This window comes from Stenotrophomonas sp. 14P6.2.3, assembly GCF_057799055.1.
In genome coordinates this window covers 1-81,756 of sequence record NZ_JBYOLA010000019.1, presented here as the reverse complement: position 1 = coordinate 81,756, position 81,756 = coordinate 1, and the positions used below count along the sequence as shown (strand labels likewise).

Sequence of the window (81,756 nt, the reverse complement as noted above, 5' to 3'; positions counted from 1 at the left end):
ACTTGCGGCGTCCCCGCAATCCGACACCGCCCCGCCACCCCACGAAATGCCGCCGTTGCTTTTGCTTCCGCCTCTGCAGGTGCAGGGCGCAGTCCTGCCGAAAGAACCCCTTTATCCCCGCGGTCGCCCGCGCGAGGGCACGAGGGCAAACGTATCCACTGCCAGCTTCTCGGCGTGGTTCAACCACGCGCGGATTTCCAGATCGTCCACTTCGTGGTCGAGGCCGAACGACACATTGATCTTGCCGTCGGCATCGGGCTGCACCCACTGCTGGGCCAGCACCACCTTGCGCTGCGAGGACACCGCTTCGATCCAGAAACCGCGATCCGGGCGCGTGCTCGCCACCAGCTGCAGCATGTACTGGCCGGCACGGGTACGGCGGCCCTTCTGGGTGATCATGTGTGCCTGGCGCACACTGGGGCGGGGGCCCTGGAGCGCATCCAGCGGTGCATCCACATCGATGCCGTTGCGCAGCTGGCCATCGCGGTACAGCTTGATGCCGTTGTCGCGGTTCACCAGCAGCGCGCACCAGTCGCCGTCGGCTGAGCCATCCTCGAACGCGGTGCAGCGATCGACGTAGGCCAGGGTGTTGTCCGGGTCCGCGTCGTCGAACTGGCGTGAGGTGTTTTCCAGGTACACCGATTTCAGGTCCCAGTCCTTGTCGTACTCCAGCAGCACCGGCGGTTGCACGTGCTGCAGGCCGACCACGACCTGGTCATCGCCGTCGATCTTCAACTGCCGCGTCGGTTCGCCCAGCCACAGCGAGCGTGCGAAGGCGAGGTACTGCGGATAGTCGCGGCCGCCATCGCGGCGTGCGGCGGCGCTGGCACTCGGTGCGCGCTTGTCATCCAGCAGCGAACGGCCAAAGCCCATCGTCTGCAGGTTCGGATCTAGCAGGCTGAGCAGGGTGGCACCCGAGTCCAGCGTCGAGCCGTCTTCGGCTGCCAGCTGGCGCGGGGCCACGCCGTCACCCAGGAACAGCAGCAGGTTCTCGCGCTTCTGCCTGGTCAGGATATGGCTGAGGTCATTGGGCATGGCCAGGTGATCTGAAGCGATCACGATCAGCGTGTCCTTGCCATACGGACTGGCCTGGATGCGCTCGACCAGCTGCGAGATCAGGCGGTCGGTGCACTTCAGGGCATTGAGCATGCCGATGTTGCCGTACTGGCTCTGGTAGCGCTCGCCCTTGCAGGCCACCGGCAGATGCCCGGCCGGGTGGTGCGTGTCCATGGTCAACGTGGTCAGCATGAACGGTGCATCCTGCCGCGACAGCTGCTCGAAGCGCTGGTAGGCAGTGTCCAGCAGCACGTCGTCATGCACGCCCCATGCCGAGTAGTGGATGCGGCCGATCTTCTTCTGCTGCTTGAACCACGCCAGGTCATGCACTTCGTCGAAGCCATGGCTGGCCAGGAACTGTCCCTTGCCGGCGAACTGGCCGTTGGCACCGCCCAGGTAATGGTTGGTATAGCCCTGCTGCTTCAGGTAGTCGCCCAGGCACACGGCCTTGGGCAGGAAGCTGCCCATCCGGTCCATGCTGTTCTCATCGCCCTGCGAGGTGGTCAGCGGCACACCGCACATCGACGACACCAGTCCGGCGATGGTCCAGCCGCCGCCTTCGGCCGAGGCCAGCCCGCGCACATCCAGCGACTTGGCCGCCAAGCGGTTGAGATTGGGCATCAGGCCGGGAAACACGGCCTCATCCAGATAGGTGCGCTCCAGGCTCTCGCCGTAGATCCAGACGATGTTGCGTGGGCGCTGCAGGGCCTGCGTGGGCACCTGGTATTCGGGGGCGATACGGGCGAAATCCACCGGGCGCAGCTGCTGGTACAGGCGTTGGCCATCGCGCGCCAGCGGGCTGATCATGATCGTGGTCACCCACAGCGCGGCGAAACCGGCAAACCACGCACCACCGGCCGTGGGGCGGCGCCAACGCTTCACCCGCGTAGCGAACAGCGGCAGCAGCGATACCGCCGCCAGCACGATGAAGCCGGCGATATACCCCTTGAAGTCGGCGACACCGGCGCCTTCCATGTCCGCGCCCAGGTGGTACAGGGTGGCGGCGTTGAGTCCGTCACCGGACAGCTTGTCGATCAGCCACCAGGCACTGAGCGCCAGCAGCAACAGCGAGAACAAGCCAGCTTTCCACCACACCCACTTTGCGGACGCGAGGAACAACCAGGACAACAACAACAGCGACAGCAGCAGAATCCAGAGCATGGGCAGCTTCGGCAGTGACGGGGTGGCGATGGACGTCGTACCGACGCGTGTCCATCCGACCGGCGCTGCTGCAAGCACATCTGCATGACAGGCCGATGACCCGATAGTGCATGCACGAACCTGACTGAAATGTTTGTTGAAATCGCGCGTGCGATATCACGCCGCGAACGTAAATCGAGCGTGAAAACTCACGCTCGATTGCATTAAAACCCGCATGAATGCGCTGTTTTCGTAGATCCACGACACGCGTGGATACGACAACGCATCAACGCTATCGGTGCCCGCGTTCCTCGCGCGAACGCGCACGCCGATCAAACAACAAGGCGCTGGTGACGATGCCCAGCCCAAGCACCACGCCGATCAACAGCAGCACCAAGGCGATGGCGGGATAGCCGAGCACATGCCAGCCGGTATCGATCTTCATCATCATCGCCGCCGCCATGATCAACGCCGCGCTGATGATGCCGGCGGCCACACGGTTGGCGATCTTCTGCAGGTTCTCCATCAGCCGCGACTCTTCCAGCCCGGTCACCTTCATCTGCAGGCGGTTCTCGGCCAGCAGCGCCATGATGTCCGAGAGCTTGCGCGGTCCGTCGCGCAGTAGTTGCTGCACCTCCATGGCTTCGCTGGCCAGGTTGGCGGCCGACAGCGATTTCTTCAGGCGCGCGCGCATCACGTGCTGCAGCTGGCGCTCGACGATGCGCCGCGTATCCAGGTCCGGTGCCAGCAGGCGGCATACGGTTTCAAGATTGAGCAGCGCCTTGCCGAGCAGGCTCAGCTCCGGCGGCGTACGCAATCCGGACGAAGTGGCGATGCGCACCATGTCCAGCACCACGCGCCCTTCGGAGAAATTCGCGCTGGCCGCATAGCGTGCGATCAGCTGGCCGGTCTCGCGCAGGTAACGCTCTTCATCGAACGCCTCCAGCCGGGTGCTGATGCTGATCAGGTCGTCGGCCACTTCCTCGCCACGGCCATCGACGGCGGCGAACAGGATCTTCAGCAGTCGCTCGCGCAGGCGCGGCGGCATGTGCGCGACCATGCCCAGATCGAAGATCGCCAGGCGCCCATCGGGAAGTACCCGCAGATTGCCCGGGTGCGGATCGGCATGGATCTCGCCGTGCACGAAGATCTGGTCCAGATAGCCGCGGATCAGCGCCGCCGCCAGCGGGTCCATCGCCTGTTCGGTACGGCGCACATCGGGAATGGCATCCACGCGTACGCCGCTGGCAAGTTCCATGGTCAGCACGCGATGACTGCAGTAATCCCACAGCGGCTGCGGAATCCACAGGCGCCGGAACGGCTTCAGATGGCGACCGAAGCGCGACAGGTTCTCAGCCTCGGCGTGGTAGTCCAGCTCCTGCATCAGGGTCTTGGAGAACTCGTTGAGCCAGTCGCGCAGGCGCACGCGGCGACCGATCTGGGTCAGATGGTCGGCGGCCAGGGCGAAGCTGCGCAGCACTTCCAGATCCGAACGCAGCTGCGCGGCCACTTCCGGCTTCTGCACTTTCACCGCGACCTCGCGGCCGTCATGCAGCACCGCGCGATGCACCTGGGCGATCGACGCGCAACCCAGCGGCTGCGGATCGAATGCGGCGAACAGCTTGTTCACAGGCGCGCCCAGTTCCTGTTCGACGATGGCATGAATGCGTTCCACCGGGATCTCGGCGACCTTCTCCTGCATCCGCTCCAGCGCGGTGGCGAACTCCACCGGCACCATGTCCGGGCGGGTGGACAGCATCTGCCCGAGCTTGACGAAGGTTGGCCCCAGCGCTTCCAGGTCACTGACGAACTGCTCGGGATTGCCGTCGGGGGGCACATCGGCATGGCTGCCGGCAGCGTCCAGGTTCATGCCGGAGAACACGCCGGAATGGCGGTAGCGCATCAACAGGCGCAGGATCTGGCTGCGCCGGTTCATGCCCCGGATCAGCGGGGGATTGCCTGTGGCGGCGGGCGGCTTGCTCAAACAGAACTCCTCGAAAGCGACGCCCCGGCGGCCGTGATCTGGCGACCGGGTAGCGCCGGGCCATGCCCGGCGGGATCGGAATACGCTGCCAGTGTCCCTGCGCGGCGGTAGGCGCGCGGTGAACCCGCTACCGCAGGCGGCGCAGGATCGGTCAGAATCCGCTCATTCCCTTTACTGGATCCCCCATGGCCGGTGCCAGCCTGTTTGCCCTGCTCGACGATATCGCCTCCCTGCTCGACGACGTCTCGGTGCTGACCAAGGTCGCCGCCAAGAAGACCGCCGGCGTGCTGGGCGACGACCTGGCGCTGAACGCGCAGCAGGTGACCGGCGTCAACGCCAACCGCGAACTGCCGGTGGTGTGGGCGGTGGCCAAGGGCTCGCTGGTGAACAAGGTGATCCTGGTGCCGGCTGCGCTGGCGATCAGCGCATTGGAAGCCTGGCTGCACAGCCGTGGCTGGAACGTACCGCTGATCGTGCCGCTGATGATGATCGGCGGTGCCTTCCTGTGCTTCGAGGGCGTGGAGAAGCTGGCGCACCGTTTCCTGCATTCCGCCGACGAGGACGCCGAACACCAGGCTGAGCGGCGCAAGGCGCTGGCCGATGCGCAGGTGGACATGGTCGCGTGGGAGAAGGACAAGGTGAAGGGCGCGATCCGCACCGACTTCATCCTCTCGGCCGAAATCATCGTGCTGTCGCTGGGTGTGGTCGCCACGGCGTCGTTCATCAACCAGGTCAGTACCCTGGTGGTGATCGCGCTGGCGATGACCGTGTTCGTCTATGGGCTGGTGGCCGGCATCGTCAAGCTGGACGACCTGGGCCTGTACCTGTCGCGCAAGGGCGCGGCGCTGGCGGCGGTCGGCCGTGGTCTGTTGGTGTCGGCACCATGGCTGATGAAGTTCCTGTCGGTGGCCGGAACCGCGGCGATGTTTCTGGTCGGCGGCGGCATCCTGGTGCACAACGTGCCGGCGCTGCACCACGCGGTGCAGGCGCTGGGCGGTGAAGGCCAGTGGGGCTGGCTGGTCAACGCGATGGGCAACATGGTGGTCGGCATCATTGCCGGTGCGATCGTGCTGGCGGTGGTGACCGGCGTGCAGAAGCTGCGCGGCAAATAGCGCCAGCTCCTTGCCCGGTAGAGGCCGACCTTGGTCGGCGGGTTGTTTGCCGCGCGTGCCAACCAAGGTTGGCACCTACCAAGCGGTTTCCGGTGCCTTGTCCGGTAGAGGCCGACCTTGGTCGGCGGTTTGTTTGCCGCGCGTGCCAACCAAGGTTGGCACCTACCAAGCGGTTTCCGGCGCTTTGCCCGGTAGAGGCCGACCTTGGTCGGCGGTTTGTTTGCCGCGCGTGCCAACCAAGGTTGGCATCTGCTCGCGAACTATCCGGCGTGCACCCGGTTCTTGCCTTCGCGCTTGGCCACATACAGGGCGTCATCGGCGCGTCGCAACATCGAATCCGCATCGTCGCCTGGCTGCCATTGCGAAAGCCCAGCACTGAAATGCACCGGTACCCGCCGGTCCTGCACGGTCAGCACGCGATGCGCCAGTGAACGCTGCAGCCGCTGCACCGTGGCCATGCTGTCCGCGCCAGGGGTTTCCGGCAGTACCAGCACGAACTCGTCGCCACCCAGCCGGGCGATGCCATCGGTAGCACGCAGCAGCAGCCGGCACACCGTCACCAGATGCTGCAGCAGCGCGTCGCCGCCGGCGTGGCCGTGTTCGTCGTTGGTCTGGTGGAAATCATCCAGATCGATCACCGCCAGCCCCAACGGCGAGTTGTTGCGGGCGGCGCGGGCCAGTTCGCGTTGCAGCAGTTCGTCCAGACCACGCCGGTTCAGGGCCTGGGTCAGCGGATCGATACGCGCCAGATCGCCGGCCGCGCGCAGATCCTGTTCCAGCTGGTTGATGCGCTGCTCGGCGCGTTCCACTTCCTGCCGTGCGCTGGCCAGGTGATCACGTGCCTGCGCCGCCTGCTGCTGCACCTTGCCGGTGTCCTGCATCACTTCCTGCAGCAGGTGGTTGAGGTCGGCGATGCTGCGCGCCTCGCGCAGCTGCAGCGCGTAGCTGCCGATGCGGTCGTGGTATTCACCGGTACTGGCAGCCATGCCGTCCATGCGCTCGATGAACTCGCCCATCAGGCTACGCATGGCTGCTTTCGAATCGTCGATTCCCTGCCGCAGCAGGCCCTGCTTGTAGATCACTTCGCGCAGCTCGGCGCGGGTGCGCTCGACCGATTCGGCTTCCAGCGGCCCGGCCAGCAGCTGGCGCACGGCTGCGATCTGACCCTGCAGCCAGCTGCGGTCATCCAGCAGCTCGCTGACGTTCTCCAGCAGCAGTGCGAACAACTCAAGCAACAACGCCTGCTGTTCCTGCCAGCTCTCGGCGCGCACGCCGATCTGGTGACCCAACTCGCGCGCACCTTGTTCGATCGGCTCCAGTGCCGCGCCCGGTTGCCACTGGCGCAGGCGTACGGCCAACGCCTGCGCCTGCTCGCGCAGGTCGGGATCGTGCTGCAGCAGCGCCACCACCGCGCCGCCCAGCAGCAACCTCAGCTGTTCGGACAGGCGCAGGCTGTCGGGCTGGCCATCGGGCGAATGCTGGTCGATGGTGCGGATGTACTTGTCGATCAGCTGCCGCATCGCCCGGCCATAGCGCGGCCAGTCGGCACTGGCCTGCGCCGACTGCAGGCGGTCGCCCATGTCGCCCAGCTCGCCGGGCAGGGTGGCCATGCCATTGGCGAAGGCGGCCAGCAGCGGCTCGGGCGCATCGGCCCCGGCAAACAGCTGCTGCAATGCCACGCTGTTCCCACCCTGCAGCACCACCCGGTCGCCGCGCCCGTCGTCGACAACCGCGCGCACGCGCGCAGGCGGTCCGATGGCGGTGCCGGGGGCAGGGCGGGGGTCGGGCTGGTCCGTCATGGAACGAATCCTGGGGTGGCAGGGGGCTGGTCACAGCATATCGGCGCAACTGGCGGTGGCTTGAACCGATAGGATGGGCGACAGGATGCCGCAGTGGAGGTGGGTATGCGTGTGATGTTGCTGGGGGCGACGGGACTGGTGGGCGGGCTGGCCCTGCCGATGCTGCTGGACGACCCGCGCTGCCGCGCTGTGGTGGCCCCGACCCGACGGCCGCTGGACCTGCGCGACCCGAAACTGCACGCCCCGGTGCTGGACTTCGATCAGCTGCCGGATGCGCCGGGCTGGGCACCGGTGGATGCGGTGGTATGCGCGCTGGGCAGCACGATGGCCCAGGCGGGAAGCCGCGAGGCCTTCTACCGGATCGACCACGACTACCCGCTCGCCTTCGCCCGCCTGGCCAGGACCCAGGGCGCGCGTGCCTTCGTACTGAATTCGGCGGCGGGGGCCAATCCGGGTTCGGCCATCTTCTACAGCCGGGTAAAAGGCGAGCTGGAGCGCGACCTGCGCGCGCTGGGCTTCGCTTCGCTGACCCTGGTCCGGCCGGGCCTGATCGGCGGCCACCGCCCACAGGCGCGCCGCGGCGAACAGTTCGCCCTGCAGGTGCTGGGTGCATTGCGGCCGGTGCTGCCGCGTGCGTGGCGTATCAACCCGGCCACGCGTATTGCGCGGGCGCTGGTGAACGCGGCACTGGCGCCGGCACCGGGCGAGCACGTGGTGGCTTCGAAAGACCTGGTGGACTGATGTCGCGCGCGCTGCGTCTGACCCAACTGCTGCAGGTGCTGCGCCGCCATCGCCGGCCGGTGGCCGGGCAGGCGCTGGCCGATGAACTGGGCGTCAGCCTGCGCACGCTGTACCGCGATATCGAAACGCTGCGCGAACAGGGCGCCGACCTGTGCGGGGAAGCCGGTGTCGGCTACCAGCTGGAACCCGGCGACGTGCTGCCGCCGCTGACCTTGCCACCGGCGGAGATCGACGCGCTGGTGCTGGGCCTGCGCTGGGTGGCGGCACGCACCGAGCCGGCGCTGGCCGAGGCCGCGCGTGATGCGTTGGCACGCATCGCCCATGTGCTGCCAGCAGCACGCCGCGAAGCACTGCGTGACAGCGGCCTGCGGGTGGGCCCATCGCGTACGGCAGCCAAGGTGCCCCCGGCACGCCTGCAGACCGTGCGCGAAGCGGTGGGTACGCAGCAGCGGCTGCAGTTCGCCTATGAGGATGCACAGGGACGGCGTACCGAGCGCGTGGTCTGGCCGTTCGCACTGGGGTACTTCGATGAAGTGCCGATGCTGGCGGCGTGGTGTGAGGGCCGCGAGGACTTCCGCCATTTCCGCCTGGATCGCATCCGCCATGTGCGCGCACTGCCGGATCACTATCTTGTGCCGCGTGCCACCTTGCTGCGGCGCTGGCAGAAGGCGCAGGGCATCGCCCCGGATTGGCTGGACCGTTCGTGACGGACCAGCTTTGGTAGAGGTCGAGCTTGCTCGACCGCCTTTGATCTTTGCTTTCCGCTCTCGGTAGATGTCGAGCTTGCTCGACGCTTTCGCTCTTTGCTCTTTGCTCTTGGTAGAGGTCGAGCTTGCTCGACTGCTCTTGCTGTTCGCGGAGAGCAGTCGAGCAAGCTCGACCTCTACCAGAGCCAGGGCAACAGCAGTCGAACAAGCTCGACATCTACCGGAGCTGGAGCAACACCAGCAAAGTAGGCTCAACACTGCTGACAGGATCTGTCAGCAGGGCAGGGCCACCATGAATGCTCCCAACAACGGAGCCTCCCCATGTTCAAGCCCAGCACCCTGCTGCAGTACGTGAACGACGTCGCCACCAGCGCCACGTTCTACAGCGGCATCCTCGGCAAACCACCGGTCGAGCAGTCGCCCGGCTTCGCCCTGTTCCTGCTTGGTGATGGCGCCGCACTGGGCCTGTGGCAACGCGATGACGTGCAGCCGCCTGTCACTGCCGAGGCAGGTGCAGCCGAGCTGGCGATGGTGGTGGCGGATGCAGCAACGGTGCATCGCATGCACGACGAATGGCGCGCGCTTGGCGTGCAGATCACCCAGGCACCGGTGACGCTGGAATTTGGCCACACCTTCGTCGGCGTCGATCCCGATGGCCACCGCCTGCGTGTCTACAGCCGCGCCGAGGGCATGGTCGCGCGGAATTGATTCAGGGAGGGCGCCGGTACTTGCCGGCTCCTGGACCTACCCTTGCTTCTGTGCTGCTTCGATGACGATTGAAAATGTCTCGTCGTCTTCCGAATTCCATTCAATGGCCAGCTGGGCAAGCTCTCCGACCACATCGCGGCCTGGATTGCACCGCCTGAGCTCCTTGATGAATTGCCGGATATGACGGGGCGTCAGTTTACAACCTGGATAATTGAAGCGACTTAGCGCGGCGTCCGATGAAAGGTCCAGCAGGTCCGGCGCGAGGATGGAATAGGCTTTGATGTAGCGGGGGAATGGAATATCCGACAGGAAGTTCTCCGCTGCACACATGATCGACCCATCATGTGGCGGTTTCCGAAGAAATTCGCTCATGACCGCCAGGATGACCTCTTCTGACGGCGCATCCTTCAACGGTGTGTAGAAGTGGTCTGCATAGGCCCAGCAGCTCTTCTGGTCCACGACTGCATTCGACAGGTCATGCAGGGTCGAGATCCAGACATCGGCGTCCATCGGTGCAACCGGGGCAGTCTGATTGTTCTGGCCCTCTTGTTCATCATCGGCGATGAGTCCTCGACGCACGGACTTCCCGTTGCGCCATGTCATATGGCGTGAGTCCAGTAGCTTCCACATCTTCTCCTGCCCGAACCACATATCGTTCTGCGATGGAGGGGGACTTTCCGGGAAAAGCGAGAAGAAGTCAGAGAGGTAGACGGCGTGCGGACTGAAGTACTCGACAGTGAAGCTCAGTGCATCCTCACTGAGAGCATTGCCGGGAATCTCACCGTGAAATGCCGCGTGCAGGTTTGCGACGAGTTCCATTGGGGAATTTGACCGAGCGATGGTCGATCCCACCGCCTGATCGATGAAGGCGCCCGTTGAAGCCAACCATCGCAGATAGACCAGTGCTGGAATCGAAAGGTCGTCCAGTGCTTCTTCCGGTGATGGCAATGGCCCGAAGGGCCGCTCGCGAAACAGCTGGGCGCCCTTGGCCAGGAACGCATCAATGATGGTGGTTGGATTTGACATGGCAGAACAGACAGGTCTGGAGGCTCGATGCTAAGGAGCCTGGCGTGGAAGTCCATGCAACTATTCCCAAATGTGCTTGCGCGCACCTTCGGTTGACCAGCAAGAAGCAGCCGAGCATGGCTCGGCACTACAGTGGAGCGGACACAAAAAAAAGCCGGGCATTGCCCGGCGTTTTCCATTCATGTGCCAACCAAGGTTGGCACCTGCCGGATCAGCTTGCCAGCGCCAGATCGTCCATCATCGCGCGCAGGAAGCGGGCTGCTTCACCGCCGGTAGCAGCGCGGTGGTCGAACGTCACCGACAGCGGGATCACCTTGTGCGCTTCCACGCCGCCCATCACCGGGGTCATCTGGTGGCGGGCACGGCCGGCACCGACGATGGCCACGCACGGCGGCACCACGACCGGGGTCGCGTAGCGGCCGGCGAACATGCCGAAGTTGGACAGCGAGATGGTGTAGCCGCTCAGCTCCGAGGCCGCGATCGAACGCGCTTCGACCTGCTCGCGCAGGCGGTTGACGCCTTCGCGGATGCCACGGGCATCCAGCATGTCGGCATTGCGCAGCGCCGGCACGAACAGGCCGTCGTCGGTGTCCACGGCGATGCCGATGTCGACCTGGGCGTGCAGGGTGCGGGTCAGTGCTTCACCGTCGAACCAGGCATTCATCGCCGGCACCTTCTGTGCGGCGACTACGATCGAACGTACCAGGCGCGCGGTGACGTCGTTACCCGGCAGCCAGGCGTGGATGTCGGCGTCGTCGTTCAGCGTGGTCGGCACGACCTTGCTGTGCGCATCGGCCATGACGCGGGCCATGTTGCGGCGTACGCCCTTCAGCGGTTCGGGCTGGCCCTTGGCGACCACGCCGGGCGGCTGGGTGCGCATCGGCTTGCCAGCGGCAGACAGCGGGGTGCGTGCGTCGGACTGTACCGGCGCGGCCACCTGGGCCGGAGCCGGTGCGGCAGCCGCCGGTGCAACAACCGCTGCCGGTGCGGCGCCGATCTTCGCGCTGCCATCGGCAGCGGCCTGCTTGACGTCGGCCATGGTCACCGCGCCATCGGTGCCGGTGGCACGCACGCGGCTCAGGTCCACGCCCAGCTTGCGCGCGGTGGCACGCACGGCCGGCACGGCCTTGACGCCGCCAACGGCCAGCGCCTGTTCGGCATGCACCGCGTTGGAGCTCTGCATCGCGCCAACCACGGTGCCGGCGTCATCACGTTCGGCGGCGGCCGGCTTGGCTTCTTCGGCAGCTACCGGGGCGGCTGCGGTGGGCAGCGGCGGCGGCGTCGGTGCGGCCGGAGCCGCCGGAGCGGCATGACCGTGGCTGTGGCCGGTGTCCTGGCCGTCAGCGCGCTGCGGCAGGTTCGGGTCCAGCGCGAAGCTGGCCAGCACCGCGCCGGTCGGGATGATGTCGCCGGCAGCGCCGGACAGCTTCAGCACCGTGCCGGAGAACGGCGAGGGCACTTCGACGACGGCCTTGGCGGTCTCCATCGAGACCAGCGGCTCGTCCAGCTTGATCACATCGCCTTCCTTGACGAACCACTCGACGATGGTCGCGTCCGGCAGGCCTTCGCCCAGGTCGGGCAGGTTGAAGTTCTTGGTCTGGCTCATTTGCAGTTCTCTTCCAGCAGTTCCAGTTCGCGGGCAGGCAACCAGCCCGTCGCGCCATTGGCGCGCTCGGACCACCACCACCCGCCGTGTTCGTGATGAAGCTTGACCATCTCGCCGTTCTCCACATCCAGCTCGCGGGCGTCATAGTCGCGCAGGGCTTCTGCGCGACCATCGTCCAACAGCTGCAACCACGCTACCGGTGCCCATCCGGCGCGCCCATCACTGGTGCGCACCCAGGCAAACGCCGGCCATTCCTCGTCACGTACGCCTACTTCGACGATCTGGCCGGTGCGGAACCGGAGCGGGTTGGGATACTGGCTGCGGTAAGCCCCGAGAAGGCGGGCCCGCATGTCAGCCTGCCGCCACCGCGCGCTTGGCCGCCGCCACGATCCGCTCCACGCTCGGCAGATACTTCATCTCCAGGCGGAACAGCGGAATGTGGGTGTCGTAGCCGGTAACGCGCTCGACCGGAGCCAGCAGGTCGTACAGCGATTCCTCGGCCAGGCGTGCGGCGATTTCCGCGCCGAAGCCCGCGGTCTTCGGGGCTTCCTGCACGATCACGCAGCGGCCGGTCTTGGCCACCGACTCGGCGATGGTGGCGAAGTCCAGCGGACGCAGCGTGGCCACGTCGATGACTTCGGCACTGATGCCTTCGCCGGCCAGCTTGTCGGCCGCTTCCAGCGCTTCCTTCACCTGTGCGCCCCAGGTCACCAGGGTCACGTCGGTACCGTCACGCAGCACGAAGCACACGTCCAGCGGCAAGGCTTCGCCGTCGTTGACGACCACTTCCTTGTACTGGCGATAGATGCGCTTGGGCTCCATGTAGATCACCGGATCCGGCTCGCGGATCGCGGCCAGCAGCAGGCCATAGGCGCGCTGCGGCGAGGACGGCAGCACTACGCGCAGGCCCGGCACGTTGGTGAAGATCGCTTCGTTGGCTTCGCTGTGGTGTTCCGGCGCACGGATGCCACCACCCCACGGCACGCGCAGCACCATCGGGCAGTGCAGGCGGCCACGGGTGCGGTAACGCAGGCGCGCAGCGTGGCAGATGATGTGGTCGACCATCGGGTACATGAAGCCGTCGAACTGGGCTTCGGCCACCGGCTTCATGCCCTGCGCGGCCAGGCCGATGGTGAGGCCGGCGATGGTGGTTTCATCCAGCGGGGTGTCGAGGATGCGGTCGGCGCCGAAGCGCTGCTGCAGGCCGGCGGTGGCGCGGAACACGCCGCCGTTGACGCCCACGTCTTCGCCCAGCACCAGCACCGACTTGTCATGCTCCAGCTCCCAGGCCAGCGCCTGGGTGATGGCTTCGATGAGGGTGATCGGGGTGTCGGTCATGTTCTGGTCTCCGCGCGCGACGGCAGCGCTGTCGGCGGCGTTGGTGTGCGCGCTGGACGCGCCGTTCTTGATCTCATCCATGGCGCTGCTCCAGGGCGATCGCCTGGGCGCGCTGGGCCAGCAGGTCCTGCGGCGGATCGGCATAGAGGAAATCGAACATCGCCTCGACCGGCTGCACCGGCGTGTTGAGGTACAGGTTCACTTCCTCGTCCACGCGCTTGCCGCACTCGGCGGTCCAGGCCGCTTCTTCTTCCTCGCTCCACACGCCGGCGTTGGTCAGGTACTTGCGCAGGCGCAGCATCGGCTCGCGCTGCCAGGCGTCCTTCACTTCGGCGTCGTCGCGGTAGCGGCGCGCGTCATCAGCGGTGGTGTGGTCGGACAGGCGATAGGTCATCAGTTCCAGCACGGTGCCACCGTCGCCGGCCAGCGCACGTTCGCGCGCCTGCAGCATGGCGGCCATCACCGCGATCAGATCGTTGCCGTCCACCTGCAGGCAGTGCAGGCCGCCAGCCAGGCCCTTCTGTGCCAGCGTCTCGGCACCGGTCTGGGCCGAACGCGGGACCGAGATGGCCCAGCCGTTGTTGACGATGCACAGGATCAGCGGCAGCTTGTAGGCGCCGGCCGAATTCAGTGCGGCGTAGAAGTCGGTCTTGGAACTGCCGCCGTCGCCGCATACGGCCACCGCGATCTGCTGTTCCTTGTTGAGCTTGAACTTCAGCGCAGCGCCTGCGGCGTGCAGGCACTGGGTGGAAATCGGCACGCAGAACGGGAAGTCCTTGGCTGCATTGCCGCCGTAGTCGTTGCCGCGCTCGTCGCCGCCCCAGTACATCAGCACGTCGTGCGGGCGCACGCCACGCATGAACATCGCGCCGTACTCGCGGTAGGACGGTGCGAACACGTCGTCCTTCTGCATCGAGGCGCCGATGCCCACATGCGCGGCTTCGTGGCCGAGGCAGGCTGCGTAGGTGCCCAGCTTGCCGGTGCGCTGCAGCGCGATCGACTTGCCGTCGAACACGCGCACGAACAGCATCTGCTTGAACATCGGCAGCAACGCGCGCGGGTCGCGCAGGGCTTCGGGCAGATCATCGCGGACGAGCGTGCCGTCCGTGTCCAGATACTGCAGGTATTCGATCTTGAACTCAGCGGCAACCGTCATTGCGTACTGCACCTTCGACAGAGAAGTTACAAATGATATGAATCGCCATGTTAAGGAATGCGTACGAAAAAGCTCTCCTGCGGCGCAGCACGGCCTGCCGGCCTTTGTACCCCCTTCCGGGTGCATGATGCCAATAACTTCAACGTATTCAGCCATTGCTGCAAAGCATCACAAACGCCCCTGGGCTGAGCGCCAGTAGAACGGCGCAAACGGTTCCACGCGCAACGGCCGTTCCACAGCCGCGCCGCACGCCCCGGTACGGTCATCGCGGCTGCCAGCGCGGCAGCAACGCGCTACCCTTGCCGCCCCCGATCTGGTCCCGCCCATGTCCGTCGACAACAACCAACGCGATCTCGAAGCTGGTATCCACACCGATCTGCAGGGGCGGCTGACCTACGGCGGCTACCTGCGGCTGGACCAGCTGCTCAGTGCGCAGCAGCCGCTGTCCAGTCCGCCGCATCACGACGAGATGCTCTTCATCATCCAGCACCAGACCTCCGAGCTGTGGCTGAAGCTGCTGGGCCACGAGCTGGGTGCGGCGATCGGTTTCCTGCAGCGCGACGAGGTCTGGCAGTGCCGCAAGGTGCTGGCGCGCAGCAAGCAGGTGCTGCGCCAGCTGACCGAGCAGTGGTCGGTACTGGAGACCCTGACCCCGTCCGAGTACATGGGCTTCCGCGACGTGCTGGGCCCGTCCTCGGGTTTCCAGTCGCTGCAGTACCGCTACATCGAGTTCCTGCTGGGCAACAAGAACGCGCAGATGCTGCAGGTGTTCGAGCACGATACGGCCGGGCAGGCGCAGCTGCGCACCGTGCTGGAGGCGCCGAGCCTGTACGAGGAGTTCCTGAAGTACCTGGCCCGCTTCGGCCATGCCGTGCCGGCGGTGTACGAGGCGCACGACTGGACCCAGCCGCATGTGGCCGATGACGCACTGCAGCCGGTCTTCGAACGCATCTACCAGGACACCGACCGCTACTGGCGCGAGTATTCGCTGTGCGAGGACCTGGTGGACCTGGAAACAGCTTTCCAGCTGTGGCGATTCCGACACATGCGCACGGTGATGCGGGTGATCGGCTTCAAGCGCGGCACCGGCGGCTCATCCGGCGTGGGCTTCCTGGCCAAGGCGCTGGAACTGACCTTCTTCCCTGAATTGTTCCAGGTGCGTACCACGCTGCAGGTCGCGCCCCCGCCGGATCTGGCCTGATCCCCATTCAGCTTGGCCGCCCGCGGCTGGCTGGATCGTTTCAGATGCAAGTTCAGCGAGCAGGCAGCGACCTGCCTCAAACGGCGTGTATTTGACGTGAACGCCAGAAGTCGGTGATCCTCGCGCGTTGCTTCACCGCACATCGGACGTGCCTCCATCCACCGAACCAGGAATTCCGCATGAGCGTAAACGCCACTGCGAACACCCCAGAGCCGGCGCTGCCGGACTTCAACACCACGATGGGCCACCCGCGCCCGTTGTGGATGCTGTTCATGACCGAGTTCTGGGAGCGCTTTGCGTTCTACGGCATCCGCTGGGCATTGGTGCTGTACATCGTTGCCCAGTTCTACAACGGCAACGCCGCCGGTGAAGGCGACGCCAGCCGCATCTACGGTGCCTACCTGGCGCTGGTGTATGCCGCCGCGATCTTCGGCGGCTACGTGGCCGACCGGGTACTGGGTTACCAGCGCTCGATCCTGACCGGCGCGATCATCATGGCCGTCGGCCTGTTCATGATCTCGCTGCCGCAGGAGCACATCTTCAAGCTCGGCCTGGCCACGATCATCGTCGGCAACGGTCTGTTCAAGCCCAACATCTCGACCATGGTCGGCAAGCTGTACGGCCTGAAGGACGAACGCCGCGACTCGGGCTTCACCATCTTCTACATGGGCATCAACATCGGCGCGATGATCGCTCCGGTGCTGACCGAGTACCTGGCCCGCAAGGTCTTCGGCACCTCGGAAATGCCGTCGTACAAGGTCGTGTTCATCGCTTCCGGCGTGGGCATGCTGGTCTCGCTGGTGTGGTTCTACATCGGTCGTGCCGGCCTGAAGGGCATCGGCGCACCGCCGGCTGGTGCTGAAGGCTTCGGCCGCATCATCATGGTGCTGGTCGGTTCGCTGTTCGCCATTCCGGTGGCCTACTTCCTGCTCGCCACCGGCGCCACCGCGCTGGCCTGGATCCTCGGCGTGATGTTTGCCGCGCTGGCCGTGCTGCTGCTGGTGGAAGGCATCCGCGAGGGCAAGGTGCAGCGCGACCGCGTGATCGCCATGCTGATCATCTTCGCCTTCAACGTCATGTTCTGGATGTTCTTCGAACAGGCCGGCAGCTCCTTCACCTTCCTGGCCGAGAACATCGTCAACCGCCAGCTGGGTGAGTGGACCTTCCCGACCGCATGGTTCCAGTCGGTCAACTCGGTGGCGATCATCACCCTGGCGCCGATCATCGCCTGGATCTGGGTGGCCCTGGGCCGCGCCAATCCGTCCATCCCGCGCAAGTTCGGCCTCGGCCTGCTGTTCAACGGCGCTGCTTTCGCACTGCTGATGTATGCCCTGTCGCAGATGGTCGTGGACGGCAAGATTCCGTTCTGGACCCTGTTCATGGTCTACGTCATCCAGTCGGTCGGTGAGCTGTGTCTGTCGCCGATCGGCCTGTCGATGGTGACCAAGCTGGCCCCGGTGCGCCTGGTCGGCTTCGGCATGGGCGGCTGGTTCCTGTCCACCGGCATCGGCAACAACCTGTCGGGCATCTTCGCTGGCGCGGTCAGTGGTGAAGGCGGCATGACGGTCGAATCGGCACTGAAGGGGTATACCTTCGGGTTCTGGGCCTTGATCGGTTCGGGTGTGGTCCTGTTCCTGGTCGCGCCGCTGATCAACAAGCTGATGCACGGCGTGAAGTAATGAGAGGGTAGTGGGCATGCGTACAACGTTCGGTGGTGCAGTGGTGGCAGTGGTGTGTGCGGCGCTGATCGGCGCCTGTTCGCAGCCTCAACCTCCCGCTGCCCCCGAACCCACGCAGCCCCTCGATACCCGCCCCACCGAGCCACCGGTCGCTGACCCCAGCGAACCGGTGGCCTCGGGCAACACCCCGGCGGCGGCCGATATCGCCGCCATCGCCGGGCTTGGCGCGCAGTTCGACCCGGCCCGCAATCCCGTTGCCGACCTGGAAACGGCCAAGGTCGAAGCCCAGCGCGGCAACAAGCGGATCATCCTGGAAGTGGGCAACGCCGCCTGCGAGCCCTGCCATGCGCTGGATGAAGCCGTGGAAGGCAATGGCGATCTGCGCCGCTTCCGTGATGCCCACTATGTGTGGGTCAAGGTCAACGACAGTGCCGAGAATCCGAACGCGGCCTTCCTGGGCCAGTTCCCGCCGCTGCAAGGCGAGCATCCGCACCTGCTGGTGATCGATGCCGACGGCACGCTGCTGGCGCCACAGCCCAGCGAAGCGATGCACAAGGGCAAGACCGTGCAGACCGCACGCGTGATGGCGTTCCTCAAGCAGTGGGCGCCTGACCGGTAGCACCGGGCCTGCCCGGCAGCCTCTCCGTTGCCCGGCCATCCACGCATGGCGTGGATCTACTGCGCGCGCCGTCACACTCTCCGACTCCACATCTCAACTTCAGCGTGCGCACGCCGTTACCGGCAAGGACTTCAGTCGACGACCCGTCGATGCAACCTACCGGAACGCCCATGCACAGCGATCACGCCGAACGTCTGCACGAACCTGCCACTGAACTGGCCGAAGGCGGAGCAGGCGACGGCGTGACCCTGCCACCGCAGGAAGCCCTGCTGGATGACACCGGTACCGGCGCAGCAACGCTTGAACTCGCACCGCCGCGGCATCGGTTGCCGCAGATCGCCTTGCCCGACAACGTGGTGCTGAAGGGCGCGGTGCAGAAGCTGGTGGAACAGAAGGCGAGGCTGGATCGACTGGCCGCCGAAGGGCAATTGGCCGGTCTGCTGCCACCGGAATGGCACGGCAACGGCGTGCGCGCGATCGACCTGTCCAGTTTCGTGCAGGGCGTGCTGCCGTTCCTGCAGCCCGGCGAGCGCGGTGAAACCGCACCGGCCCGCCTGCCGGTGCGCCATGTGCTGGGCGATGACAGCCGCTGGGGCCTGGCCGATGTACCCGAACCGAAGTCACTGGCCTGGTACCTGGCCAGCGACGACCGCGCCAACGCGGGCAGCAAGGATGTTGCCGAGGCCTATCTGGTCGGCGCGCTGGGCTTGGCGTGGATGCAGGAAGGGCGCAGCCGCCCCGGCTTCCTGCGTGCGATGGACCAGGACAGCCTGGCGGCGCGGGTGACCATGCTGGGTTATCCGCCGCCGAGCGAGCTGGCGCTGTACAGCGTGACCGCGCACGGCCAGTCCCAGATCTGGTGCGTGCATGGTCGGCGCAGGCTGCGCCCGCTGGTGGCGCCGTGGCTGAGCGTGCCCCTGCTGACCGCCTATGGCGTGCCCGCACCGGTGGCATGGCCGGGCAGCTTCCCGCCCGTTGAAACCGTGGCCGAAGCGATTGCCGCCGCGCGTCCGGGAAAGCTGCTGCCGGAAGTGGATCTGGGCAGAGTGGTCGCCAAGATCGCCGAAGACGCCTCGTCCGAGGCATGGCAGCCGGTCAGCCTGCTGCAGCTGAACACCTGGTCGCCGCGCTGGCCATTCTTCCTCGGTACGTTTGTTGGCCTGCCGTCGCTGCTGCTGGTCACTGCCGCGCTGGCGTTGCCCGGGGCGGTTGAAGCGGCCACCGTTGCCGCCTCGCTGGGCTTTGCCGGCGGCGCCATCGGCGCGCTTGCGGTGCCGTGGATCCATGCACGGCGCAAGCATCTGAGCTGAGTGCGTGGGCCATCTGCGCGTGGTGTGGATCTGTTGACGCCCTAACGGTCGATCTCTGCAGCAGTGAACTCCATGCGTTGCCGCGCACGCTCCGTGGCGGCCTGCAGACGTTGCTTGAGGACTTCCCGGGAGGGAAGGGATGTCAGGTACTCCGCCACATGGATGCCTGAGCGGTCCAGCTCCAGCAGCTCGATCTGGCCTGCCTTCTTGCCTGTGCAAAGGATGATGCCCAGCGGTGCCTCTTCACCTTCCTCTCGCTCGTATCGATCCAGCCAACGCAGATAGAGCTCCATCTGGCCTTTGTACGCTGGCTTGAAGTCACCGATCTTCAGTTCGACGGCTACCAGCCTGCGCAGGCGGCGGTTGTAGAACAGCAGGTCGAGATGGAAGTCGTCGTCGTCGATCTGGATGCGTTTCTGGCGGGCGACGAAGCTGAAGCCTGCCCCGAGTTCAAGCAGGAATCCCTGCATTTCACGCAGGATGGCGCCTTCCAGTTCCTGCTCGTCCCAGCACTCCTTCAGCCCGAGAAAATCAAGTACGTACGGGTCGCGCAGGACCAGGCCCGGGGAGAGCTGCTGGTTCCTGCGCAACGCCGACAGCTCATTGGCAATGGTCTGCTCGGGTTGGCTGGAAAGTGCCGTACGTTCGTACAGCATCGAGTCGATGCGCTGGCGCAACATGCGGACGCTCCAGCCTTCCGTGCTGGCCATCTGGGCGTAGAAGTCGCGCTTGAGCGGATCAGACAGCGGGATCAGCGCGATGAAATGGGTCCAGCTCAATTGTCGTAGCAGTGATACGACAATCTGCTCGTCGGCAAATGCGATGGAGAACTGCACCATCCTGCGCAGGCTCTTTTCACCGAACGAACCGCCGAACTCGGCAGACAGTGTCCTGGCGATGCGCTTGAACAGGACCTCTCCATAGCGTGCCCGGCGTCCATCCATCTGATCGACATGGATGCGACGTCCTATGCGCCAGTACAGCAGCGTCAGTTCGGCATTGACGGTCCTCACCATCCCGGCGCGGGCCGTGGATATCAGTTCCCGGATATCAGCCAGCAGATCGTGGGTATGCGGCAGGGTGAGGGGCGGTGTGTCATCCATGAGGTGCCTTCCAGCAGGGTCAGGGCTCGGCAATCACCCGCAGCGCACTGGCATAGCCCTTGGCGAGACTGGTCAGGTCGAGCAGCCGGTTCAACGACAGCAGCAGGCCCGGCTGGCAGGCCTTCAGGCGCTGATGTTCGAACCACGCCTGGGTGACGGTTTCCAACGTGGCCAAGGCCTCATCGATGCGCTGCAGGTCGGCTTCGCGGTCGATGGGGTCGGCAGTGGGGTGATTGGGGCGTGTCATGGCGAAGCTCCGGGGAGAGGCCGCCGGAAAGGCGGCAGGCGATGCGTGGTTGAAAGACCGCTCAAACGCGAAAACGGTGGGCACCAGGCCCCACGCACCGCCCGCCATAAGGCAGACCCGGCTGCAGAATGGCGCCCACCGTCAGATGGGCACCATTGGTGCAGCGTCGTTACGCGTTTGATGAACGGGCTTTCAACCCCGGCAGCGGTGCTCCGCTGCGCGCCTACCCTCGGGCCGATGGGATCGGCCGTCCAATAGGCAATGCCATTCGATGCGCGAATTTCGATACAGCCGCTCTGTCGATCAGGACTCTACCGGCCCGATGCCGAAACATCAGGTGGTAAACGCGACACGTCGAGTCGAATCCGGCCGAAAGACCGTTCGTCGGCGCGCAATGAACACCGCGCGTTGCACGTCATCGATGGAGCGCGCCGGATCCCTCACAGCGCAGCCCGCGACATCATCCACGCCTGGCGTGGGTCCATGTGTCGACCAAGGTCGACACCTGCCAAGGGCGGCGGGGGGGGGGGGGCGCCGCCCCGAAGGGGTCAGACCCCTTCGCCCATCCGCTCCAGGCCATCCCCGGCCAGGCGCAGGATCAGCTTCTCCAGCACCTGCTCCTCTTCCTCGCTCAGCACCGACATCAGCTTGCGGGTGATCTCGATCACCATCGGCGCGATCGTCTCGTATACCTCGAACCCCGCCGCCGACAGCGCCAGCACCGAGCGGCGGCGGTCATCACCATGCGTCTCACGCTTGATGAAACCGCGTTCCAGCAGCCGGGCCACCGCGCGGCTGACCGCCACCTTGTCCATCGCCGTGCGGTCGGAGACCTCGCTGGCCGACGAGCCGGGATACAGCGCCAGGATGGTGATCACCCGCCACTCCGGGATGGCCAGGCCATAGCGGTCGCCGTACAGCTTGGCGATGTTGCCGCTGACCCGGTTGGACAGCACGCTCAGCCGGTACGGCAGGAACTGTTCCAGGTCGAGCAGGACGTGGGAGGCACGCAGGCGGGTGGAAGCGGGATCGGCGGGGCTCATGTTGCGGTGCACCTTGCTGGTGGTTTCAAGTGTAACTATAAGTGTTGGGTCCGTACCCTGCATTCTCGCCGGGTCCAACCCCGCCCGCACCTGGTTTGTGCCGATGCGGCACCGATTCGGAGCCACGCCATGAATACCGCAGTCCCGTCCGCCTCGCATCCCAACCCCGGCATGCAGGTCACCACCTTCGAAAATCCGATGGGCATCGACGGCTTCGAGTTCGTCGAATTCGCCGCACCGGCCGGCCGTGGTGCCGAGCTGCACGAGTACTTCCGCAAGATGGGCTTCAGCGCGGTGCTCAAGCACAAGCAGCGTCCGATTACCGTCTATCGCCAGGGCGACGTCAACTTCCTGGTCAATGAAGACCCCGATTCGTTCGCTGCCGACTTCGCCGAGAAGCACGGCCCGTGCGCCTGCGGCTTCGCCATCCGCTTCAAGAAGCCGGGTGCGGAGGTCTACCAGACCGCGCTGGGCAATGGCGCTGAAGCCATCGCCTTCAAGCCGGAGAGCAAGGCGGTCAACGCCCCGGTCATCAAGGGCATCGGCGACTGCATGCTGTACCTGGTGGATCGCTACGGCGATGCCGGCAGCATCTTCGATGGCGACTACGAGCTGATCGCCGGCGCCGAGCTGCGCCCGAAGGGCTTCGGCCTCACCTTCATCGACCATCTGACCCACAACCTGTACTTCGGCAACATGCAGCAGTGGTCGGACTACTACGAGCGCCTGTTCAACTTCCGCGAGATCCGTTACTTCGACATCAAGGGCCTGAAGACCGGCCTGGTGTCCAAGGCGATGACCGCGCCGGACGGCATCGTGCGCATTCCGCTGAACGAGTCGTCCGACCCGAAGAGCCAGATCAACGAGTACCTGGACGCGTACAAGGGCGAGGGCATCCAGCACATCGCCTGCTTCACCGAGAACATCTACGAGACCGTTGAAGCAATGCGCGCGCAGGGCGTGGATTTCCTCGACACGCCGGAGACCTACTTTGACGTGATCGACCAGCGCGTGCCGAACCACGGTGAGGACGTCGCCCGCCTGGCGAAGAACAAGATCCTGATCGACGCCGACCCGGAAACCCATCAGCGCAAGCTGCTGCAGATCTTCACCCAGAACTGCATCGGCCCGATTTTCTTCGAGATCATCCAGCGCAAGGGCAACGAAGGCTTCGGCGAAGGCAACTTCACCGCGCTGTTCGAGAGCATCGAGCGCGACCAGATCCGTCGCGGCGTGCTGTAAGGTCTTCGGTAGCGCCGGGCCAGTCCCGGCGCCTGCCCATCTGTAGAGCCGAGCCATGCTCGGCTGCTTTCCGTTCCGGTCCCGCCGTACCCAGGAGCCCCCCATGTCCAGCGCCATCACCGCCCGCGGCTACCAGTCCGGTTTCGGCAACGAGTTCGCCAGCGAGGCCGTGCCCGGTGCACTGCCGGTCGGCCAGAATTCGCCGCAGAAGGTGGCCCATGGCCTGTACGCCGAGCAGCTGACCGGCACCGCCTTCACCGCACCGCGCGGCAGCAACCGCCGCAGCTGGCTGTACCGGATCCGCCCGGCGGTGACCCATGGCGAGTTCACTCCGTTCGCGCAATCGCAGTTGCAGGGCGATTTCGGTGCGCAGCCCGCTTCGCCGAACCAGCTGCGCTGGAGCCCGCTGCCGCTGCCTGAGCTGCCGACCGATTTCGTCGAAGGCCTGTACACGATGGGCGGCAACGGTTCGCCCGACGCGCATGCCGGCGTCGGCATCCATCTGTACGCGGCCAACCGTGACATGGTCGGCCGCTACTTCTACGACGCCGACGGCGAGCTGCTGATCGTGCCGCAGCTGGGCAGCCTGCGGCTGCTGACCGAGCTGGGCGTGATCGAGATCGAACCGCAGCAGATCGCGGTGATTCCGCGCGGCGTGCGCTTCCGCGTCGAGCTGCCTGACGGCCCGAGCCGTGGCTACATCTGCGAGAACTTCGGCGCACTGCTGAAGCTGCCCGACCTTGGCCCGATCGGCTCCAACGGCCTGGCCAATCCGCGCGACTTCGAGACCCCGCATGCCGCGTTCGAAGACATCGACGGTGATTTCGAACTGATCGCCAAGTTCGACGGCCGCCTGTGGCGTGCCCCGATCGACCATTCGCCGCTGGACGTGGTGGCCTGGCATGGCAACTACGCGCCGTACCGCTACGACCTGCGCCGCTTCAACACCATCGGCTCGATCAGCCACGACCACCCGGATCCGTCGATCTTCCTGGTGCTGCACTCGCCCAGCGACACCGCGGGCACCAGCAACATGGATTTCGCGATCTTCCCGCCGCGCTGGCTGGTGGCGCAGAACACGTTCCGCCCGCCGTGGTTCCACCGCAACATCGCCAGCGAGTTCATGGGCCTGGTGCATGGTGCCTACGACGCCAAGGCCGAAGGCTTCGTGCCGGGCGGTGCGTCGTTGCACAACTGCATGAGTGGCCACGGTCCGGACGCGCCGACCTTCGACAAGGCCTCCAGTGCCGATCTGTCCAAGCCGGACGTGATCAAGGACACCATGGCTTTCATGTTCGAGACCCGTGGGGTGATCCGCCCGACCGCGCAGGCGCTGGCCGCAGGCCACCGGCAGGGCGATTACCAGCAGTGCTGGAACGGCCTGCGCAACAACTTCCGTTGATGAAAAAGGGGACGGAGGGAATTAAGTCGTTTGTGCCCAAAACGACTTAATTCCCTCCGTCCCCTTTTTTTCAGGCCACCTCGGCGAACGCGCTGCAATGCTCCACCGGCAGCGCCTCCATCAGCCGCTGCCGCACGCGCTGGCAGTAGCCGTCCGAGGTCAGCGCCGGCAGCACCTGCAGCGCCGATTGCATCACCCGCAGGACCTCGCCTTCGGCGCGCGCCTGCTGCAGGTCGCGGAACAACGCCGCTGCGTTGGGATGCCGCTGCATCTCCAGGATTCCCAGCACATAGATGCGCGCGGCGACCAGCGAGCGGCGTCGCTCGACTGGCGCGGCGGACGCTGCGGCGGCTGACGGCGCCAGAGTGGCAGCCGCCACACTCGGCGCAGGTTGCGTGGAAGCGGCGGCGTCCGCGCCGGTCACCAGATATCCGGCCTGGATCAGCTGGATCACCATCGCTGCCGCGTCCTGCCCCAGCAGTGCGGTCAGCTCGGCGATGCTGCGCTGGCCATCGCACAGGATCAGCAGCCGTCGCTGGCGCATGTCCAGCGGCGCGCGGTGGGCCTGCAGCGCGGTTCGGGCGAGGTCGGTCTTGCGCGGTTGCATGGGGTGGACAGCCAAGTCGGTGCTCGCCCAGCCTGAATGAGGGCGATGAAACCGCGATGACAATGCAGCGCCTGCACGCGCACTGGGGTAGCGTGCACCCACCCTGTGCCAAGGATCCGCACCGATGAAGCACCTCCCGATTGCCGGCCTGCTGCTGTTGTCGCTGGCCGCCTGCAACCGTAGTCCCGAAACCGCCGCGCCGGACGCGCCTGCCGCCGCAACCGCACCGGCGAAAGACGCCTCCGTTCCCGCCGACGCCGATCTGGCCACCGCATCGCCGGTGGACCCGCGCCGCGACAGCCCGGCACGCCTGGATGGCTTCGGCGGCGCCACGCTGGGCGCCGGCATCGCCGAGGTCCGCAGTGGCTTCGGCACGCCGTTGCAGGGCCTGGGTACCGATGCCGCTGGCAAGCCGCTGCCTGCCGACGATGCCAATGAAGGCTGTTACTTCCTGCGCCCGCAGGACGCCGAAGACCCGCGCCTGATGTTCGAGGCGCGCAAGCTGGTCCGCTACGACGTACGCAGCCCGTCCATTGTCGCCCCCGGTGGTGGTCGTGTCGGCATGACCCTGGGCGAGCTGCAGGTGCTCTATCCCGAGCGCGCCGACGTCGGCCCGGACAAGTACGACGACAAGGCCCAGCACCTGCGCGTGCGCCCGGCGCAGGAGGGCGCGGCGATCATCGATTTCGCCCTCGGCGCTGACGGCAAGGCCGGCGCCTGGCGGGTTGGCAGGACCCCGCAGGTGGACTACGCCGAAGGCTGCGGCTGATCCATCATTCTCGGCTCACCCGCAACGGGTGGGCCGAGCGTAGAATCGCGCCACGACCGCTGGGGAGTGCTCGATGATCGCCATTGCCATTGCCTGGTTCCTGCTCGGCCTGCTGTTGCTGGCCCTGGGCGGGGACTCCATCGTCAAAGCCGTTTCCGGCCTGGCGCAGCGCTTCGGTGCCAGCGCATTCACCGCCGGCTTGTTGTTGCTGGGCATCACTACTTCGCTGCCGGAGCTGGCGGTCAACGCCCGCGCGCTGGTGGTGGGCCAGCCGGAGCTGGCCTTGGGCAACGCCGTCGGCAGCAGCGTGGTCAACCTTGGCCTGACCCTGGCAATGGCTGCCATTGCCGCGCCGCTGTTGTTGCGTGCCCGCCTGCAGACGGTGCTGTGGTGGGCGTTGCTGGTCGCGGGCCTGCTGCTGATCGTGTTCGGGCTCGATGGCCGCCTGGTGCGCTGGGAGGCTGGCGTGCTGGTGGCCGGGTTCGTGGTGGTGCAGTTCCTGCTGCTGCGACGCGGGCGCCATGAGAGCACCGAGGTACAGGCGATCATCGCCGAGTCGGCACTGAGCCGCACCAGCCTGCCCTTGAATGTGCTGCGCGTGCTGATTGCCGCATTGGCGTTGTACTGGGGCGCGCGCCTGGTGGTCGGTGCTGCTGCTGATTTTGGTGCTGCGCTGGGCTGGACGCCGCTGCTGGTCGGTCTGTTGCCGGTGGCGATCGGCACCGCGTTGCCGGAGGTGGCAGCCGCCGTCGCGGCAGCGCGCCGTGGTCACGGCGACATGGTGCTGGGCCACGTGCTTGGTTCCAGCGTGGTCAACCTGATGCTGGTGATCGGTGCGATGGGGCTGCTGCAGCCGCTGGCGCTGCCTGCTTCGTTCGTACGCCTTGAACTGCCGGCGCTGCTGGCGTTCGCCCTGGTGCTGTACCCGATGCTGCGCGGCGACCTGCGCATCAGCCGCATCGAAGGTGCGGTGCTGCTAGGCGCGTTCGTGGCCTGGTTGGGGCTGGAAATCGCGCTGGTCACACCGGTCTGACCGCTGCGATGGATCGGCCCCGCGCGTGGACCCGGTAGTGCCGGCCGCTGGCCGGCAACCTCGGCGAACTCGCAGCCAGGCATGGCCTGGCTCTACTGGCGGTTATCCGGGGTAGTGCCGACCAACGGTCGGAACCCACCGTCAACGCGCGGTGGTTTCCTCTTCCCGCTCCGGTTCCGGCGGCGGCAGCTGTTCTTCTTCCGCACGCTCGTTGCCCGGCAGAGTGGGGCGCGTTTCCATCAGCAGCGACAGCGCGGCCTTGGCCATCAGATGCGCGCTGATCGGCGCGGTGATGAACAGGAACACGGTGATCAGCAGCTCGCGCGGCTGCGGGTCCTGGCCCAGGAAGATGTGGTAACACACCGAACACACCAGCACGCAGCCCACGCCCAGCGTGCTGGCCTTGGTCGGTGCGTGCAGGCGCTTGAAGAAGGTGGACAGCTTCACCAGCCCCAGCGCGCCGACCAGGATGAAGAAACAGCCGAACAACAGCAGGATCGACAGCGCGATCTGGATGAAGGTGATCATTCGACGATGTCCCGGCGCAGCACGAACTTGCTCAGCACCACCGTGCTGCCGAAGCCGAGCATGGCAATGATCAGTGCCGCCTCGAAGTAGATCGCCGAATTGAGGTACATGCCGAACAGCATCAGCTCTGCGATGGCGGTCACCGACAGCGTATCCAGTGCCAGGATGCGGTCGGGCACGGTCGGCCCGCGCAGCAGGCGCCAGGTGGCCAGCAGCATGGCCAGGCCAACCACGTGCATGCATACCACCAGGGTGGTCTGGATGATCTGGAATCCAGTCATGGGAAGATCTCCATCAACGGGGCTTCATAACGGCGCTTGATTGTGTCGATCAGCTCCTGCGGGTCTTCCAGGTGCAGCACGTGCACCAGCAGGAACTTCCGGTCGTCGCTGAGTGCGGCCGACACCGTGCCGGGAGTCAGCGTGATCATGCTGGTCAGCGCGGCGATGCCGTGGATGTTGGCGATGTCCAGCGGCAGCCAGATGAAACCGGGGTGGATGTTCTTTTCCGGGCCCAGCACCTGGATGGCTACGCGGATGTTGGACATCAGGATGTCCCACAGGGTCACGAACAGCAGCTTCGGCAGCGGCCGCAGGGTGCCGATGCGGGCGAACTCGCGGTCCAGGCGCGCAGCGAACAATGGAATGACCACGCCCAGCAGCAGGCCCAGCAGGAACTGGCCGAGCGTGAAGCTGTCGGACATCAGCAGCCAGAACACCACCACCATCACGCTCAGCGCGGGCGAGGGCAGCAGGCGGCGGATCGGGGAGCGCTTGGCGGTCATGGCTGGCGGATCTCCGGCGTGGTCGCGCGCAACTGCTGCACGTAATCGCCCGGTTGCAGCAGCTGGGTGGCGATGGCGTCGGTGTGCTGCATCAGCGGGGCAGCGAACAGCGTCATGCCGATACCGTAGGCCAGCAGGATGCAGGCGGCAAACAGCTCTACGCGGCGCAGTGGTGCCTTGCGCGGTGGCGGTGCATCGGGATCAGGCAGCGGTACGCGCCAGAACAGGCGGATGCCGCCGCGGGTCAGGCCCATGATGACCAGCAGGCTGCTGACCAGCACCGCCGTCCACACCGCGCCGGTGTATTGGGCGGGCATGCCGGCCAACAGCGCGGCCTTGGCCAGGAAGCCTGACAGTGGCGGCAGACCGGCCACCGACACCGCCGCAATCAGGAACAGCACGGCGGGCGTCTCCTTGCCGGGCATCGGCGCGATCACTTCCTTGCGGTCGCTGGCGCCGCCACGGCGGCGTCGGATCAGGTCGGCGACCAGGAACAGTGCGGCGGCGACGAAGCTGCTGTGCGGCAGGTAATACAGGCCGGCCGACAGCACCTTCGGCGTGCCGACAGAGAACGCGATGAACAGCGTCGCTGCCGAGACGATCACCAGATACGAAATCAGCACGCGCAGGCGCGCTGCGGCCAACGCACCCAGGCCGCCCAGCACCAGCGTCGCTACGCCGGCCCACAGCAGCCAGTCGCGGCCGTAGCCGGCCATCGCACCCGCATCCTCGCCGAACCACAGCATCTGGATGCGCAGCACGGCATACAGGCCCACCTTGGTCATGATCGCGAACAGCGCCGCTACCGCCGCCGGTGCACGCGCATACGATTCGGGCAGCCACAGGTACAGCGGCATCAGCGCGGCCTTGGCACAGAACACCAGCAGCAACAGGCCCATCGTCGCCTTCACCAGGGTCAGCTGCGCCGGCGGCACCTCGGCAATGCGCTGCGACAGCTCGGCCATGTTCAACGACCCCAGCGAGGCGTACAGCAGGCCCAGTGCGATCAGGAACAGGGTCGAGGCGGTGACGTTGAACACCACGTAGTGCAGGCCGATGCGCATGCGCAGGCCACGGCCGCCACTGAGCAGCAGGCCGTAGGAGGCGATCAGCATCACCTCGAAGAACACGAACAGGTTGAAGATGTCGCCGGTCAGGAAGGCACCGTTGAGGCCCACCAGCTGGAACTGGAACAGCGCATGGAAGTGCGGTGCGCGGCGGTCCCATCCTGAGCACGCATGCAGCAGGCAGGGAATGGCCAGCAGCAGGGTGGTCAGCAGCATCCAGGCGGACAGCTGGTCGGCGACCAGCGCGATGCCCAGCCGCGACGGCCAGTCGCCCAGCAGGTAGACGCGGATGTCGCTACCTGCGGTGTCGGCGAACAACAGGCCGACCACCACCGCCAGCGCGCCCAGCGAGGTCCACGCCACGGCACGCTGTACCTTCGGCCCATAGCGGCGATGTTCGACGAACAGCGACAGCGCAGCGCCGAGCAGCGGTACCAGGATCGGCAGGATCACCAGATGATTCATGCGCGGTCCTCGCCCCGGCGCGGCGGTGCATCGTCGTCCGGCTCGTGCGCGTCCACATGGTCACTGTGGTTGTCGCTGCGGCTGCGCATGGCCAGCACGATGCTGACAGCGGTCATCGCAAACGCGATCACGATCGCGGTCAATACCAGTGCCTGCGGCAGCGGATCGGTGTAGTTGCCGAGGTGGCTCTCCACGCCCTCCTGCAGCACCGGCGCTTTGCCCTGCACTACGCGGCCACCGGCAAAGATCAACAGGTTGGTGGCGTAGGACAGGAAGGTCATGCCGAGGATCACATCGAAGCTGCGCGCGCGCAGCAGCAGGTAGATGGCGATGGCGGTCAGCACGCCGATCGCAGAGGCCAGGGCCAGTTCCATCAGTGCATCTCCCCCGTTCGTGCCGAGCGGCGTTGCAGGTCGATCTCGCCCTTGCGCGCGGTGCGCGTCCGCGAGGGTTTGACGGTGGCCATCATCGACAGCATCAGCATCGCGCCACCGAACACCACCAGGTACACGCCGATATCAAAACCAATCGCGCTGGCCAGCGGTACATCACCGATCAACGGCAGGTGCAGGTCCAGGTGACCGCTGGTCAGGAACGGCACGCCGAACAGCATCGAGGCGCCGCCGCTGAGGATGGCGATCAGCAGGCCGGTGCCGATGCAGCGGATGTAGTCGAAGCCGAAGCGCGACTCCACCGATGCGGTGCCTTGGATCACGTACTGGATCAGCAGCGGCACGGCCAGCACCAGGCCTGCGATGAAGCCGCCGCCCGGCGCGTTGTGGCCGCGCAGGAACAGGAAAATGGAGACCGTCAGGGTCAGCGGGAACATGATCTGGGCCAGATCGGCCGGTACCGGCAGCTTGATCGGCGGGCCGGGCATGATCTGCTCCGGCGCCATCCGCGTACGCCGCAGCAGCGCATGCACGACCAGTGCGGCGATGCCGAACACGGTGATCTCGCCGAAGGTATCGAAACCTCGGAAGTCGACCAGGATCACGTTGACCACGTTCTGGCCGTACGCCTCGGGCAGTGCGCGGGCAAGCAGTTCGCCGGCCATGGTGTTCGGCGGCAGCGTCATCGCGCTGTAGGCCAGCGCGCCGAGGCCGGCACCGGCCACGATCGCGATCAGCGCATCACGGCGCTTGCGCCAGCGCGGCCGCTCTGGGCCGGACTGTGCGGGCAGGTAGTTCATGCCCAGCAGCATCAGCACCAGCGTGACCATCTCCACCAGCAGCTGGGTCAGCGCCAGGTCGGGTGCGGACAGGAACACGAAGGTCAGCGCCACCATCAGGCCGACACCGCCGACCAGCAGCACCGCCAGCAGGCGCTGCTTGTACATGCGCAGGGTCGCCACCGCGCAGGACATCATCACCAGCCACAGTGCCCAGCCCAGCAGCGGGATGGGCTGCGGTTTTGTCCATTCCGGCGAGGCCGGGTTGGCGATGTAGGGCGCGGCGGCAACCACGATCGCCACCAGCACCAGGCCCAGCAGCATGCGCTGCAGGCTGCCGTTGGCGATGCCGGCGGTCAACCGCTGCGCACCGGCCGACAGCAGGTCCAGCTGGTGGTGGAAGACGTTGCGCCCCGGCGTGGTGTTGGTTACCCCATGCAGGTCGATCAGCTTGCGCAGGCCGAAGTAGAGGGCCACGCCACCGACCACGCCCGCGGCGCTCATCGCCAGCGGCAGGTTGAAGCCATGCCAGATCGACAGGTTGTACTCGGGCATCGAGCTGCCGAGGATCGAGGCAGCTGCCGCGTGCAGCACCGGCGCCACCGTCAGTGCCGGGGCGATACCCACCGCCACGCAGATCACCACCAGGATCTCCACCGGCACCTTCATCCAGCGCGGCGGCTCGTGCGGCACGCGGTCCAGGCCATGCGGACCCTTGCCGAAGAAGGTGTCGTGCACGAAGCGCAGGCTGTAGGCCACGCCGAACACACCAGCCAGCAGCGCAGCGATCGACACCGCCGTGCGCATGGTGTCGGTGCCACCGGCCGAGAGCGCTTCGGCGAACAGCATTTCCTTGGACAGGAAGCCATTGAGCAGCGGGATGCCGGCCATCGCCAGCGACGCGATGATCGCCAGCGCGCTGGTGAACGGCATCAGCCTGCGCAGGCCACCGAGCTTGCGCATGTCACGGGTACCGGTCTCGTGGTCGATGATGCCGGCGGCCATGAACAGCGAGGCCTTGAAGGTGGCGTGGTTGAGGATGTGGAACACGCCGGCGACCACCGCCATCGGTGTGGACAGGCCGAACAGCAGGGTGATCAGGCCCAGGTGCGAGATCGTCGAATAGGCCAGCAGGCCCTTCAGGTCATGCTGGAAGATCGCGTTCCAGGCGCCGATCAGCAGGGTGATCGCACCGATGCCGCTGACCGTGTAGAAGAACAGATCGCTGCCGGCCAACGCTGGATGCAGGCGCGCCAGCAGGAATACGCCCGCCTTCACCATGGTGGCCGAGTGCAGGTAGGCCGACACCGGGGTGGGCGCGGCCATCGCGTGCGGCAGCCAGAAGTGGAACGGGAACTGCGCGCTCTTGGTGAAGATGCCCGCCAGTACCAGGAACAACGCGTAGGGGTACAGCGCGCTGGCGCGGATCTGCTCACCGGCAGCCAGCACCACGTCCAGGTCGAAGCTGCCGACGATGCGGCCGATCAGCAGCACGCCGGCCAGCAGGGCCAGGCCGCCGCCGCCGGTGATCACCAGCGCCATCCGCGCGCCCTCGCGGGCGTCCTGGCGATGCGACCAGAAACCGATCAGCAGGAACGAGCTGATGCTGGTCATTTCCCAGAAGATCATCAGCAGCAACAGGTTGCCCGACAGCACCATGCCCAGCATGGCGCCCATGAACAGCAACAGGTAGGTATAGAAGCGGTGTGCGCTGTCCTGCGGGCTCAGGTAGTAGCGCGCATACAGCACCACCAGTGCGCCGATGCCCAGTACCAGCCCGGCGAACATCCAGGCCAGGCCATCCAACCGCAGGGTGAAGTCCAGGCCGATCTGCGGCAGCCACGGCACCATCGTCCGCACCACCTGGCCATCGAGCACCGATGGGGTCAGCCAGGCGAGGATCGCCAGCCCGCCCAACGGCGCCAGCGCCGCCAGCCAGGCAGCAGTCGAGCGCGAACTACGGGGGAAGGCTGCGACAGCCACTGCCATGAGGAACGGCAGGGCCAGCAGCAGGGGCAGGCTGGGGAGCATGCAGGGAATCCATGATTCACGAGCAGGTCAGGGAGCATAACAGGCTGCCAAATGTCGCCGAAACCCATTGAACAGCGATCAATTGCATGTAACGTGCGCTGATTCATTTTTTCTGCGATGCAGCATGCCGCGTGGATGACCCGTCAGGACCTGGCTGACGGGTCCACCCTACGCCCACGCAGGGAGACCGCAGCCCCTGTCGCACAGGGACCGCCGCCGCCGGGCGGGGCAAGGTGAGGAGGCCACCGCGGCAGGCTGGCAGGCGCGCCGTGCAGTGTGGGTGATGGCATCTGCCCGTTCAGGAAACGAAGGCGTCGATCCGGCGACGCCGGTCAGTAGCGCCAGTCGAGCTTGCGATAGGCCTTGGCCATCACCCAGGCCGGGCCGATCAGCAGGTAGGTCAGGTCGGTCAGGAAGCTGGGCTTGCGGCCTTCGAACTTGTGGCCGATGAACTGCGCGATCCAGGCGACCACGAAGACGCCGATGGCCAGCCAGAGCAGATTGTGCAGGCCGATTTCCGCTTCCAGCAGCCGGCACAGGCAGCCGAACACGAAGAACTGGATGAGCATGCCGATGCCCAGCGGGCGCGACAGTTTGTTGTAGAAGCACCAGGCGCTGAACATCGCGAACGCCGACCAGATGCCGTACTGGAACCAGGTGATCAGCGGCGGAACGCACCACAGCAGGGCCACCACCGACCACAGGATCGCCGGCACCGCCACCACGTGGATGCGCTGGTTGACCACATTGCGGTGATCGTCGGAGTAGCTGGCGAAGTAGCGGTCGATCGGACGCGCAAGCTGGGTGGTGGTCTGCATGTGGCCAGCATACCCCGGCCGGGGCCGTCAGTAGAGCCAGGCCATGCCTGGCTGCAGGTCCGCCGAGGTTGCCGGCCAGCGGCCGGCACTACCCCGGGGAAACCGACAGTAGAGCCAGGCCATGCCTGGCTGCAGGTCCGCCGAGGTTGCCGGCCAGCGGCCGGCACTACCGCATTCAGAACGCCCCCAGCCAGACCGGCCGGGGGCGCAGGGGAATCAGTCGACGCTGATTCCGGCCAGGCGCTGCAGCGCCTCGGCGTACTTGGCGCGGGTGCGCTCGATGATCTCCGCCGGGATGCTCGGGCCCGGAGCAGTCTTGCCCCAGTCCAGCGTCTCCAGGTAGTCGCGCACGAACTGCTTGTCGTAGCTCGGCGGGCTGGTGCCCACTTCGTACTCGTCGGCAGGCCAGTAGCGCGAGGAATCCGGCGTCAGCATCTCGTCCATGATGTACAGGCGGCCATCGGCGTCGGTACCGAACTCGAACTTGGTGTCGGCCAGGATGATGCCGCGCTCGCGCGCGTAATCGGCCGCGAACTTGTAGATGCGCAGCGTGGCGTCGCGCACGCGTTCGGCCATCTCCGCACCGACCGTCTTCACCATCGCGTCGAAGTCGATGTTCTCGTCATGGTCACCCACGGCGGCCTTGGTCGAGGGCGTGAAGATCGGCTCGGGCAGCTGCTCGGCCTGGCGCAGGCCGTCGGGCAGGTCGATGCCGCTGACCTTGCCGGTGCGCTGGTAGTCCTTCCAGCCGCTGCCGATCAGGTAGCCGCGGGCGATCGCTTCCACCGGTACCGGCTTCAGCTTGCGCGTGACCACCGCGCGCTTGGCGTACAGGGCCGCGTCCACGCCCTCGGGCAGCACGCTGGCCACGTCGATGCCGGTCAGGTGATTGGGCATCAGGTGCGCGGTCTTGGCGAACCAGAAGTTGGACACCTGGCAGAGCATCTCGCCCTTGCCCGGAATCGGGTCGGGCAGGACCACGTCGAACGCCGACAGGCGATCGGTGGCGACCATCAAAAGGTAGTCCCCCGGCGGGGTACCGGCCGGCAGCCGCTCGCGCGGGATATCGAACACATCACGCACCTTGCCGCGGTGGCGCAAGGGCAGGCCGGGGAGATCGGATTGCAACAGCGTGGTTGGCACGGGCACTCCTGGGGCTTCGTCGATACGGCTGCCCAACGGACCCGGCGGGCCCGCTGACCAGCGGGCGGCCTAGTGTAAAGCGGTCCGGGCCCGCTGTGACGTAAAATGAGCGTCCATTTCGTCGGCCGACCCCGGAGCGCCATGCGCTGGTACGGAAAACTGCTCGGATTCATCGCCGGGGCCCTGCTGTTCCGGCCCAATCCGCTGTTCGGCGCGGTGGTCGGCTTGTTGCTGGGACATGCCTTTGACAGCGACTGGTTCCGCCTGAACAAGGAGAACCCCTACCGCGAGCTGGGACTGACCTCCGAGGCCACCGATGCCGAGGTCGAGCGCGCCTACCGCAAGCTGATCTCCCAGTACCACCCCGACAAGCTGGGCGGCGCCGCCCCCGAGCTGCAGCAGCAGGCCGAGCAGAAGTCGCGGCGCATCAACGCCGCCTACGACCGCATCAAGACTCTGCGCAAGCGCTGACCCCACAATCCCGCCTGCGGGCGGGAGACCCCTTTCCCCGTTCCGAAGGCCCCGGCCATGTCCAACTGCCTCATCGCTCCTTCCATCCTCTCGGCCAACTTCGCCCGCCTGGGCGAAGAAGTCGACAACGTCCTGGCCGCTGGCGCCGATTGGGTCCATTTCGACGTGATGGACAACCACTACGTGCCCAACCTGACCATCGGCCCGATGGTCTGCCAGGCGCTGCGCAAGCACGGCGTCACCGCGCCGATCGACGTGCACCTGATGGTCGAGCCGGTGGACCGCATCATCCCGGACTTCGCCGAGGCCGGCGCCACCTACATCAGCTTCCACCCGGAGGCCAGCCGCCACGTGCACCGCACCATCCAGCTGATCCGCTCGCTGGGCTGCAAGCCGGGCATCGTGCTCAATCCGGCCACACCGGTGGACATCCTCGACTGGGTGCTGGACGACCTCGACCTGGTGCTGCTGATGTCGGTCAATCCGGGCTTCGGCGGCCAGGCGTTCATCCCGTCGGCGTTGGACAAGCTGCGCGTGGTGCGCCAGAAGATCGATGCCAGCGGCCGTGACATCCGCCTGGAGATCGACGGTGGCGTGAAGGCCGACAACATCGGTGAGATCGCCGCCGCTGGTGCCGATACCTTTGTCGCCGGCTCGGCCATCTTCAACGCCAAGACCAGCTACCAGGACGTGATCGCGCAGATGCGCGCCAACGTCGCCGCGGCACGGGGCTGAGCCATGAACACGGTGGCCGTGTTGAACATCCGCCCGGCCACCGTCGCCGACGCTGGCCTGATCCTGCGCTTCATCCGTGAACTGGCGATCTACGAGAAGGCCGAGCATTCGGTACAGACCGATGAGATCGGCATCGCTGAAAGCCTGTTCGGCGCTGACGCCACCGCCCGCGCGCTGATCTGCGAGGCGAACGGCGAAGCCATCGGCTACGCGGTGTATTTCTACAACTATTCCACCTGGCTGGGCCGCAAGGGCATCTATCTGGAAGACCTGTACGTGAGCCCGGAAAAGCGCGGCTCCGGTGCGGGCAAGGCGCTGCTGAAGTACATCGCCCGCCAGGCGGTGGCTGAAGGTTGCGGCCGCTTCGAGTGGTCGGTGCTGGACTGGAACACGCCGGCCATCGACTTCTACACCGCAGCCGGCGCCAAGCCGCAGGACGAGTGGACGGTGTACCGGCTGGAAGGTGAGGCGCTGCACGATTTCGCCAACGGTTGAGGCGGAATGCATCCACGCATGGCGTGGATCTACTGAAGACGGTGCGTGGGCACAGTAGATCCACGCCATGCGTGGATGCGCCGGGCAGGCAAAAAAAAGCCACGCCAAATACTGGCGTGGCCTTGCTGCATGCGTGGTAGGCTGATCCTGCCTCCATCCGTCGTCCCTGCTATGGCCTTCCATTCTCCGGGCCGCCGATGACACTTGCATGACATCCCGCATTGGCGAGCCCACTATCTGACCTGAACGGTTGCCAGCGTCTTTCACTGGCCACGAACGCCCGATTGCTAGCCTGTGCCGCCTTTCCCTGGAAGAACTGCATGAGCACACCGCGCTGGCGCCTGATCCTCAACGGCAAGTCCGCAGGCAACGATGACCTGCGCGATGCCGTGGGCCACTGGCGTGACCGTGGCGTGCAGCTGGAAGTGCGGGTGACCTGGGAAGACGGTGACGCCGAGCGCTACGTTGCCGAGGCCATCGACCACGGCGTGGACGTGATCGTGGCGGCCGGTGGCGACGGCACGCTGAGCGCGGTGGCCGAGACGTTGGCGCATCGTGACGAGCCGGCTGGGGCGCTGCCGTCGCTGGCGTTGGTGCCGATGGGCACCGCCAACGATTTCGCTACCGCTGCCGGTATTCCGGTGGAGCCGCAGGAGGCCTTCGCACTGATTGCCGGCGGCACGCCGCGTCCGATGGACCTGCTGCGCGTTGATGCCGACGGCAAGCCGTGGTGGTGCGCCAACCTCGCCAGCGGCGGCTTCGGTACCCAGGTCACGGTGGAAACCGATGCGGGCTTGAAGAAAATGCTCGGCGGTCTGGCCTATGTCATTACCGGCATCGCCAAGCTCGGTCGCATCGAACCGATCACCGCGCGCCTGAGCGGCCCGGATTTCCAGTGGGAAGGTGGGTTCATCGCGCTGGGTATCGGCAACGGTCGCCAGGCCGGTGGTGGTCAGCAGCTGTGCCCGCAGGCACTGATCGACGACGGTCTGCTGGACGTCACCGTGGTGCCGGAACTGGACGGTGAAGTCGCCGCTACTCTTGGGCAGATGCTGACCGGCGGCAAGGAGGCGGCGCTTGAACGTGTCGCCACGCGCGCGCAGCTGCCGTGGTTGCAGATCGACGCCCCGAAGCCGCTGACATTGAACCTGGACGGCGAACCGGTGCAGGCACGCAGCTTCCGCATCGAATGCGTGGCGGGCAGGGTGCGGATGCACCTGCCGGAGGATTGTGTGCTGCTTTCCGGCCGCTGATACAGGAATCAGAGCAGGGGAATGTCTTCTTCCTTCGTGGGGAGGCCGAAGGCTTCACGTTTGTCGCGGATGCCTTTCGGCATCGGGGGACGAGGGATGTCGCGTGTGACGAGCCACTGCTGGCACTTCCTCTGCCATGGTAGAAGATCGGGTGTAGTGATGCCCCAGAAGATGTGCTCGGCGATCAGCATTCTGTCGGGGGCGCCGACGGAGGATTTCAGCAGTACCGTAGGGTCTGCCCCGTGTTCCAGCAGCCAATAGGCATGCTCGAATCCACCCCGGGTGGTGTACCAGCTCAGTACTGTGTCGGCGGTGCCGCGATTGGATTCATTGATGTTCGCTCCATTCTCAATCAGCAGTTTCACGTTTTCCCACTGATTGCCCGCAATGAAGGCTTGAAACAGCAACGTTTCGCCCGCTGAGTTCCGCGTGTTGGGGTCTCCACCGTGCTGAAGCAGCAATTGCAGGTATCGCGGGTCGTCCAGCTTTGCGGCATAGACCATGGCGTTGTTGTAGCCAAGTCTGCGGCCATCCACGACCTTGTAGGCGCGGGCATTTGGATCTGCGCCGTTGTCCAGGAGGGCGCGTAGCCCATCAAGATTCTTCGCCCGAAGAGGCCACGCCACCAGGGGGATTCCAGCATCACGAGCGAAGACCTTGTCCGGATCGACTCCTTCGTCCTTTATCAGGTGCGTGATCGTCTCGGCATCCCCTTGCTCGCTGGCAACGGCCAGCTCAAGTGCCCTTCCCTTGAAGTAATCGCTGGCACCATGCGTTGACTGTGGCGTGCAGCCCGAAAGCAGGAGCAGCGCTGCTGCCAGAAGGGCGTAATGCACAAAGAAGCGTCGGAGGTGAACGTCCATGTCTGATCTCCTTACAGCAGCGGAATGTCTTCTTCCTTGCTCGGGAATTTGAAGGCCTCGCGCTTCCTGCGGATGTGTTCGGGCATCGGCGGGCGGGGGATGTTGCGCTCAGCCAACCATTGCTGGCACTTTTTCTGCCACGGCAGGTTGTCCGGCGTGGTGATTTCCCAGTAGATGTCTTCGACCATCTTCTGCCGGCCAGGCTGGCTTGACCCTTCCGGCTTTGCAATCGCGGGATCAGCACCATGTTCCAGCAGCCAGTATGCGTAATCGAAGCCGCCTCGCGTGGTGTACCAGCTCAGGACCGTGTCGTCGCCCAGGTCCAGGCTTGATTCATTGATGTTGGCCCCGTTCGTAATCAGGACCTGGATGTTCTTCCACTGATTTCCGCTGAGGAATGCCTGCAGCAGTAGAGTCTCGTTGGCCGAGTTGCGGGTGTTGGGGTCTCCGCCGTGCTTCAGCAGCAGCTCAAGGAAGCGAGGGTCGTCCATCTTTGCCGCGTAGACCATCGCATTGTTGTAACCAAGCCTGCGTCCATCCACCGTCTTGTATGCGCGTGCATTCGGATCTGCGCCGTTGTCCAGGAGAGCGCGTAATCCATCAAGATTCTTCGCCCGAAGAGGCCACGCCACCAGGGGGATTCCAGCGTCACGAGCGAAGACCTTGTCGGGATCGACTCCTTCGTCCTTTATCAGGTGCCGAACGGTGTCCGAATCGCCATGCTCGGTTGCTATCGCAAGCTCAAGGTTTTTTCCGTCGAAGTACTGTTCGGCGCCATGGCTCGACGAAAGGGCGCATCCGCTTACCATCAGAAAGATGGCGCAGACCACTATCGGGAACATCCGTTTCACACTTTCAAAAACATGAATGGGCATGTTGATTCCGCAACGGTGCTCGAGACGTGACATTAGCAAACGGATCTGATAATCGATATGTGTCGCGGGGGCATGTCCCCTCAAGGTGAATGGAGCTTGCCATGACGGATCACGACATTGACGCGCGGGCACGCGCAGTCCAGGAGCAGCGCGAGCTTGTGGAGCAGTTGCGCGCAAGCGGCCACACCGAAGATGCAGAGCGCTTGCAGGAGACATACCACGCACGTGAGATGTCTGGACTCGCCTCCGATGTGTATCAGTCAGCGAAGCATGCTGGCGAGCCGCCGGCGGGCTGGACTCGCGCAAGCACTGATCCTGCCGCGTTGCGTGCGGCGGGCTTCGAACTGTCGGACGCAACCGTGCGCGACTTGTTACAGCCGCCTGAATCGGGATTCCGCGCCGAAATCTACATCCCCGACAAGCGCGTCTTTGGTGAGGATGCGAAACCTGTCGTGGTCTACAAAGGGTCCACGGGTGAGATTCTTGACCCGCTGGCGCCCAATGGAAAACGAGAATCCGGCGGCGAGGATTTCCTCAACAACGGCCAGCAGGGCATCGGCATGCGCAGCGATTACTACGATCGCGCCATGCGTCTTGCCTCGATCGTCAATCAGGAACGCCCGGGCGGCTTCGAAATCGCCGGTCACTCCCTCGGTGGAGGCATGGCTTCCGCCGCGTCCGCAGTCACCGGCGCACGTGCCACCACGTTCAACGCCGCCGGCCTGCATCCGGCAACCCCGGCGCGTTATGCCAAGGGCAACGGCCTGCCGACCTTCGACACGCAGCAGTCCGTGCACACCTACCAGACCACCGGTGAGGTGCTGAACGATGTGCAGAACGGCATGCACCGCCTGAGCGAGCATCAGCGTCGTGGCTACGGTGTACTTGCCAACGAACTGGGCATGGTGCTGAAGGATCCGGCCATGCAGAAGGTCGTCGGCGAAAAGCTGCGCGAGATGCTGCCTCCGGGCGCGCAGACCTCCGCTGCACAGTTCATCGAACAACTGGCGAGCCAGCCGGGTCAGCAGGCGCTGCGCGATATTCCGCTCGCGGCAGGGCGCCTCGAATTGTTGCTTGAGCCCAAGACCCGCGACGCGCACGGGGCACTCGTCGATCGCCCGCATGTGGCGCCGCCCAGCCAGGTGGCGGAGCTGGCGGGCCCGCTGTCCTCCGTGCTGCACGCCACGGCGTACGGCATGCGCGGCGGTCGCCTGGCCGGCGAGCAGGTTGAACGGGCCGGCGCCGCCACTGCCCATGCGCTGGACAAGGTGGGCGATGGTGTCGAGCGCGTACTGAAGACCGAAGGCATGGTCATCGGCCAGGTGGTGAACATGGGGTCCACCAGCCTGCAGGTGAGCACCCGGGCGACCAGTACGGTGATTGCTTCGGGGCGTGAACTGACCGGCAGCATCGAAGCCACCCTGCACCGCGTCGAATCGCAGACCCGCTCCCATGGCCTGTCCGCCCTGTCGTGGGTGGCTGACCGGGTGGGCGCGGACAACGTCGCCGGCCGGCTTGCCAAGCAGGCCGAAGCTGCCCGTGACCACGGTGAGCAGCATGCGCAGCACGCGACGAAACAGGCCGTCGCCGACGCCGCAGGCACACGCGCGGCGGGTGAACGCGTGGCCGCTGCCATCAGCCACGACGGCCAATGGGTGGCCGGCAAGCTGCAGAACGGGTTCGCCACCGCCGGCGCCCATGTCGATCGTGGCTATGACCTGGTGGCGTCGCAAGTGAAGGGCATCACCGCCAAGGCGCCGATCACCCTGTCCACGCTGGGTGGTGCCGCGGTGGGCATCGGGGCTGCCGCCGCCACCCACCTGCCGACCGGCAACCTGCCGTTGGACGCAATGAAGCTGCACAACCTCGACAGGTCCGAGCGTGTCATCCGCGGCATGATGCCGGCCTTCAGCGAGGCCACCGCCCGCCATGGCATGGATCCGACCGTCATCCCCAGCCTGGATTCAGAGCTGATCAAGCAGGAAGCCGCCGCCCGCAAGCTGGTCGAGCAGCACCAGCGCATCCAGCATCCGGAGGATGGCCGACGCGCCAGCGTGGCGGCAGAACCCGCTGCGCGCGGGCTTGGCATCAACGACCCTGGCCACGCCGATTACCGGTTGTTCAACGGCGCTCAGACCGGCGTGCACGCCCTGGACGCCGCCCACAACCGTGTGCCGAACCTGCAGAGCGACCAGCTCGCCGGTGCACTGGCCGTGCAGGCCAAGCGCGAGGGGCTGGAGTCCATTTCCCACGTGGTGCTCAGCAACGATCACAGCCGCGCCTTCGCGGTGGATACGCCCGACCTGAACGCCGCGCACCGGCGCCATGCGCACGTCGATGTGGCGGCGGGGATGGCCCAGCCGCTGAGCGCGAGCACCACCCAGATCGACGCGATCAATGCCAGTCGCGAGCAGGTGCAGGGGGTGTCGCTGGCCCAGCAGCAGGTGCAGGAGACCCAGGAACAGGCGCGGCGGATGGGCTAGGGCAAAGACAAACCGCCCGTCGCCAAAGGGTTTCCCTGCGGCCAAAGCTGCGATACAGTCATTGGGTGTCCAGCCTGACGACCCCGCATACCCTTTCTTCCGCACGCCGTTGGTGGCGATGGTGGCCTGTTGCCGTCGTCCGTCCCCATAACGCTGTGTCCCGGAAGGAAAGTCGTCTTGATCTCGCACGCTCAGTTTCAGCAGCAGGCCGCTGAAGGCCACACCCATATTCCCGTTGTCCGCGAAGTGCTGTCCGACCTGGACACGCCGCTTTCGGTCTATCTGAAGCTCGCCGACGGCCCCAATACCTACCTGTTTGAATCCGTCGAAGGCGGCGAGCGCTTTGGTCGTTACTCGATCATCGGCCTGCCGGCACGCCGCGTGTACGCCTTCCACGGCCACACCCTGACCGTACGCGAGCACGGCGATGTGGTGGAAACCCGTGAGGTGGCCGACCCGTTCGCCGAGGTCGAGGCGCTGCGCAGCGCCCACTCGGTGCCCAAGCTGGAAGGCCTGCCGGGCTTCACCGGTGGCCTGGTCGGCTGGTTCGGCTTCGAATGCATCGGCTACATCGAGCCGCGTCTGGCCTCGCCGGCTGGCCGTGACGAACTGGGTACGCCGGACATCCTGCTGCTGCACTCCGATGAGCTGGCAGTGTTCGATAACCTGAAGGGCCGGCTGTACCTGATCGTGCATGCCGACCCGCGCGTCGAAGGCGCCTTCGAGCAGGCCCAGGCCCGCCTGGATGCACTGACCGCCAAGCTGCGCGCGCCGGGTGCCGGCTATCCGGCTCCGCTGACCAGCGACGTGCTGGACGAGTCCGATTTCGTTTCCGGTTTCACCCGCGAAGGCTTCGTTGACGCGGTTCAGCGCAGCAAGGAGTACATCCGTGCTGGCGACATCTTCCAGGTGGTGCTCAGCCAGCGCCTGAGCGTGCCGTTCAAGGCGCGCCCGGTGGATGTCTACCGCGCGCTGCGTGCACTGAATCCGTCGCCGTACATGTATTTCCTCGATGTCGGCGACCTGCAGGTGGTCGGCTCCTCGCCGGAAATCCTGGTGCGCCTGCAGGACGGTGAAGTGACCGTGCGCCCGATCGCCGGCACCCGTCCGCGCGGCGCCACGCCGGAGCTGGACCAGGCGCTGGAGGTCGAGCTGCTGGCCGATCCAAAGGAACGCGCCGAGCACCTGATGCTGATCGACCTGGGCCGCAATGACGCCGGCCGCGTGTCCAAGGCCGGCACCGTCGAAGTGGGCGAGCAGTTCGTGATCGAACGCTACAGCCACGTCATGCACATCGTCAGCGAAGTGACCGGGCAGCTGCAGCCGGGCCTGAGCTATGCCGACGTGCTGCGCGCCACCTTCCCGGCCGGTACGGTCAGCGGCGCGCCGAAGATCCGCGCGCTGGAAGTGATCCGCGAGCTGGAACCGATCAAGCGCAATGTCTACGCCGGCAGCATCGGCTACATCGGCTGGCACGGCGATGCCGATACTGCGATCGCGATCCGCACCGCGGTGATCAAGGACGGCCGCCTGTATGTGCAGGCCGGCGCCGGCATCGTCTACGACTCCGACCCGGACAAGGAATGGGACGAGACGATGAACAAGGGCCGCGCGTTGTTCCGCGCCGTCGCCCAGGCCGCCAAGGGCCTGTGAGTTTCCCTGTGCTGTGGCCTGCGCCGCAGCACCCTTCGCTGTTTCCATTCAAGACAAGGAGTACCGCATGAAGCTGCTGAGCGTTCTGCTGTGGTCGTCGCTGCTGGCCACGATGGCCCCGGATTCGTGGGCACAGGCCAACACCATTCCCTCGCAGCCGCACCTGCTGGTGAAGGGCGAGGGCGCGCGAACGGTGATGCCGGACCGGTTCACCGTCGAACTGCTGGTCAAGTCCACCGACCTTCAGCCGGATGCAGCGCGCTCGCGCGTGCAGGGCAATGTCGATGCGGTGCTGGGTGCGTTCAAGCGCAACCATGCGCTGCCGGCAAGCGTGGTGGCAGACAACCTGACCATCCAGCCGGACTACCGCTACAGCGTGCAGGGCAAGCAGGAATACCTGGGGACGCGGGTGAGCCGGCGCCTGAAAGGCAGCTTCGGCACCACCGGTGACCTGCAGGCCTTCCTGCGCGCGGTCGATGCCAGCGATGACCTGCAGATCAGCAGCATGCGGCCTGGCTACTCGAAGGAAGCCGCACTGCGTGGCGAACTCAAGGCCGAAGCGGCAACGCAGACACGCGCCTCCGCCAAGCACCTTGCCACGGCCTATGGCGCGCGCATCACCGGCCTCTACAGCATCTCCGACGTGGCCCCGAACTTCGCCTACGGCGTGCAGGCAGGCAACTGGCCCCGCAGCGGTGACATGGTCACACCGCCCAGCCCGCCGGCTCCGGCACAGACCAGCATCGAGACAACCGGCTCGCGCGCGCGCGAATCCATCGAAGCCGGCCCCATCACCTACACCGAAAACGTGTACGCCATTTTCCTGATAAGCGACGGAACCTGACCATGTTGTGGATGATCGACAACTACGACAGCTTCACCTACAACCTCGTGCAGTACCTGCAGACGCTGGGTGCCGAAGTGAAGGTGGTGCGCAACGATGCGATGAGCGTGGACGAGATCGCCGCGCAGAAACCCGAGCGCATCGTCATCTCGCCCGGCCCGTGCACGCCCAACGAAGCGGGCGTGTCGCTGGAGCTGATCCAGCGCCTGGGCCCGACCACGCCGATCCTCGGCGTGTGCCTGGGTCACCAGGGCATCGGCCAGGTCTACGGCGGCACGGTCATCCGCGCCGGCAACATCATGCACGGCAAGACCTCGCCGATCCGCCATCAGGGCAAGGGTGTGTTCGCCGGCCTGCCGGACGGTTACCAGGCCACCCGCTACCACTCGCTGGTGGTGGACAAGAACAGCCTGCCCGACGCGCTGGAAGTGACCGCGTGGACCGAGAACGAGGATGGCTCGATCGAAGAGATCATGGGCCTGCGCCACCGCCAGTTCCCGGTCGAGGGCGTGCAGTTCCACCCCGAATCGATCCTCACCGAGCATGGTCACGCGCTGCTGCGCAATTTCCTGCAGCGCCCGGCTGCCTGATCCAAGGAGTATTCCGATGAGCTTCTCCCCCCAGGAAGCCCTGCAACGCACCATCGAGCATCGCGAGATCTTCTTCGACGAAATGGTCGACCTGATGCGGCAGATCATGCGCGGCGACGTCTCGCCGATGATGACCGCCGCCATCCTCACCGGCCTGCGCGTGAAGAAGGAAACCATCGACGAGATCGCCGCCGCAGCAACGGTGATGCGCGAATTCGCGCTGGCCGTGCCGGTCGCCGATACCACCCACCTGGTCGACATCGTCGGCACCGGTGGCGATGGCTCGCATACCTTCAACATCTCCACCTGCGCGATGTTCGTTGCCGCTGCCGCCGGCGCGCGCGTGGCCAAGCATGGCAACCGCAGCGTGTCGTCCAAGTCCGGCAGTGCCGATGCGGTCGAAGCACTGGGCGCGGCGATCGAGCTGCAGCCTGCGCAGGTGGCCGCGGCCATCGAACAGACCGGCATCGGCTTCATGTTCGCGCCGATCCACCACCCGTCGATGAAGGTGGTGGCGCCGGTGCGTCGCGAGATGGGGGTGCGCACCATCTTCAACATCCTTGGTCCGCTGACCAACCCGGCCAATGCGCCGTCGGTGCTGATGGGCGTGTTCCATCCCGATCTGGTGGGCATCCAGGCGCGCGTGCTGCGCGAACTGGGCGCCGAGCGCGCGATGGTGGTGTGGGGCCGCGACAACATGGACGAGATCTCGCTGGGCGCCGGCACCCTGGTGGGTGAGCTGCGCGACGGCAAGGTGCGGGAGTACGAGATCCATCCGGAAGACTTCGGCATCGCCATGTCGGCCAGCCGCAACCTGCGCGTGGATGGCCCTGAGCAGTCCATCGCCATGCTGCGCGCGGTGCTCGACAACGAGCCGGGCCCGGCGCTGGACATCGTCGCCCTGAATGCGGGCGCGGCGTTGTACGTGGCCGGCGTGGCCAGCGATATCGGCGACGGCCTGGCCCGCGCTCGCGCGGTCATCGCCGATGGCAGCGCCCGTGCCCGCCTGCAGCAGTATGTCGATACCACCCGCGCGCTGGTTGCCTGAGCGCGCGGTTCAGCCTGACCCACCCGATGGCCGATAATGGTCGTCCTCACCGCCCCAGCACCGACCCGACGACGATGAGCGATATCCTGCAGACGATCCTGGCCCGCAAGGCCGAAGAAGTAGCCCAGCGCCGCGCCCAGCGACCGCTTGAGGAGCTGCAGGCGGCGCTGGCCGATGCGCCACCGGTGCGCGGCTTCGTGCGCGCGCTGCAGGCCGCCGTCGCCAATGGCGATCCAGCGGTGATTGCCGAAGTGAAGAAGGCCAGCCCGTCCAAGGGCGTCATCCGCCCCGACTTCCGCCCGGCCGACATCGCGGTCAGCTACGAGTTCGGTGGCGCCAGCTGCCTGTCGGTGCTGACCGATGTCGATTTCTTCCAGGGTGCCGATGCCTACCTGCAGCAGGCGCGCGAAGCCTGCACGCTGCCGGTGCTGCGCAAGGACTTCGTGATCGACGCCTACCAGGTGGTCGAGGCGCGCGTGCTCGGCGCCGACTGCATCCTGCTGATCGTCGCCGCGCTGGACGATACGCAGCTGGCCACGCTGTCCGAACTGGCGATGTCGCTGGGCATGGACGTGCTGGTGGAAGTGCACGACATCGACGAGCTGGAGCGTGCACTGCAGGTGCCGGCGCCGATGATCGGCATCAACAACCGCAACCTGCGCACCTTCGAGGTGTCGCTGCAGACCACCCTGGACATGCGCCTGGCCGTGCCGCGCGACCGCCTGCTGGTCACCGAGAGTGGCATTCTCGGCCCGCAGGATGTGGCGCTGATGCGCGATGCCGGCATCCACTCGTTCCTGGTCGGCGAGGCCTTCATGCGCGTGGAAGAGCCGGGCGAGGGTCTGCGTCAGCTATTCTTCGCAGCATGAAAACGTACTATCCAACGCCGCGCGAGGATGCGCCGCTGGTGGTCTTCGACTTCGACCACACCCTGTATGACGGCGATTCGGGTACCCACCTGTTCGCCTCGCTGATCAAGCGCAACCCGCTGCGGATGCTGGCGGCGCTGCTGGTCACCCCGATTGCCGGACCGATGGTGGCGATGCTGCCGACCCGCCGTGCCGGCATTTCGGTCTACGTCTGGATCGGCAGCTTCGGCCTGCACCGCGCGCGCGAGTTCAACAAGGTGATCGATGCCTACGTGCTGCGCAATGAAGCGCAGATGCGCGCCAAGCTGTTGCCACAGGCGCTGGACGTATTCGCCGCGCACCGTGCCAAGGGCGATCGCGTGGTGGTGGCCACCGGCGCACCGCCGGAGCTTGCCCGCGCGATCCTGGCCTTCGTCGCCCACCAGGACGTGCCGGTGATCGGCACCGAAGTGGGGCCGCGTCTGGGCGGGGTAGGGCCGACCCGGCACTGCCACAACGAAGAGAAGATGCGCATGCTGCGCGAACGCGGCTACGGCGACATCGATATCGCCTACTCCGACAGCACCGCCGACCTGCCGCTGCTGCTTGCGGCGAAAGCGCCGGTGGTGGTCAACCCGAAGCCTGCCAAGGTGGAATTCTTCCGCCGCGTGCTGCCGGCCGGTACCCGCATCCTCAACTGGGGTTGCGTGGACCGGGGCGGCGACAAGGCGTAATCGATCCCGCCTGCCCGCCGGGCGTGGGGCAAGGACCCGGTAGCGCCGGCCGCTGGCCGGCAACCTTGCACGCGTTTCCGCAGGCCATGAAGTTGCCGGCCAGCGGGCGGCACTACCGGATCCCACGCGGGTAGCGCCGGGCCATGCCCGGCGAGCGGTCAGCGGTACAGGTACCCGAACAGCGCATGGCCCACCTGGAACAGGCTGATGCCCAGCACCAGCACGCCCACTGCGACCAGTACCCAGCGTTCCTTCACCCGCTTCACCAGCACCGCCGCCACCGGCGCAGCCATCATGCCGCCGATCAACAGGCCGGCGACGATCTGCAGGTGCTGCACGCCCATCGACAGCAGGAACGTGGCCGAAATGGTCAAGGTGACCACGAACTCGGCCGCGTTGACGGTGCCGATCGTGGTCCTGGCCTGACCGCCGCGGGCGAGCAGGGTGGAGGTGGCCACCGGGCCCCAGCCGCCGCCGCCGCTGGCATCGAGCAGGCCGGCGAAGAAGCCCAGCACCGGCACCCGGCGGATCTCGCCCTTGGGCATCCAGCGGCCGGCCGCGCGGGCCAGGATGATGATGGCCAGCACCAGCAGGTACAGGTAGATCAGCGGGCGGATCAGGTCGCCAGGGACCTGTGTCAGCACGTACGCGCCGAGTGCACCGCCCAGTGCGCCGGGCAGGGCGAGGCGGAAGAACAGGCGTTTGTCGACATTGCCGGCGACCAGATGCGACACACCGGAGGCCCCGGTGGTGAACACTTCAGCGGTATGCACGCTGGCACTGACCTGTGCGGGAGGCAGCCCCATGCTGAGCAGCACTGATGAAGAAACCAGTCCGAATGCCATGCCCAGCGCGCCATCGACCAGCTGTGCGCCGAGGCCGATGAGGATGAACCACCAGAATTCGCTGCTCAGCTCCATGGATCGAGCCTAGCGGATGCGGGTGTGCGCGACATGCGATGGCGTGTCGCACGTACGACGACCCGCCGGGCATGACCCGGCGCTACCGTGGTGGAGACCTTGGGGTAGCGCCGGGCCATGCCCGGCGGACATCTGTCGATCAACGGGTGCCGTACAGCACCACGGTCTTGCCGCGGGCGTGCAGCAGGCCGTCGGTCTGCAGCTTCTTCAACACCCGGCCGGCCATTTCGCGCGAGCAGCCGACCAGACGGGCCAGTTCCTGGCGTGAGACGCGCAGCTGGCTGCCCTGCGGGTGAGTCATCGACTCCGGCTCCTGCGCCAGATCGTGCAGGGTGCGCACGATACGGTCGGTGACATCCAGGAATGCCAGACGGCTGGCCTTGCGGCTGGTGTCCAGCAGGCGCTTGGAGATCTGCTGGCCCAGCGCGTACAGCAGGCGCGGGGCATCAGCCGACAGCGGGCCGAGGAACAGTTGATGCAGCCGCTCGTAGCTGATTTCGGCCAGCTCACAGGCAGTCCGGGTGCGCAGGATCACCTCGCGGCGGTCCGACTCCACGAACAGGCCCATCTCGCCGACGAACTCGCCGGCGCCGAAATAGCCCAGTACCAGCTCACGGTCCTCCTCCTCCTCGGCCATGATCGAAACCGAGCCGCTGATGACGTAATACAGAGTGCCAGCCGGGTCACCGGGTCGGAAGACGTCGGTACGGGTGGGATAGCGCCGCCTGTGGCTGTGGGCCAGAAAGCGGTCGATTGTTGCGATGTCCAAGGCCAATGGGCTGCTAGCTAGGCGCACGGTTGACACGATAGGGGCGCTCCCTCTGCGCATGAACGGATTCACGGGGTCGATAGCGGAGCTTAACCAGCGCAATTGTTAAGGGCAAACAGTGTGCCAGAAGCTGAGCGTCTTCACGTTCCCCCTGGAGACACTTATGCCGCATAATTCACCCTTTCCCTTCTTACACAGGAATCGACCGCCGTGGTCAAGCCGTTGCCTCGCCTGAGGTTGCAGGGTTTCAACAACCTCACCAAGGCGCTGAGCTTCAACATCTATGACGTGTGTTACGCGCGCACCGAAGAGGAGCGTCAGCGTTACATTGAATACATCGATGAAGAGTACAACGCCGACAGGCTTACTCAAATCTTGACCGATGTCGCTGAGATCATCGGCGCCAACATCCTCAACGTGGCGCGCCAGGATTACGATCCGCAGGGTGCCTCGGTGACGATCCTGATCTCCGAAGAGCCGGTGATCGACAAGAAGCAGGCCGGCAAGGAGTTGATTTCCGATGCCGTGGTCGCGCACATGGACAAGTCGCACATCACCGTGCACACCTATCCGGAAACGCACCCGCAGGAAGGCATTGCCACCTTCCGCGCCGATATCGACGTGGCTACCTGCGGCGTCATTTCGCCGTTGAAGGCACTGAACTACCTGATCGAGAGCCTGGAATCGGACATCGTGATCATGGACTACCGTGTCCGTGGCTTCACGCGTGATGTGAAGGGCAAGAAGCACTACATCGATCACAAGATCAACTCGATCCAGAACTTCCTGGCCAAGAACATCAAGTCGCGTTACGAGATGTTCGACGTCAACGTCTACCAGGAAAACATCTTCCACACGAAGATGCACCTGAAGGACTTCGACCTGGACCAGTACCTGTTCGAGGAGAAGGCCAAGAACATCTCGTTCAAGGAACGCATGAAGATCGAAGCGCTGCTGCGTCGTGAGATCGAAGAGCTGTTCCACGGCCGCAACCTGGCTGAGTGACCCATGCGCGATGCCGTCAGGCATCGCCACCCAGGCGGGACGCCCCGCCCCGTGGAGCCTGCGCTTGGCGCAATCTTCAGTTCCACGGCGATGTACCGACCTACGGCCCGGTGTGAAAACACCGGGCCGTTTCGTTTTTCTCAAAAAAGGTAAGGAGCCCCCACCCATGCCCTGGATCTATCTGCTGCTGGCCGGTCTGTTCGAGATCGGATTCGCCCTTGGAATGAAGTACTCCGAAGGTTTCAGCAAACCCGTGCCGACCGCCCTGACGGTGGTGTCGGCCCTGATCAGCCTGTACCTGATGAGCCAGGCGATGAAGAACATTCCAGTGGGCACGGCTTATGCGATCTGGACCGGCATCGGCGCCATGGGCGTGACGGTGCTGGGCATCTATCTGTTCAACGACAGCGCCTCGCCGGCACGCCTGGCCTGCGTGGGCCTGATCGTGGCCGGTGTGATCGGCCTGAAGCTGGTGTCGCCCAACTGAAAGGTGGCCCGACCAACGGTCGGGCCCCACCGTGTGGTTTGGTAGGCCCCCACCGTTGGTGGGGGCTCCCCCTCAAATGCGGTAGGCAATGGTCTTCATCACCTTGGAGGCCAGCGCCATCGCGCCGGGAATCGGGAACGGCAGGCGGCGTGCGCCGGCCTGCTCGGCGTGCTCGGCATGCCGGGCCTCGTCTTCCTTCATCACCCGGATGACCGCGCGGCTGCGCAGGTCGCCGGCCGGCAGGTCGACCAGGTGTTCGTCCAGATGGGCTTCCACCTGGCGCTCGGTCTCGACCACGAAACCCAGGTTCCAGCCATCGCCGCGCAGCCCGGCCAGGGTGCCGATGGTGTAGCTGCCGGCGTACCAGAGCGGATTGAACAGGCTCGGGCGGCTGTCCAGCTCGCCCAGGCGGGTGGCGCACCACGCCAGGTGATCGGTCTCTTCCTGGGCCGCTTCCAGCAGATGCTCGCGGGTCGCCGGATCGCGCGCCACCGCGGCCTGGCCGAAGTACAGGCCCTGGGCGCAGACCTCACCGACATGGTTGATCCGCATCAGCCCGGCCGCGTGGCGACGCTGCGCGCTGTCCATGCCCGGCTCGCCGGTGTCCGTGGCCGGATAGGGGCGGCTGGCCGGCGGGTTGCCGAACACCGTGTCCAGGGCGCGCTGCGCCTCGGTCAGCAGATGGTCCAGCGGGGTGGTCTGGCGAAGCACGGTCATGGCGGCACGGCGTGAAGCGGGGGAGGCCCGATTCTCGCCCGGCCCCGGTTCCCTGCCAACCCGGGGCTGGAGCCGGCTTGCACCTGCCAGCCAAGCTGCGTACAATGCCGCCCCTTACGCTCCACCTTTCACAACGCGTGGCAGAGTTCCGGCGAGTCCTTCGCCGCAATGAGCCCGACCTAACCAAGAGTTCTTCATGAGCACTTTCACTGCCAAGAACGAGACCGTCCAGCGCGACTGGTACCTCGTCGACGCCGAGGGCAAGACCCTGGGCCGTCTCTGCACCGAGCTGGCCCGCCGTCTGCGTGGCAAGCACAAGCCGGTCTACACCCCGCACGTTGATACCGGCGACTACCTGGTCGTCATCAATGCAGAAAAGATTGTCGTCACCGGCAAGAAGCTGCAGGACAAGATGTATCACCGTTTCACCGGTTACATCGGCAACCTGAAGACCGAATCCCTCGCCCAGGCGCTTGAGCGCCACCCGGAGCGCGTGATCGAGACCGCCGTCAAGGGCATGCTGCCGAAGGGCACGCTGGGTCGCCAGATGTACCGCAAGCTCAAGGTCTACGCCGGCACTGAGCATCCGCACGCCGCACAGCAGCCGCAGGTTCTGGATATCTAATCATGGCTATCACTCAAAACTACGGCACTGGCCGCCGCAAGTCCTCCACCGCTCGCGTGTTCCTGCGCAAGGGTTCGGGCAACATCACCGTCAATGGCCGTCCGCTGGACGAGTTCTTCGGCCGTGAGACCGCTCGCATGATCGTGCGCCAGCCGCTCGAGCTGACCAAGAACACCGAGAGCTTCGACATCCTGGTCACCGCCGCTGGCGGCGGCACCACCGGCCAGGCCGGTGCGATCCGTCTGGGCATCGCCCGTGCTCTGGTCGAGTACGACGAAACCCTGAAGTCCGAGCTGCGCAAGGCCGGCTTCATGACCCGCGATGCCCGCGAAGTCGAACGTAAGAAGGTCGGTCTGCACAAGGCCCGCCGCGCCACCCAGTTCTCCAAGCGCTGATTTACCGCGCCTGGCTGGGCTCCTTCGGGAGCCCGCTGGTTGGAAAAGCAAAAGCCCGGCTTCGGCCGGGCTTTTGTCGTTCTGGGGGTGTGCATTTCGAGGTTGCCGGCCAGCGGCTGGCACTCCCTGTTCCAGGTGCGCGCGGCGGGCGAAGGTGGGGCGTGGAATGCGTGACCAGATTAAACGCAAAAGGCCAGATCTTTCGATCTGGCCTTTTGCGTTTAATTTGGCTGCCCCTGATGGATTCGAACCACCGATGCCTGAGTCAGAGTCAGGTGCCTTACCGCTTGGCTAAGGGGCAATGTAACGTGTAACTATTTTCTCACTCTTCACGCTGAAAAACAACTTGATTTTCAGTGTGGTGGCTATGGGTGGACTCGAACCACCGACCCCAGCATTATGAGTGCTGTGCTCTAACCGGCTGAGCTACATAGCCTTGGTGAGCCCGCTATTCTGCTGATGTGTACAAGGACTGTCAACACCTTTGTATCGAGCTTGTGGCCCGACAGACGGCATGGGATAGTCCCAACCAGTAGATTTTCTTAGGAGTCCGCATCGTGATCGATCCGGACGGCTATCGACCGAACGTCGGCATCGTGCTGATGCGGCAGGACGGGCAGGTGTTCTGGGCACGACGTGTGCGCCGGGATGGCTGGCAGTTCCCGCAGGGTGGCATGAACACCGACGAGACGCCTGTCGAGGCCATGTATCGTGAACTGCAGGAAGAGACCGGGCTGTTGCCGGAGCACGTTGAAGTGCTCGGGGCGACACCGGGCTGGCTGCGCTACAAGCTGCCGGCGCGTGCCATCCGCCGCAATGAACGCCAGGTCTGCATCGGCCAGAAGCAGGTCTGGTTCCTGCTGCGCCTGACCGGTGACGAGGCCCACGTCAGCCTGGACCATACCGACTCGCCCGAGTTCGATCATTGGCGCTGGGTCGACTTCTGGTACCCGGTGGAGCATGTGGTGGTGTTCAAGCGCGGTGTCTATGCGCGCGCCCTGCGACATCTGGCGCCGTTGGCCCAGGGGGTGGCGGGGCAGGGCATCAGTGCCATGCCCAAGAGCGCTGCCGAGGCCTGGATGCCAGGCCATGCCGCTGGCCATGACCGGCCGCGAAAGCGGCCCCGCAGCCACGGGTACTGGCCGAAGAAGGCGCAGGGCGAGGGGCCGGTCACCTGACGGGCTGAACGGTATCGAGAATGGTTCAGGTCTCTGATTGACAACCATTCTCGTTTCCATTGGAATAGCGACCAGGCCGCTACTGGCCTGTTGCCCTGGTTCCCGCCCGTGTACGTCTGCATCTGCAACGGTGTTACCGACCATCAGATCCGCGAAGCCGCCAGCCATGGCGTCACGTCGGTGGCCGAGCTGACCATGCGTACCGGATGCGGCGCTACCTGCGGTTCCTGCCTGGACATGGCCGGTGATCTGCTGGCCAAGGCACGTGCCACCCACGATCTGCCGTTGCCGGTACTGGGCCTGGCGCAGGTCGCCTGAGTCGTCTCGCAGCGCGTTGACGCTGCGTTCTCCTGATCTTCATTGCGGGCCGCACTGGCCAATGCGCACGATTCGCGTTCCTTCACGCGCGCGCGCAAGGCGTTACAGTGCCCGCGATTTCAGCGTGCAGGAGCATCCCCATGAAGGGCGACACCAAGGTCATCGAATTCCTCAACAAGGTCCTCTACAACGAGCTGACCGCGATCAACCAGTACTTCCTGCACGCCAAGATGCTGAAGAACTGGGGCATCAAGGAACTGGCCGAACACGAGTACAAGGAATCGATCGAGGAGATGAAGCATGCCGACATGCTCGCCGATCGCATCCTGTTCCTCGAAGGCCTGCCGAACTTCCAGGCGCTGGGCAAGCTGCGCATCGGTGAGAACCCTACCGAGATCCTGCAGTGCGATCTGTCGCTGGAACGCGATGGCGTGGTCACGCTGCGCGAGGCCGTGGCCTACGCCGATTCGGTCGGCGACTACGTCAGCCGCCAGCTGTTCGTGAAGATCCTCGACTCCGAGGAAGAGCACATCGACTGGCTGGAAACCCAGCTGGAACTTATCGAGCGCATCGGTGAGCCGAAGTACCTGCTGAGCAAGCTCGAAGAGTGATTCAGCGCGCTTGGCCGGCGAGGTAGCCGGTCAGCGCCACGCGTGCGCGGGCGAACTCCGCCACCAGCAGCGCCACTGCCACGGCAGGGCGCTGCAGGCTGCCACTGCGGGCTTCGTGTTCGATCCGCCGCGCCACCGCTGACAGCGACAGCGCACCAACGTTGGCGCTGGAGGATTTCAGGCTGTGCGACAGCGCCTGCAGGCGTTCGATGTCGTTGCCCTGCGCGGCCTGCTGCAACTGTTGCACCAGCTGCGGTGCGTCTTCCAGGAATACCGTCACGATCTGCGCAGCGGCATCGCCGATCACCGCATGCAGTTCATCCAGCACGCTGCGATCAAGCACCGGCTGTGGAATCGGGATCGAGCGTGCTCGTTCATCGCGCGGGCCTTCGCCGTCGGGCGCGCTCGGCGCTGCCGGCAATTGCACAGGTTCCGGCAGCGCTGCATGTGCGCGATTCGCGGATGGCCGGCCCCAACGTTGCAGCAACGCATGCAGCGCCTCCCGCGCGATCGGCTTGGACAGATAGTCGTCCATGCCTGCCTGCAGGCAGCGTTCGCGATCACCCGCCATGGCATTCGCAGTCATCGCGATGATTGGCAGCCGCGTGCGACCCGCATCGGCTTCTTCCCTGCGCCAGCGCTGTGTTGCGCTGTAGCCGTCGAGCACCGGCATCTGGCAGTCCATCAGCACGACGTCGATTCCACCTTCGCGCAACAGTGCGAGGGCCTGCTCGCCGTCGGCGGCGTTGCGCACCTGGCACTGAAAGACCCGCAGCAGGTGCTCGGCCACCATCCGGTTGACCGTATTGTCCTCGACCAGCAGGACACGCAGATCCAATGACGGCAGCGTGACGGCCGGCTGTGCATCTTCGGCGTTGGCCAGCAGCGCCGCTGGGCGCGCGGTGGCGGTTGGCTGCGCCAGCAGCGCGTGCAGGGCGGCATCGTTGAATGTGCTGTGCAGCTGCTGCTGGCGCGGCCGCAGCGTGACCGGATCGTCCTGCAGCCACAGCACCTGCAGCGTGTCGTCGGCACCGCGCTCGGCCAGGGCCCGCTGCAGGGCCGCCTCGCCATTGCGGCGTTGACGCGCGTCGATCAGCAGCCATGCCGGTGTGCTCTGGCCCGGACGTGGCGCTGCACGCAGGCGTTCCATTGCCTCATCGATGCTGGCCAGCAGCTGCACCTGCAGGCCGTGGTGCGCGGCGATGCGTTCGACGCGTAGCTGCAGCTGAGTATCGGCGGTGTACAGCAGCAGCGCTGCCGGCGAGCGTGCCAGCGCCGGCAGATCGCCGGGGACCTTCAGCAGCGGTATTTCAAACCAGAAGGTTGCCCCCTGTCCCGGGGTGGACCGCACGCCGATGTCGCCATGCATCAGGTCGGTGATGCGCTTGCAGATGGCCAGGCCCAGGCCGGTGCCACCGTAGATGCGTGTGGTGGACGCGTCGGCCTGGCTGAAGGACTGGAACAGCCGCGCCTGCTGGGCTTCATCGATGCCGATGCCGGTGTCGACCACTTCGAAACGCAGCTGGTGCTGGGCGGGGCCTTCACCCAGCCGCTGCACGCGCAGCTGCACCTGGCCACGTGCGGTGAACTTGATGGCATTGGCCAGCAGGTTGCCCAGTACCTGGCGCAGGCGCACCGGGTCGCCGCGTACCGGCAGGCGCACGGCCGGATCCAGTTGCAGGCTCAGCGTCAGGCCCTTGGCTTCGGCGGCGCGCTGCAGCAGCTGCACCACGCCGTCGAGCAGCTCGCGCAGGTTGAAGCTGGTGATCTCCAGTTCCAGTGCCTGCGCTTCCAGTCGCGAGTAATCGAGGATGTCATCGACGATGCGCAGCAGCTGCTGCGAGCTGGCCGAGGCAGTGGCCAGCATCTGCCGCTGGTCCTCGCCGAGTGGACCACGGGCGATCAACTCCAGCATCGGCAGGATGCCGTTGAGCGGCGTGCGGATCTCATGGCTCATGGTGGCCAGGAACTCGCCCTTGGCCAGCACCGCCGCTTCAGCCGCCTGCTTGGCCTGCAGCAGCTGATGTTCCAGCTGGCCCTGTCGCTCGGTGGTGCGCCGCAGCTGGTCGCGCTCGCTGATCAGGGTGATGCGGTCGCGCTGCAGTGCCGCCAGCGCGTGACTGCGCGAACGCAATCGCAGGCCCAGTACCAGCAGGGCGATGATGGCCAAGGCCAGCACCGCCAGCAGCGCGACCGTCGATGACACTCAGAGCACCGCGTTGTGGAAGTCGAAGTTCAGGTCGCTGCCGGCCGACTGCACCATGTTGCCCTGGATGTAATCGACACCACCGACCCACATCGCGGCCGCTGCCTGCGGATCCTCGATCTGCTGGCCGATGATCTGCAGGCCGGCTGCATGCGCCTGCTCGATCGATCGGCGCAGTTCTTCGCGCGTATCCGGGTTGGAGTGGCTGCTGGAAAAGCGTGCGGCCATGCGCACGAACGACAGCGGCAGCTGGGTGAGCAGGGCCAGGGCTTCGCTGCCCGGTTCGAACTGGCTCAGGCAGAAGCGCACGCCGACGCTGGCCATGCGCTGGCAGAACTGCTGCAACGGCACGGTGTGGATCAGCGCATCGGGCAGGCGCACGTCGATCACCAGCGCGCTGCCGGGCAGGCGACGTTGCTGCAGCGATTCCAGCAGCCAGTCAGCGAACGCATCGCGCTGCAGGGTACGCAGCGACTGCGAGACGAACAGGTTCAGCGGCTGGGTGGCATGGCGATACAGGTCGAGCAGGCCCATCGCATGCTCCAGCACCTGCTGGTCGAGGTCGGCGATGCGACCAGCGGCTTCGGCCGCCGGAATCACCTGGCCGGCGGTCAGCACGCTGCCATCGGCCCGGCGCAGGCGCAGCAGCAGCTGGTACTGCGCGCTGCTGCCGCCGGCGACGGCGACGATCGGCTGGTAAGCGAGCTCCAGCTGGCCTTCCAGCAGCGCCAGGTGCTCCTGCTCGGTCGTCACCTGGCGGTGCACGTGGCCCGCCACACCGGCGCTGAGCAGGCGTGCCTGCAGGGTGGTGCGTTCGACCGCTTCCAGGGCGCTGCTGGCATCGTCGAAACCCGGCGACAGCGGCGCGTAGCCGACCACACCACGCAGGTGCACCGATTCGTCGTCGCGGATCACGAAGGCGCGCGCGGACAGCTGCTCGCGCAGGGTGCCGGCAATCGCTTCCAGGCTCTCCTCATCGGTGTTGCGTGCCAGCAGCAGGAAGCTGTTGTCGTTCAGGCGCGCCAACAGGTGCGGATGGCCAGCTTCGGCAAGGCGTTGCCCGGCCTGCACCATCAGCCGCTCGAAGGCCGCGTAGCCGTAGCGCTCGCGCAGGCCCAGCGCGCTGGAGATTTCCACGAAGAACACGCCACCGCGTTCGTGCTGGGCAAGCGTTGCGTTGAGCTGCTGCAGCACGTGGTGGCGCGTGGGCAGCCCGGTTTCCGGGTTGCTGGTCGCCGGTGCGCCGTTGGCACCCGGCAGGGTCGCGGCCTGCGCGCGTGCGCGGCGGATACGGTTGGCCACCGCAGCGATCAGGTGGCGTGGCCGGATCGGCTTGCTCAGGTAATCGTCGGCACCGCAGTCGAGCACTTCGAACTGGCGCTCCGGGTCCGGGTCGCCGCTGAGGAATACGATCGGCAGCAGCTGCATGCCGGGCTGCTGGCGGATCATCGCGGTCAGCCGCATGCCATCCAGCCCGGGCAGGTGCAGATCCATCAGGATCAGGTCCGGGCGTTGCTCGCGGATGGCCTGCTGCACGCCATCGGCGTCGCCGAGCACGATCGCCTGCATGCCAGCGCCATGCAGCACGCTCTGCGCGAACAGCGCCTGGGCACGGTCGTCTTCGACGATCAGCACGCGGTAGGGCGAGTCGGCGTCGACAGGCGCCACGTCATTGTTGCCCGCCTCTGGCAGTGCGGCGGCGGAGGGCAGCGGCGGCGGAGCAGTCAGTCGGGTACCGTCGCTGGGTGCTGACGAGGCCGGCATCTGCACGGTCGCTGACGGCGGTGCCTCGGCAGGCGTGGCCGCAGCCAAGGGGGCGGCCCAACGTTGCCAATGATCGGCCGGAGGGGTTTCAGCGCGTCCCGGGCGGGGGCCCGCGGCGGATTCGTTTGCGGCCATCGATGCTCCTGGTGTTCGCGGCCATTATGCGACAAGCCCGCCGATCAGCCGGTACCGGGTTGCCGTTGTCCGTCGTCGCTGCCGCCACGTGCCAACCAGCGCACGCTTTTCCACAGGGTGCGCCAGACCAGCCAGACCAGCAATGCACCGGCCAGGCTGCAGGCCAGCACCACCACCAGCGCGATCCATGGATGCGCCAGCGCGAGCGCCAGCCCGCCGATCACCACGGTATCTTCGGCCGCCGAGGCGACCCAGTTGCTGGCCGGCTCCGGCGATGTGTTGAGCAGGGCGCGGGTGCCGGCCTTCAGGCCGTGGCTGGCCAGCGCAACGCCCGCGCCGGCCACCAGTGCACCGGTGCCCAGGTCGCCATCGGGTGACAATGTCGCTGCTGCGAGGAAGGCACCGGCGGGTACGCGCGCCAGGGTCTGCACCAGGTCCCAGGCTGAATCGACGCCGGGAATCTTGTCCGCGAAGAATTCGGCGATGGCCAGCACCGCCGACGTGCCCAGCACCCACCACGATTCGGTGGCCTGCAGTGCCGGTGGCAGGTCGACCCAGCCGAGCAGGCCGGCGATGCCGACGCCGAATACGGTGAGGTAGACGCGGATGCCGGCCAGCCAGGCCAGCAGGATGCCGATCACGAACAGGTGGGCTTCGGTCATGGCGGGCTCCGGCGGCGGAACTGTGCGGGGTGCCACACTATCGACGATGGAGTGGCTGAATGCCACCGCCCGGTGCCGGCCGGCACGGGGGAAACCTGCCGTTCCTGTCATACACTAGCCCGTCGTTTGCCCCAGGGGCCGTACTGGCGTCGCCACTGCGATGCCACGGAGACTACCCATGAACAACCGCCCTCCCATGCGTGTGCAGGTCCGCCTTCCCGGTGCCCCGCAACCACCTGCCGACCGCCGTCGCCTGCTGGTGATCGCGGGCATCTGGCTGCTGAGCCTGGTGCTTGCGGTGCTGGGTGGCTGCTGGCTGGGTGCGCCGCGCGGTGAACAGGGCCAGCGCGTGCAGGTTGCCGAGAAGCGCGCCGATACCCTGCAGACCCAGCTGACCGAGCTGCAGCAGAAGCAGGCCACGCTGGAAGCGTCGGACCGCATCAGCCGCGCCGCCAACAACGAAGTGCAGTCTTCGCTGGCCGAGCGCGACGAAGAGATCGCCGGCCTGCGCGCTGACGTCGCCTTCTACGAACGCCTGGTGGGCTCGACCAGCCAGCGCAAGGGCCTGAACACCCATTCGATTGAATTCAGCCCGGAATCGGCCGGCACCTGGCAGTACAGCGTGGTGCTGACCCAGAACCTCAACCGGGGTGCGATCAGCCAGGGGCAGATGCGTTTCACGGTGGAAGGCGTGAAGAACGGCAAGCTGGCCACCATCAGCTGGGACGAGCTGCACCAGCGCAGCAAGGTGCCGGGACAGGATTACTCGTTCCGGTACTTCCAGCAGCTCACCGGCAGCGTGATGCTGCCGGCTGACTTCACCCCGCAACGGGTGAAGGTGACATTGGGGAGTGGTGCGGGGGGCACCACGCAGGTATTCGACTGGAAACAGGCCGGCGCACCGGCCAGCAAAGGGGAGTAGGCAGATGTTCGGAAGCAGCAAATCGAGCCGTGATGGCCAACTGGTGGTGGATGCCCTGATCGGCAACCAGGTGGTGATCCGTGGCGATGTGGAATTCAGTGGTGGTCTTTACGTGGAAGGTCGCATCCACGGCAAGGTGATTGCCCAGGAGGGCGCCAGCGCGGCGACCCTGACCCTCGCCGAGCACGGCGTGATCGAAGGCGAGATCCGTGCCCAGGTGGTGGTCATCAGTGGCCGTCTGGACGGCGACGTGCATGCCACCGAGAAGGTTGAACTGACCCCGAGTGCCCGGGTCAACGGCAACGTTCATTACCAGGTGGTGGAAATGAATGCGGGTGCCCAGCTGAACGGCCGGCTGATCCATGCCAGCGCCCCGATGCAGGCCCTGCCAGCGCCGGAGAGCCAGGACGCCGGTGACGGCAAGGGCGACACCGCCGCGCGCCGCAAGCTGGCCGAGGCGATGGCTTGAAAGCCACCGCCTGCGCCCCCATGCTGAGCCCATGAACACGCTCGTCTCCCTCCCCGGCGCCACGCCGGCCGCTGCGCCCGACTACCAGTCGCTGGATCGGCCGCTGAACTTCACCGAGGCCGCTGCGGCCAAGGTCAAGGAACTGATCCAGGACGAGGGCAACCCCGACCTGTCGTTGCGCGTGTACATCGAGGGTGGCGGCTGTTCGGGCTTCCAGTACGGGTTCGAGTTCGATGAGAACCGTGCCGGCGATGACCTGGCGGTGCAGACCAGCGGGGTCACCCTGCTGGTCGATCCGCTCAGCCTGCAGTACCTGATGGGCGCCGAGGTGGATTACACCGAGAGCCTGACCGGTGCGCAGTTCGTGATCCGCAATCCGAACGCCAAGACCACCTGCGGCTGCGGCAGCAGTTTCAGCATGTAATTGCAGGGCGTGGGGCAGGCGCCCCACGCGGTGCCTTCGGTAGATCCACGCCATGCGTGGATGGCCCTCGCTGCAACCACAACAGCAGATTGCGCACAGCGCCGACCTTGCCACCCGCATCGATTGGCGGCAGGCTAGCTGGATGCTCACTTCTCCTTCGCCGCTTTCCGGTTTTGCCTTCGTGGGTGAACCGTTGGAGCGCGCCGATGCCATGCGCGAAGATGCCGATGCTCTGGCGCGCCTGTGGCCCGATGCGCGCATTCTTGTCCTGGACCAGGACGGCACCGCCTTCACCGGTGATGACGACCAGCCGTTGGCGCTGACCGGCGCTGATGTCGGTGGCGGGCCCGGTGTCGCGATCTTCCTCGGCCTGCGTGGCGAGCAGGCGTGGTTCTCGGTGGAAGCTGCCAGCGTGACCGTCACCGCGCCACGCCGGCTCGATCTGCGCCAGGCCGCACTGCTGTGGACCGTGGCCGATGCGACCGCCTTCAGCTACGCCCGCGGCATGTCCTACTGGCAATCGCGTACCCGCTTCTGCGGGGTCTGCGGCACGGCCGTGACGTTCGCCCGTGGTGGCTTCGTCGGCCGCTGCCCGCAGTGCGCGACCGAGCACTATCCGCGCGTTGATCCGGCAGTGATCGTCGCGGTGGAGAACCAGGGACGGCTGCTGCTGGGCCGCCAGTCCAACTGGGCGCCGCGCCGCTATTCGGTGCTGGCCGGCTTTGTCGAGCCGGGCGAGACCTTCGAACAGACCGTAGCGCGCGAAGTACACGAAGAGAGCAAGGTGCGGGTGACCGCCTGCCAGTACCTCGGCTCGCAGCCCTGGCCGTTCCCGGGTGCATTGATGGTCGGTTTCCGGGCGCAGGCACAGGACGACGTGCCGACCGTGGACGGCGAGCTGGAAGACGCGCGCTGGTTCAGCGCCGAAGAGGTGGGAGCTGCCCTCGCACGTGACGTCGAGGACGATGGTGAAGGCATCCGTCTGTCGCCGCCGATCTCCATTTCGCGGGGCCTGATCGAGCATTGGTACCGCCAGCAACCGGCGTCCGGCGGCGCCAGCATTGCCGCCACCTGAACACGCTGCCGGTTACAGTACGGTTCACCGCTGACGGCGGCGCTGCGACAGGTAAGGTAGCGACGCCGAACGCTTGCTCGTAGGGAGACCTGCCATGTTCACCACCCTGGTCGCCGTGTTGGTGGCACTGGCCCTTGGCCATGTCGCCCCGGCCGCTGCCGCGTCGCTGCGCCGTTTCGACGGCTTCCGGCGCTGGCTGGGCTGGCTGGACGCGCACGGTGGTCGGGCCTGGCAGGGGGCCGCCGGCGTGGCGCTGGCGATCGTACCGCCACTGCTGCTGATGGCACTGGTCGCCTGGCTGCTGCGCGGGGTGCTGTTCGGCCTGCCGGCGCTGCTGCTGGGCGTGGCCGTGCTGGCCTGGTGCTGGGGCCCGCGGGATCTGGACCGCGACATCGAAGCAATCATCGATGCCGACGACGCGCCGACCCGGCAGGCGGCGGTACGCAACCTGCAGTCGGTCGGTGGCAGCCTGCGCGAGGATGTTCCTTCACTGGTCGAGGCGACCGTGCTCAACGCGCTGCGGCGCTGGTTCGCGGTGCTGTTCTGGTTCCTGCTGCTGGGCCCGGTGGGTGCGCTCGGTTATCGCCTGCTGGCATTGATGGCGGAAAGCCCGATGCGTGCGCGCGTGCCGGTGGAACCGCTGGCGCTGGCGCAGCGGCTGCTGGGCTGGATCGAGTGGCCGGTGGCCCAGTTGATGGCGTTCTCGATGGCCCTGGTCGGCAACTTCGACACGGCCTGGAAGGCATGGCGCCAGGCGCATGGTGAACGCTTGGCCGGCGACATTGGTTTCCTGGGCGCGGTGGCGCGTGCCAGCGTCAATGCCGAACTGCGCGAAGATGCACACGATTACACCGAAGCCGGCCTGCTGCCGGTGTGGCAGCGGCTACCCGACCTGCGTGATGCGATGAGCCTGGTGTGGCGGATGCTGCTGCTGTGGCTGGCGGCGCTTGCCGTGCTGGTAATCGCGGGCTGGGTGACCTAGTTGTTCTTTCTGCAGGGCTTGCAGCCCTGCACCCGCTGAAAGCAACAGCAACAGCAACAGCAACGGCGGCTCTGGATTTCTGTGGGTCTGGCGGGGCGATGTGGCCCTGCAGCCCCACACTGCCCCACCCCCGACAGGCTCCGGCGGCTGTTGGTAGGTGTCGACCTTGGTCGACACGGTAGATCCACGCCATGCGTGGATGCAGAGCGAAGCGATCCGCTTCCGCTTTTGATCTTTTCTTTCTTTTCCGTGGTGGACGCGCACGGAAATTGTCCGTGGCCGGGCGGGTGGGTTGCGCAGGGGCGTAAGCGCCATGGATGGCGCGACCGAGCTTACATGGACGTACTTGCAGCGCCCCCTGCGCAGCCCACCCGCCCGGCCAACCCCAACGGCTTCTGCCTTCAACGACCACCACGAGGGGCTGCGCCGTTGGCGGGAAACTACACCGGAGCCAGCGCAGTGAACGGCGCCCACGGCAGGTTGCGCAGCACGGCATAGCCCGGCAGCAGCCACAGCCAGAACGTGGGACTGGCCAGTACCCGCATCAGCGGATCGAGCACGCGCGGGCGCACGCCAGCCATGTTGAGCAGCATCAGGAACAGGAAGGGCAGGCTGATGACCAGCAACGGGTTCATCGCCATCGCGCCGGGCAGGTCGAAGTGGACCAGTGAATACAGGCAGCGCGTGCTGCCGCAGCCGGGGCAGTAGAAGCCGGTCAGTGCATACAGCGGGCAGCCCGGCAGCGGATTGCCGGAGACATACGGATTGACGTGGCGCAGGGCCACGGCGGCACCCGCAGCCAGACCGGAAGCGGCCAGCAGCGGGGCCCAGCGGGCCAGGCGGGAACGAGCGGGAAGTGCGGACATGCAGGAGCGGGATCCGGCGCGTGGCCGGACCCCGTCGCGGGCATCAGTAGCTGCCGTTGCCGCCGCTCAGGGCGCCCAGGCCGCCAACGGCCATGATCACGATGAAGTACAGCACCATGACGACGACGGCGGCGATGGCCGACCACATGGCCCACTTCTTGGCCTTGTCGGCCGAATCACGGGCACCGGCGACGTCGCCAGCAGCCAGCTTGCCGTTGACCTGGGCGGCGTAGACGATCGACACGATGCCGGCCGGCAGGCAGCAGAACAGGGTGGACAGGATGGCCCAGACCAGATTGTTGGGGACCTGCGGGGTACTGGTGTTCATGGTTCAAGCTCCTCGATGGGTGGTGGTGGTGAATCAAAGGTCGGATAGAGCGCCCAGCACGGCCAAGCCGCCGAACAGCCCGAACCACAACAGCAACAGGACCGACAGGGCAACGGCCGAAGCCACCGCCCACCAGCCCGCCTTGCGCGACGCGCTGTAGGCCCCCGGCAGGTCACCGGCCGCGCGGCGACCATCGACCTGGGCGGCATACACGATCGACACCACGCCCAACGGCAGGCAGCAGAACAGCGTCGTCAGGATCGCCCAGACCAGATGGTTGGGGATGTAGACCGGACGGCTGAGCGGTGGCGGTTGATTCAAAGCAAGACTCCATTCCTTGGTGGCCGGCCGTGTGAACGGGCCGAACCTCCCCCCTGTGGGTGCGTAATCTACCGCAACCTGCGACGCATGTATGCGGTTACAGCCAGATCCCGACGCCTTCGGCGCTTGACGGGACAAGAAAAAGCCGGCGCTTGGCGCCGGCTTTCAGAGCACGCTGCGGCGCGATCGGTCCCCTCAGGCGAGGTCGCCGCGCAGGGCACGGACCTGGGCTTCCAGGGAGGTGGCATCGGTCGAATGGCCATCCACCGCCGGCGCCGCGACCACCTCTACGGTCGCCCGGAACCGGCGCGGCACGCGCATGCGGCCCAGCCGGGTATCGCGGCGGCTCCACATGCTCGACCACATGCCGCGCAGGGCCATCGGCACCACCGGCACCGGGCGGCGTTCGAGGATCTTTTCCACGCCGGATTTGAACGGTGCCATCGTGCCGTCGCGGGTCAGTGCGCCTTCCGGGAAGATGCACACCAGTTCGCCCTCGGCGAGTGCGGCATCGACTTCATCGAACGCACGCTGCATCAGCGCCGGATCTTCGCGCGCACCGGCGATCGGAATCGCCTTTGCGGTGCGGAAAATCCAGCGCATCACCGGGATGTTGAAGATCTTGTAGTACATGACGAAGCGCACCGGGCGCGGAATCGTCGCCGACAGGATCAGCGCGTCCATGTAGCTGACGTGGTTGCAGACCAGCAGTGCGGCGCCTTCATCGGGCACGTTGCCCTCGATGCCATGCGGGCGCAGGCGATACAGCGTGCGCACCATCACCCAGCTGAGGAAACGCATCAGGAATTCGGGGACGATGGTGAAGATGTAGATCGCCACCACGGCGTTGGCGATGGCCAATGCCAGGAACAGCTGCGGGATGGTCCAGCCGAGCAGGCGCTGGGTGAGCAGGCCGAGTACCGCCGCAGCGACGATGAAGCCGGAGTTCTGGATGTTCAGCGCAGCGAACACGCGCGACATCTCCGATTTCGGCGTGCGGCTCTGGATCAATGCGAATAGCGGCACCACGAAGAAGCCGGTGAACAGGCCGATGCCGAGCAGGTCGACGATGATGCGGATGCTGCCGGCCTGGTGCACGAACTGGGTGACCGACAGGCCCTGCGCGGTGGCTTCACCGGCGCGTGCGAAGTACAGGTCCAGCAGGAACGCGGTCATGCCGAACGCGCCCAGTGGCACCAGGCCGATCTCCACGGTGCGTGCCGACAGCTTTTCGCACAGCAGCGAACCGACGCCGGTGCCGACCGAGAATAGCGCCAGCGCGAAGATGTACAGGGTGGGCTCGCCACCGAGGTTGGTGACCGCATAGGACGGCAGCTGCGCGGTGAGGATGGTGCCGACGAACCAGAACCAGGACACGCCGAGGATGGCGTTGCGTACCGATTTCTGTTTCCTGGCCATGCGCAGCACGGCCAGCGATTCGGGGATCGGGTTCCAGTTGATCTTCAGATCAGGGGCGCCGGCATCGACCTTGGGGATCATGCGCGCGGCCAGGTTGCCGCAGATCGCCAGCGCGATGACCGCCGTGGCAGCCACGATCGGGCCATGGGTGCCGGCCAGAGTGAACACCAGGCCGCCGACGATCATGCCGGTCAGGATCGACATCGACGTGCCCATCTCGACCAGGCCATTGCCACCGGTCAGTTCTTCCGGGCGCAGTACCGAGGGCAGCACCGAGTACTTCACCGGACCGAACAGGGTGGATTGCAGGCCCGTGCAGAACAGGGCCACCAGCAGCACCGGCAGGCTCTCGGTGAGAAAGCCCACCGCGGCCAGCGTCATGATCACGATCTCCATGGTGGTGGTGATCACGATCAGTCGCGACTTCTCCAGCTTTTCCGCGATCTGCCCGGCCAGGGCGGAGAACAGGAAGTAGGGCAGGATGAACAGCGCCGGCGCCAGGTTGGTGTAGAGCGTGCGCTCGCTCTCGGCAACGCCGAGGTAGAACAGCAGGCCGATGATCGCCTGCCGGTACACGTTGTCGTTGAAGGCACCCAACCCCTGCACGATGAAGAACGGCAGGAAACGGCGCTGGCGCAGCAGGGCGAACTGGTTGTGACCGGACATGGAACCTCCTTGGACCGGCGCAGCCTAGCATTCCTGCCCATCTGTCGGGACCGTGGCGGCATGCATCCACGCATGGCGTGGATCTACTCAGACCCCCTGGGTACGGACGGTGGGTGCGGACCGTTGGTCCGCACACCTGAGAACCTCAGACGATATCGTCGACCACGCCGCCGTCGACCCGCAACGCTGCGCCGGAGGTGGCCGACGCCTGCGGCGAGGCAAGGTAGACCACCATGTTGGCCACTTCCTCGACCGTGGCCGCGCGCTGGATCACCGACGCAGGACGATGGGCCATCACGAACTCACGGCCGATCTGTTCCAGCGGCTTGCCGCTACGCGCGCGTTCTTCTTCGAACATCGTTGCGAAGCCGTCGGACAACGTCGGGCCGGGCAGCACCGCATTGACGGTGACGCCGCTGCCGGCCACGCGCTTGGCCAGGCCGCGCGACAGCGACAGCTGCGCGGTCTTGCTGACGCCGTAATGGATCATGTCGGCCGGAATGTTGCGTGCCGATTCGGAGGAGATGAACAGCACGCGGCCCCAGCCGGCGTCGACCATCGCCGGCAGCAGGGCGCGCGACAGGCGCACGCCGGACATGACGTTGGTCTGCCAGTACTGCTCCCAGGTGGCATCGTCGGTCTCGAAGAAGTCCTGCGGGCCGAAGATGCCGGCATTGTTGACCAGGATGTCGACCTTCCCCGGCAGGCCGGCCAGCAGGGTGTCGACACCGCTGGCGTCGGACAGGTCGGCGGCCACGCCCAGCACGTTGGCCTTGGGAAGGGCAGCCAGCAGGCGCTGGCGCGCGCGTTCCACGCTGTCGGCGCTGCGGCCGTTGAGGATGACCTGCGCGCCGGCGGCGGCGAGCCCCTGTGCGATGGCGTGGCCGATGCCAGCGGTGGAGGCGGTGACCAGCGCGGTGCGGTCGTTGAGTTCGATCTTCATGGGGGAGATCCTGCGTGGGCGACACGGCAGTATCGGCGCCGGGGCGTGATCGGAATGCCCTCGTGGACGCAACACGATGTTGCACGGCCGTCAGCCGCACCCGTAGATCCACGCCATGCGTGGATGCCGTCAGCTCAAACCACGCACCGCGCCATTCGCCGCCGCTCTCACCTTCGGCAGCATCCGCAGCACCAGCGCCATCTGCGTGCGGATCAGCTGCAGTTTCGGCGGCATCGTCTCATCGAGCTGTTCCAGTTCCGCAGCCACCGCACGATCGGCGTCGTTGTCCTCCTCCGACACCGGTTGCTGCGCAGTCAATGCCGCCAGCTGCTGCAGCGCTTTGCGCACCCGCTCGCCAGCGGCCAGCGCCAGTGGATCACCCGCATAGCTGTCGACCTGGTCGCGGTGCGCACCCAGCGCCGACAGGTGCCCAAGCAGGGTGTTGGACAACGCCAGGAAGTGGAAACCCGAATCGAGGTTGCGACGCACATGGCCCGGTTCGCGCAGCATGTTCGACAAAGCGGTGGACAGTGCGGCATCGGCGTTGTGCATGTCGCGGCGGGCGATGCGGTAGGCCAGATCGTCGCGCATGCCGCTGCGGTACTGACCCAGCACCGATTCCAGATAACGGGCGGCGGTATCCAGCACCCGCGCCAGCACGCGGTGCAACTGTCGGCCCTGCCAGTCCGGCAGGATCAGGAACGCGGCGGCGGCTGCGATCGCGCAGCCGAGGATCGTATCGACCATGCGCGGCACGATCAGTACGAAGCCGTCGCCGATCAGGTTGAAGCAGGTCAGCGCCATCACCGTGATGGCGGCCGAGGCGACCAGATAGCGGTCGGAACGGGTGAAGAAGAACAGCAGTGCTGACAGCAGCGCGATCAGCAGCTGGATCTCCAGCCGGGGGAACAGCTGCAGCAGCGCCCAGGTCAGCACCAGGCCGGCCAGCGTACCGACGATGCGCTGGGCCAGGCGCTGGCGGGTGGCGCCGAAACTGGGCCGGCACACGAACACGATGGTCAGCAGCACCCACGAGCCGTTCTGGGCATTGAACAGGCGGATGGCAACGAAACCGGCGATCAGTGCCAGCGCCATGCGCAGGCCATGGCGGAACAGCACCGAGCCCGGGGTGAGCTGCTGGCGCAGGCGCACGCCCATTTCGCGCAGGGTGTGCGGGTTGCTGTCGCGCAGGCGGGTGTCGACGTTGTCCAGGCTGGCTTCGGAACGTTCGGCATCGAGCAGGCGGCGCTCGATGCTGCGCAGGTTGTGCACCAGCAGGTCCAGCGAGCCGAGCAGACGCTGCCACTGCGGACGTTGCTGGTCGCGCAGGTAGGTCAGCGCATCGGCCAGGTCGCGCCCGGCCTGCTGGTTGCTCTCGCCGTAGACGAACGGGCGGCGCAGCCGGATCGCTTCGCCCAGCCGTGCACAGGCCTGGCCCTGCAGGTCGAGCAGGCGCTGGCAGCGGTACAGCACGTCGCTGTGGAAGAACGCATCGACCAGCGCGCCGTACGGATAGTGGGAGGAGCTGGCGCGCTCATGGAAATCCTGTGCCATGTAGTACAGGCGAAGGTACAGGCCGGAGTTGACGCCGGGCCGGCCGGAGCGGCCAAAGCGCGCCAGGATCGCCGTCTTCGCCTCGTTCAGCGCACCGACTACGCGGCGGTTCTGTTCGGCCAGGTCGAGCTGGCGGCGCTGCAGGTCCGCCTCACGCACGGGTTCGAACAGAGCGGCCTTGAGCTGCAGGTAACGGCCCAGCTCCACGTACAGGCGTGCCACGCGCTCGCGCACCGGCCGGTTGGCGAACAGCGTGGTCCACAGAATCGACAGCAGCCCGTACCAGACCGCACCCGCCAGCAGGTGGCTGACCGCGTCCAGCGCGCTGTGCAGGTCATGGGCACCATGCTGTTCCAGGCCGATCATGGTGTAGATGGCCAGGGTGACGGTGGCCTGGGCGATGGACGCGTAGCGCTCGCCGAGTGCGCCGAGCAGTGTCAGGCCGAACGTGGACAGCGCCAGGGCCGTGATGAAGATCCACGGCCAGGGGAACAGCCAGATCACCGAGGCCGCCGCCAGGCAGAAGCACAGCAGCGACAGCAGCACGGCCTTGGTCCGGCCCCACCAGTTGTCATCGGTCTCGGCAATCGCGCTGGCGATGATGCCCAGGAACACGCCGGGCAGCGCGGTCAGCGCATCCAGGTGCCAGCACACGGCCAGGGCCGCTGTCAGGGCAATGAACACCCGCAGGCCATAGCTGGCCTTCTCGTGGGCCCACAGGCGGCTGAGGCGGGATTCGCGTGCGGACATGCAGGCTCGGCGGAAGGATCGACCTCCATTATTGCGGGCCGCGCGTGAAATGGTAGATCCACGCCATGCGTGGATGATTTTCCGCTCGATACCCGGTAGTGCCGGCCGCCGGCCGGCTCCTCATGAGCCCGGACGAAGGTGCGAGGAGCCGGCCAGCGGCCGGCACTACCGTTTGCCGGTCGCTTACATGTCGAACCGCACGCTCAGCGCGAAGGTGCGCGGCAGGCCGACGCCCGCATTGGACCAGTACCTGCGGTTGGCCAGGTTCTCCACGCTGGCACGCAGGGTCACCGGATGGCCGGAGGCCAGCAGGCGGTAGCCGATGCCGGCATTGACGAGCGTGTAGTCGGGCAGCTTCAGGGTGTTGTCGGCGTCATACCAGACATCGCCGTAGTAGCGCACGGCGGCATAGGTCTCCAGCCCTTCCACCCACGGCAGCTGGTAGGTGGCGTGCAGCGCGCCGCTCCAGCGTGCTGCACCGACGGTGCGGTTGCCTTCCTGCGCCGCGCTGCCCGGTGACAGCTTGTCGTAGGTCGGGTCCAGCCAGGTCACGCCACCGCCGACGGTCAGCGCATCGGTCAGGTGCAGGTCGGCGCTGGCTTCGATGCCTTCGTACAGGGTGATGCCATCCTGCACCAGGCGCTTGCCTGCATCGGTCAGCTGATCGATGTTGGCGCCGCGCTCCAGGCGGAAGGCAGCGACGTTCGCGTTCCAGCGATCCGCTTCAACCTTGGCGCCGATCTCGTACTGCTTGCTGATGGTGGGGTCGAGCACATCGCCGGCATTGACGTAGCTGTTGCCGACGCGGCCGCCGGCTTCCAGCGACTCGATGTAGCTGGCATACAGGGTGACGGCCTCGCTGGGCTTGAACATCACCGCATAGGTCGGGGTGACCGGATAGGTGTGGTACGCGCCCTTGGTCTCGAAATCGTTGTAGCGCCAACCGGCCAGCACCGACCAGCCATGGCCGAGGTCGACGGTATCGCTGACGAACACGGCCTTCTGCACGGTTTCGCTGCCACGGCTCATCACCCGCGAACCGACTGCATCGTGGCGGATGTCATGGCGCTGGTACAGGTTGGCACGGCCGATCAGGTTGAACTCGTAAGGACGGTCCCAGCCCAGCCCGGTCTGGTGGCTGACACCGGCCACCAGCTGGTGCTGCAGCGGACCGGTGCCGAAGCTGCCCTGCACCAGTGCCTGCGCCAGCTTCCACTCGCTCTTGCCGCCGAGCTCGTAGACGTTGACGTCGTAGTCGCCGTTGAGGTCATCGATGTAGGCAAAGATCTTGTTGACGTCGTTCCATGAGGTGGTGACGCCATAGCTCAGGCTGGCCTTCCAGTCGCTGTTGATCTGCCAGTTCAGTGCGGTGGACAGCAGGCTGGAACGGGTGTCGTAGTAGGTGCCAGGCACACTGTTGTCGACATCGCCGGCGATCGGTCGCGGCAGCGACGTCAGGCCACGGAAGTAGTACTGCGGTGATTCCTCGCGCAGGTCGCGCGACTGGAATACGCCGTCGAAGGTCCAGGTGAGCGCATCGCTCAGGCGCGCGTCCAGCGACAACGCGCCGACCTTGCGATCGACATGGCCGCCGTTGAAGGTTTCGCCCTTCTCCTGGTACGCGTTGAAGCGGTAGCCGAACATCTGCTCGTTGCCGAAGCGGCCACCGACGTCGATGCCGCCGCTGACGATGCCCTGCTCGCGCCAGCCGAGCTGGGCGGAGAAGGTCGGTACGTCGGTCGGCTTCTTGGTGATGTAGTTGACGATGCCGCCCGGTGCGCCGAAGCCGTACAGGAACCCGCCGGGGCCCTTCAGCAGGTCGACCTGTTCCATCACTTCCAGCGGCCATTCGGTGCCCCAGGACGAGACCTGCAGGCCGTTGACCCGGTAGCTGTCGAAATTCAGGTCGATGCCGCGGTTGCGGATCGGAGAGCTCCAGCCGCTGGCATAGGCGCTTACCTGCGTGGTGACCGAGGGGTCGAGCAGGAAGGCTTCGCCCAGCGACACGGCCTGGCGCTGTTCGATCTGCTCACGGCCGACGGCGGTGATCGCAAACGGGGTATCACGCAGGGCGCGGTCGCCCAGGGCGCCGGCCTCGGTGTGGGTACGTTCGGCGATGACCTTGACCGCGTCCAGATCGGTGGCACTACGGGCGTCGGCGGGGGCTTCGGCGTGTGCAGTGCAGGCGGCGGACAGCGCTACGGCCAGCACGGCCAGGCGGGGGGAGCGGATGGGCAACATCGATGGAGATCCTCGGCGGGCGGCCACGGGCCATCCGCCCATGCAGGGGGGAAAGGTCGGTGGCTGGGATCACACAGGCGTGCCGGCAACGGCAGCGGGGCGCCGCAAGGGGGCGCAGGACCATGGCTGGATGAGAATTGTTCTCTTTTCGTTACAGCGCGTCAAATGCCATCGGGGTGCGGACCAACGGTCCGCACCCACCAGAGGCAGGTGTTGCAGTAGATCCACGCCATGCGTGGATGGGTCTTGCTACGCCCGCTGCGCACGCCTCAGCAGCTTTGCCTCACGCCTGCGCGCACGCCGCGCCTTCCAGCGCTCGGCCAGGCACGAGAAGATCACGTACAACGCCGGTGTGCTGAGCAGGGTCAGGCTCTGCGAGAACAGCAGGCCACCGATCATCGCAATGCCCAGCGGGCGACGCAGTTCCGAACCTTCACCCAGGCCGATCGCCAGCGGCACCGCCGCCAGGATCGCCACCATCGTGGTCATCATGATCGGGCGGAAACGCACGATGCTGGCTTCGCGTGCCGCCTCGCGCGGAGTCAGCCCATGTTCGCGCTGCGCCACCAAGGCGAAGTCGATCATCATGATCGCGTTCTTCTTGACGATGCCGATCAGCAGCACCAGCGCGATCATCGAGATCACCGACAGTTCGGTGTTGGTGCCGAACAACGCCAGCAACGCACCCACGCCGGCTGCCGGCAGCGTGGACAGGATCGTCACCGGGTGGATCAGGCTTTCGTACAGGATGCCCAGCACCAGGTAGACGGTGAGGATCGCCGCCAGCACCAGGATCAGCATGTCGCTGGGGTCGGAGTTGAAGCCGAAGCCCGCGTCATCGGCCAGGCGGATGTCGCCGGGCATGCGCATGCCGGCCACGGTGCTGTCGATGATGGCCTTGGCCTCGCCCATGCTGACGCCGGGGGCGAGGTTGTAACTCAGGTCCATCGTCGTGTACTGGTTTTCATGGGTGATCTGCGAGGGCGCCAGGCCCGGCGCCTGTCTGGCCACCGCGGTGATCGGCACCATCTCGCCGTTGCGCGCGCGCACATGCACTTCGTCCAGCGCCGCGGGCGTGGCGGTCTGCGACGGCAGCGCGTTGACCACCACGCTGTACTGGTTGATGTCCGAGTAGATGGTGGAGATCTGGCGCTGGCCGAAGGCGCCGTACAGCGCACCGTCGATGGCGCCGACCGTGATGCCCAGGCGCGCGGCCTTGGCACGGTCGATCTCGATGTTCTGGCGCAGACCGGCATTGTCGACGTCGGTGCCGACATCGCGCAGCTTCGGATTCTTCTTCAACGCCGCCTGCAGCTTGGGCAGCCATTCCTGCAGCGCGGCCAGGTCGTTGCCCTGCAGCGAGACGCGGTACTGCGCGCCCTGGCTGTTGCCACCACCATCATTGCTGGGCAGGTCCTGGATCGCGCGCAGGCGCAGCTGCAGGTCCGGGTAACGGTCGGCCTTCGCACTCAGTCGTGCCAGTGCATGTGCGGTGGTTTCGCGGCGGCCTTCCTTGCGCGACTTCAGTTCGACGTTGAACTGCGCGCTGGAGCCCTGGCGGCCACTGCCCAGGCGTACGCCCACGGTCTTCACCGCCGGGTCGGCCATCAGCATGTCGGTGATGCGCCGCTGGCGGCTGACCATGTCCTCGAAGGACACCGTCGCACTGGAGTTGGCGCGGCCCCAGATCAGGCCGGTGTCCTGCGGCGGGAACGCGCCCTTCTTCACCGCACCGAACAGGAAGATGGTGACGCCGATCAGGATCAACGGCGTCAACGACAGCAGCAGCGCATGGCGCAGCGAGAAATCAAGGAACACGGTGTAGATGCGCAGCATCCGCTCGTGACCGGCATCAAGCCAGCGGCCGAAGCGCGATGGTGCCGCCTTGTGGTCGTGTGCGCTGAGGAAGCGGCTGCACAGCGCCGGGGTCAGCGTCAGCGAAACGACCATCGAAACCACGATCGCCGCCACCAGGGTCACGGTGAACTCGCGGAAGAACGCGCCCATCATGCCGCTGGCGAACAGCAGCGGGATGAACACCGCCACCAGCGAGGCGGTGATCGAGACGATGGTGAAGCCGATTTCGCGCGCACCGGCGAAGGCCGCCTGCATCCGCGGCATGCCCTCGTCGAGGTGGCGCATGATGTTCTCGATCACCACGATCGCATCGTCGACCACGAAGCCGATCGCGATCACCAGCGCCAGCAGGCTCAGGTTGTTCAGGGTGAAACCCATCACGTACATCACCAGCGCGGCACCGGCCAGTGACAGCGGCACGGTGACCGCAGCGATCAACGTCGGCGCCAACCGGCGCAGGAACAGCGCCATCGTCAGCACCACCATCGCCAGGCTGATCAGCAGGGTGATCTGCACTTCATGCAGCGACGAACGGATGGTCGGGGTGCGGTCGAAGTAGGGCGTCATCGTGGTGCCCGGCTGCAGGTAATCGCGCAAGGCGGGAATCTGCGCTTTCACCCGGTCCACGGTCTCGACGATGTTGGCGCCGGCACGGGTGAACACATACATCACCACGGCCGGTTTGTGGTCGAACCACGCGGCCTGGTAGGCATCCTGCTGGCCGTCGTAGACGTTGGCGATGTCCTTAAGGCGGATCACCCGGCCATCGCCCTGGGTCTTGACCACCAGATCGGCGAAGTCGGCCGCGCGTGCGACCGAATCGTTGGCGATGATCGCCGTGGTGGTGTTGCCATCGCTGAGGAAGCCGGTGGGCGAGGTCACGTTGGCCGCACGCACGGCATTGCGCAGGTCGTCGGCGGTCAGTCCCAGCGCGTTCATCAGGCGAAGGTTGACGTCCACCCGCACCGCCGGCGTCGAGGCACCGGCGATATCCACCGAGGCGACGCCGCCGATCTGGCGGATGCGCTGGGCCAGCAGCGAGTCGGCGACGTTGTACAGCTCATCGGCGGACTGCGTCTGTGACGTCAGCGCGATGGCGATCACCGGGTCGTCGTTCGGGTTCGCCTTCTGGTACATCGGCGAGCCCATGCCCGAGGGCAGGTCGGCCTGCGCCGAATTGATCGCCGTCTGTACGTCCAGCGCGGCTGAATCGATGTCGCGGTCGCTCTGGAAGATCATGAACACCAGCGAGCTGCCTTCCGAACTCGACGAGCGCATGCGGTCGATGCCCGGCAGCTGGCCGAGGTGGCGCTCCAGCGGCGCGGTCACCGTGGAGGCCATGGTTGCCGCGTCCGCGCCGGACTGGCTGGCGTGCACGAAGATCACCGGGATCTCGATGTTCGGCAGCGCCGACACGCCGAGCCGCAGGTAACAGATCACGCCGACCATGAACAAGCCGATGGCCAGCAGGGCAGTGCCGATCGGACGGCGGATGAAGGGGCCGGACAGATTCATCGTGCGGCCCGCCGGAGGTGCGGGGCCAGGGTCATGCCTGCGGCTCCTGCACCGTGCCATCGCGCAGCGCGCGCTGTTCACGGCGACGTGCAAGCCATTCCGAGAAGCGCTCCATGTACAGGTAGATCACCGGCGTGGTGTACAGCGTCACCAGCTGCGACAACAGCAGGCCGCCGACGATGGCGATGCCCAGCGGGCGACGCAGTTCCGAGCCGATGCCGGTGCCCAGCGCCAGCGGCAACGCGCCGAGCATGGCCGCTGCGGTGGTCATCATGATCGGGCGGAAGCGCAGCAGGCAGGCGCGGCGGATGGCCTCGCGCGCGTTGGCGCCGGTGCGCCGCGCCTCGATGGCGAAGTCGACCATCATGATGCCGTTCTTCTTGACGATGCCGATCAGCAGCACGATGCCGACGATGCCGTCCACCGACAGGCTCAGGCCACAGACCATCAGTGCCAGCAGCGCACCGACGCCGGCCGGCGGCAGGGTCGAGATGATCGTGATCGGGTGGATGTAGCTCTCGTAGAGCACGCCCAGCACGATGTAGATCACCACCAGCGACGCCAGCAGCAGCCACACCACGTCGGTCTGGCTGCCGGTGAATTCGGCGGCCTTGCCGATGAACTGCGCATGCACGTGCGCCGGCATGTCCAGGCTGGCCTTGGTCTCTTCGATGGCCTTGACCGCATCGGACAGCGAATAACCCGGGGCGACGTTGAACGACACCGTCACCGCAGGCAGCTGCTGCTGGTGGCTGACCAGCAGCGGCGCGCTGGACACCTTGGCCTCGGCCAGCGCCGACAGCGGGATGATACTGCCCGCACCGACGGTGATGCCGGTGTTCTGCGCACCGATACCGGTGGCGGTGGACGAGTTGGACGAAGTGACCTGGCCGAAGCTGGTGGCGTTGGTGCCGGTCAGTGCGCCGGCGCCATTGGAGGCAACGGCGAGCTGTTCCATCAGCGCGGTGCTGGTGCGGAACTGCGGTGCCACTTCCAGTACCACGCGGTACTGGTTGAGCTCGGTGAAGATGGTCGAGATCTGGCGCTGGCCGAACGCATCGTAGAGCGTGTCGTCGATGGTCTGCATCGGCACGCCCAGCACGCTGGCCTTGTCGCGGTCGATGTTCAGTTCCAGTGCGCGGCCCTGGTTGGACAGGTTGTTGTCGACGTCGGCCAGTTCCGGGCGCTGGCGCAGTGCCTGGGTCAGGCGGTTGGCCTGCAGTGCAACTTCGGCGCTGTCCACGTCCGACAGCGAGTACTGGTATTCGGTGGCGGCCACGCGGGTATCCAGGGTCACGTCCTGTACCGGCTTCAGGTACAGCGCCACGCCGGGAATGCCGGCGACGGACTTCTGCAGGCGCGGCAGGATGTCATCCAGTCCATCGCGCTCGCCGCGCTCTTTCAGCACGATCGACAGCTGGCCCTGGTTGAGCGTGGGATTCATGCTGCCGGCGCCGATGAAGGCTGACACGCCGGTCACGTCCGCGTCCTTGCGCAGCGCCTCGGCAACCTGCTTGGTGCGCTGCTCCATCTGCGGGAACGCGATGTTCTGGTCGGCCTGGACCACGGCGGTGATCAGGCCGGTGTCCTGTTCGGGCAGCAGGCCCTTGGGGATCAGCACGTACAGCAGCACGGTCAGTACCAGCGCGGCAGCGGCCACGGCCAGGGTGAGGGGCTGGTGTTCCAGCACCCAGTCCAGGCTGCGCTCGTACAGGCCGACGGTGCGCGTCCACAGGTTCTGCTTGCCGGCTGCGGCGGCACGCTCGTGCGCGTCCTCGCCCTCGGGCAGCGCATCGGGCTTGAGCAGGTAGGCACACATCATCGGGGTGAGCGTCAGCGAGATCAGCATCGACAGCACCACCGCGATGCTCAGCACCCAGGCGAACTCGTGGAACAGGCGGCCGGTGACGCCGGGCATCAGCAGCAGCGGCAGGAACACCGCTACCAGCGAAACCGTCAGCGACAGCACGGTGAAGCCGATCTGGCGCGCACCGATCTCGGCCGCTTCCTTGCCACTCTTGCCTTGTTCGATGTAGCGCACGATGTTCTCGATCATCACGATCGCATCGTCGACCACGAAGCCGGTGGCCACCACCAGCGCCATCAGCGAGAGGTTGTCCAGCGACATGCCGGTGAAGGCCATCACCGCGAAGGTGCCGGCCAGCGACAACGGCACCGCCACCGAGGGAATGATCGTGGCCCAGAACCGGCGCAGGAACACGAAGATCACCGCCACCACCAGACCGATGGTCAGGATCAGGGTGAACTGCACCTCATGCACCGACGCGCGGATGGTTTCGGTGCGGTCGGAGAACACTTCCAGGTGCACGTCGGCCGGCAGCACGCCCTGCAGCTGCGGCAGCAGCGCGCGGATGCGCTCGACGGTCTGCACGATGTTGGCGCCGGGCTGGCGGCGCACTTCCAGCAGCACCGCCGGCTTGCCATCGGCCCACGCGGCCAGCTGGTCATTCTCCACGCCATCGATCACTTCGGCCACGTCGGACAGTCGCACCGGGCGGCCGTTCTTGTAGCTGATGATGGTGTCGCGGTACTCGGCGGCGCTGGCCAGCTGGTCGTTGGTGCCGATGCTGTAGGACTGGGTCTTGCCGTTCAACGAGCCCTTCGGCGCATTGACGTTGGCCTGGGTGAGCGCGCTGCGCAGCTCTTCCAGGGTCAGGCCCATGTTGGACAGCTGCGCCGGGTTGACCTGGATGCGCACGGCCGGACGCACGTTGCCGGCGATCGACACCAGGCCCACGCCCTGCACCTGCGACAGGCGCTGGGCGAGGATCGAGTCAGCGTAGTTGTTGACGTCGCGCAGCGGCCGCGTATCGGAGGTCAGCTTGAGGGTGACGATGGCCGCGTCGGCCGGGTTCACCCGGTTGTAGACCGGCTGGTACGGCAGCGACGAGGGCAGGGTGGCCTGGCGGATCGCCGCCTGCACGTCCTGTGCGGCGATGTCGATGTCGCGGTCCATCGAGAACTGCAGGATGATCGTGGACAACCCCGCCGAGGAATCGGAGGTCATCAGTTCCAGCCCGGAGATCTGCCCGAACTGGCGCTCCAGCGGCGTGGTCACCAGCGAGGCCATGGTGGTGGCGTTGGCACCGGGGTACTGGGTGGTCACCACCAGGCTGGGCGCATCGATTTCCGGCAGCGCCGACACCGGCAGCTTGCGGTAACCGAGGATGCCCAGGAGCAACAAGCCCGCCATCAACAGCGAGGTGGCAATCGGGCGGCGGATGAAGATCGTCGAAAAGCCCACGGACTGATCCTTGCTGGCACATCAATGGCAGCGCCGGCGGGATCGCCGGCGCGGGGAAGAGCAGGGGCCTGCGCTCAGCGCGGGCCACCACCGCGGCGGCCGCCGCCACTCTTCTGTTCGGCGGCCTTCAGTTCGGCCTCGGTCGGTGCGGCCGGCGTTTCGCCCGGCTTCAGCGCGGTCACCTTGCTGCCCGGCTTCAGGCGGAACTGGCCTTCGCTGACCACGCGCTCGCCGCCTTTCAGGCCTTCGGCGACCTGCACCTGGCTGTCGCCCACTTCCACGCCACTGCGCACGGTCTGCATCTTCACCGTGTTGTCGCCCTGCACGACATAGACGTACTCGCCGTCCGGGCCACGCAGTACCGCCTGGGTCGGGATCACCACGCCGCCGCCGATGGTGCGCAACTGCATGCGCACATTGACGAACTGGCCCGGCCACAGGCCGTTGTCGGTGTTGTCGAACACCGCGCGCGCCTTGAAAGTACCGCTGTCGGCGCTGATCAGGTTGTCGACCACATCCAGCTTGCCGTCGCCGCTGAGCACGTGCGAATCGGCGCGGTCCAGCGCGGCGACCGGCACGCTGCCGGCAGCCTGCGCCTGGCGCACGTCGCCGAGCTGGCGCTCGGGCAGGTTGAACAGCACGTGGATCGGATGGATCTGGGTCAGGGTGACCAGTGCGGTGCCGGCGTTGACCACATTGCCGGCGTCGACCGCGCGGATGCCGGCGATACCGGTGATCGGTGCGGTGACCCGGGTGTACTGCAGTTGCACCTGCGCCGAGCGCATGCTCGCTTCATTGGCGGCCACCGCGCTTTCGTACTGTGCCACCTGGTTTCGTTGTGTATCCAGATCGGTCTTGGCCACGAACTGGCGGTACTCCGGCGCGTTCGAGCGCTGGTAGTTCGAGCGCGCGGTGGCCAGCAGGGCCTCGTTCTGGCGCTTGGAAGCGACGGCCTGGTCATAGCTGGCCTGGGCGGTGCGCGGGTCGATCACCGCCAGCACGTCGCCCTTCTTCACTTCCTGGCCTTCGCGGAAATTGAGGCTCATCAGCTGGCCGCCCACCTGCGGGCTGACGGTCACGGTGTTCATCGCGGTTACCGTGCCCAGCGCGCTGGCATACACCGGCACGTCCTGGCGTACGGCATCGACCACGGTTACCGGCACCGGGCCGGCATCGGGATCTTCACCACCCTCACGGGCGCCTGCTTCCTGCCCCGCGGCCTTGTCCTTGCCGCCACCGAGTACGCGCAGGCCGACCACGGCCAGCACCAGTACCGCCACGACCAGCAGCACGATCTTCCAAACACGTGACATTCAAGACTCCAAGAGGGCTGGACGGGGTGGCACCCCGGGTGGCAATGCGCAAAGCATACCTGTGGCCCACCGGGTTTCCTGCATGACGGATGGGACGGGCGCTCAGACCGGTGGGCGACGGTGGAGGTTCCCGTAGCGGCGAGGTTGCCCTACATTCAGGTGCAGACCCCTTCCGTGGAGATCGAGATGCGCCGTTCGTTGCTGCTGTCCGCCCTGCTGCTGGCCCTGCCGGCCCTTGCCCATGCCGAGGACGCCCAGCGCCCGGAAGTGACCGCCGCCGCGCAGCGCCTGCAGGCCAAAGTGGTTGAATGGCGACGCGATTTCCATCAGCACCCGGAACTGTCCAACCGCGAGGAGCGCACCTCCGCCGAGGTCGCCAAGCGCCTGCGTGCGATGGGCCTGAAGCCGAAGACCGGCATCGCCCACCACGGCGTGGTGGCGATCATTGAAGGCGGCAAGCCCGGCCCGAAGATCGCCCTGCGTGCGGACATGGACGCACTGCCGGTGACTGAGCAGACCGGTCTGCCGTTCGCCTCCAAGGCCACCGCGCAGTACCGAGGGCAGACCGTAGGCGTGATGCACGCCTGTGGCCATGACGCGCACACCGCCACCCTGCTGGGCGTGGCCGAAGCGCTGGTGGCGATGAAGAAGGACCTGCCGGGCCAGGTGATGCTGATCTTCCAGCCGTCCGAGGAAGGTGCGCCGCCGCCGGAAGAGGGCGGTGCAGCGCTGATGCTGAAGGAAGGCCTGTTTGCCGACTTCAAGCCGGAAGCCGTATTCGGCCTGCATGTGTTCTCCAGCGTGCAGGCAGGGCAGATCGCGGTGCGCGGTGGCCCGCTGATGGCCGCGTCCGATCGTTTCGGCATCAAGGTGATCGGCCGCCAGACGCATGGCTCGGCACCGTGGAACGGCGTCGACCCGATTGTGGCCACTGCCGATCTGATCGGCACCGCACAGACCATCGTCAGCCGCCGCGCCAACCTCTCCAAGCAGCCGGCGGTGCTGACCTTCGGCGCGATCAACGGCGGCATCCGCTACAACATCATTCCCGATGAAGTGGAGATGGTCGGCACCATCCGCACCTTCGACGAAGGCATGCGCCAGCAGATCTTCGCCGACCTGCGCAACGTGGCCGATCACACGGCTGCCGCGCACGGGGCCAAGGCGGTGACCGACATCTACGAATCGGAAGGCAACCCGGCCACGGTGAACGACCCGGCGTTGACCGCGAAGATGCTGCCAAGCCTGCAGGCGGTGGTGGGCAAGGACAACGTGTACGAGCCGCCGCTGCAGATGGGCGCGGAGGATTTCTCGCTGTACGCCAAGGAAGTGCCGGGCATGTTCTTCTTCGTCGGCTCCACCAGCGTGGGCATCGACCCGGCGACGGCGCCGGCCAATCATTCGCCGAAGTTCCTGCTGGATGAGAAAGCGCTGGATGTCGGATTCCGTGCGTTGCTGCAGGTGAGTCTGGATTACCTGCACGGCGGCGGCACCCCGGCTGGTTAAGGGTTACCGGCAGGGCTTGCA

The 81,756-nt window shown here is 66.2% G+C and carries 74 protein-coding genes and 2 tRNA genes; 36 read left to right on the top strand and 40 right to left on the bottom strand.

Translation table 11 applies throughout. The annotated features are described in order from the left end of the window. Positions 1-111 precede the first annotated feature (111 nt). Together AC27VL_RS14995 and AC27VL_RS14990 are read right to left on the bottom strand one after the other, a co-directional pair. Complete coding sequence (locus tag AC27VL_RS14995) at positions 112-2,217, bottom strand: phosphoglycerol transferase I (protein WP_488767167.1); 2,106 nt, start codon at positions 2,215-2,217, stop codon at positions 112-114. 271 nt (positions 2,218-2,488) lie between these two features. Then, complete coding sequence (locus AC27VL_RS14990; protein ID WP_488767169.1) at positions 2,489-4,132, bottom strand: ABC1 kinase family protein; 1,644 nt, start codon at positions 4,130-4,132, stop codon at positions 2,489-2,491. Positions 4,133-4,365: 233 nt separating this feature from the next. Here AC27VL_RS14990 and AC27VL_RS14985 point away from each other — a divergent pair, with 233 nt between their 5' ends. Beyond that, positions 4,366-5,292 carry a DUF808 domain-containing protein gene (locus tag AC27VL_RS14985; RefSeq protein ID WP_100553846.1) on the top strand — a complete coding sequence of 309 codons (927 nt, stop codon included), beginning with the start codon at positions 4,366-4,368 and terminating at the stop codon, positions 5,290-5,292. Between the two features lie 260 nt (positions 5,293-5,552). Here AC27VL_RS14985 and AC27VL_RS14980 read toward each other — a convergent pair whose 3' ends face one another. Then, a complete protein-coding gene (locus AC27VL_RS14980) occupies positions 5,553-7,091 on the bottom strand; it encodes a GGDEF domain-containing protein (protein ID WP_488767165.1) in 1,539 nt (512 codons plus the stop codon). A 105-nt stretch (positions 7,092-7,196) separates the two neighbouring features. On the opposite strand from AC27VL_RS14980, the gene AC27VL_RS14975 reads away from it, so the two are divergent. The 3 genes from AC27VL_RS14975 (at position 7,197) to AC27VL_RS14965 (ending at position 9,247) form a co-directional block, all read left to right on the top strand. Continuing rightward, positions 7,197-7,832, top strand: a complete 636-nt coding sequence (locus AC27VL_RS14975) for a Rossmann-fold NAD(P)-binding domain-containing protein (RefSeq protein WP_191077700.1) — start codon at positions 7,197-7,199, stop codon at positions 7,830-7,832. Then, a complete protein-coding gene (locus tag AC27VL_RS14970; RefSeq protein ID WP_488767163.1) occupies positions 7,832-8,539 on the top strand; it encodes a helix-turn-helix transcriptional regulator in 708 nt (235 codons plus the stop codon). Before AC27VL_RS14975 ends, AC27VL_RS14970 begins: the two co-directional genes overlap by 1 nt. A 321-nt stretch (positions 8,540-8,860) precedes the next feature. Further along, positions 8,861-9,247: a VOC family protein gene (locus AC27VL_RS14965; RefSeq protein WP_488767161.1), complete on the top strand. Its 387-nt coding sequence runs from the start codon at positions 8,861-8,863 to the stop codon at positions 9,245-9,247. 36 nt (positions 9,248-9,283) lie between these two features. Here the strand turns inward: AC27VL_RS14965 and AC27VL_RS14960 are convergent, their stop codons facing one another. From AC27VL_RS14960 to pdhA, 5 genes are all read right to left on the bottom strand, one after another. Further along, positions 9,284-10,273: a hypothetical protein gene (locus tag AC27VL_RS14960; RefSeq protein ID WP_488767159.1), complete on the bottom strand. Its 990-nt coding sequence runs from the start codon at positions 10,271-10,273 to the stop codon at positions 9,284-9,286. Positions 10,274-10,484: 211 nt separating this feature from the next. Beyond that, positions 10,485-11,879 (bottom strand): dihydrolipoamide acetyltransferase family protein, encoded by a 1,395-nt coding sequence (locus tag AC27VL_RS14955; RefSeq protein WP_488767157.1) that lies wholly within the window; start codon positions 11,877-11,879, stop codon positions 10,485-10,487. Next, positions 11,876-12,229, bottom strand: coding sequence for an SH3 domain-containing protein (locus AC27VL_RS14950; protein ID WP_025874583.1), 354 nt, complete (start codon positions 12,227-12,229; stop codon positions 11,876-11,878). The genes AC27VL_RS14955 and AC27VL_RS14950 overlap by 4 nt, the downstream gene beginning before the upstream one ends. Before the next feature lies 1 nt (position 12,230). After that, entirely contained in the window at positions 12,231-13,298 is a 1,068-nt protein-coding gene (locus AC27VL_RS14945) for an alpha-ketoacid dehydrogenase subunit beta (RefSeq protein WP_488767155.1), read from the bottom strand. Then, the gene (gene pdhA / locus AC27VL_RS14940) at positions 13,291-14,373 is read right to left on the bottom strand and encodes a pyruvate dehydrogenase (acetyl-transferring) E1 component subunit alpha (protein WP_089237414.1); all 1,083 of its coding nucleotides are present in this window, start codon (positions 14,371-14,373) and stop codon (positions 13,291-13,293) included. The genes AC27VL_RS14945 and pdhA overlap by 8 nt, the downstream gene beginning before the upstream one ends. 325 nt (positions 14,374-14,698) lie before the next feature. Between pdhA and AC27VL_RS14935 the strand changes: the two genes are divergently transcribed. From AC27VL_RS14935 to AC27VL_RS14920, 4 genes are all read left to right on the top strand, one after another. Beyond that, positions 14,699-15,574 (top strand): tryptophan 2,3-dioxygenase, encoded by an 876-nt coding sequence (locus tag AC27VL_RS14935; protein ID WP_089237412.1) that lies wholly within the window; start codon positions 14,699-14,701, stop codon positions 15,572-15,574. Between the two features lie 179 nt (positions 15,575-15,753). Next, positions 15,754-17,253, top strand: a complete 1,500-nt coding sequence (locus AC27VL_RS14930; RefSeq protein ID WP_191077705.1) for a peptide MFS transporter — start codon at positions 15,754-15,756, stop codon at positions 17,251-17,253. A gap of 16 nt (positions 17,254-17,269) precedes the next feature. Beyond that, entirely contained in the window at positions 17,270-17,872 is a 603-nt protein-coding gene (locus tag AC27VL_RS14925; protein ID WP_100462741.1) for a thioredoxin family protein, read from the top strand. 170 nt (positions 17,873-18,042) lie between these two features. Further along, positions 18,043-19,182 (top strand): hypothetical protein, encoded by a 1,140-nt coding sequence (locus tag AC27VL_RS14920; RefSeq protein ID WP_191077706.1) that lies wholly within the window; start codon positions 18,043-18,045, stop codon positions 19,180-19,182. 41 nt (positions 19,183-19,223) lie between these two features. On the opposite strand, the gene AC27VL_RS14915 is transcribed toward AC27VL_RS14920, so the two are convergent. The 3 genes from AC27VL_RS14915 to AC27VL_RS14905 form a co-directional block, all read right to left on the bottom strand. Beyond that, on the bottom strand, positions 19,224-20,285 hold the full coding sequence (locus AC27VL_RS14915; protein WP_191077707.1) for a PDDEXK nuclease domain-containing protein: 1,062 nt from the start codon (positions 20,283-20,285) through the stop codon (positions 19,224-19,226). 19 nt (positions 20,286-20,304) lie between these two features. Continuing rightward, complete coding sequence (locus AC27VL_RS14910) at positions 20,305-20,532, bottom strand: hypothetical protein (RefSeq protein WP_100553836.1); 228 nt, start codon at positions 20,530-20,532, stop codon at positions 20,305-20,307. 548 nt (positions 20,533-21,080) lie between these two features. Continuing rightward, entirely contained in the window at positions 21,081-21,575 is a 495-nt protein-coding gene (locus AC27VL_RS14905; RefSeq protein WP_050815698.1) for a MarR family winged helix-turn-helix transcriptional regulator, read from the bottom strand. A 129-nt stretch (positions 21,576-21,704) separates the two neighbouring features. On the opposite strand from AC27VL_RS14905, the gene hppD reads away from it, so the two are divergent. Then, the gene (gene hppD, locus AC27VL_RS14900; protein ID WP_170919610.1) at positions 21,705-22,817 is read left to right on the top strand and encodes a 4-hydroxyphenylpyruvate dioxygenase; all 1,113 of its coding nucleotides are present in this window, start codon (positions 21,705-21,707) and stop codon (positions 22,815-22,817) included. A gap of 103 nt (positions 22,818-22,920) precedes the next feature. Further along, positions 22,921-24,219 carry a homogentisate 1,2-dioxygenase gene (gene hmgA, locus AC27VL_RS14895; RefSeq protein WP_483024222.1) on the top strand — a complete coding sequence of 433 codons (1,299 nt, stop codon included), beginning with the start codon at positions 22,921-22,923 and terminating at the stop codon, positions 24,217-24,219. A gap of 70 nt (positions 24,220-24,289) precedes the next feature. Here the strand turns inward: hmgA and AC27VL_RS14890 are convergent, their stop codons facing one another. Next, positions 24,290-24,826: a hypothetical protein gene (locus tag AC27VL_RS14890; protein WP_488767150.1), complete on the bottom strand. Its 537-nt coding sequence runs from the start codon at positions 24,824-24,826 to the stop codon at positions 24,290-24,292. Between the two features lie 124 nt (positions 24,827-24,950). Here AC27VL_RS14890 and AC27VL_RS14885 point away from each other — a divergent pair, with 124 nt between their 5' ends. Both AC27VL_RS14885 and AC27VL_RS14880 read left to right on the top strand, forming a co-directional pair. Next, a complete protein-coding gene (locus AC27VL_RS14885) occupies positions 24,951-25,595 on the top strand; it encodes a hypothetical protein (protein ID WP_488767148.1) in 645 nt (214 codons plus the stop codon). Positions 25,596-25,668: 73 nt separating this feature from the next. Then, positions 25,669-26,628, top strand: coding sequence for a sodium:calcium antiporter (locus AC27VL_RS14880; RefSeq protein ID WP_488767146.1), 960 nt, complete (start codon positions 25,669-25,671; stop codon positions 26,626-26,628). A 141-nt stretch (positions 26,629-26,769) separates the two neighbouring features. Here the strand turns inward: AC27VL_RS14880 and AC27VL_RS14875 are convergent, their stop codons facing one another. The 8 genes from AC27VL_RS14875 to AC27VL_RS14840 all read right to left on the bottom strand — a co-directional run bounded on the left by AC27VL_RS14875 (position 26,770) and on the right by AC27VL_RS14840 (position 34,635). Further along, the gene (locus AC27VL_RS14875; protein ID WP_089237394.1) at positions 26,770-27,156 is read right to left on the bottom strand and encodes a Na+/H+ antiporter subunit G; all 387 of its coding nucleotides are present in this window, start codon (positions 27,154-27,156) and stop codon (positions 26,770-26,772) included. Continuing rightward, on the bottom strand, positions 27,153-27,437 hold the full coding sequence (locus AC27VL_RS14870) for a K+/H+ antiporter subunit F (protein WP_025874598.1): 285 nt from the start codon (positions 27,435-27,437) through the stop codon (positions 27,153-27,155). Before AC27VL_RS14870 ends, AC27VL_RS14875 begins: the two co-directional genes overlap by 4 nt. Continuing rightward, on the bottom strand, positions 27,434-27,940 hold the full coding sequence (locus AC27VL_RS14865) for a Na+/H+ antiporter subunit E (protein ID WP_025874599.1): 507 nt from the start codon (positions 27,938-27,940) through the stop codon (positions 27,434-27,436). The genes AC27VL_RS14870 and AC27VL_RS14865 overlap by 4 nt, the downstream gene beginning before the upstream one ends. After that, positions 27,937-29,472, bottom strand: coding sequence for a monovalent cation/H+ antiporter subunit D (locus tag AC27VL_RS14860; RefSeq protein ID WP_488767144.1), 1,536 nt, complete (start codon positions 29,470-29,472; stop codon positions 27,937-27,939). Before AC27VL_RS14860 ends, AC27VL_RS14865 begins: the two co-directional genes overlap by 4 nt. Then, positions 29,469-29,846: a Na+/H+ antiporter subunit C gene (locus AC27VL_RS14855; protein ID WP_100553830.1), complete on the bottom strand. Its 378-nt coding sequence runs from the start codon at positions 29,844-29,846 to the stop codon at positions 29,469-29,471. Before AC27VL_RS14855 ends, AC27VL_RS14860 begins: the two co-directional genes overlap by 4 nt. Beyond that, the gene (locus tag AC27VL_RS14850) at positions 29,846-32,674 is read right to left on the bottom strand and encodes a monovalent cation/H+ antiporter subunit A (protein WP_488767142.1); all 2,829 of its coding nucleotides are present in this window, start codon (positions 32,672-32,674) and stop codon (positions 29,846-29,848) included. The genes AC27VL_RS14855 and AC27VL_RS14850 overlap by 1 nt, the downstream gene beginning before the upstream one ends. A 332-nt stretch (positions 32,675-33,006) precedes the next feature. After that, positions 33,007-33,492 carry an Mpo1 family 2-hydroxy fatty acid dioxygenase gene (locus AC27VL_RS14845; protein WP_089237384.1) on the bottom strand — a complete coding sequence of 162 codons (486 nt, stop codon included), beginning with the start codon at positions 33,490-33,492 and terminating at the stop codon, positions 33,007-33,009. Positions 33,493-33,708: 216 nt separating this feature from the next. Beyond that, on the bottom strand, positions 33,709-34,635 hold the full coding sequence (locus AC27VL_RS14840) for a phosphoribosylaminoimidazolesuccinocarboxamide synthase (RefSeq protein ID WP_162291998.1): 927 nt from the start codon (positions 34,633-34,635) through the stop codon (positions 33,709-33,711). Between the two features lie 141 nt (positions 34,636-34,776). On the opposite strand from AC27VL_RS14840, the gene AC27VL_RS14835 reads away from it, so the two are divergent. The 4 genes from AC27VL_RS14835 (at position 34,777) to yegS (ending at position 37,589) form a co-directional block, all read left to right on the top strand. Then, positions 34,777-35,106: a J domain-containing protein gene (locus AC27VL_RS14835; RefSeq protein ID WP_025874605.1), complete on the top strand. Its 330-nt coding sequence runs from the start codon at positions 34,777-34,779 to the stop codon at positions 35,104-35,106. A 57-nt stretch (positions 35,107-35,163) separates the two neighbouring features. Then, positions 35,164-35,841 carry a ribulose-phosphate 3-epimerase gene (gene rpe, locus AC27VL_RS14830; RefSeq protein WP_046983681.1) on the top strand — a complete coding sequence of 226 codons (678 nt, stop codon included), beginning with the start codon at positions 35,164-35,166 and terminating at the stop codon, positions 35,839-35,841. 12 nt (positions 35,842-35,853) lie between these two features. After that, a complete protein-coding gene (locus tag AC27VL_RS14825; RefSeq protein WP_089238150.1) occupies positions 35,854-36,336 on the top strand; it encodes a GNAT family N-acetyltransferase in 483 nt (160 codons plus the stop codon). 320 nt (positions 36,337-36,656) lie between these two features. Further along, entirely contained in the window at positions 36,657-37,589 is a 933-nt protein-coding gene (gene yegS / locus AC27VL_RS14820) for a lipid kinase YegS (protein ID WP_488767139.1), read from the top strand. Between the two features lie 8 nt (positions 37,590-37,597). Here the strand turns inward: yegS and AC27VL_RS14815 are convergent, their stop codons facing one another. Continuing rightward, a complete protein-coding gene (locus AC27VL_RS14815) occupies positions 37,598-38,452 on the bottom strand; it encodes an ankyrin repeat domain-containing protein (protein WP_488767137.1) in 855 nt (284 codons plus the stop codon). An 11-nt stretch (positions 38,453-38,463) separates the two neighbouring features. After that, positions 38,464-39,327 (bottom strand): ankyrin repeat domain-containing protein, encoded by an 864-nt coding sequence (locus tag AC27VL_RS14810; RefSeq protein WP_243381902.1) that lies wholly within the window; start codon positions 39,325-39,327, stop codon positions 38,464-38,466. An 89-nt stretch (positions 39,328-39,416) separates the two neighbouring features. Between AC27VL_RS14810 and AC27VL_RS14805 the strand changes: the two genes are divergently transcribed. The 7 genes from AC27VL_RS14805 (at position 39,417) to AC27VL_RS14775 (ending at position 47,527) form a co-directional block, all read left to right on the top strand. Continuing rightward, positions 39,417-41,810 (top strand): Tle-like phospholipase domain-containing protein, encoded by a 2,394-nt coding sequence (locus tag AC27VL_RS14805; RefSeq protein WP_488767135.1) that lies wholly within the window; start codon positions 39,417-39,419, stop codon positions 41,808-41,810. A gap of 177 nt (positions 41,811-41,987) precedes the next feature. Next, positions 41,988-43,463, top strand: a complete 1,476-nt coding sequence (trpE, locus tag AC27VL_RS14800; RefSeq protein WP_191077716.1) for an anthranilate synthase component I — start codon at positions 41,988-41,990, stop codon at positions 43,461-43,463. 67 nt (positions 43,464-43,530) lie between these two features. Beyond that, positions 43,531-44,307 carry an SIMPL domain-containing protein gene (locus AC27VL_RS14795; RefSeq protein ID WP_488767133.1) on the top strand — a complete coding sequence of 259 codons (777 nt, stop codon included), beginning with the start codon at positions 43,531-43,533 and terminating at the stop codon, positions 44,305-44,307. Positions 44,308-44,309: 2 nt separating this feature from the next. After that, positions 44,310-44,897 (top strand): anthranilate synthase component II, encoded by a 588-nt coding sequence (locus AC27VL_RS14790; protein WP_089237370.1) that lies wholly within the window; start codon positions 44,310-44,312, stop codon positions 44,895-44,897. Positions 44,898-44,913: 16 nt separating this feature from the next. Then, entirely contained in the window at positions 44,914-45,945 is a 1,032-nt protein-coding gene (gene trpD / locus AC27VL_RS14785; RefSeq protein WP_089237368.1) for an anthranilate phosphoribosyltransferase, read from the top strand. A gap of 74 nt (positions 45,946-46,019) precedes the next feature. Then, positions 46,020-46,814: an indole-3-glycerol phosphate synthase TrpC gene (gene trpC, locus AC27VL_RS14780; RefSeq protein ID WP_033832398.1), complete on the top strand. Its 795-nt coding sequence runs from the start codon at positions 46,020-46,022 to the stop codon at positions 46,812-46,814. Beyond that, positions 46,811-47,527 (top strand): haloacid dehalogenase-like hydrolase, encoded by a 717-nt coding sequence (locus AC27VL_RS14775; RefSeq protein ID WP_100553820.1) that lies wholly within the window; start codon positions 46,811-46,813, stop codon positions 47,525-47,527. Before trpC ends, AC27VL_RS14775 begins: the two co-directional genes overlap by 4 nt. Positions 47,528-47,685: 158 nt before the next feature. Here AC27VL_RS14775 and AC27VL_RS14770 read toward each other — a convergent pair whose 3' ends face one another. Both AC27VL_RS14770 and crp read right to left on the bottom strand, forming a co-directional pair. Beyond that, the gene (locus AC27VL_RS14770; RefSeq protein ID WP_100553819.1) at positions 47,686-48,447 is read right to left on the bottom strand and encodes a sulfite exporter TauE/SafE family protein; all 762 of its coding nucleotides are present in this window, start codon (positions 48,445-48,447) and stop codon (positions 47,686-47,688) included. A 139-nt stretch (positions 48,448-48,586) separates the two neighbouring features. Then, positions 48,587-49,276, bottom strand: a complete 690-nt coding sequence (gene crp, locus AC27VL_RS14765) for a cAMP-activated global transcriptional regulator CRP (protein WP_089238148.1) — start codon at positions 49,274-49,276, stop codon at positions 48,587-48,589. A gap of 150 nt (positions 49,277-49,426) precedes the next feature. On the opposite strand from crp, the gene speD reads away from it, so the two are divergent. Beyond that, on the top strand, positions 49,427-50,221 hold the full coding sequence (gene speD, locus AC27VL_RS14760) for an adenosylmethionine decarboxylase (RefSeq protein WP_025874620.1): 795 nt from the start codon (positions 49,427-49,429) through the stop codon (positions 50,219-50,221). Between the two features lie 166 nt (positions 50,222-50,387). Next, positions 50,388-50,708 carry a DMT family transporter gene (locus tag AC27VL_RS14755; RefSeq protein ID WP_025874621.1) on the top strand — a complete coding sequence of 107 codons (321 nt, stop codon included), beginning with the start codon at positions 50,388-50,390 and terminating at the stop codon, positions 50,706-50,708. Positions 50,709-50,780: 72 nt separating this feature from the next. Here AC27VL_RS14755 and coq7 read toward each other — a convergent pair whose 3' ends face one another. Further along, the gene (gene coq7 / locus AC27VL_RS14750; RefSeq protein ID WP_100462173.1) at positions 50,781-51,425 is read right to left on the bottom strand and encodes a 2-polyprenyl-3-methyl-6-methoxy-1,4-benzoquinone monooxygenase; all 645 of its coding nucleotides are present in this window, start codon (positions 51,423-51,425) and stop codon (positions 50,781-50,783) included. A 196-nt stretch (positions 51,426-51,621) separates the two neighbouring features. Between coq7 and rplM the strand changes: the two genes are divergently transcribed. Then, positions 51,622-52,050: a 50S ribosomal protein L13 gene (gene rplM / locus AC27VL_RS14745; RefSeq protein ID WP_025874623.1), complete on the top strand. Its 429-nt coding sequence runs from the start codon at positions 51,622-51,624 to the stop codon at positions 52,048-52,050. A gap of 2 nt (positions 52,051-52,052) precedes the next feature. Then, the gene (gene rpsI, locus AC27VL_RS14740) at positions 52,053-52,445 is read left to right on the top strand and encodes a 30S ribosomal protein S9 (RefSeq protein WP_005411311.1); all 393 of its coding nucleotides are present in this window, start codon (positions 52,053-52,055) and stop codon (positions 52,443-52,445) included. A gap of 227 nt (positions 52,446-52,672) precedes the next feature. Here rpsI and AC27VL_RS14735 read toward each other — a convergent pair. Both AC27VL_RS14735 and AC27VL_RS14730 read right to left on the bottom strand, forming a co-directional pair. Next, positions 52,673-52,746 (bottom strand) — tRNA-Gln (locus AC27VL_RS14735). 58 nt (positions 52,747-52,804) lie between these two features. Further along, positions 52,805-52,881 (bottom strand) — tRNA-Met (locus AC27VL_RS14730). Between the two features lie 121 nt (positions 52,882-53,002). Here AC27VL_RS14730 and AC27VL_RS14725 point away from each other — a divergent pair. The 3 genes from AC27VL_RS14725 (at position 53,003) to bfr (ending at position 54,552) form a co-directional block, all read left to right on the top strand. Next, positions 53,003-53,623, top strand: a complete 621-nt coding sequence (locus AC27VL_RS14725; protein WP_100553818.1) for an RNA pyrophosphohydrolase — start codon at positions 53,003-53,005, stop codon at positions 53,621-53,623. A gap of 108 nt (positions 53,624-53,731) precedes the next feature. After that, entirely contained in the window at positions 53,732-53,941 is a 210-nt protein-coding gene (locus AC27VL_RS14720; RefSeq protein ID WP_089237360.1) for a (2Fe-2S)-binding protein, read from the top strand. A gap of 140 nt (positions 53,942-54,081) precedes the next feature. Beyond that, positions 54,082-54,552 (top strand): bacterioferritin, encoded by a 471-nt coding sequence (bfr, locus tag AC27VL_RS14715; protein WP_025874625.1) that lies wholly within the window; start codon positions 54,082-54,084, stop codon positions 54,550-54,552. Position 54,553: 1 nt separating this feature from the next. Here the strand turns inward: bfr and AC27VL_RS14710 are convergent, their stop codons facing one another. The 3 genes from AC27VL_RS14710 to AC27VL_RS14700 are packed head-to-tail and all read right to left on the bottom strand — an operon-like array spanning position 54,554 to position 59,319. Then, positions 54,554-56,758 (bottom strand): hybrid sensor histidine kinase/response regulator, encoded by a 2,205-nt coding sequence (locus tag AC27VL_RS14710; RefSeq protein ID WP_488767123.1) that lies wholly within the window; start codon positions 56,756-56,758, stop codon positions 54,554-54,556. After that, a complete protein-coding gene (locus AC27VL_RS14705) occupies positions 56,759-58,657 on the bottom strand; it encodes an EAL domain-containing protein (protein WP_100553816.1) in 1,899 nt (632 codons plus the stop codon). Between the two features lie 44 nt (positions 58,658-58,701). Then, positions 58,702-59,319: a DUF4126 domain-containing protein gene (locus AC27VL_RS14700; RefSeq protein WP_100553815.1), complete on the bottom strand. Its 618-nt coding sequence runs from the start codon at positions 59,317-59,319 to the stop codon at positions 58,702-58,704. Positions 59,320-59,497: 178 nt separating this feature from the next. Here AC27VL_RS14700 and AC27VL_RS14695 point away from each other — a divergent pair, with 178 nt between their 5' ends. The 5 genes from AC27VL_RS14695 (at position 59,498) to ampE (ending at position 63,191) form a co-directional block, all read left to right on the top strand. Beyond that, entirely contained in the window at positions 59,498-60,241 is a 744-nt protein-coding gene (locus AC27VL_RS14695) for a DUF6776 family protein (protein WP_089237352.1), read from the top strand. Positions 60,242-60,245: 4 nt separating this feature from the next. Beyond that, a complete protein-coding gene (locus tag AC27VL_RS14690) occupies positions 60,246-60,710 on the top strand; it encodes a bactofilin family protein (RefSeq protein ID WP_089237350.1) in 465 nt (154 codons plus the stop codon). 31 nt (positions 60,711-60,741) lie between these two features. Further along, positions 60,742-61,134, top strand: a complete 393-nt coding sequence (gene erpA / locus AC27VL_RS14685) for an iron-sulfur cluster insertion protein ErpA (RefSeq protein ID WP_025874631.1) — start codon at positions 60,742-60,744, stop codon at positions 61,132-61,134. Between the two features lie 142 nt (positions 61,135-61,276). Beyond that, positions 61,277-62,209 carry an NAD(+) diphosphatase gene (gene nudC / locus AC27VL_RS14680; protein ID WP_089237348.1) on the top strand — a complete coding sequence of 311 codons (933 nt, stop codon included), beginning with the start codon at positions 61,277-61,279 and terminating at the stop codon, positions 62,207-62,209. A 94-nt stretch (positions 62,210-62,303) separates the two neighbouring features. Next, positions 62,304-63,191, top strand: coding sequence for a regulatory signaling modulator protein AmpE (ampE, locus tag AC27VL_RS14675; RefSeq protein WP_488767119.1), 888 nt, complete (start codon positions 62,304-62,306; stop codon positions 63,189-63,191). A 440-nt stretch (positions 63,192-63,631) separates the two neighbouring features. Here the strand turns inward: ampE and AC27VL_RS14670 are convergent, their stop codons facing one another. The 10 genes from AC27VL_RS14670 to AC27VL_RS14625 form a co-directional block, all read right to left on the bottom strand. Beyond that, positions 63,632-64,057 carry a DUF2752 domain-containing protein gene (locus AC27VL_RS14670; RefSeq protein WP_488767117.1) on the bottom strand — a complete coding sequence of 142 codons (426 nt, stop codon included), beginning with the start codon at positions 64,055-64,057 and terminating at the stop codon, positions 63,632-63,634. 43 nt (positions 64,058-64,100) lie between these two features. Then, a complete protein-coding gene (locus AC27VL_RS14665; protein ID WP_100462178.1) occupies positions 64,101-64,385 on the bottom strand; it encodes a CD225/dispanin family protein in 285 nt (94 codons plus the stop codon). 33 nt (positions 64,386-64,418) lie between these two features. Then, positions 64,419-64,706: a CD225/dispanin family protein gene (locus AC27VL_RS14660; protein ID WP_488767115.1), complete on the bottom strand. Its 288-nt coding sequence runs from the start codon at positions 64,704-64,706 to the stop codon at positions 64,419-64,421. Between the two features lie 195 nt (positions 64,707-64,901). Next, positions 64,902-66,791 carry an MFS transporter gene (locus AC27VL_RS14655; RefSeq protein ID WP_488767113.1) on the bottom strand — a complete coding sequence of 630 codons (1,890 nt, stop codon included), beginning with the start codon at positions 66,789-66,791 and terminating at the stop codon, positions 64,902-64,904. Between the two features lie 145 nt (positions 66,792-66,936). Next, positions 66,937-67,734, bottom strand: a complete 798-nt coding sequence (locus tag AC27VL_RS14650) for an SDR family NAD(P)-dependent oxidoreductase (protein WP_191077720.1) — start codon at positions 67,732-67,734, stop codon at positions 66,937-66,939. Positions 67,735-67,863: 129 nt separating this feature from the next. After that, positions 67,864-70,038: a YccS family putative transporter gene (gene yccS, locus AC27VL_RS14645; protein ID WP_488767111.1), complete on the bottom strand. Its 2,175-nt coding sequence runs from the start codon at positions 70,036-70,038 to the stop codon at positions 67,864-67,866. A 183-nt stretch (positions 70,039-70,221) separates the two neighbouring features. After that, complete coding sequence (locus AC27VL_RS14640; RefSeq protein WP_488767109.1) at positions 70,222-72,279, bottom strand: TonB-dependent siderophore receptor; 2,058 nt, start codon at positions 72,277-72,279, stop codon at positions 70,222-70,224. 249 nt (positions 72,280-72,528) lie between these two features. Next, positions 72,529-75,651, bottom strand: a complete 3,123-nt coding sequence (locus AC27VL_RS14635) for an efflux RND transporter permease subunit (RefSeq protein WP_488767108.1) — start codon at positions 75,649-75,651, stop codon at positions 72,529-72,531. A 31-nt stretch (positions 75,652-75,682) separates the two neighbouring features. Next, entirely contained in the window at positions 75,683-78,916 is a 3,234-nt protein-coding gene (locus tag AC27VL_RS14630) for an efflux RND transporter permease subunit (RefSeq protein WP_100553808.1), read from the bottom strand. A gap of 74 nt (positions 78,917-78,990) precedes the next feature. Further along, positions 78,991-80,229, bottom strand: a complete 1,239-nt coding sequence (locus tag AC27VL_RS14625; protein ID WP_089237326.1) for an efflux RND transporter periplasmic adaptor subunit — start codon at positions 80,227-80,229, stop codon at positions 78,991-78,993. A 186-nt stretch (positions 80,230-80,415) separates the two neighbouring features. Between AC27VL_RS14625 and AC27VL_RS14620 the strand changes: the two genes are divergently transcribed. Beyond that, positions 80,416-81,735, top strand: coding sequence for a M20 family metallopeptidase (locus AC27VL_RS14620; protein ID WP_100553807.1), 1,320 nt, complete (start codon positions 80,416-80,418; stop codon positions 81,733-81,735). Positions 81,736-81,756: the final 21 nt, after the last annotated feature.

Excerpts from the sequence above, each read along its gene's own strand:
- AC27VL_RS14995 (WP_488767167.1), bottom strand. The coding sequence starts at position 2,217 with ATGCTCTGGATTCTGCTGCTGTCGCTGTTGTTGTTGTCCTGGTTGTTC.
- AC27VL_RS14990 (WP_488767169.1), bottom strand. The coding sequence starts at position 4,132 with ATGAACCGGCGCAGCCAGATCCTGCGCCTGTTGATGCGCTACCGCCAT.
- AC27VL_RS14985 (WP_100553846.1), top strand. The coding sequence starts at position 4,366 with ATGGCCGGTGCCAGCCTGTTTGCCCTGCTCGACGATATCGCCTCCCTG.
- AC27VL_RS14980 (WP_488767165.1), bottom strand. The coding sequence starts at position 7,091 with ATGACGGACCAGCCCGACCCCCGCCCTGCCCCCGGCACCGCCATCGGA.
- AC27VL_RS14975 (WP_191077700.1), top strand. The coding sequence starts at position 7,197 with ATGCGTGTGATGTTGCTGGGGGCGACGGGACTGGTGGGCGGGCTGGCC.
- AC27VL_RS14970 (WP_488767163.1), top strand. The coding sequence starts at position 7,832 with ATGTCGCGCGCGCTGCGTCTGACCCAACTGCTGCAGGTGCTGCGCCGC.
- AC27VL_RS14965 (WP_488767161.1), top strand. The coding sequence starts at position 8,861 with ATGTTCAAGCCCAGCACCCTGCTGCAGTACGTGAACGACGTCGCCACC.
- AC27VL_RS14960 (WP_488767159.1), bottom strand. The coding sequence starts at position 10,273 with ATGTCAAATCCAACCACCATCATTGATGCGTTCCTGGCCAAGGGCGCC.
- AC27VL_RS14955 (WP_488767157.1), bottom strand. The coding sequence starts at position 11,879 with ATGAGCCAGACCAAGAACTTCAACCTGCCCGACCTGGGCGAAGGCCTG.
- AC27VL_RS14950 (WP_025874583.1), bottom strand. The coding sequence starts at position 12,229 with ATGCGGGCCCGCCTTCTCGGGGCTTACCGCAGCCAGTATCCCAACCCG.
- AC27VL_RS14945 (WP_488767155.1), bottom strand. The coding sequence starts at position 13,298 with ATGGATGAGATCAAGAACGGCGCGTCCAGCGCGCACACCAACGCCGCC.
- pdhA (WP_089237414.1), bottom strand. The coding sequence starts at position 14,373 with ATGACGGTTGCCGCTGAGTTCAAGATCGAATACCTGCAGTATCTGGAC.
- AC27VL_RS14935 (WP_089237412.1), top strand. The coding sequence starts at position 14,699 with ATGTCCGTCGACAACAACCAACGCGATCTCGAAGCTGGTATCCACACC.
- AC27VL_RS14930 (WP_191077705.1), top strand. The coding sequence starts at position 15,754 with ATGAGCGTAAACGCCACTGCGAACACCCCAGAGCCGGCGCTGCCGGAC.
- AC27VL_RS14925 (WP_100462741.1), top strand. The coding sequence starts at position 17,270 with ATGCGTACAACGTTCGGTGGTGCAGTGGTGGCAGTGGTGTGTGCGGCG.
- AC27VL_RS14920 (WP_191077706.1), top strand. The coding sequence starts at position 18,043 with ATGCACAGCGATCACGCCGAACGTCTGCACGAACCTGCCACTGAACTG.
- AC27VL_RS14915 (WP_191077707.1), bottom strand. The coding sequence starts at position 20,285 with ATGGATGACACACCGCCCCTCACCCTGCCGCATACCCACGATCTGCTG.
- AC27VL_RS14910 (WP_100553836.1), bottom strand. The coding sequence starts at position 20,532 with ATGACACGCCCCAATCACCCCACTGCCGACCCCATCGACCGCGAAGCC.
- AC27VL_RS14905 (WP_050815698.1), bottom strand. The coding sequence starts at position 21,575 with ATGAGCCCCGCCGATCCCGCTTCCACCCGCCTGCGTGCCTCCCACGTC.
- hppD (WP_170919610.1), top strand. The coding sequence starts at position 21,705 with ATGAATACCGCAGTCCCGTCCGCCTCGCATCCCAACCCCGGCATGCAG.
- hmgA (WP_483024222.1), top strand. The coding sequence starts at position 22,921 with ATGTCCAGCGCCATCACCGCCCGCGGCTACCAGTCCGGTTTCGGCAAC.
- AC27VL_RS14890 (WP_488767150.1), bottom strand. The coding sequence starts at position 24,826 with ATGCAACCGCGCAAGACCGACCTCGCCCGAACCGCGCTGCAGGCCCAC.
- AC27VL_RS14885 (WP_488767148.1), top strand. The coding sequence starts at position 24,951 with ATGAAGCACCTCCCGATTGCCGGCCTGCTGCTGTTGTCGCTGGCCGCC.
- AC27VL_RS14880 (WP_488767146.1), top strand. The coding sequence starts at position 25,669 with ATGATCGCCATTGCCATTGCCTGGTTCCTGCTCGGCCTGCTGTTGCTG.
- AC27VL_RS14875 (WP_089237394.1), bottom strand. The coding sequence starts at position 27,156 with ATGATCACCTTCATCCAGATCGCGCTGTCGATCCTGCTGTTGTTCGGC.
- AC27VL_RS14870 (WP_025874598.1), bottom strand. The coding sequence starts at position 27,437 with ATGACTGGATTCCAGATCATCCAGACCACCCTGGTGGTATGCATGCAC.
- AC27VL_RS14865 (WP_025874599.1), bottom strand. The coding sequence starts at position 27,940 with ATGACCGCCAAGCGCTCCCCGATCCGCCGCCTGCTGCCCTCGCCCGCG.
- AC27VL_RS14860 (WP_488767144.1), bottom strand. The coding sequence starts at position 29,472 with ATGAATCATCTGGTGATCCTGCCGATCCTGGTACCGCTGCTCGGCGCT.
- AC27VL_RS14855 (WP_100553830.1), bottom strand. The coding sequence starts at position 29,846 with ATGGAACTGGCCCTGGCCTCTGCGATCGGCGTGCTGACCGCCATCGCC.
- AC27VL_RS14850 (WP_488767142.1), bottom strand. The coding sequence starts at position 32,674 with ATGCTCCCCAGCCTGCCCCTGCTGCTGGCCCTGCCGTTCCTCATGGCA.
- AC27VL_RS14845 (WP_089237384.1), bottom strand. The coding sequence starts at position 33,492 with ATGCAGACCACCACCCAGCTTGCGCGTCCGATCGACCGCTACTTCGCC.
- AC27VL_RS14835 (WP_025874605.1), top strand. The coding sequence starts at position 34,777 with ATGCGCTGGTACGGAAAACTGCTCGGATTCATCGCCGGGGCCCTGCTG.
- rpe (WP_046983681.1), top strand. The coding sequence starts at position 35,164 with ATGTCCAACTGCCTCATCGCTCCTTCCATCCTCTCGGCCAACTTCGCC.
- yegS (WP_488767139.1), top strand. The coding sequence starts at position 36,657 with ATGAGCACACCGCGCTGGCGCCTGATCCTCAACGGCAAGTCCGCAGGC.
- AC27VL_RS14815 (WP_488767137.1), bottom strand. The coding sequence starts at position 38,452 with ATGGACGTTCACCTCCGACGCTTCTTTGTGCATTACGCCCTTCTGGCA.
- AC27VL_RS14810 (WP_243381902.1), bottom strand. The coding sequence starts at position 39,327 with ATGCCCATTCATGTTTTTGAAAGTGTGAAACGGATGTTCCCGATAGTG.
- AC27VL_RS14805 (WP_488767135.1), top strand. The coding sequence starts at position 39,417 with ATGGAGCTTGCCATGACGGATCACGACATTGACGCGCGGGCACGCGCA.
- AC27VL_RS14795 (WP_488767133.1), top strand. The coding sequence starts at position 43,531 with ATGAAGCTGCTGAGCGTTCTGCTGTGGTCGTCGCTGCTGGCCACGATG.
- AC27VL_RS14790 (WP_089237370.1), top strand. The coding sequence starts at position 44,310 with ATGTTGTGGATGATCGACAACTACGACAGCTTCACCTACAACCTCGTG.
- trpD (WP_089237368.1), top strand. The coding sequence starts at position 44,914 with ATGAGCTTCTCCCCCCAGGAAGCCCTGCAACGCACCATCGAGCATCGC.
- trpC (WP_033832398.1), top strand. The coding sequence starts at position 46,020 with ATGAGCGATATCCTGCAGACGATCCTGGCCCGCAAGGCCGAAGAAGTA.
- AC27VL_RS14775 (WP_100553820.1), top strand. The coding sequence starts at position 46,811 with ATGAAAACGTACTATCCAACGCCGCGCGAGGATGCGCCGCTGGTGGTC.
- AC27VL_RS14770 (WP_100553819.1), bottom strand. The coding sequence starts at position 48,447 with ATGGAGCTGAGCAGCGAATTCTGGTGGTTCATCCTCATCGGCCTCGGC.
- crp (WP_089238148.1), bottom strand. The coding sequence starts at position 49,276 with ATGCGCAGAGGGAGCGCCCCTATCGTGTCAACCGTGCGCCTAGCTAGC.
- AC27VL_RS14755 (WP_025874621.1), top strand. The coding sequence starts at position 50,388 with ATGCCCTGGATCTATCTGCTGCTGGCCGGTCTGTTCGAGATCGGATTC.
- coq7 (WP_100462173.1), bottom strand. The coding sequence starts at position 51,425 with ATGACCGTGCTTCGCCAGACCACCCCGCTGGACCATCTGCTGACCGAG.
- rplM (WP_025874623.1), top strand. The coding sequence starts at position 51,622 with ATGAGCACTTTCACTGCCAAGAACGAGACCGTCCAGCGCGACTGGTAC.
- rpsI (WP_005411311.1), top strand. The coding sequence starts at position 52,053 with ATGGCTATCACTCAAAACTACGGCACTGGCCGCCGCAAGTCCTCCACC.
- bfr (WP_025874625.1), top strand. The coding sequence starts at position 54,082 with ATGAAGGGCGACACCAAGGTCATCGAATTCCTCAACAAGGTCCTCTAC.
- AC27VL_RS14705 (WP_100553816.1), bottom strand. The coding sequence starts at position 58,657 with ATGGCCGCAAACGAATCCGCCGCGGGCCCCCGCCCGGGACGCGCTGAA.
- AC27VL_RS14700 (WP_100553815.1), bottom strand. The coding sequence starts at position 59,319 with ATGACCGAAGCCCACCTGTTCGTGATCGGCATCCTGCTGGCCTGGCTG.
- AC27VL_RS14695 (WP_089237352.1), top strand. The coding sequence starts at position 59,498 with ATGAACAACCGCCCTCCCATGCGTGTGCAGGTCCGCCTTCCCGGTGCC.
- AC27VL_RS14690 (WP_089237350.1), top strand. The coding sequence starts at position 60,246 with ATGTTCGGAAGCAGCAAATCGAGCCGTGATGGCCAACTGGTGGTGGAT.
- erpA (WP_025874631.1), top strand. The coding sequence starts at position 60,742 with ATGAACACGCTCGTCTCCCTCCCCGGCGCCACGCCGGCCGCTGCGCCC.
- nudC (WP_089237348.1), top strand. The coding sequence starts at position 61,277 with ATGCTCACTTCTCCTTCGCCGCTTTCCGGTTTTGCCTTCGTGGGTGAA.
- ampE (WP_488767119.1), top strand. The coding sequence starts at position 62,304 with ATGTTCACCACCCTGGTCGCCGTGTTGGTGGCACTGGCCCTTGGCCAT.
- AC27VL_RS14670 (WP_488767117.1), bottom strand. The coding sequence starts at position 64,057 with ATGTCCGCACTTCCCGCTCGTTCCCGCCTGGCCCGCTGGGCCCCGCTG.
- AC27VL_RS14665 (WP_100462178.1), bottom strand. The coding sequence starts at position 64,385 with ATGAACACCAGTACCCCGCAGGTCCCCAACAATCTGGTCTGGGCCATC.
- AC27VL_RS14655 (WP_488767113.1), bottom strand. The coding sequence starts at position 66,791 with ATGTCCGGTCACAACCAGTTCGCCCTGCTGCGCCAGCGCCGTTTCCTG.
- AC27VL_RS14650 (WP_191077720.1), bottom strand. The coding sequence starts at position 67,734 with ATGAAGATCGAACTCAACGACCGCACCGCGCTGGTCACCGCCTCCACC.
- yccS (WP_488767111.1), bottom strand. The coding sequence starts at position 70,038 with ATGTCCGCACGCGAATCCCGCCTCAGCCGCCTGTGGGCCCACGAGAAG.
- AC27VL_RS14640 (WP_488767109.1), bottom strand. The coding sequence starts at position 72,279 with ATGTTGCCCATCCGCTCCCCCCGCCTGGCCGTGCTGGCCGTAGCGCTG.
- AC27VL_RS14635 (WP_488767108.1), bottom strand. The coding sequence starts at position 75,651 with ATGAATCTGTCCGGCCCCTTCATCCGCCGTCCGATCGGCACTGCCCTG.
- AC27VL_RS14625 (WP_089237326.1), bottom strand. The coding sequence starts at position 80,229 with ATGTCACGTGTTTGGAAGATCGTGCTGCTGGTCGTGGCGGTACTGGTG.
- AC27VL_RS14620 (WP_100553807.1), top strand. The coding sequence starts at position 80,416 with ATGCGCCGTTCGTTGCTGCTGTCCGCCCTGCTGCTGGCCCTGCCGGCC.